At 45.2% G+C, this 87,761-nt stretch carries 74 protein-coding genes and 3 tRNA genes (1 of these 77 running past the window's edge); 25 read left to right on the top strand and 52 right to left on the bottom strand.

Annotated features, from left to right (window positions below; all coding sequences use genetic code 11):
- Positions 1-80 precede the first annotated feature (80 nt).
- A complete protein-coding gene (locus tag ABWW54_RS12920) occupies positions 81-1,421 on the bottom strand; it encodes an ABC1 kinase family protein (RefSeq protein ID WP_353412728.1) in 1,341 nt (446 codons plus the stop codon).
- Positions 1,422-1,608: 187 nt separating this feature from the next.
- Between ABWW54_RS12920 and ABWW54_RS12915 the strand changes: the two genes are divergently transcribed.
- On the top strand, positions 1,609-3,405 hold the full coding sequence (locus tag ABWW54_RS12915) for a hypothetical protein (protein WP_353412727.1): 1,797 nt from the start codon (positions 1,609-1,611) through the stop codon (positions 3,403-3,405).
- A gap of 152 nt (positions 3,406-3,557) precedes the next feature.
- Entirely contained in the window at positions 3,558-4,787 is a 1,230-nt protein-coding gene (locus ABWW54_RS12910; protein ID WP_353412726.1) for an acyl-CoA dehydrogenase family protein, read from the top strand.
- A gap of 87 nt (positions 4,788-4,874) precedes the next feature.
- On the opposite strand, the gene ABWW54_RS12905 is transcribed toward ABWW54_RS12910, so the two are convergent.
- The 4 genes from ABWW54_RS12905 to sucC form a co-directional block, all read right to left on the bottom strand.
- The gene (locus ABWW54_RS12905) at positions 4,875-5,465 is read right to left on the bottom strand and encodes a hypothetical protein (RefSeq protein WP_353412725.1); all 591 of its coding nucleotides are present in this window, start codon (positions 5,463-5,465) and stop codon (positions 4,875-4,877) included.
- Positions 5,440-5,814: a hypothetical protein gene (locus ABWW54_RS12900; RefSeq protein WP_353412724.1), complete on the bottom strand. Its 375-nt coding sequence runs from the start codon at positions 5,812-5,814 to the stop codon at positions 5,440-5,442. Before ABWW54_RS12900 ends, ABWW54_RS12905 begins: the two co-directional genes overlap by 26 nt.
- Positions 5,815-5,932: 118 nt before the next feature.
- The gene (gene sucD / locus ABWW54_RS12895; protein WP_353412723.1) at positions 5,933-6,817 is read right to left on the bottom strand and encodes a succinate--CoA ligase subunit alpha; all 885 of its coding nucleotides are present in this window, start codon (positions 6,815-6,817) and stop codon (positions 5,933-5,935) included.
- A gap of 21 nt (positions 6,818-6,838) precedes the next feature.
- On the bottom strand, positions 6,839-8,002 hold the full coding sequence (gene sucC, locus ABWW54_RS12890; protein ID WP_353412722.1) for an ADP-forming succinate--CoA ligase subunit beta: 1,164 nt from the start codon (positions 8,000-8,002) through the stop codon (positions 6,839-6,841).
- 241 nt (positions 8,003-8,243) lie between these two features.
- Between sucC and ABWW54_RS12885 the strand changes: the two genes are divergently transcribed.
- Positions 8,244-9,143, top strand: a complete 900-nt coding sequence (locus ABWW54_RS12885; RefSeq protein ID WP_353412721.1) for a DMT family transporter — start codon at positions 8,244-8,246, stop codon at positions 9,141-9,143.
- 11 nt (positions 9,144-9,154) lie between these two features.
- Here the strand turns inward: ABWW54_RS12885 and ABWW54_RS12880 are convergent, their stop codons facing one another.
- Positions 9,155-10,051 (bottom strand): glycosyltransferase, encoded by an 897-nt coding sequence (locus ABWW54_RS12880; RefSeq protein ID WP_353412720.1) that lies wholly within the window; start codon positions 10,049-10,051, stop codon positions 9,155-9,157.
- Positions 10,052-10,214: 163 nt separating this feature from the next.
- Positions 10,215-10,850 carry a hypothetical protein gene (locus tag ABWW54_RS12875; protein ID WP_353412719.1) on the bottom strand — a complete coding sequence of 212 codons (636 nt, stop codon included), beginning with the start codon at positions 10,848-10,850 and terminating at the stop codon, positions 10,215-10,217.
- Between the two features lie 428 nt (positions 10,851-11,278).
- Here ABWW54_RS12875 and ABWW54_RS12870 point away from each other — a divergent pair, with 428 nt between their 5' ends.
- The 5 genes from ABWW54_RS12870 to ABWW54_RS12850 all read left to right on the top strand — a co-directional run bounded on the left by ABWW54_RS12870 (position 11,279) and on the right by ABWW54_RS12850 (position 17,237).
- Positions 11,279-12,427 carry a polysaccharide biosynthesis/export family protein gene (locus ABWW54_RS12870; protein WP_353412717.1) on the top strand — a complete coding sequence of 383 codons (1,149 nt, stop codon included), beginning with the start codon at positions 11,279-11,281 and terminating at the stop codon, positions 12,425-12,427.
- Positions 12,424-13,863, top strand: a complete 1,440-nt coding sequence (locus tag ABWW54_RS12865) for a GumC family protein (RefSeq protein ID WP_353412716.1) — start codon at positions 12,424-12,426, stop codon at positions 13,861-13,863. The genes ABWW54_RS12870 and ABWW54_RS12865 overlap by 4 nt, the downstream gene beginning before the upstream one ends.
- Entirely contained in the window at positions 13,853-15,199 is a 1,347-nt protein-coding gene (locus ABWW54_RS12860; protein ID WP_353412714.1) for an O-antigen ligase domain-containing protein, read from the top strand. Before ABWW54_RS12865 ends, ABWW54_RS12860 begins: the two co-directional genes overlap by 11 nt.
- Positions 15,200-15,366: 167 nt before the next feature.
- On the top strand, positions 15,367-16,269 hold the full coding sequence (locus ABWW54_RS12855; RefSeq protein ID WP_353412713.1) for a sulfotransferase domain-containing protein: 903 nt from the start codon (positions 15,367-15,369) through the stop codon (positions 16,267-16,269).
- 47 nt (positions 16,270-16,316) lie between these two features.
- Entirely contained in the window at positions 16,317-17,237 is a 921-nt protein-coding gene (locus ABWW54_RS12850) for a glycosyltransferase family 2 protein (RefSeq protein ID WP_353412712.1), read from the top strand.
- A gap of 100 nt (positions 17,238-17,337) precedes the next feature.
- Here ABWW54_RS12850 and ABWW54_RS12845 read toward each other — a convergent pair whose 3' ends face one another.
- The 6 genes from ABWW54_RS12845 to fusA all read right to left on the bottom strand — a co-directional run bounded on the left by ABWW54_RS12845 (position 17,338) and on the right by fusA (position 24,959).
- Entirely contained in the window at positions 17,338-18,345 is a 1,008-nt protein-coding gene (locus tag ABWW54_RS12845) for a glycosyltransferase family 2 protein (protein ID WP_353412710.1), read from the bottom strand.
- Positions 18,335-19,645 carry a lipopolysaccharide biosynthesis protein gene (locus tag ABWW54_RS12840; RefSeq protein ID WP_353412734.1) on the bottom strand — a complete coding sequence of 437 codons (1,311 nt, stop codon included), beginning with the start codon at positions 19,643-19,645 and terminating at the stop codon, positions 18,335-18,337. Before ABWW54_RS12840 ends, ABWW54_RS12845 begins: the two co-directional genes overlap by 11 nt.
- A 16-nt stretch (positions 19,646-19,661) precedes the next feature.
- The gene (locus tag ABWW54_RS12835; RefSeq protein ID WP_353412709.1) at positions 19,662-21,386 is read right to left on the bottom strand and encodes an ATP-binding protein; all 1,725 of its coding nucleotides are present in this window, start codon (positions 21,384-21,386) and stop codon (positions 19,662-19,664) included.
- Between the two features lie 34 nt (positions 21,387-21,420).
- A complete protein-coding gene (locus ABWW54_RS12830) occupies positions 21,421-21,963 on the bottom strand; it encodes a heme NO-binding domain-containing protein (protein ID WP_353412708.1) in 543 nt (180 codons plus the stop codon).
- Between the two features lie 28 nt (positions 21,964-21,991).
- Entirely contained in the window at positions 21,992-22,570 is a 579-nt protein-coding gene (locus tag ABWW54_RS12825; RefSeq protein ID WP_353412706.1) for a response regulator, read from the bottom strand.
- 304 nt (positions 22,571-22,874) lie between these two features.
- Positions 22,875-24,959, bottom strand: a complete 2,085-nt coding sequence (fusA, locus tag ABWW54_RS12820; protein ID WP_353412705.1) for an elongation factor G — start codon at positions 24,957-24,959, stop codon at positions 22,875-22,877.
- Positions 24,960-25,418: 459 nt separating this feature from the next.
- On the opposite strand from fusA, the gene ABWW54_RS12815 reads away from it, so the two are divergent.
- The 3 genes from ABWW54_RS12815 to ABWW54_RS12805 all read left to right on the top strand — a co-directional run bounded on the left by ABWW54_RS12815 (position 25,419) and on the right by ABWW54_RS12805 (position 26,701).
- Entirely contained in the window at positions 25,419-25,634 is a 216-nt protein-coding gene (locus ABWW54_RS12815) for a hypothetical protein (RefSeq protein WP_353412704.1), read from the top strand.
- A 260-nt stretch (positions 25,635-25,894) separates the two neighbouring features.
- A complete protein-coding gene (locus ABWW54_RS12810) occupies positions 25,895-26,200 on the top strand; it encodes a hypothetical protein (protein ID WP_353412703.1) in 306 nt (101 codons plus the stop codon).
- 294 nt (positions 26,201-26,494) lie between these two features.
- Positions 26,495-26,701 (top strand): cold-shock protein, encoded by a 207-nt coding sequence (locus ABWW54_RS12805; RefSeq protein ID WP_353412701.1) that lies wholly within the window; start codon positions 26,495-26,497, stop codon positions 26,699-26,701.
- A 668-nt stretch (positions 26,702-27,369) separates the two neighbouring features.
- On the opposite strand, the gene ABWW54_RS12800 is transcribed toward ABWW54_RS12805, so the two are convergent.
- From ABWW54_RS12800 to ABWW54_RS12775, 6 genes are all read right to left on the bottom strand, one after another.
- Complete coding sequence (locus ABWW54_RS12800; RefSeq protein ID WP_353412732.1) at positions 27,370-28,278, bottom strand: sugar kinase; 909 nt, start codon at positions 28,276-28,278, stop codon at positions 27,370-27,372.
- A gap of 113 nt (positions 28,279-28,391) precedes the next feature.
- Entirely contained in the window at positions 28,392-29,141 is a 750-nt protein-coding gene (locus ABWW54_RS12795) for an SDR family NAD(P)-dependent oxidoreductase (protein ID WP_353412700.1), read from the bottom strand.
- A gap of 168 nt (positions 29,142-29,309) precedes the next feature.
- The gene (locus ABWW54_RS12790) at positions 29,310-30,608 is read right to left on the bottom strand and encodes an MFS transporter (RefSeq protein WP_353412699.1); all 1,299 of its coding nucleotides are present in this window, start codon (positions 30,606-30,608) and stop codon (positions 29,310-29,312) included.
- A 29-nt stretch (positions 30,609-30,637) separates the two neighbouring features.
- On the bottom strand, positions 30,638-30,997 hold the full coding sequence (locus ABWW54_RS12785) for a cupin domain-containing protein (protein WP_353412698.1): 360 nt from the start codon (positions 30,995-30,997) through the stop codon (positions 30,638-30,640).
- Positions 30,998-31,010: 13 nt separating this feature from the next.
- Positions 31,011-33,203 carry a heparinase II/III domain-containing protein gene (locus ABWW54_RS12780; protein ID WP_353412696.1) on the bottom strand — a complete coding sequence of 731 codons (2,193 nt, stop codon included), beginning with the start codon at positions 33,201-33,203 and terminating at the stop codon, positions 31,011-31,013.
- Positions 33,204-33,214: 11 nt separating this feature from the next.
- A complete protein-coding gene (locus ABWW54_RS12775) occupies positions 33,215-35,485 on the bottom strand; it encodes a polysaccharide lyase 6 family protein (protein WP_353412695.1) in 2,271 nt (756 codons plus the stop codon).
- Between the two features lie 957 nt (positions 35,486-36,442).
- Here ABWW54_RS12775 and ABWW54_RS12770 point away from each other — a divergent pair.
- The 3 genes from ABWW54_RS12770 to ABWW54_RS12760 all read left to right on the top strand — a co-directional run bounded on the left by ABWW54_RS12770 (position 36,443) and on the right by ABWW54_RS12760 (position 41,065).
- Positions 36,443-37,201: a FadR/GntR family transcriptional regulator gene (locus tag ABWW54_RS12770; protein WP_353412693.1), complete on the top strand. Its 759-nt coding sequence runs from the start codon at positions 36,443-36,445 to the stop codon at positions 37,199-37,201.
- Between the two features lie 323 nt (positions 37,202-37,524).
- Positions 37,525-38,460, top strand: coding sequence for an FHA domain-containing protein (locus ABWW54_RS12765; protein ID WP_353412691.1), 936 nt, complete (start codon positions 37,525-37,527; stop codon positions 38,458-38,460).
- A gap of 13 nt (positions 38,461-38,473) precedes the next feature.
- Positions 38,474-41,065: a protein kinase domain-containing protein gene (locus ABWW54_RS12760; RefSeq protein ID WP_353412690.1), complete on the top strand. Its 2,592-nt coding sequence runs from the start codon at positions 38,474-38,476 to the stop codon at positions 41,063-41,065.
- Here the strand turns inward: ABWW54_RS12760 and ABWW54_RS12755 are convergent, their stop codons facing one another.
- Complete coding sequence (locus ABWW54_RS12755; protein ID WP_353412689.1) at positions 41,066-41,509, bottom strand: hypothetical protein; 444 nt, start codon at positions 41,507-41,509, stop codon at positions 41,066-41,068.
- Positions 41,510-41,860: 351 nt separating this feature from the next.
- Here ABWW54_RS12755 and ABWW54_RS12750 point away from each other — a divergent pair, with 351 nt between their 5' ends.
- Positions 41,861-42,547, top strand: a complete 687-nt coding sequence (locus ABWW54_RS12750; RefSeq protein ID WP_353412688.1) for a hypothetical protein — start codon at positions 41,861-41,863, stop codon at positions 42,545-42,547.
- Between the two features lie 93 nt (positions 42,548-42,640).
- On the opposite strand, the gene ABWW54_RS12745 is transcribed toward ABWW54_RS12750, so the two are convergent.
- Positions 42,641-44,701 (bottom strand): glycoside hydrolase family 97 protein, encoded by a 2,061-nt coding sequence (locus ABWW54_RS12745; protein ID WP_353412687.1) that lies wholly within the window; start codon positions 44,699-44,701, stop codon positions 42,641-42,643.
- A gap of 113 nt (positions 44,702-44,814) precedes the next feature.
- On the opposite strand from ABWW54_RS12745, the gene mobA reads away from it, so the two are divergent.
- Together mobA and ABWW54_RS12735 are read left to right on the top strand one after the other, a co-directional pair.
- The gene (mobA, locus tag ABWW54_RS12740; protein WP_353412686.1) at positions 44,815-45,402 is read left to right on the top strand and encodes a molybdenum cofactor guanylyltransferase MobA; all 588 of its coding nucleotides are present in this window, start codon (positions 44,815-44,817) and stop codon (positions 45,400-45,402) included.
- An 81-nt stretch (positions 45,403-45,483) separates the two neighbouring features.
- Positions 45,484-46,266 (top strand): spondin domain-containing protein, encoded by a 783-nt coding sequence (locus ABWW54_RS12735; protein WP_353412685.1) that lies wholly within the window; start codon positions 45,484-45,486, stop codon positions 46,264-46,266.
- Between the two features lie 26 nt (positions 46,267-46,292).
- Here ABWW54_RS12735 and ABWW54_RS12730 read toward each other — a convergent pair whose 3' ends face one another.
- The 22 genes from ABWW54_RS12730 to ABWW54_RS12625 all read right to left on the bottom strand — a co-directional run bounded on the left by ABWW54_RS12730 (position 46,293) and on the right by ABWW54_RS12625 (position 68,337).
- The gene (locus ABWW54_RS12730; RefSeq protein ID WP_353412684.1) at positions 46,293-47,288 is read right to left on the bottom strand and encodes a D-cysteine desulfhydrase family protein; all 996 of its coding nucleotides are present in this window, start codon (positions 47,286-47,288) and stop codon (positions 46,293-46,295) included.
- 41 nt (positions 47,289-47,329) lie between these two features.
- Positions 47,330-47,776, bottom strand: a complete 447-nt coding sequence (gene gspG, locus ABWW54_RS12725; RefSeq protein WP_353412682.1) for a type II secretion system major pseudopilin GspG — start codon at positions 47,774-47,776, stop codon at positions 47,330-47,332.
- Positions 47,777-47,807: 31 nt separating this feature from the next.
- A complete protein-coding gene (gene gspF, locus ABWW54_RS12720) occupies positions 47,808-49,034 on the bottom strand; it encodes a type II secretion system inner membrane protein GspF (protein ID WP_353412681.1) in 1,227 nt (408 codons plus the stop codon).
- A 15-nt stretch (positions 49,035-49,049) separates the two neighbouring features.
- On the bottom strand, positions 49,050-50,618 hold the full coding sequence (gene gspE, locus ABWW54_RS12715; protein WP_353412680.1) for a type II secretion system ATPase GspE: 1,569 nt from the start codon (positions 50,616-50,618) through the stop codon (positions 49,050-49,052).
- Positions 50,619-50,623: 5 nt separating this feature from the next.
- Positions 50,624-53,026, bottom strand: a complete 2,403-nt coding sequence (locus ABWW54_RS12710; RefSeq protein WP_353412679.1) for a secretin GspD/PilQ domain-containing protein — start codon at positions 53,024-53,026, stop codon at positions 50,624-50,626.
- Positions 53,027-53,282: 256 nt separating this feature from the next.
- Positions 53,283-54,677: a threonine synthase gene (gene thrC / locus ABWW54_RS12705; RefSeq protein ID WP_353412678.1), complete on the bottom strand. Its 1,395-nt coding sequence runs from the start codon at positions 54,675-54,677 to the stop codon at positions 53,283-53,285.
- 41 nt (positions 54,678-54,718) lie between these two features.
- Entirely contained in the window at positions 54,719-56,029 is a 1,311-nt protein-coding gene (locus ABWW54_RS12700; RefSeq protein ID WP_353412677.1) for a homoserine dehydrogenase, read from the bottom strand.
- A gap of 57 nt (positions 56,030-56,086) precedes the next feature.
- On the bottom strand, positions 56,087-57,289 hold the full coding sequence (gene alaC, locus ABWW54_RS12695) for an alanine transaminase (RefSeq protein ID WP_353412675.1): 1,203 nt from the start codon (positions 57,287-57,289) through the stop codon (positions 56,087-56,089).
- Positions 57,290-57,454: 165 nt separating this feature from the next.
- Positions 57,455-58,441, bottom strand: coding sequence for a sigma-70 family RNA polymerase sigma factor (locus tag ABWW54_RS12690; protein WP_353412674.1), 987 nt, complete (start codon positions 58,439-58,441; stop codon positions 57,455-57,457).
- 97 nt (positions 58,442-58,538) lie between these two features.
- Positions 58,539-59,342, bottom strand: coding sequence for a peptidoglycan DD-metalloendopeptidase family protein (locus ABWW54_RS12685; RefSeq protein WP_353412673.1), 804 nt, complete (start codon positions 59,340-59,342; stop codon positions 58,539-58,541).
- Between the two features lie 49 nt (positions 59,343-59,391).
- Entirely contained in the window at positions 59,392-59,979 is a 588-nt protein-coding gene (locus ABWW54_RS12680; protein WP_353412672.1) for a YqaA family protein, read from the bottom strand.
- Between the two features lie 20 nt (positions 59,980-59,999).
- Entirely contained in the window at positions 60,000-60,665 is a 666-nt protein-coding gene (locus ABWW54_RS12675) for a protein-L-isoaspartate(D-aspartate) O-methyltransferase (RefSeq protein ID WP_353412671.1), read from the bottom strand.
- Between the two features lie 3 nt (positions 60,666-60,668).
- Positions 60,669-61,427 (bottom strand): 5'/3'-nucleotidase SurE, encoded by a 759-nt coding sequence (gene surE / locus ABWW54_RS12670; protein WP_353412670.1) that lies wholly within the window; start codon positions 61,425-61,427, stop codon positions 60,669-60,671.
- Positions 61,428-61,834: 407 nt separating this feature from the next.
- Positions 61,835-61,911, bottom strand: a tRNA-Pro gene (locus ABWW54_RS12665).
- A gap of 264 nt (positions 61,912-62,175) precedes the next feature.
- The gene (locus tag ABWW54_RS12660; protein ID WP_353412669.1) at positions 62,176-62,541 is read right to left on the bottom strand and encodes a MerR family transcriptional regulator; all 366 of its coding nucleotides are present in this window, start codon (positions 62,539-62,541) and stop codon (positions 62,176-62,178) included.
- Positions 62,542-62,773: 232 nt separating this feature from the next.
- Positions 62,774-63,088 (bottom strand): integration host factor subunit alpha, encoded by a 315-nt coding sequence (locus ABWW54_RS12655; protein WP_353412668.1) that lies wholly within the window; start codon positions 63,086-63,088, stop codon positions 62,774-62,776.
- An 81-nt stretch (positions 63,089-63,169) separates the two neighbouring features.
- Positions 63,170-65,557 (bottom strand): phenylalanine--tRNA ligase subunit beta, encoded by a 2,388-nt coding sequence (pheT, locus tag ABWW54_RS12650; protein ID WP_353412667.1) that lies wholly within the window; start codon positions 65,555-65,557, stop codon positions 63,170-63,172.
- Positions 65,554-66,618 carry a phenylalanine--tRNA ligase subunit alpha gene (gene pheS, locus ABWW54_RS12645; RefSeq protein ID WP_353412666.1) on the bottom strand — a complete coding sequence of 355 codons (1,065 nt, stop codon included), beginning with the start codon at positions 66,616-66,618 and terminating at the stop codon, positions 65,554-65,556. Before pheS ends, pheT begins: the two co-directional genes overlap by 4 nt.
- Before the next feature lie 173 nt (positions 66,619-66,791).
- Positions 66,792-67,151, bottom strand: coding sequence for a 50S ribosomal protein L20 (gene rplT / locus ABWW54_RS12640; RefSeq protein ID WP_353412665.1), 360 nt, complete (start codon positions 67,149-67,151; stop codon positions 66,792-66,794).
- A 58-nt stretch (positions 67,152-67,209) separates the two neighbouring features.
- On the bottom strand, positions 67,210-67,407 hold the full coding sequence (gene rpmI / locus ABWW54_RS12635) for a 50S ribosomal protein L35 (protein ID WP_353412664.1): 198 nt from the start codon (positions 67,405-67,407) through the stop codon (positions 67,210-67,212).
- Positions 67,408-67,550: 143 nt separating this feature from the next.
- Positions 67,551-68,069: a translation initiation factor IF-3 gene (gene infC / locus ABWW54_RS12630; protein WP_353412731.1), complete on the bottom strand. Its 519-nt coding sequence runs from the start codon at positions 68,067-68,069 to the stop codon at positions 67,551-67,553.
- A gap of 191 nt (positions 68,070-68,260) precedes the next feature.
- A tRNA-Val gene (locus tag ABWW54_RS12625) sits at positions 68,261-68,337 on the bottom strand.
- A gap of 178 nt (positions 68,338-68,515) precedes the next feature.
- On the opposite strand from ABWW54_RS12625, the gene ABWW54_RS12620 reads away from it, so the two are divergent.
- Together ABWW54_RS12620 and ABWW54_RS12615 are read left to right on the top strand one after the other, a co-directional pair.
- Positions 68,516-68,941: a YidB family protein gene (locus tag ABWW54_RS12620; protein WP_353412663.1), complete on the top strand. Its 426-nt coding sequence runs from the start codon at positions 68,516-68,518 to the stop codon at positions 68,939-68,941.
- 226 nt (positions 68,942-69,167) lie between these two features.
- The gene (locus ABWW54_RS12615) at positions 69,168-70,442 is read left to right on the top strand and encodes a dicarboxylate/amino acid:cation symporter (RefSeq protein ID WP_353412662.1); all 1,275 of its coding nucleotides are present in this window, start codon (positions 69,168-69,170) and stop codon (positions 70,440-70,442) included.
- A gap of 109 nt (positions 70,443-70,551) precedes the next feature.
- On the opposite strand, the gene ABWW54_RS12610 is transcribed toward ABWW54_RS12615, so the two are convergent.
- From ABWW54_RS12610 to ABWW54_RS12590, 5 genes are all read right to left on the bottom strand, one after another.
- Positions 70,552-71,958, bottom strand: a complete 1,407-nt coding sequence (locus tag ABWW54_RS12610) for a Glu/Leu/Phe/Val family dehydrogenase (RefSeq protein WP_353412661.1) — start codon at positions 71,956-71,958, stop codon at positions 70,552-70,554.
- A gap of 365 nt (positions 71,959-72,323) precedes the next feature.
- The gene (locus ABWW54_RS12605; RefSeq protein ID WP_353412660.1) at positions 72,324-75,086 is read right to left on the bottom strand and encodes a TonB-dependent receptor plug domain-containing protein; all 2,763 of its coding nucleotides are present in this window, start codon (positions 75,084-75,086) and stop codon (positions 72,324-72,326) included.
- Between the two features lie 192 nt (positions 75,087-75,278).
- Complete coding sequence (locus ABWW54_RS12600) at positions 75,279-76,340, bottom strand: FecR family protein (RefSeq protein ID WP_353412659.1); 1,062 nt, start codon at positions 76,338-76,340, stop codon at positions 75,279-75,281.
- Position 76,341: 1 nt separating this feature from the next.
- Positions 76,342-76,941 carry an RNA polymerase sigma factor gene (locus tag ABWW54_RS12595; protein WP_353412658.1) on the bottom strand — a complete coding sequence of 200 codons (600 nt, stop codon included), beginning with the start codon at positions 76,939-76,941 and terminating at the stop codon, positions 76,342-76,344.
- Positions 76,942-77,031: 90 nt separating this feature from the next.
- Entirely contained in the window at positions 77,032-77,811 is a 780-nt protein-coding gene (locus ABWW54_RS12590; RefSeq protein ID WP_353412657.1) for a TSUP family transporter, read from the bottom strand.
- A gap of 259 nt (positions 77,812-78,070) precedes the next feature.
- Here ABWW54_RS12590 and ABWW54_RS12585 point away from each other — a divergent pair, with 259 nt between their 5' ends.
- Genes ABWW54_RS12585 through ABWW54_RS12575 form a run of 3 tightly spaced genes read left to right on the top strand, consistent with a single transcriptional unit; the run spans position 78,071 to position 81,289 of the window.
- Positions 78,071-79,789 (top strand): sensor histidine kinase, encoded by a 1,719-nt coding sequence (locus ABWW54_RS12585; RefSeq protein ID WP_353412656.1) that lies wholly within the window; start codon positions 78,071-78,073, stop codon positions 79,787-79,789.
- Positions 79,790-79,809: 20 nt separating this feature from the next.
- Complete coding sequence (locus tag ABWW54_RS12580; RefSeq protein WP_353412655.1) at positions 79,810-80,802, top strand: response regulator; 993 nt, start codon at positions 79,810-79,812, stop codon at positions 80,800-80,802.
- Positions 80,803-80,833: 31 nt separating this feature from the next.
- Positions 80,834-81,289, top strand: coding sequence for a YHS domain-containing (seleno)protein (locus tag ABWW54_RS12575; protein WP_353412654.1), 456 nt, complete (start codon positions 80,834-80,836; stop codon positions 81,287-81,289).
- Between the two features lie 7 nt (positions 81,290-81,296).
- Here the strand turns inward: ABWW54_RS12575 and queF are convergent, their stop codons facing one another.
- Both queF and uvrB read right to left on the bottom strand, forming a co-directional pair.
- Positions 81,297-82,148: an NADPH-dependent 7-cyano-7-deazaguanine reductase QueF gene (gene queF, locus ABWW54_RS12570; protein ID WP_353412652.1), complete on the bottom strand. Its 852-nt coding sequence runs from the start codon at positions 82,146-82,148 to the stop codon at positions 81,297-81,299.
- Between the two features lie 3 nt (positions 82,149-82,151).
- On the bottom strand, positions 82,152-84,158 hold the full coding sequence (gene uvrB / locus ABWW54_RS12565; RefSeq protein ID WP_353412651.1) for an excinuclease ABC subunit UvrB: 2,007 nt from the start codon (positions 84,156-84,158) through the stop codon (positions 82,152-82,154).
- A 284-nt stretch (positions 84,159-84,442) separates the two neighbouring features.
- Between uvrB and ABWW54_RS12560 the strand changes: the two genes are divergently transcribed.
- Both ABWW54_RS12560 and ABWW54_RS12555 read left to right on the top strand, forming a co-directional pair.
- Positions 84,443-85,045: a GspH/FimT family pseudopilin gene (locus ABWW54_RS12560; protein WP_353412649.1), complete on the top strand. Its 603-nt coding sequence runs from the start codon at positions 84,443-84,445 to the stop codon at positions 85,043-85,045.
- A 105-nt stretch (positions 85,046-85,150) separates the two neighbouring features.
- A tRNA-Asn gene (locus ABWW54_RS12555) sits at positions 85,151-85,226 on the top strand.
- A 158-nt stretch (positions 85,227-85,384) separates the two neighbouring features.
- Here ABWW54_RS12555 and ABWW54_RS12550 read toward each other — a convergent pair.
- On the bottom strand, positions 85,385-86,095 hold the full coding sequence (locus ABWW54_RS12550) for a Crp/Fnr family transcriptional regulator (RefSeq protein ID WP_353412648.1): 711 nt from the start codon (positions 86,093-86,095) through the stop codon (positions 85,385-85,387).
- 953 nt (positions 86,096-87,048) lie between these two features.
- Positions 87,049-87,264, bottom strand: a complete 216-nt coding sequence (locus tag ABWW54_RS12545) for a hypothetical protein (RefSeq protein WP_353412646.1) — start codon at positions 87,262-87,264, stop codon at positions 87,049-87,051.
- A gap of 188 nt (positions 87,265-87,452) precedes the next feature.
- Here ABWW54_RS12545 and ABWW54_RS12540 point away from each other — a divergent pair, with 188 nt between their 5' ends.
- Positions 87,453-87,761, top strand: partial view of a nitroreductase family protein gene (locus ABWW54_RS12540; RefSeq protein WP_353412645.1) — the 5' portion only. It continues 258 nt past the right edge of the window; the window shows 309 of its 567 coding nt (coding positions 1-309); the start codon lies at positions 87,453-87,455; its stop codon lies off the right edge, out of view.

Raw genomic sequence — 87,761 nt, 5'->3', positions numbered from 1 at the left:
AGATCTCTCCAATTTATTAAGAAAAACGTCGCCCGCTGGTACTTGTTTTTCCTAAAACAGATCACTCCAGATGAGCAATACTATCGCCTGTATTTACTTAAGATATGGGCTGACTTAGTTTTCGCTCCCAGTGCCGACACAAAGGTAAACACTCCGGTCAGCTTTCTTACCATCAGCATAAATTCCGACGGTGGAACAGCAAACCCCTTGACCACCATCCCCTTAGACCCAATCTTGCCCGCTCTTTTGAGCAACTTTGAGGCGCGCCAGTCATACCGACCATCACTCAGTGCGTAGTCGCCCCCCCCCCGATATGATTCTCGAAAGGGTTCTAGAATGTAACAACAAAAATCAGCAAAAGACTCTTTAACTGTGTCTGAGTCTGATTCTCTTAAACAATTAAGCTCAATCAGCCCCTCGATCACCCTCTGCGTATCAACAACTTGAGCCGACAGAATTGTTCTATTCAATGGATCGGTGAACGTCGTGGGCAACGGATGTACAGCACCAAAATCTAACAACACCAATTTATCCACCTCAGCGCCGACTTGAATGCGATAGTTACCAAAATTGGGGTCAGTTTGCATTAAGCCCCATTCAAATATTTCCTTGAAAAAAAGCTCCAGCATGCATTCAGCCAGACTATCACGCCGTTGCTGACTTAAAGATTGAACACGGTCGGACAGTACATCCTCACCATCAACCAGCTCCATAACAAGAAGCTTATCACTGCAGTGCTGAGGAAAAAACTGCGGAACCACGTAGCGTTGATCGGCTTTAAGAAGCCCCCTTACCTTCTCCGCTGTGTTTAATTCGTGCCTATAGTCTACTTCTCTGAGCAAGTACGTTTTCAATTCTAAGGCCAGGACCTCAAGCTGCTTTCCAGACTTCACCCACCGCGCTAAGCTCAACATTTGCATGACATTTTTGAAATCATCTTCAATGGCATCAGCAATACCAGGGTATTGGATTTTAAAGCAATGACTTGCGTTCCCGTCACGCGATGCCTTATGCACCTGTGAAAGCGATGCGGCAGCCATGGCCTTTGGATCAATTACGAAATCAGAAAGATTATCAACCCCGAGCTCTGCCATTATTGCTGGCTCTATCACAGACCAGTCCAAAGGGTTGGTGGCAGACTCCAATGTATGCAAGGCGTCTGTCACTGGTGCTGGTAAAATATGCTCTCCATACAACGCCAACATTTGCCCGATCTTTACGTAGGCTCCCTTGAGTTCACCTAGATGTTGAACAAACCTTCGAGCCTCCTTTTCGAGTGCCAGGTCGTTGTGCAATTGCTGCTTATCTTTAGAAAGAAGAAGTCCGCTTGCCCTTGCTTGCAACAACCCCAATCCTCCTCTGGCCCCAGCGACGCCTAGGCTAAGTCGACGACTAAAGCCGCCTTGCTTAATCTTTTTCATGATATAACTTCATACACAGATGCAGATCGGCCTTGGCTGCGACTAAGGTCAGATGACCGTTTTTTTAAAAAGTAAAACATGGAACCATCACACAAACGTTAAAATCACTGTAGTTTTGAGAATAAGTATCGTGCCTCTGCTTCGAAATGCTGAGTATCGCACCTTCACATAAACCCTACCAATTCCTATGCTATCTAATAAAGACGACACGTTATTTATCAACTCTTACATACGCTATTCTGGTCACTATTTCTTTTTCGCCCTCGCCATTGCGTTATTTTCAACGCTAATGGCTCCGAGCTACTCTCAGCCTCTGAGTAACGGAATTGAACTATACGAAAATACAAATTCAAAAATCACACCAACACTGACACGATCTTCAGCATTTTCAAATAATAATGAGTGGTATGTGTTCATTAATCAACGAACGGGTGAATTGCAATCTGCTTCTATTTCAACAGGGAACGTCAACACGCTGTTCGATGCCTCAATGGTACATTCAACGTTTACGGATGACTCGTTAACTCTAAAGATAAGCAATGACAGCGAATGGGTGGTCTTTGCCGCTTCACCCAATAGTGCAACCCCATTTGAGAACCTCGAACTTTACGCCGCACCGGTGGATGGCTCTTCGGCATCAAGACGCCTTACCTTCATTGGCCTCACAAACAACAGTGTTTCAGACTTCGAAATTGGCCCAGATAGTAGATCTGTCGTATTTTTAGCGAATCACGACACCACTCATCAATCCGAACTATATAGCGTGCAACTTAACGCTCCTCACGCTGTCGTTCGATTAAATCAAGATTTAATCGCCAACGGAAACGTCGGGAGTGCTTGCGGCTATAGCTCTAAATTTAAAATAAGCTCCGACGGCAGTACAGTGATCTATCAAGCCAATGCCGCCGTTATCGATGAATTCAATCTCTACTCAGTTCCTATCGACCGAAACACCGAGCCTAAGAAGCTGAACCTTCCCATTGAAATTGGGACCGACTCACTCGTTAATTGCAGTACAGATGAAGGCACAACCCGGCCAAGTGAGGGCATACTTCAATACGATTTCATGGCTAATCAAGCACTGATTGCATACCAGATTCAACCCAAGGGCCAGCATTATCGCCAAGCGATTTATTCCGTACCCATAGACGGCGGCATAAGCAAGCTCATCTATCAGACAGCGCCCCCTCTCATCACCAATCACATGTCTTTTTTGACCTCCACTAACACTGACTACATAGTGGTAAGAACCTCAGAAGTAGAAACACCATTCATTAGTAATGATTTCGGTGACAAATTAATTAGCGTCACTGCCAACGGTGCCATTGAAAAAACCCTATTCAGCGGTGATGAAAACAATGGCTTCACTGCGCGCCCGATCGGCGTCACCGACAATGAACTGTTAATTTTCAGCACATTCAGAGCCACGACCACAGGAAATGAGGAGCGCATCAAAGCCTCCTCTCTTTCAGAAAATGGAGAGCTGGAACTAATCAAGACCAGCTCTATTCACTCTGCTCGCCTCAGCGCCGACGGACTGGGAGTGTTCTTTTTAAGTGATGCATTTACCAAGCCTAACAATTTCGCTCTTTACAAGGTGTCTCCCTCTGGTGGTCCACTTGTCTTTGTCGGTGGTCCTCTCATTTCTGACGGCGAAATTCGAAATTATCAATTGAGTGAAAACGGGGAGCACATCGCCTACCTGGCGGATAGACAGACAAACAACACCTTCGAGCTATTTTCTACTCCAAGCCACAAAACAGGAACCAACAAAGTTAATCAACAACTATCTACTGATGAAGATGTTCGAGACTACCTGATCAGCAACAACGGCAAACACATCGCTTATCAAAACCTTAGGCAACGGAGCAATGGTCGAGTGGATTTAACAACCTATTTACAAGCAATACAAAACCCCAGCAACGAGGCACTTTGTTTCCCAGTAAAGCTTAAAAATTCGTCTGTCAGTGTTATCTGCCTCTAACGCCCGAGAAGACTAGTTAAATTCCTCCGCCTTACTAGCGATGCAATGAACAATACTAAATCTCTACTGTGAAAAGTCTTCGATTCATCGCTCGCCGTTATGCCTTACACTTTAAAACAGCTAAACCAAACAAATTATAGACGGAGCACCCGATGACGATGAATTTAGGCGTAACTGAACGCTTGCAGCCAATCTTGAGCAAAGTTACCAAATTGATGCGCGAAGAAGTCCTCGATGCTGACGTGGAGTTTCATCAACAAATTGGCAAGGACGGTGCCGATCGTTGGGATATGAATCCTCGTCAAGTAGAGATTCTAGAATCCCTTCAAGCGAAAGCTAAAGATCAAGGGCTATGGAACTTTTGGCTAACTGATTCGGATAATGGCTATGGCCTAACGACCGTGGAATATGCCCACCTAGCCGAGCAAATGGGATGGTGTGTGCTTGGCCCTCAAGTCTTCAACTGCTCAGCCCCTGACACTGGAAATATGGAAGTGCTTGAGAGGTATGGAACAGAAGAGCATAAAGAAAAGTGGCTAAAGCCTCTGCTCGAAAGCAAAATCCGCTCTGCGTATTTAATGACTGAACCTGATGTCGCCTCATCAGACGCGACCAATCTAAATTTCAGCGCCGTGTTAGAGGGAGATGAATACGTATTAAACGGCGAAAAATATTGGTCGTCAGGCGCTGGAGATAAGCGCTGCGAAGTGTATATATTGATGGCAAAGACTGCTGGCGACGAAGCCCCTCGTCACGCCCGTCATTCCATGTTTGCAATGGCGGCCGACACACCCGGCATTGAGATATTACGCGCCATGACCGTGTTTGGGCATGATGACGCCCCTCACGGGCACATGCATATTAAGTTTGATAATGTCCGCATTCCGAAGTCGGCACTCTTGCTCGGCGAAGGTCGGGGCTTTGAAGTGAGCCAAGGTCGATTAGGGCCAGGCCGAATACACCATTGTATGCGAGCAATTGGGCAAGCTGAGCGAGCACTAGAATTAATGTGTAAACGATCAATGAGTCGAACGGCCTTTGGCAAACCGCTGGCAAAATTAGGCGGCAACTACGACATCATTGCTGACTGCCGGATTGGAATCGAACAAGCACGATTACTATGCCTGAAAGCCGCCTGGATGATGGATCAGGGCGACCCATCTGCTGCCGCTCCGTGGATTTCTCAAATTAAAGTGGTTGCTCCCAATATGGCTCTAAAAGTGATAGATGAAGCCATTCAAATGTTTGGTGGGACTGGCATCTCTCAGGACACGCCGTTAGCTGAAATGTACGCTCAGATGAGAACGTTGCGCTTTGCAGATGGCCCTGACGCAGTTCATCGCATGCAAGTAGCCAGAAAAGAATTGTCGCAATATCGCTAATTCGAAGCGACTATAAGAACTACACTTGCTTCACTGGCTTTCCTAACTGACTGCCCTGAATCGAGTGTAGTTTCGCCTCATGAATATTCACTCAGAACGCAAACTATCTGCCACTTTTAATAATAACGGTGGCTCACTGTAAGCACTATAGGTGTTTTTATCATCAATATCAGGGTTCGAAACCCGCACTTTATCCCACAAACGCGAAACGTCACTCCCTTTAGTATGAAAGCGGTACGCAAGTTTACGTGAAACCTGTTCATTCAAGGGTTTAGCCCACATAACCGTATTGCAAGCGAAAGTATAGGCTAAAGAGTATGGTTCGCTCCCTCCTTTCAACGTGACCTTTTGAGAGCGCTCAGCTACCAACTTCGAAATCTGAGACTGCTTCAGCCCCCTATTGGCTAAGCCTCTACAATATTGCACCTCAGCATGTTCAAGGCCGATCACTCTCAACCCAAACCCTTTATCACCATGCTGGTAACCAATGGCAATTACCGACGTATAGCCATCGATGAAAAGGCCTTTCGGACTCAAAACACCAATGTTGTCTAAATACCTGCTGACATGGCCATATTGAAAAAAGTTCGCGGCTACAAGCTGTAAATCGCGACTCTCCAGCTCAACGTCAAACGCAACAGGCTCCCCTCTTTCAGAAAATTCTTTGACCGGCGACAAGCCCCCCCCTGCCAATAAGAAGTTCAAAACGATGATTTGAGAATTTTCCTCTCCCTGGATATATTGGATTTTTCGTTAATTGCACTGGCGGCAATAAAACCCCTCCACTTGTAGCAATGGCCGCCAGTGCGGCCACTCCTTTCTCGACACCGGACACAACTCGATTTCTATTGCGCTCATCTGGGCCGATAATTACATTCGTTCTGGCGACATAGATCGTCTCATACCCCATTAACGGCGAGTCGAACTCGTGATAATTGTAGTTGTGCAGGGCCTGCCCGCAACCCGTCAACGCTGGGAAAATTGATGAAATACAGGCTTTCTCGAAAAATGACTTAGTATTAAACATTCACACCGCTCACATTACACCCCTGAATCTTGCCCTCAGATACTGATTGACCAAAAAAAAGCAATAAAAAAGCCGAGTCGAACAAATCGACTCGGCTTTTTTTTAAAACAAGAGAGAACTAGCTCAAAGCCGACTGCAATGTTGACCCCATTTCAGACGGGTTCACCGTTACATGAACGCCAGCATCCTTCAAAGCATCAATTTTAGATTGAGCTGTGCCCTGCCCACCTGAAATAATGGCGCCAGCATGACCCATACGCTTTCCAGGAGGCGCTGTGACCCCAGCAATAAAGCCAACAACTGGCTTAGTCATATTTTCCTTGATCCAAGCGGCACACTCTTCTTCATCAGTGCCCCCGATTTCGCCACACATTACAACGGCTTCAGTCTCAGGATCATCATTAAACATCTTCATTACATCGATGTGTTTCATTCCGTTAACCGGATCGCCACCAATACCAACACAAGAAGATTGCCCCATACCCATCTGAGTCAACTGGTGCACAGCCTCATACGTTAAAGTGCCTGATCGAGAAACAACACCGATGCCGCCTTTCTTATGAATGTATCCAGGCATGATACCAATCTTAACCTCTTCAGGCGTGATCACACCAGGGCAGTTAGGCCCAACCAATACAGTCTTACTGTTCATCTTACGCATACGATCTCTGGTTTTAATCATATCCGCAACAGGAATACCTTCAGTAATACAAATCACTAAATCGAGCTCGGCATCCACTGCTTCATCAATGGCTGCAGCAGCAAAGCGCGGCGGCACATATATTACAGAAGCGTTTACGCCATGTTGCTCTTTAGCATCCTTGACAGTGTTATACACTGGAACGCCCTGTACACTTTGACCTTCTTTGCCAGGCGTTACGCCTGCCACAAAACAGTCCCGGCCGTAAGCGTATTCCAAACATTGAGTTGTATGGAACTCACCAGTGTTTCCGGTGATACCTTGAGTAACAATGCGTGTATCTTTATTAATTAAAATAGACATAATTTATCTCCTGACCCGCCCTTAACCTTTAACAGCAGCCGCAATTTTTTCAGCTGCATCAGCCATTGTACTGGCCGTTTGTAGTTTCACATCTGACTCATCAAGAATCTTACGCCCTTGCTCAACGTTGGTACCTTCTAGGCGAACCACTAGAGGAACACTTAGGCCGACCTCTTGAGCTGCTGCCACAATACCACCCGCGATAACATCACACTGCATGATGCCGCCAAAGATATTAACCAAAATTCCCTCTACTTTCGGGTTGGCCAGCATGATCTTAAACGCTTCCGTAACTTGTTCTTTGGTAGCACCACCACCAACATCCAAGAAGTTAGCAGGCTCAGCACCGTAAAGCTGAATGATGTCCATTGTGGCCATCGCTAAACCAGCACCATTCACCAAACAGCCAATATTTCCGTCAAGAGAAATGTACGACAAGCCCCACTTAGATGCTTCAATTTCGTTACTGTCTTCTTCAGACAGATCACGATATTCGACGATCTCTGCCTGGCGGTACAACGCATTCGAATCAATATTGAACTTAGCGTCCAAAGCTATTACACGCTTGTCGCCAGTAACGATGAGCGGATTGATTTCCGCCAAAGAAGCATCTGACTTAACGAACGCCTCATAAAGCCCCGCCAAAAAGTCAGCTCCTTCGCTGATCGACTCTGAAGGCATACCCATTTTTCCGCAAACATCTTCCGCTTCAGCACGATCAAGGCCTTCCGTTGGATCAACAAAGATCTTTAGAATTTTTTCTGGTGTTTCTTCAGCAACAGTCTCAATGTCCATACCACCTTCAGATGAGCACATTAACACTACTTTTTGAGTTTCACGATCAACCAATGCACCAACGTACAATTCGTCGGCAATGTCAGCACCTTCTTCAATATAAAGGCGGTTCACTTGCTTTCCTTCAGGCCCAGTTTGATGCGTTACCAACTGCATTCCCAAGATTGCGTCAGCGTATTCACGCACTTCATCCATGCTGGTTGCAACTTTGACGCCGCCACCCTTACCTCGACCACCGGCGTGTATTTGAGCTTTCACTACCCAAACATTGCCACCGAGTTCTTTGGCCGCAGCCACTGCTTCATCTACAGAGAAAGCGGGAATACCACGCGGGGTAACCACTCCGTATTTCCTCAGGATTTCTTTACCCTGATACTCATGAACATTCATTTAACTTACCTTTGATTGATACACTAGAGCTTGATTTGGAGAGAATTCTCCAAGGAGCTGAAACACCCATTAGGGCGGCCCAGAAGTGACGGGATAATAGCCGTTTTTGCCTCATTTAGATAGCCCACCACCACACAAAGCAAGCACTTTTTACACCAACTTTGCAAGTGGTTCGTAAATCTACTTGGCATATGTTCCAATATCCCGCATTCTTCGCCCGTTAACCGGACTAACAAACACTATGAGCAAGAGCCCCACACTTTCCACCAATACAATTGGCCTCCTATTTGCCTTTGGATCAGCGGCTTTATTTGCCATCCGCCCGGTGTTTGTAAAACTGGTTTACGCACAGGGGACCGACCCACTCACCCTGATTGGGTTCAGAATGTTATTTTCTCTGCCAATCTACGCGTTGATACTCTATTTTCTTCTAAGAGACCCCACGTTACGGCGCCGACTGACAATCAAAAACATAGGCCAAGCATCCATAGTCGGTTGGTTCGGATATTACTTCGCTAGCTACCTTGATCTCGTTGGCTTGCAGTACGTCACGGCACAGCTCGGCCGAATGGTCCTCTATGTTTACCCTACGTTTGTCGTGATCTTTGGCGCCTTATTCTTTAAAACCAAAATCGACGCACGAATCGCCCTTTCCTTAGTAATTACGTACCTAGGCGTCCTGATTATCTTTGGGCACGATCTGCGCACCTTTGGGCCCGATGTCATAAAAGGCTCGTTAATTATCTTAGTTTGTGCAGCTTGCTTTTCGTTCTACCTACTGTTTGGCAAGCCATTAATTGAAGAGATGGGCAGTCGATTATTTACTTCCATCGCACTTATTAGTGCCAGCATCGGGATCTTAAGCCACTACGCTGTCGTAGCGCCGATCACATCACCAAACGTCAATAATACAGCCTTATTTTGGATCTTCATTATCGCAATCTTCTGCACTGTTATCCCCACTTTTCTGACAACCGCCGCGGTAGCTCGAATTGGTTCAGAGAAGACCGGCATCTTGGCAACAATTGGCCCAGGCTTTACGTCAATATTTGCGGTAACAATCTTGAACGAGAATTTTACCGTCTACCACCTAGTCGGGATCGTGGTTACTATTTTGGGCATCAGCTTTCTTAAAAAGTAGAAAGACGTTGATCACAACTGAAATACAGCTCCTTGATGAACAATCGAATCACTTAAAAACCTCTTCTCCGACACGACTGAATTGGGCATAACGACCGTATTATCCAATTGAACTTGATCTTCAATTTGTACTCCATGATTTAAAATCACGGATTTAAGCAAAACTTGACGCCCGACACGGCAGTGTTTTTCAATCATTACATCAGACCAGTCTCCCAAGACCGTAGGGGCATCTCGCGACGACCAGTGTTGACGGCGCCCACACTTTCGATTAAAAACCACGCTGGGCTCTAATCCACCAAACATTCCAGCAATAAGGTCAAAATTTGCCTGGTGAAATTCTCGTGCAGTCTCTAGTGCATTGACCATGATTGATTCTATTGTGATGGGCGTTGGCGCTAACACTATGTCGGCTTCTGAAGGCTTCAATAAGGTTATTCCAGCAAACCCGACGCCATCATGCACTTCCAAGAGTTGACACTCGCTGCTCTCGGCTTTTTCCAGGAACTCTTTCACACAAAAACTTCGCAATGAATCTGCCTCAACAACCAAGAGTCCATTTGGCTCACTCAGAGGTTTGAAGTCACGCAAAATTTGCTCGGTGGAACATGAAAAGGCCATCACATTTACGGGCATTCCCCATCGGCCATCATTGCCTACCATATTAAGTATTTCGGTCGCATTATTACCCGCCAGCACGATACATTGTTTGAAATGCAACTCTTGTAATTCTAATAACACATGCTCAATTACAGACCTGCCCGCTATCACCAGCGATGCTGCCTCCACTGGGCCAAAAATTTCCTCCAGCTCCTGACTCACTAACCCATCCGCTAAAATTATCGCGGTAGGCCGAAGATGTTCCGTCGGACTATCTATAATATCAATTGCGATAGTGTTCTCTTTCATCCCAAACCCTCCTAAATGAGCCCGCACAACTGGTGTCCTGCAAAGGGATCACTCTCTCGTAACAAAGAAAATGGCAGCGATCAAAATCGCCCATTGATACAACGCCGCCAGTTAACGCACATACCCAAGCAACCACACACTTGCCGAAGACACACGGTGCAATTTAACGCATCCATAATGGACACGTTACGATTTCTACACCGCGTGACTCTTCAGCAAATGGTGGTCGCTGCCTCACCAACGACATGCCCCCCCGGACTGCGGAAATTTTCTCAAATTCATTCGCTCTATAACGATCATTGTTATACGCCTCTACATCTATCTCAGCACTCGCCGCATCAACGCGAGTCGCTGTTGTAAAACAAGTTTTCTTTTCAATACTCGTCGCGAGCATCTTTCGTGCCTGCACACGCTTTCGATATCGAATCACCCAAACCATAGACTGCTTTGGAGCGTCCCTACAGACTGGCTTTAGTTTTCCAACAATTGGCGTTAGAGCCGAAACGTCCGATCGCCCACGCACCTGCCGAAGCCAAGTTAACCTTGGTAACGCCCCCCAACAGACTCGGTCAAATCCATTAGGTAGCACTGCTTCTTCGACAAATGGTGGACGCGGACCAACCAACGACATGTCCCCCCGGACTTCATTAAGCGATTGTGGTTGCTCGCCTACCAACCGCTCGAAAAATAATCTCAGCTCTGAATCAAGATTGATGGAAAGAGTCAAACTCAAAAGCCTCGCCCTACCAACCGCCTCGTTTAACTTGATGTATCCAATGTTTAAGTCTGCTTTCATCATTGTGTGCGGCATATTTAGAACAAGCTAGCAAACAAGCAGCGCATCTCAAATATCTAACGCCGACCTCATACTTAAATAGCATCTCGATATAGGCGGGTGATGTTAAAACGGCTGCTGATTTCATTTCGCTTCTCAATACTGAACTTATGCATTATCATTATTATCATTTATTTCATTATGTCAACAATAATTTTCACTTTTATCAATTAATAGCGTTAATGGAGATCAAAAATTATCATATTCACATCATAGCTAGACGAAAAGTCGATTGGAAATATTGTAAAAGTGATAACAAAGTTGAAATAACATCGAATTATCAACATTCAAACATTGACTTTAATGATAAAAATGATAAATTTGTGGACATCACCAATAACGTTCGGTCTTGCAATATGTGTTCACCCGTATACCTGAGAAAGATTTTATTCTTGAACATCGTATTTATGTTGGGCGCTTGCGCAGTCACACCCAAAAACCTAGATAGCCAGCAAGCCGGAGCTGAGAATCATTTCCTTCGCTTAGTTCATGCCACAAATTTAGATGCATCAGTGATTGGAAAAATCGAACTGATGGATGATGAAGCGCACAGTGTTAACATACTTCAGCAGCAGTTCTTCTCTCGCGGAGATTTACTCAAGCTTAAAATTCAGTCGATGCCTGAATTTGACGGACTCTATACGATAAACAGTCAAGGCGAACTTGAGCTTCCTTTCAGCCAAAGTGTTGTCGCTCTCCACAAAACACGAAGCCAGCTGATAAAGGAAATTCAAAAGCGTCTATATGATTCTGAATGGTTTGCAACTGATAACGTTTTTGTAGAACTCAGCCTTGTTCACATGTCCAGCATTGATGTGTCTGTTTATGGCGCTGTATTCAATCAGGGTCGAGTAACCATCAACAGCAAACCGGCGTTGAAAGCCTCTGAGGTCATTCAGCATGAAGCCGGAACGTATGCCTCAGGAAGGGATCTGGTTGCTGCAATTAGCGCAGCCGGAGGTATCAGGCCCGATGCGGATCTGTTTCGAGTCATTATAAAAAGACAGGGGCGGTATTTTTCAGCAAACCTTGAACAGCTCATCTCGGGAGCGGGCTATGGTGCCACACCCAATCTTGTGCACGGTGACCAGATTTTCGTAATGTCAAACGGTGCCGAAGATACAAGCCTTATTAGACCGTCTCAGATCACCCCTCCCGGGATGAGAGTTCAAATGTCGAACTTAACCGCCCCTGCGTTAAGCAATGCTCAATCAGCTATAGGCGCTGACGCAACCAGATTGCCGTATGGCTCAAGCCTATTGGATGCGGCCGTTTCCGCCAACTGTGTAGGAGGCACCCACCAAGCTAATGCGTCACGTAGCATCCTACTAATCACACGTCATTACGGGGCAAAAGAGCAAATCGTAATTCGTCGATCCATAAATCAACTACTAGCGGGAAGTTCGGACTATTCAGTTAATCCTTATTTAATGCCAAATGATGGAGTGGCATGTTATGACTCTAAGTTCACCAACATTCGTGATGTCGCTAGAGGTATCGGTGAGTTATTTGGACCCGTTATTCTTGGAGGGATACTGTGAACTGGTCACTTTTTCTTCGCGAATTTATTATTGCTGCTTGGCAGGCACGCTTCAAGATAGCCGTTCTATTTATCTTCACTGTCATTGCCTCTGTTTGTTATTTCAAATACGAAAAACCAAAATTCAAGACCTCATGGGTATTGCTTCTACCAGGGACAGAACGGGCATCTACAATAAATCTAGACAACTTAGGCGAAGCAAGGAGCAGCGGCAAAAATGCCTACGGCAGTGTTTCAATTAGTCCCAAAAACACATACAGAGAGATCGCGCTCAGCGATGCTGTGATCGAACAAGCGGCAAGCCGTTTTGGCGTTGCATCAGACGCATTTACGAAGCCCCGAATTAAGTTAATTGATCAAACTCCAGCAATGGAATTTACCCTTAAAGGCAGTTCAGAAGAGGAGCTAAGAAATCGAGCCTCTCTTTACAATAATACTTTCCAGGATATTTTAGATCGTTTGAGAAAAAATGAAATAGAACGGAATTACAAAGGGGTTGAAGGAAACCTTTCAGAAGCTAAAGGTCGTCTAAGAAAAGCTAGGGAAGCAATTTTAGAATATCAAAGTAACAGCAACATCGTATCCGACGAACAGTTCCAAACCTGGTTAAACGATTCAGAGGAACTGAGAACTAAGCAGAGTGATACAGAAGTCAGAATTGCCTCATTGGAGGCGAAACTTCAGTCCAAGTTAAACCAACTAGGTCTGACACCCCAACAAGCGGAGGCCTTCCTACTCATTCAGGCAAACCCTACTACGCAAAGCCTGATGAATATTTTATCCGAAAAGCTGTCAACACAAGCAAGCCAGCAGAAAATCTACGGCAAGCAGAATCCTATCCGCATACAACTTGACAAGGAGATTGCAGGAATCAGGAGCAGCCTTGCAAATAACCTAATATCGATCCCAAACCTCGGGTCCATAAAACGCCCTCAACTCTACGGGCTGCTATCCAAGGAGACCGGAGAAACGCTAAAGTTTACTAATCAAGACATTTCTGAACTCAACGGTCTAAGAGCAGAAGCTTCCAAACTAATCGAGCAACGTGGTGATTACGCAGCACGAATTCGGGAACACGCAACCGAAGCGGCCCGTTTGAGTGATCTAAATAGAAATCATCAAATTGCGGAAGCTATTTTTAGCTCCGCCCTGGCTAAGCTGGATACGAGTAGGCTCGATATTTATGCAACCTATCCTCTAACTCAACTTTTGACACAGCCAGGCGGCACAATAAAACGCGACCGTTTGCAGGCGAAACTAATGATCGTTGCGCTATTTATGGCATTTGGATTTCTCGCACTGGCTCTGATATTCAACACGTTGAGATCAAACCATAAAGTGGATGACATTACAGTTTCCCTATTTAATGCTCCAGATCAAACGCCTTCAATCAAGTCGACCACCGAAGTCACACAGAGAGGGTTGAATGATCAATGATTTGATTAATACGATTAAGAATCAACGGTGGCGAGAGTTTAAGGAACGTTCTCAAGATGAAGTTATCTTTGCTTCTTCGATAACGTTTACATTCCTCTTCTATATGCTAGGTGCCCTCTACTTAGTCGCTCCGGTAGTAGGGTGGAGTCTGTTTGCCATGTTAATCGCAAGACGATTGTCTGGCGAAAAGTTCAGCACAAAAAGCACCCGCTGGTTAATCATCTTATGGTGTTTAAGCGCCTTAATTCTTGAAGCTAGCTTAATAATAGCTCATATAGACTTTAATCTCGGGTTTGGAAAAATCGTAAAATCGACCATAGGCTGGGCCAAAGGTTGGGCTCTGCTTAGTATTTTTATAGTTTTAGGGTACTCTTTGAAAATCCGATATCAGGTGATCTGCAGAGCAGCATGCCTTGTTGGACTGATCGCCATCTTGGTCAGCCCAGCTCTAATCGCCGCTTACATCCTAAGCCTTCCAGAAACCCTCTATGTATCTCCATTAAAAATACTTGGTGGCTCTGGCCCTGAATTCTTTACTATAAGACTTTATGAGGTAGACCCGTTTAACGGCCGCCCTAGATGGCGCTTCTTTGCCCCGTGGGCACCAGCTGTCGGCTTTGTTGCTAATATTTACTTCCTTTGTGCGTGGTTTGAGAAGAACACATTTTGGCGATCGGTCGGCCTGATTGGTAATTCGCTAATGATTGTCCTTGCGGCATCAAGAATGGGACTAATTGTCCTAATTTTGGTACCGACTTCAGTCTGGTGTCTTTCGAGGCTTACTCGAACGTGGTTCTTAATTTTAGCAGCCGTCGGTGTACTAGCAATAGGAATATTCTTCGATCCAATTTTTGAGCTCATATCGAGCACTATCAACGATATAAAAGCCAGTAGAGCAGATTCCACTAGAGTTAGAGAAAGTTTGGCCAATATTGCAGTCCACCGTTGGCAATCAGAAGCCTATTGGTTTGGTCACGGTGTGGTTGAAACTGGAACTCACCTCGTCGAATTTATGCCGATAGGGTCACACCACAATTGGTACGGTCTTCTTTTTGTAAAAGGGATGTTAGGCTTTCTGGGCTTCCTGATCCCTTTTGTTATGACATTTTTCATCCTGATAATTAAAGCCCAATACCAAGTAAGCTCGCGCCTCGCACTTGGTATGTGTTTGATTTTGGGCTTCTTTTCTCTCAGCGAAAACATTGAAGCTTTAGCTTACATGACCTGGCCTGCTTGGCTCCTAATAGGTATTGGGATTAAAAATTCAATAAACGATACGGACACACATGAGGCCAATTTATTAGGGCATTTTAGGCTGAAATCAGAAAGTAAATAGTAGAAAAGGTTGTCAAAAATCTACATCGAACGATTCCAGATCAGCCACTGAAAATGAATTTTCATCACCAATTACAGGCAGTCGAAACTTCTGCACTAAACCAGTAAGAAGAGTAAGCGGTAAGTAGTTAAGACAATACAGTTAACAATACAATGAGCTAAATCAAGATGACCACGACTACAGAGATAAAACCAAACTTTATCATCGTCGGTGCGGCCAAATCCGGAACGACGAGTCTATATAGCTATTTGAAAGCTAATCCAGATATTTTCCTCCCGGACTTTAAGGAACCACATTATTTTGCCAAAAATCACGCATTCAACTTCGATGTACTATCTGATAGAGATGCTTACTACCGATTGTTTGAAGGGCAACAAGAACCGGCTCTCGGTGAAGCATCTACTGCCTACCTATACTTTCCTGACATACCCGACAACATTCACGCCGAACTACCGAACTGCAAAATCATAGCTTTAGTTCGTAATCCCACTGAGCGTGCCTTATCTCTCTGGGGCCATCAAATTAGAGAAGGATTAGAGGAAGACTCCCTAGAACAGGCTATCAAACAAGAACTCGCTGGTACTACGCGGAGTGTAAGCGGAGTTGAATACGGATTTAACTACTGCAGGCAAGGCCTGATAGCTGACAATATCGATTCGTATATCTCATCCTTTGGTAAAAATAATGTCTATATCGCGGATTACCAACAACTTAGGACCGATCCACAAGAGCTGATAAACCAAATTTGTGACTTTCTTGACGTACCCCCCCACAGAATAAGTGAAAAAAACAATCGGTTGAATGCCTCTGGAAACCCCAAGTTTGGTTGGTTTCATAAGATGTTAAATTCTAAACACCCAGTGCGACAAGCACTGGTCTTGCCACTGAAGCTGTTTATGCCAGCGCAGCTGCGCCATAAGCTTTGGAGCAAGCTACGAAACTGGAACATACTGCAAGGTCGGCGCCATCAAATCGACCTATCTACTAAAAATTTACTCGATCAATACTTTGCGTCAGACGTCGAACGCGTCGCGACTCGAATACAAGAATGCCGCCAACGCTCTCTTTGATTTAGCCTATACCATAAACTGAAATCGGCAGAGTTCGACAAAACCATATGAAAATCTCGATTGTAATTCCACTATTCAACAAACAAGACAGCATCAAACGCGCTATCAACTCGGTATTGCACCAAGTCGAGGTAAACCCCGACGACATTGAAATTATTATTGTTGACGATGGTTCGTCGGACAACTCTTCAGCTGAGGTTGAGCAGATCATCGAGACGCTGAAGGGACGATCAATCTCATTAATCAAACAAGAAAACGCAGGTGTTTCATCGGCACGTAATAGAGGCGTTAAGCACGCACAAAGCCTTTATGTCGCCTTTTTGGATGCAGACGATACCTATGAACCGACCTTTCTATCAGAGATTGATAAATTGATTTCGCGCTTTCCAACAAGCGCTCTATTTTGCACCAGCTATAACTTTGTGTATGAAGAAGATCACAACGTAAAGGCAGCGAAAGTGGCCAATCTGAGTTCCAAGAAAGAATGCCATATTCTGCCTGACTTCTTTCTGGTTGCTGCTACTGGAGACCTTCCGTTCTGCGCATCTAGCATTTGTGTTAGAAGATCCATTTTTTGGGAAGTCGGTGGGTTTCCGATTGGGGAAAACATGGGGGAAGATCAGTCACTCTATTGCCAAATTGCACTAAGACACGACATCGCTTACAGCCCCGCACCCCATGCAAACTACTACTGCTGTACCAGTGGCTCGCTAATGCAAACTCATGAAGTGGCTAGTGAAATGCCGTATTCCAAAAGGATACAAACTTTGCTCGACCAGGGACACATTCATTCACAGAAAGAACCCTCGGTCAAAAAATACATCGCTGGGCACCTCCTAGATTTAGTCCGACGAAATCTATATTCAGGTAATACACAGGCAGCGCAAAGACACTTAAACGACGCGAGATCTAAGGCTCGGCCGTTAAAGTGGTTATATTGGGCTTTCCGAGTAAAAGTACGTGGGTAAAGTACAATAGAAAATAAAGAATTTGTCTAAGAAGTCACAACGTATTGCGCGCGACACCACGGTGTTCAACGATTTGATCAGACAAAATATTCAAACGCTTCTACAACATAGAACTTAGCATTTTCTTTTGCCAAGCGACAGGCAAGAAAGCAAACAGAACACTTGCACTGAATGTAGTCAGAGTCCTCGCACTCTCTTCCATAAGAGCGATCGGATTGTGTCTCAAAGCAGCAAAACACCACTTTAATGCACTTCGTCCTTTAGCCTGAGAGAGGCAACGTCTAGCAAGGTATCGACACTGGAACGCTTTTGCAGCACTACCATGCTCTTTCACAAAGTCAGGATCTATGGCCTCGAGCTTTTCGACAAATGCTAACCAAGTTTGATACTGAGTGTCCACATCCGCTGATAGACCAGCTTCATTGACACGATAATATGTTAGTGGCACATCAATCAATGAAAACTCTGTGGCAGTTGAAACGGCGATGCGGGTCCAGCAATCAATATCTTCAGACTGCCTTAACTCTTCATCGAAATATTGCGCATAACTTTGCCGTTCGCCGTTCTTATTTCGTCCCTCTACTGCTATTCGCTCAAGTATTGATTTTTCAATCACAGGCGCTGAACCATTTCCGATCGGATTACGACAAAAAACATTCCTGGCTGTGTATCCATGCTTAATGTAGGGCGTCTGTATCCGGTGCAAGGGCTCGCTCTGCTCGTTAACGAACATAGAAGCGCTAAACGTCACTCCGGTATTCGGGGACTTGTTAAAGCAGATAAGGTGCTTTTTCAGTTTGTCTTTATGCCAAAAATCATCAGAGTCCAAAAAGGCGATATATTTTCCACGAGCTTCTCTGATACCGGTGTTTCGAGCCCCGGCTAGACCTCTGTTTTCTTGAGAAATAATACGGATTCTTGGGTCTGAGAACCTACTCCGAATGAGAGCGATCGATCCATCTGGGCTAGCGTCATCAATTATCAAAAGCTCGAATTCAAGGAAGGTTTGAGATAGCACTGAATCAACCGCTAATTCAACGTAGGCCTCGACGTTGTAGACCGGCATGACAACAGTCACAACAGGTTCCTTAATTTTTTCAGCATTCATGATCTGAGTTCTCCTTCTTATCGATTACGCCATTAACTGAAGAGTGTGATTTAAAAGTAACTCGCCATACGTAAACGAGGTACAGCGGATTCGTCACCGTGTAAACCAACAACACACTTAGTGCCACAGCCATTAAATTAAAATGAGCCGCGATTGCAACGGCAGAGATAAAAAGCATACTAAACCCCATATTCCACCGGAAGTCCTGCTTAATACCATTCGTTGCCAACATAAGTGCAGAGGCACTTTCCGCAAGAGCTCGAGGGATGGCTGATAAACAGAGTAAGGCCAATATTGGAATAGCATGGGACCAGTGCGTACCAAACACGATCGGAACATAGAAAAACGCCAGCCCGGCTTGTGCTGATAATAAGGGAACCACAATCAAACAGATCTTTTTGAGATTACTCTGGAACCGCGCTTTTAGCGCCACCATATCGGAATTCACCTCGCATAGATTTGGGTAGAGCGCCGAGTTTACCGCTTTGATTAAGGTTAAACTGAAACCCAGTCCAGCATTTCGAGCAAAGTAATATAGACCAAGCGCTTCCATGCCCAATAGGCGACCGACAATCATGTTATCCAAATTTAAACGAGCTGTTTTTAATACCTCTATGCTTAAATAGTAGCGCCCAAATTCCAGAACCTCTCGCCACAACTCAAAAGAAAGTAATTGCCCCGAGGGCTTCCATCTATATGCACGTCTGTAACCAAACAGCCAAATGGGTGTCGTCAAAAATTTAGGCAACACAATGGCCCAGGCGCCAAGTCCTAACAATGCAAGCATGGCCGTTAGAATATTGTCCACTGCTACCTGCCCACCGTCAATCATCGCAACGGCTTTAAGGCGCTGCTGCCTTTGAACCAGAGCTGCCTGTACCATCCCATACGGCATCAAAAGGTAGGTAAAAGATAAGACTTGTAACATGGGAACCAAGGCTGGGGTGTTATACCAGTCAGCTATGGGGTAAGCGATTAAAACTTGGATAAAAAACAACGACGAACAAAACACCATATTCAAGCGGTATGCCGTATTGCAAACTTGATCCAATTTTTCGTCTTCACATTGAACTATTTTTGCGCCTATACCATTTCGGCTAAAGACTCTAATTAACTCATTCACCGTCAGTACCAGAGCCGCGATACCGAATGCTAATGGATCGAGAACTCTCGCAAGCACGATTGCGGTGAGTAATCGTGTCACTCTCACGAGTACTTCACTCGCTCCGAGCCAACCCAGATTAGCCAGAAATCTATTCTCTGCTATTGCTTTTGTACGTTGCTTCCAATATTCACGCACACGACCCAACACGCCATCAACCCTGATGAATCCTATCTAACTCGATTTGAAGTTGAGACTCAACTTCTGACCATTCGGCCTCGATGCTCTCTATCCAATCGTGAGCGAGCGGTGAGTCAGAATTTGCCTCCAGCTCAGCAAGTTTTTCCGCCAGACTGGTCTGCCCCATACTGGCCGCGCCCCCCTTAATAGAGTGGCTAATTTTGTTGATATGATCGACCTTGTTGTCGGATATTGCCGCTTTAAGCTGCTTTAAGTGCTTTCTAGAATGCTCCAAAAAGGTCGGTGCAATTTCCGCAAAAACCATTTCCCAAGCGTCACCAAACTGGGCCTTAAAATAGGAAGGGTCAAACAAAGCAATGTCAATCGTTTGCATTTCCCCTGTGATCGAGCTGCTCTCTATCTTAACGCGAGACGCCGGAACTTTCTCCAACGCATCGGCTAATTCAGTCAAACCAAGTGGTTTGGAAAGAAATCCATCGAAGCCTAATCCCAACAATCGGTTCCTCTGATCTTGATAGCTGGACGCAGTCAACGCGACACAATAATGTCCTGCGATTCGATCATCAGATTGACGAATGGTTTTCAACGTTTCTTCGCCGTCCATTACTGGCATTAAAATATCCAGTAACACCAAGTCATAAGATTGGCTTTGAAGCTTTTCTATGGCTAACAACCCATTGTCAACTATCTCAGCTGTCAACCCCAGTTGAGCCAGCTGAGCGCTGAGTACCTTTTGATTTGTTGGATTATCTTCAGCCACCAAAATGCTTATTTTAGCCGATTCTGATTGAACCTCAGATCCATTGGAAGCCGGTTCAATGATAGCGTCGTTAACTTCTTCAGCTGGCAATGAAAATTCGAAGACACTGCCTTCCCCAACGATACTTTCGCAGCTTATGCTACCTTGCATTAAAGAACATAACTGGCTGCAAATTGCCAAACCCAAACCAACGCCTTTATCCGGCGAACCGAGTTGTTCGTAAGCGTTGAAAATTTTCTTCAATTGGTCCTCAGGAATACCAACGCCAGTATCGATCACTTGAACGGATAACATGCCTATGCCCTCTGAAACCGCGTTCCTACGGTACGAAACATACAGTTTAATTACCCCTTCGTGAGTATTTTTCAGGGCGTTTGATACTAAATTATTAACGATTTGTTTGTAACGCCCCTTATCCAGTCGAATGTAATTGGGCATATCGCTATCTAAGTTCATTTCGAGGCTCAGCCCCTTTGACTCAGCTTCGATTTTAAACATAGATATGATGTTTTGATGAATCCGTTTGGTCTCCACGGGTTCGAGGTGAATCTCCAACTTCCCAGCTTCTATCTTTGTGATATCCAGCATATCGTTTAACAGCACAATTAAAGCTCGAGCTGCACTGCTCATTGTATCCACATAGTCGAGCTGAGTTTCCTGCAAATCCGTTGTTAGCAATATCTCAGACAACCCCACGATGGCATTAAGAGGGGTCCGAACTTCGTGACTCATTTGACCTATGAACGTGGAGCGCTCGTCCAACGCCTTTTGAAGTCGCTGATTACTGACGCTCAGTTCATGGGTGGCAAGCTTAATATCGTCCTCTAAACCACGCTGTATAGATTCCAGTTCTGAGTTAGCGGCATACAATTCTCTTGATTTTTGTTCTAACAAACGCTCGGCTTCATCTCTCGCCGCCTTTAACCGCTTGGTTCTAGAATCAGCTAACTTTAATTGTGTTTCCAAGTCTAATGTCATACGACCTCACGCTCCCCAAGACATCATATGCCGCTTAATTTGAAGAAACCGCTATCACGAATTTAGCAGAACATTGGTCCTCTGATATTTCACTGGAAACTAATTTCTCTTTATCGCCGAAATATTGAATGCAGGCCATCACCAAAGCTTTCGCGACAGCGGCCAACGGCCTAGGAGAACTGTAATCTAATACAAGACTTTCTCCTGTGTTGGTGTATTCGAATTTCGGAAGTTCAGCATCTGGATAGAGCTTTTTAACCTCGACGTGGATGTGGTTGTCTATCTGACTTAGCATGTGAGCAGCCGAATCGACTCCCTCAAAGAACACACTGTAATCGCGCCTAAACACCATAAACAAATGCTGCGAAAATTTGTTCACTAACTCAGATGCCTCAATTTCCGATTCTGCGGCAGCATGCGTTAATAATTGAATCAACTCCTGATAGTCATAGTGCCCTACCCTAGAATACGCCCCACCAGACCCAACCCCACTTTTATCAATCACAATTTGAGCCTGATCTGGCCCCAAACTGGACTCTAAAAACTCCACAAACTCCGACAATATAATTCCTTTCATTATCAACTCCGCAATTAGGGTTACGTACTTAACTCATATCTAAACGATCGAATATCGCACTTTTTAACTCTTCGACGTTCACCGGCTTACTAAAAAAAGCAACGTCTGTGGGTATTCCTCCACGTTCCGCAATACTCTCACTAGAAAGCCCACTGATAATAATAATCTTATCGCTCGTTAATTGTTGCGACTTATACAGTGACCGGATCATTTGCAACCCATCCATTCCAGGCATGTAAATATCTGAAATCAAAAGATCTGGTGGTGATTGTCCAATATCTAATAATCCTTCGAACCCATCTTGCTTTGTGACAACCTCTATGGGCTGGCTCCAAGAGTCGATCGCGGCTTGGTAAAACTTAGCCACGGTTGGATTATCCTCTACTACAAGAACCCGTTTTTTATTATTGGGGGTGGCGTCAGTCGGCTCTCGACCTTCAATATGATCTTGAACTGACTTAGCTACTATTCTACGGTGTCCGCCGGCTGTTTTCCAAGCCTCAAGCGCCCCGTTTTCAACCCACAACTGAACCGTGCGTACGGAAACTCCCAACAGTTTCGACGTTTCTATCGTTGTGTAATATTCCTTTGTGTCTTGATTTTTCATTCAATGAAAAAATTGTATGTATGAATTATTTAAATATCATTTTTATCATTTATTTCAATTTATGCAAGCGAAAATTGAAAATATTTGATAAAAAAGATAATTTAACTTCTAGAACACACATTTTCTCGCCGTTAATTTCTATATTTGCCTTTTTTATCACTTTCATCGCAACCAATTTAGGCGAACTTCAATAATCCACCAATATCTATTGGACAAAAAAAAGCCCCGCCAGGATATAGCGGGGCTTCCTATTTAATGTTGGAATGCAATTGTTACATCACATTCTCAAGCTCTTGATAAAAGACTACTTAGCAGCGTCTTTTTCCTTTTGCTCAGCAATCACGTCCTCAGCCACGTTACGAGGACATGGCATGTAGTGTGAGAACTCCATCGAGAACTGCCCTCGACCCGAGGTCATAGTGCGAAGATCACCAATGTAACCAAACATCTCTGAAAGTGGCACATCAGCTTTAATGCGGACGCCGGTTGGCGTAAGGTCTTGCGACTTCATCATGCCACGACGACGATTCAAGTCACCAATCACATCACCTACGTTGTCCTCAGGTGAAAACACGTCCACGCCCATAATAGGCTCAATAATCTGCGCTCCAGCCTTAGGCAAAGACTGTCTATAAGCACCTTTTGCTGCAATTTCAAAAGCAACAGCAGAGGAGTCAACCGCGTGAAAACCACCATCAATCAATGTAACTTTAACGTCTTCGGTAGGGAATCCAGCTAATACGCCTTTTTCCATTGAACCAGCAAAGCCCTTCTCAACCGCAGGCCAGAATTCACGTGGTACGTTACCACCAGTCACTTTAGATTCGAATTCGAAACCAGCACCAGGCTCGTTTGGTTCGATGATGTAATCAATCTTACCGAACTGACCAGAACCACCAGACTGCTTCTTGTGGGTGTAACTGTCTTCAATACGCTGAGTGATTGACTCGCGGTAAGCTACTTGAGGAGCACCGACTTCACACTCAACACCGTGAGTACGTTTCAAGATATCAACTTTAATATCTAAGTGAAGCTCACCCATTCCTTTCAAAATTGTTTCCCCTGACTCTTGATCAGTTTCAACAATGAAAGAAGGATCTTCAGCAACCATTTTACCGAGAGCAATACCCATTTTCTCAGTAGCTGCTTTGTCTTTAGGGAACACAGCCATTGAGATTACAGGATCTGGGAAAACCATTGGCTCAAGAGTGACTACGTCTTTTTGGTCACACAAAGTATGACCAGTTTGAACGTTCTTCATACCCACAATCGCGATGATGTCACCCGCTTGTGCACGATCTAATTCAATACGATCATCAGCGTGCATTTCGACCATACGGCCTACGCGCTCAGTTTTACCTGTGAACGAGTTCAAAATAGTGTCACCTTTATTAAGCACACCAGAGTAAATACGCACAAAGGTCAATGCGCCAAAGCGGTCGTCCATAATTTTGAACGCCAGTGCTTTGAACGTTTCGTCTTCAGAAACCGTCGCTAGACGACCTGTTTCTTCGCCTTCTTCATTAACGATAGGTTGTGCAGGTACTTCAGTTGGGCTTGGTAGATAATCAACTACCGCGTTCAATACCAATTGAACGCCTTTGTTTTTGAATGCTGAGCCACAATAGGTTGGGAAGAACGTCAATTCGTTAGTACCTTTACGGATACACGCCTTGATTTGCTCCATAGTTGGCTCTTCACCTTCTAAGTACATTTCCATGATGTCATCGTCAGCCTCAACCGCTGTTTCGATCAACTTCTCACGATATTCTTCAACTTTATCAACCATGTCAGCTGGTACTTCACCAACTTCATACTTAGTTGGATCACCTGAATCATCCCAAACGTAAGACTTACGCTCTAGAAGATCGACAACACCAACGAAATCGTCTTCGATACCTATTGGCAGCACCATGACTAGCGGGTTAGCGGCTAATACGTTCTCAACTTGATCTACTACGCGGTAGAAATCAGCGCCCATACGATCAAGCTTATTAACGAAAATAACGCGAGCTACTTTAGACTCGTTCGCATAGCGCCAGTTAGTTTCTGATTGAGGCTCAACACCGCCAGAACCACAGAATACGCCAACACCACCATCGAGCACTTTCAGAGAACGGTATACTTCTACGGTGAAGTCAACGTGTCCGGGCGTGTCAATGATGTTCATGCGATGGCCAGCCCATTCACAGCTTGTCGCCGCAGACTGAATAGTGATACCACGCTCTTGTTCTTGCTCCATGAAGTCGGTAGTGGCTTCACCGTCGTGTACCTCACCGATTTTGTGAATCTTGCCTGTTAGGCTCAAGATACGCTCAGTGGTAGTCGTTTTCCCCGCGTCAACGTGCGCGAAGATACCAATATTTCTGTATTTCGATAGGTCAGCCATGTCGATCTCTCAATGGTGAGTTGTTACGTTCTGCGCCCTTCCTTTATTAAGTTTGGGCAAAATTTAGATGCATCTAAAAAACTAAAAAAGGTGCTGGATCACAGACCCACCACCGACTGGTGCGCGATTCTACCTTAAGTTGCATGATAGGTCTAAGCCTAAGATGGAAATTTTTTATGTATTTTCATTCATTTTTTCAAACAAAATCCATGTTCTAAAGAAAATCGCACCTCATAGATCACCAAGCAGATATAAAGCGAACATCAAACAACACAATAGTCTTTTATATCAATGAGTTGCGAATTTGAAGCCAAATTGCAACACGCAGTATGTGGTCACCCTATCGTAATATTCAAGGATTACCCTTAAGACACCGTGACAATAGTCAATACCGAACAGCCGAATGCTGCTCATTTTGGCCTAAATCCTTTTGACAACTGACAACGAAGTTGACTCCCTATGATGCACATAGACCGCCCAATGGTAACACTATTTTTCGATCTGAAGCGCCAAGTCCCATTCGAAATGCAAGACCAAATGAAATTGGCTTCACCGCAACTTGGTGTCAATCTTGTAGAGATATACCAGCAGTCCCGCTGCCCTGCCATTCGATCTCAAATTGAAGAATTCTTGGCACGCGCTGGCAACCACTGGCAAAGCAAGCTGTCTGCATAAGTAACTCAGAATTCGCAGCAAGCGTTTCTGAACAACGGGTTGCAAGCACCAACTGTGTTCTTTGATTTATTGATTGCGCAAATTTGGTGCATGAACCCCGGGGTTTATAGCCAACAGATCGATACCAAAATGTCGCTGTGCCCTTTCCTACATCAACCTACTAAGGCTCTCACTCGTTTTTCAGAACATTTGGCATACACTTTGCTTGGTAATTAATTCACTGAATGTATCCCCTACACACTATGAATATAGACAGATACATGGTTAATCTTTTTTTTGAAATCAAGAGAAACCTTCCTTTTGAACTGCGTTCGCCTTTGAAGATATCAAATGCAAATTTATGCGACGACTTGATCGAGGTGTATTTATCAATTGACAACGAAGCGAACCAACGACTTATCGAAGTTTTCTTGGAACGAGCTGGCGAGACATGGGGGAAAAAATTGTGTTCGGCGAGAATACCACCCTTAGATAAAAACACCGATCAACGGGGAATATCAAACATTAAACAGCCTTTGAAGTCGATCAAAAAAGCCCGTTACTATCGTGGCGTATTAGTCGAATAGCCTCCCCCCATACCCAATCTGAATGATTTATCACAGATAACGTTAACTTACATATTGTATGACTTATTAAGGCGTCGAGTTTTATTGCCGCCCATTTTTTCTTATAATAGCGATACTTGAAAGTGCGCTCGAATTTAGGCCCAACTGGTTCCATGCCAACCTGTTTTCAATCGGTGGCATTAGTAATTCGGTTTAACTTAAACTTCGCTAATTTCACGTATTACCGATGAGCGAATTTGCATATTGATCAAAAGCTCTAATATCCACTTAATGCATTAAACAGGAAACACCACGATGGCAACACTTACCGGAACCGTAAAATGGTTCAATGAAACGAAGGGCTTTGGCTTTATAGAACAAGAATCTGGTCCAGACGTCTTTGCTCACTACAGCGCGATAGCGAGCAGCGGCTTCAAAACATTAGTAGAAGGATCTAAGGTCGAATTCGAAATCAAAGAAGGCGACAAAGGCCCCCAGGCTGAGAATATCGTTCAGCTTTAACGACACAGAATAAGCCTTGGCCCCAGAACTTTCCTGGGGCTTATATAATTTCAAAACGTTTTTGCCATCCTACGGAAACGTCTAAATCAACTTGCCGTTGCCGCCCAGCCAAGCCCTAGCCAATTCTTGATTAATCGGTTTCATTTCCTCTACAGCTGTTCGGCGGCCATTCTTACAGACACAGCTCCCCCCAGCGATGTATTCCTCACATCGGCTACCCGATTAAAGGATTACGCTTCCAACTTGAAATAACTGCGAATAGAAAGCGCTATTCACACCCTCTCTATTTTGAGATTATCAACATCGCCAAAGAAATTGGTATGGGCGTACATACGCATAACGAAGACTTGTTAAAGCTATGAGATAGCCGGATTAACGAGGACCATACTCGACAGTTAGGATGAACATCAGGTCGTGAAAATGGCGAGGTTTACCAATTACAATAAACCTCGCCGAAAGCCACCGTTTTCTTGAAGGAGATATGGGTGGGTGGTCTAGCGAACAGGCACCATTATGGATAGCCAGTTCAGCTCATATGACTGGTATCATATTACTAAACACTTGTATTTCATAGTTTTTAGGTGAAATTACACGTTTCGACGACAATATTAGGGGGAAAACAAACCCAAGGCCGACGTATTCATCTGGCCTCCCACCCGAAGCACTATCTATCGCATACTTTCAAGTGGGATAATCGCGCCCTTGTGCTGAATAACTTTTGCCGCTAAACGGTGTCCTTCTTCACAACACGCCTGCAATTTAGCTCCTTCGACGTAGGATGCCAAGAACCCCGCATTGAACGAATCTCCGGCTGACGTTGTATCTACCACCCCTACTTTCTGAGCAGGCACTTCTTCAATTCGCCCATCCGAAGAGTAGTGACAACCATTTTCCCCCATCTTAACAACCGCGATGGAGACCCCGCTTGATTTAAGACGCGTTAGAACATCATTAGCGCTTTTATCCTCGTAAACGGCCATCTCATCGTCTAAGGTCGACAAGGCAATGTCGCAGTTTCCATAAGCCAGATCAAAGGCCGCAACCGCTGATTGACGGTTAGGCCATAAGTTAGCTCGGTAGTTGCCATCAAACACAACCTGTCCTCCAGATTCACGGTATTGCTTTAAGAAGTCAATGACATGAGCTTGGGTAGCGTGAGGAAGAATTGCCAAACTTATTCCCGACAGATAGATATAACCGTACTCATGCATACGCTTAAACACTCGCTGACGAACCGGCGCATCATTAAGCCATTGAGATGCGGGTGAATTTTTTCTCCAATACTTAAAACTTCGTTCTCCAGATGAATCCAACTCAATGAGGTACATTCCCGGCACTGACTCTTTTTGAAAAACAACGTTCTCACAATTAACGCCCTCATCAGCCCATTGCTGCACCATCCAACGACTTAAACTATCGTCCCCTAACGCACTGAAATAGCTTACTTGCGCACGAAGTCTCGCTAAGTAAACACTCGTATTGAGAGAGTCGCCTCCAAATGATAACTGACAGGGTATGTTTGACCCTCGAGACTGTTCTGAGGAAGCGCTCAACTCGAGCATACATTCGCCTAACACGGCTATAGAACTACGTTTCGTCACGATCTAACCTTCATATTCACTCATTGCTCGACAGACAGATTATCTGCCGAGCCGATAACGTTAACGCCGTTACCTCATTCAGGAGTTGCTTAGAAAAAAGCGAGCCCACCATTAATATCAATATTTTCGCCAGTAATGAACGAAGAGTCTCCGCTCGCAAGATAACTAACCGCATCAGCCACTTCTTCAGACTTACCTTCTCGTCTTAAAGGTGTTGCGTTAGCAATATTTTTACGAACTTCGTCTTTACTAAACGTGTCATGAAAAGTAGTGCTAATGACACCAGGACATAAAGAGTTCACACGGATGCCTTGTGGCCCAAGTTCTTTAGCCATTGATCGAGTAAACGTAATTACCGCGCCTTTTGAGGTAGCGTACGCAGAAGCACCGGGCCCACCGCCATCCCTTCCGGCCAATGACGCAAGGTTGACAATTGTGCTCCCAGACTTCATATGCGGCACACAATACTTGGTCAATAAGAAGGTGCTATTGACGTTTAAGCGCATCACATGATCAAAAAAGTCCTCGTCCATTTCAACGATCGTCTTTCTGGCCACCAACCCACCAGCAACATTAACCAGTACATCAACCCCACCAAAGGCTTCGACGGTTTTAGCTACCAAAGCCTCAACATCAGACTTCACCGACATGTCACCACGCACAATGATTGATTCACCACCCAAGGCCTGGACTTCATTCTGAGTGGCCTTAGCATTGTCTTCATTATTGCAATAATTGATAACGACTTTGGCTCCTTCGGAAGCCAGCTTCAAAACAACAGCCTTTCCAATATCGCGAGTACCGCCACTGACAACAGCAACTTTATTTTCAAATTTCATACTTTTTCCTAACCATTACGGAGCTTTAACTAATTTCAAACAGCCGATTGACCCACTACTGCTTCACACACAAATCGTGGACTGTTTCACCGACCAATACCTAAGAGCGCACAACAGAGCTCTTTCCATTCTTACTGCGTTGTACACCCATAATTTCAAACTACCGACCTAATGCGGTTTTAATGGCTCAATTTTTGGGCACAACAACCAAATACTCGCCATCGCTATAATTGCCAACGCTGCGCCGATGATGAACACAACCGTATAGTTGCCATCAGAGGTTAGCGATGGAACGGAATAGATCAACGCGCCAGCAGCTAACTTTGCAGCCATGCCAGCAAACCCAGCCAACGACCCGACACTTTTTCCACCCAACAAATCACTCGGTAAGGTTTGCACATTGCCGATGGCAGTCTGAAAACCAAAAAGGATCGTGGCCATGATCAACACAGCGGCCACGGGACTGCCAGGGTTTGACAACATAAGCAACGTGGGCAACATAATTAGGCACCCGAGTGAAATCACAAGTTTTCGAGTCTTATCGACAGACCAGCCACTCTTTAGCCGATTCTGAGCCAACAAGCCCCCAAACCAGGCGCCGAGCATTGCCCCAACGTAAGGCACCCAGCCATAGATCGCTAAGCCTTTAACGTCCATGTTGTAAACGTCAACTAGATATGTCGGTATCCAAACTATGAACAACCACCAAATCGGATCAATTGCCGCTGTGGCAATGATGACGCCCCAACTCTGTTTATGAGACAACATCTGACCGGTCGTCGGCGTGTAACCATCATCAAATTCGCCATCACGATCAAGGTCTTGGTTCTTTTGACCACTTAATATGTACTCTCTCTCTTCAGCCGTGATCCAAGGATGCTTTTGTGGTGGGGCCTTCACCAATATCAACCACGGGATCAGCCACAACAAACCCGTCAGACCGACAATGACAAAGATCGCCTTCCAGCTAAAAAATATGGCCAGATACGCGATCAACGGTATTGATACAATGCCGCCGATCGCAGCACCCGAATTAAAAATGCCTTGAGCCAATGCTCTCTCTTTTGTCGGAAACCATTCGGCGTTCGCTTTTGCTGCACCCGGCCAGTTACCAGCCTCAGAAATCCCTAAAATCGAACGAAACAAGCTAAAGGTCAGTATGCCTTGAGCGAAAGCATGTAATGCTGTCGCAATTGACCAAACGCCAATTGAAAGAACAAAGCCCAACCTCGTGCCTATCCAGTCGAATATTTTGCCAAAGATGGCCTGCCCGAAAGCATAGGAAAATAGGAAGACGATACTGATAATTCCGTACACTTCTTTTAATTCTGCCGCACTCTTATCTGGGTAAATTTCTTTTCCCATAAATGGCCATAGCACGCTCAAGGTTTGCCGGTCGATGTAGTTTATGATCGTTGCCAGGGCAACCAAACCAATGACCCACCAACGTAAATTCTTTAACTTCATGCTTATCTCCGTCTACCGTATATTCGTTATTATTTTTCTAAGAAGTCTTGCCTTGCGGGGCTAAACACATCCAACAACACACCTGTTTTTTTACACAAAGCGCCATGCATCTTGTTAGGCGCGATGTAGAAAGAGTCGCCGGCTTTTAGAAGCTTCACAACCCCGTCAACCGTAACCTCAAATTCACCGCTCTCTACGTAGCTAACCTGAGAATGGAAGTGTTTATGCGCATACCCAATCGCACCGGCCTCAAACCAAACTTTGGCAATCATTAGCTGGCCATCAAAGCCCAACATCTGCCTCTTAATGCCTTCATCAACTTGTTCGATCTCTTGCTCAGAACCAAGAATGAAGCTTTCACTGTGTGTCTTTAATTCAATGTTGCTCATTTTCATTTCCTCGTTAATAGTCGAAAACTCCTACCCAACCAGACCATGAGAATGACTGATTAGCGACAGTGATTTTGTGGTTTCCAGCACCAGACTTTCCAATGGCGATTGCTATGTTTTTGCCATTTTTAAGTTCGACGAGAACAACATCAGCGGACCTTTTCTCAATCAGTACCAACGAGGCAACGTTACTCGCACTTTCATTCGTATATTCCAGTATTGGGTTATATTCACCGTGCGTTTCAAGTATCGACAAGAAGGTGTGATCTCTGGCGCTCACACGTTGAATCACCGCTTGTTCAGACCGCAAATTGAAATCAGGATCATTGGCCCCGATCCGCGTGAACAACATCTCTCCGTTTTCACTTGAACTGAAATTAGAATGCGCGAAGGAAGCTGTGTAGAAACGACCAGAATTTATCCAAGTAACTTGAGGCAACTTTTTGTTTGGGGTCGCCTTAGCCTCTTTCCACAAAAACTGATAACCATTTGCCTTACCAAGCGGCGAACGACTCTCAACACTGGCCTCAAGATCCGCGACCACATTGGTAATATGACCTTGAAAATGAATTGGCAAATCATATTGATGGTCACTGTCACTGCTTACTTTTAGTAGATCCAGTACCAGAGACTTACTTAAGCTAGGGTGCGACACCAAAGCCATGGTTCGCTGCATAACAACACCATCATAGGCGCTATCGACAATCGCAGACGTCGCCTCATGACTTGCTTTTTGCTCAACAAACACTATCTCTGGTGCGTATTTCTGCCCTAAGCGCCACTTTCCAAGATACTGGCTCTGTTGATCAACAACCAAGGTGTTATGAGCGATGGTTTGCTTAGCGTACAGATTGTTTTCAGGCAGGTAGTGCCCACCATATTTCGACTCAATATTGAGAAATCGAGCGGCTCCATAATCGCTGACTATTTCCTCTCCGTTGTCGAAGTACAGCCAATTTAGGCGATCAAAGTGCCCATGCCCTAAACCTTGCGATGTATTCTTTAGCACCAGCGCCTGATGGTCGTGTTCAAGGCCCGATCGAAAAATGGTTAACGCGCCCTGATCACCATTTTCTCCATCCTTGAAGTGCATAGATCTGTATGGAAACGGCTGTATTAGGCCATCATCGATGCCTTTGGCCAATCGATAGCCATCACCTGAGATACTAACCCTGCCTTGCAGTGTCGCAATGTCCAGCAACGCCGGGTCGTTTGTTAAACCGTAAGCGATTGAAATACCATTAACTAACTCGGTAGTCTCAATACTTTTATCTTTAATCGCATCATTGATGGGAAAGAACAGTTTGTTATAGCTTAGTTGAACCGTCGCATAGATCGCTTTCAACAATAATCCATTTCGATGTTCAAAGATCTTTCGCTCAGGCTCATTATTTTCAATCGCGCGGGCAAAAAGAACAAAAGGCATTAATGCGTAACGCTGATAATATGGGCCTTCAGTGTAATAGCCATCAGGCGAGAACAATTTATCAATCTGCTTTAGAAACCCAAAGTCACCAGACTTATCCAACCCCATCAAGGATTGCTCAACCATCTCAAGGTCATTAAGGACATAGCCAGTCATTCCAACTGCCGCGACCGCCCACGTACCATGATTATGAATTTTATTGAATGTTTGGGGCGACTCTTTAGATAGAAAGTTCGTCATCGGCCTGAGCAGGCCCTCTTCTATTCGCTCGCGGTCTTGATCACTTAAACTGCTTAGGATTGCATCGTACCCTTGAATCGAATACACCAACCACACGGCTTCATTAAGACTCTGCCAAAACAGCCTTCCGGGCGACTGCTCCTTTTTGTTAGGATGCTCCCCCAACGTCGGATACAGATCGGCATAGGCAAGCAATAAAGCTCTCGCGTGATCAAAATACTTGCGATCCGAAGTCAGTTGATACAACAATCCAGCTTCATAAATCGTATTGTTATTACGCTTATGTTGTTCATGCGTGTACCCTCCCCCGGCGTGCAACGGAATAGGAACATCAATGGGCGCCGCCATCGTGGCATCCACCTTGCGTTTCAAATGACTAAATGAGGCCATGAACGTTGGCGATTCATTCAAGCCACTGCGAATTATCGCCGCGTCATCGATGGTTAGAATTAACCTCGGGTTTTCTTCATTTTTTGCAAAACAGGTAAGCGAAAAAAACGACAACAGAAACAACGTGATTGCTAGGCGTGTAATATTCATAATTGAGACAACTATTTAACGGTATTGGCAAATACTTTTGCCGTAGGCGCATTGCCGCTATTTAGTTCGACCAAGTGTGGCTCTTTGGTGCTAATAAAGCGGTTATCGGAAATCGTGGTTATTGGCTCTGCAACCGTGTGTGCCACTGAAATGGGAGCTGATGACTCGAACGAGTTATTCGAGATATCAGAAAACTGAACGCCGTGCACCCGAATTGAGCTTTTGATCTTATTACGCTTGTCCATCCCAACGTTACTGAGCTTTGACGTTCGCAACGTAAGATGAGGGCCAAAGGTACTTTCATCAGTGCCACCTCGATAGAGGTCAACAACGGCTCCGCCAATGGACTCAAAGGTGGAACCTTCGACTACGACATATTCTGCGTTGTAGATTCCAAAGTCGTCGTTTTCCTGATCTAACTTCAATATTGCACCAGTGACGTTTGAAAATTCAGACCCTTTAATTTCAATTCGATCAGCGAAGGTACCTTTCGAGACTGTTAGAAAGTTAAATGAATGATTGACGTCCAATTTTTCAACCTTCACCTCGTCAACAATCAAGTCATAATTTCCCAGCATTGACCTCCTAGGAGTCCGAACAACGGTATTGCCCGAGCTGTCAGGAGCGTCTTCACCACTGATCGTAAGCCCTGATAATTTAAGGCTTCCTCCTTGTTGGATTTCAAACAGTGCACCGCGTTCGAACGTAATAGTGACACGCTCTTTACCCCCACCTTTAATAACGAGGCCGCTATTGAGGGAAATCACTTTTGATACAGAGTAATCGCCGTCGGATAGAAGTAACACGTCACCGTTTTTAGCGCTTGCGACGGCAGACGTTAAGGTATCCGACCCTGGCTGCACCGTCCGTGACTGACCGAACGCAAACTTTGAACGACGTTCGCTTTTAGGGTACCACTTGACACCAGTATCTCCTTTGAGAATCGGCTTGAGATTACCGTTTGCACCCACATCTGAGAATTTATCATCGATCAGCACCATCAGACCATGCTCGTTTCGAGACAAACGAATGGGCTCACTAGTAAACCCTCGAGTTAGCTCCGGCTTTTCAACGTCATTGAGCACATTCCCGCTAAATTCAATTCCACTGACATCGTCATAAACTGTAAACGTGTCACGCTTATCGACATTATAGATGAGGTTATTCTTAAAACTGCTCGTGATCGGTTTGGCTGAGCGCTCAGTATCGCTGCCCGCCGCTAACTGAATATGATCTACGTTAACAAGCGTATTGTTTTCGATAATCGAGTCTTCAACTTGATGGTATCGGTTGATAGGAGAGTTAGGTACGCCGTTCATCACCACCAACGCACCGCCAAAGCGATAGCCTGACAAGCCTTCAAGATAGTTATTTCGAATGACCTGGCGCTTATTGATTAAACGAAGGCCGCCAGTATGGTCTACACCATTACCTAAGAACACATTTCTTTCCATCAAATTGTCGTTTCCATGCCGCAACGTCATGGTACCGCGAGACTCAAAAAATACGTTTCCGACAAACTTATTGAAGCCAGACTTATTTGAAATAATTTCCAGCTCGCCATCGCAACGATCAAAATAGTTGTTCTCGACCAAGGTATGGGAGTTTGTCAAAGAGTAATGACTAGTCCCAATCCTCAATGTTTCGCCTCCGTTGGAACCCAGGATAGGTCTCGGCCCAAAGTAGTTGTGATCGATACGGTGATAATTTTCTTGGCTATCGATGGTGTTCAAACGAACAGCCATGGTTACACCCTTATTGCTCTTACCTTCTAAATGGTTGTGATCAAAGCGATTATGTTTTCCATACATTGCCACCCAATAATCATTCTCAAAGCGCTCAGGGTTATTAAAATAGGAGATCACCGTTTCCGTTACTCTAGAATGATTGGCCAACGTTGATTTATCCGTTCGAAACTCAATAACTGAGCTCGTGGGGGTGTACCCATCCTTAAAGACAAGCCCAGAAACAACAAGGTGCTCGCCGGCAAGCTTTAGATTTGACTCTCCCGAGATGATTACTTTGCCCTTCGTCTCAGCCTTCAACGTAATCGGAGCCTCTTTAGTACCTACCCCAGTAAAAACAATTTCGAAATCCTTCCAAACACCATTGCTCAAAACTATTTGATCACCAGCCTTCAATGATTTCGATGCATGGGCATACTCTTCTTGCGTATCCACCCTATATTCCTTCGACCAAGAGACAGAAGATGCTAGCGCGGCTGCGACGAGAATCAGTCCAGCGCGCAGATGTTTTACATATTTCAAAGTATGGTTATTCATAAAATTTAAATGCCTATTTTTAACGTAGATCGTTCTTACCTTTAGTACCAATTAATAGCGCCAGTCATTCGACTTAACCAAAAATACGCAGAGTCAAGGCATCTAAAAACACCACCTCGACTCGGCCAACAACTAATAACCAGAGGTGATTAAAGCTTCGCCTGAATACCGAAAAAGTAGCGTGCCCAACAAGAAAACACTTGCGCTACATTGCTGACTACACCACGAAAGTCTCGTCTAACCTCATCGAGTAAATTAGCCCCTCGAATGAAAGCCTTACTTTATCGTTCACCCTATAACTGAACCGCGACTCTAGGACCTTATTGTCATCGGTGTACCGAATGCGACTCGAGGTGTCGCGAGTAAAATTCTGAGAGCTCATCGAGCTAGGCTCTCTTACATTGCCTGAAAGCTAGGCATCAAAGTGCACTCAAACAAGCCCGCCGTAGCCAAAGAATCTACTCTTGCTGATAACTCCTCCTCAATCATTGCAAGACACCAACTGGCTACTTACACGTTTTCATTATTATTAGTCAGTCGAACAAAACATCACGTTCAATGAACGCAAATTACAACAAAGCAAAGAATTATTGTCAACCTTTTTGTAATACCAATATTAAAAAATGTTGTAATACCAATAAAAATAATTATTATTACCAACACGACATCCATTTAAATGCGTGTAAAAACCGAATAAAACCAAGACGGTAGGTCAACAGACGTCGCTTAAAGAGCACGAAAACCTAGGAAAAATGACACTCTTGATGAAATTGACAACCGAATAAGTAATGCACAGAAACATTTGAGATTGGTCTGACAATTTAGTAAAGTTATGCCCGCACCGTAATTTATTTGATGGTCGAAGAGTTCTCGCGTTACCAACTTCGTGGTGAGTGCACCTAGCTTCGAAAGACCAACTGATTTTAACGCCTTACAATATTGATCTGAGAAAGAGCCATGTCATCACAACCTCGTCTGTATCGACAAATATACGATCAAATCTCCAGTCAAATTCTCAGCGGAGAGTTTGCACCAGGTAGTCGCCTACCCACCGAACGTGAACTATCTGAGCATTTCGGAGTAAGTCGCCCAACGATCCGTGAGGCCATCATTGCATTGGAAGCGACCAACAAGGTGACAGTGAAAGCCGGAGCTGGCGTCTACGTGAAAAAGAGCACCGACCTCAACGCTGGTATTAACAATGAAGTAAGCCCGTTTGAGGTAATCGAAGCGAGAGTACTGTTAGAGGGAGAATCCGCTGCGCTTGCTGCTAAGATGATAACCCCAAGTGAAAAAGTGGAATTGCAAGCGGCATTTGAAAACCTAAAAAAGGCTGGCATTGACAATACACCCGCCTCCGCAGACGCTGATCGTAAATTCCATGAAGTTATTGCACGCGCGACACACAATCGAGTGCTCGCAAATCAAATACACGCACTTTGGGAACTGCAGGAAAACCTAGAGCACATCAAGGAAGCGCACACTTCGGTGTGTGATAAGCAAGGCGCCAAACGGATAGATGAACACCTTGTTATATTAAATACCATCGTTGAAGGGGATGCTGATGGCGCCAGAACAGCGATGCAGAGACACTTTTCTAATATTCTGGAAGTAATGCACGCTGCACTTGAACAACAAGCCCTAGAAGCAGCAAAATTGAAGGGGTCTCAAATGCGAGAAAGGTTCACTATTGGCCTTTTTTCTGATTCGAAATGACAATTAGGGCTTAATATTTCTTACTCTTGCACCAAGCATGGTAATTTTTTCGGTTCAAACTCGATTGGTGCTGGTCAATTAGGCAATTTCTATTTATCCTAAACAGGCTAACTAACCACTGGTAAGTTGGGTACTGGTTGTGAAGTCGAAATACTAGAATGACAACAGAAATAGGCTACTGTTCAGTGTAGTTTAAGATAATAGCGATTGTCCTTAGTATCTCCGCAGGCTCTTTATACCTGACTCATAGAGTTTGTACCCTACGCTTGCCCGAAAGCACATAATTAGAAAAATGCGTGCTTAGATAACCCGAAGAAGAAACCGTGGCATTATTTGAGTTTACAACTCCAAGTTCTACGCGATTGGACTATTTGCGTGATTATCATACGTTTGGACGACGTTCTGACGTTGTGGATACCATTCTTCACTATGGGTATATATCCAAGTTACACGCCGTCATCGAATGGCGAGCACCTAACTGGCTTCTCAAAGACGTATCCCGTAATGGGCTCAAACTAAACAACAAAATCATTCCAGCGCAAAAGCCTGTTGTTTTAAGCGAGGGCGACGTCATTGATTTTGGCTGTGTAGGCGAAGCACTATTAAAGTTAGTGGATTTGAAACCGCCTAAATCGATGCTGATCAGTGAAAAAGCAGCGACTGACGTAATTGACATCAATGACAGCACCTTACTACCAAATGAAGAGTCCCCAGAATTAGCACTTTACCTTTGTCCAGACCGACAGCAATGGTTTTCAGAGGAAGTTCACGAAGGGGTCGAAAAAGGCCCGTTTGATCACGGTGATATTCTTAACATTGGTGGCAGCCATTGGCGTTTCTTTCTTGTGTCAGAAGACATGGCCACCACTGAATTTGCGGTAAATCAAGCCTCTATTAACGAGGCGATGTTTAGATTCGACTTAAGCCAAGATGAAGAGAGCACTTCGCTGACGTTGATCACAGCGAATGATGAACTGGACCTAGGCGAACGCTCGCATCATTACCTGTTAGTGCATTTACTACGCCACCGCTTGTCGCAACCAGACGGTGCCGGCTGGCTAGACAGCCAGCTCTTAATGAAAGAGTTAGGACTGGAAGAAGCGCATATCAACATACAGATATTTCGAGCTAGAAAGCAGTTAGCCGAAGCGCTTCCAGGCACGTCAGGACACTCTAAATTCATAGAAAGACGTCGCGGGGCATTGAGAGTCGGCTTAGAACGTTTTGAAATTTTTAAAGAAGGCGTAAGAGAGACCTAGTCACCCCCGATATATGGTCAAGCAACTGAGTGAGATTGAATCTTTAGGTCGGTATAAGCTGCTGCACGAACTCGGGCGGGGCGGCATGAGCGTGGTTTATTTAGCCAACGATACTCAACTCACCAGAGACGTTGCCATCAAGTGCGTAAGCACACTTGAATCGTCAGGCACTAGGCTTGTTGACCACCTTAGAAGCGAAGCAAAGCTATTGGCGCAGCTTAATCACTCAAATATCGTTCAACTCTACGACGTCGTTGAACAAGACGACACGCTGGGCTTGGTAATTGAATACGTGGGCGGCCAAACTCTTACTCAAAGACTAAAACAAAGCCCAGACAAAGCCACTAAATTGAAATGGTTGGCCGAGATCGCGGAAGGCCTTTCAATGGCCCACACTAAGGGCATCGCGCACTGTGATTTAAAGGCCGAAAACATACTTGTCAGTTCCGACAACACAGCTAAAATTGCAGATTTTGGTATCGCTAAGGTAAAACTCGACGACTACCTTGATGATGACAAATTCACAAAAGTGGGCAATATAAGTGGAAGTTATTTTTCCCTGTCCCCCGAGCAAGCCACGGGCGGAGCGGTAGACAGCCGCACCGATTTATTCTCATTCGCAATCCTCATTTATCAAAGCCTGATTGGCGAGCACCCCTTTGGAGACACACACAACAAGATTGCCTTATTGCAACGAATAATCAATGACCCCATATCGATGACGGACAGTGCTCAAGCTGAGCTTGGGCCACGCTTGGTCGAATTGATTTCGAATCTCGTCAGTAAAAACCCTGAAGAACGCTTGTACAACGCTGAAGAAGCCGCAGAGTTAATTCGAAGTGAGCTGAACTCTGTGAAGCGGTACGCCACTGACAACTCGACGGTTGAGATACCTACCCAAAAAGTCTCCGGCGATACAAAGCCTGAAATGAGTCAGGAACGTAAAAAAGGGAGTCTGCGAAAGAATCTATTTTTGATCGGATTAGGTTTTGCCGTCGGATTGGGTCTGCTTAAATTCTACGACCACTATCTAACACCTGAGGTAGGGGTTCACTACGTGGCTTTGGATAAGATAGAAATTGAAACCAGTGATGACTTTAATTCTGAGATTTTGCCGCTGATGGAAAGCGTATTTATCGAATCGGCTGAGCAAGCGCTATTGTCTTTGACCGGAACGAGTCTTATCCCAAGCAAAGAGTTTCAAAGCATTGAGGGTAACTATCTAAAGCGAGCTAAAGCCACAGGTCTCGACTCCATAGTCAAAATCAAGGCAATGTGTAGCATAAGCAAATGCGACATCAGGCTTCGCAAGTTTAGCGGCCTAAAAATGGCCGTCACCGAGCAAAAAAGTTGGCCTATGGCGGTTCAATTTATGACGGGTATCAGAAGCAGCGTAGCTGACGAAATATCAAACCTGTACCCAAGCCTTAAATCTCAACGTTCCAACAAAGCCGTTTCAGAAGAAAATTACCGGCAGTATTTAGATGTGTTTCTGTCGAGTGACAATGGTAAAAGCAGCACCCTAGCGCACTTAAGTACGCTGGAGGGCCTAGTAACGAAACAGCCTTTTTTTACCCCGGCCTACAGTCTTGCGAGCCGAGTAACAGAGGTTCTTCACTCAAGAACCCAATCCGACGCACCCTTAGAAATACTCGAAAGAATTTTAGCTCAAGTACCGAGGAACCTGAACCATGACCCCCAGATACTTAATGCCAAAATTTCTCTAAAATTGCTGCAAGAAAAACCCGACGAAGCGAAACAATTATTTGAACTGGCTCAACAAGTGATTTCAGATGACGCCACGCTGATAAACTTAGAGACTGACCTCGCCTTTTATGGAAACCAGCCAGATCGATTACTTGAACTGGACAAAAAGAACGTCACACTGAGACCCTCTGCGAGAGCTTTTTATAATTTAGCGCATTCGGAGTACTCCTTTGGCAATTACGAGGCGGCTGAGCAGGCGCTCAACAATGCCCTTTCTTTGTACCCAGAACACTCCTTTGCTCAGGATCTAAAGGGTTCCATTTCCATGAAAAGGGGCGATCTGGACAGTGCCATTCAGCGCTATAGCTCAGTAATCAAGTTAAACCCAAATAGCAGGACTTACTCAAATTTAGGGTTAGCGCACATGCTTAATGGAGAATACGACAAAGCTATTGGCTTTATTACGAGGTCAAGAACTCTGTCACCTTCTAAAACAGGCTATATACTCAACTTGGCCGATGCCTATCATCTAAGTGGGCAAACAGCGCTAGCACAAAGCTTATACCAAAAAGTTATTGATTTAACCAGTCAGCCGGTCAAAGCCTCCGACTTCAAGCACAGGCCTCAGGCACTTGCTCATACCGGTGATTTTATGGGAGCCATTAAAACTCTAAATGCGGCAAATAAAAAATACCCTAATCTGGCGAACCTTAAATACTCCGCTGCGCTTGTTTATACCTTGGCGAACGATGACATTGCGGCCATCGTTGCCGTTGAAGAAGCGCTAGATTTAGGGACGGGTAAAATATGGTTCAGCCTGCCGTGGTTTAAACCACTTTGCAGCAGCGCCCTGTTTGTCGAAATGACTTCGCCTGAAACCGCTTCTCTCTGTGAGTAATTAGTTTGGTTCTCTTTCGGTTTCTTCATCAGGGTCAATTATTCCCCATGAAGTGTGAAAGAACATTTTCGTGTATCCGGTTGTTTGACCAGGCTTTGGCGGCAGAAAAGTAAGTGTCAAACTATTTCCTTCATAGCTTTGTCTTACACACGTAAACCCATTGGGGTCTTCCGGGTTTCCATCAACGGTTGGCGTCGCGTAGCCTGTATAAACATTGTCACTGTTTGACAGTACAATATCCACAACAATGGTACTTCCTGGCTCTGCATCGCACGCAAAGTCCGCATCCAACGTGTCAATGTCGACACCCGCATAAGTCATTTCCCCTTGATAATAAATAGGGTCATTAGATTGCTGATGTCCTCTGGCGAGCAATACTTGGGGAGTCTGCCCACTACCATCGTCAGTCAACAGCAACACCGATTTAATAACCGCATTCGTCATATATTTCTCCGTTTTTTAAATTCAAGTACAAGTTAGAAAAACTACCCCTTTATCTGTGTCTCCCCCGACACCCTAGTAAGCTATCACCTTTAGGCGAGGATGCAAGAGTTACGTGTAATAGGTCGTAATATATTTTTACGATGCAATCTAGCACTATAACTTCATCGAATCACGCCGGTTCTCGCCGATGCAAGTGCTTTAGCACCACTTGGATTCAAATGGATTCTTGTCTGATTGTTTTGAGTCAAGCAGTCGGATCGGTTAGGAACACATCGAGAATGGGTGGATGGAGATGGATGCCATGGATGGCACTTTAAACAAACTAATTTACTGACGAGTTGGAGGGCAAAAATGAAAACTAAGATCAAGACTATTGGAGCAAATTCTGCATGCTTCGCTCTCGGACTACTGATGGCCGTGGTAATCACAAAATTTGACATGATACGGCTTGATTCACTATCGATTGCAAGAACCGTTAACACGTTTGGCCAAATTTTCTTGCCAACAGGCAACGCCACAGGCAAAACCATAAGCTCAATGTCAATGAGCATTGATCAAGAGTCTCGGTCTCAGGCAAAAAAATTCCAGCGAGCGCAGCTACAGTCACCCATGACCTCACCAAAAGATATCTCGGACGGCGCATGGAACGCACTCTCAGGCCTTCTAAGCGCCAGTAAGAACTTGGTCGAAGGCGGTATGGATAAGTCGCCTGCGGTGGCCTCAGCGCTGAAAGCTCCGGTCAGACAATACGCCTTATTTGGCAGCCTATTCAGTATTGATATCGAGCGGAATATAGAGCAGGTCAAAGCAAGTCAACTGCTGTCGTTCCTTCTGTTAATCGGAGCAAGCTTTATAACCCTAGTCGGTGCACATCACGTCGTGTGTTGGTTACAAAAGGTCGCCAGACAACGCCAACCTTTGACGCAGCCTAACAGCATGACTGAAAATTCACTCTGGGATTGGGGAAGCAAAAGTGGGAATCAGTTTTCTGAACTGACACACCCTAAACAAAGTCTGTTTTGGCCAATCATCAATTAAATTCCAAAGCAGCAAAATGAGCAAACCGCAATTATGGTTAGACGCATAACCACGGTTTGCTTGGCATTCAAACACTAGATCAAAAAGTGTGACCTATTTTTTTACAAAGCGAACCGCCACTCCCCCGCTTCGACCTAACTCGAAACTAAGGGTTTGCGACCTGTTTACCACCCTTTTCTCAATAATCATGTCATACGGGTTTGTATCATAGTCTGCTTTTGCTCCGTCTCGGTAGATTTGAGCCTCCCAATCGCCCTCCCCTAGAAACGCCAAGTCTGCCTTTATTGTTCTGGGTGTTTCATTGGTGTGTCCCCCTAAAAACCAATCCGAAGAGTTACGATCCTGACGAACAATAGTCATATATTCACCGACCTCGCCATCAAGCGCTATCGACTGTTCCCAGTCTGCCGGTACGTCTCGAATAAACTGAAACGCAGCCAAATTGGCCTCATAGTTTTCTGGTAAATCCATGGCCATTTGTATAGGCGAATAGATCGTCACATAAAGAGACAGTTCTTTGGCTAACGTATGCTCGATGCGAGACCTAAGATCATGCCGCCCCATTTCCTTGGTCACAGGCGGACGCTCGCTGGGCCTCAGGTCAAACGCACCCGCTGTGTAATCCATGGGGCCGGACAACATACGCGTAAATACCAAATTTGACACATGGTTAGGACCGTTTGGCGGTACCGCCCAAGCATTAAACTCCTGTCCACGAGCGCCTTCTCGACTTACCCAGTTTGGGTAGGTACGGCGCAGGCCAGTGTCCTTAACGGGTTCATGCGCATTGATCGAAATTTTTCGCGTTGCGGCTTTCTCTAGAACGCGAATATGATGATCAACATTGTATTGCCCGTCGTGGTACTCATAACGCGTGATTCCATTTTCATCGATGCGTTTTAACTTTCCACCGTCGGCCACATAACCGGTCTTTACAATGGCAACATCGTGTTGTTCGTACAAATCAAACCCAGCGTCAATTTGATTTTCATAATTCGTTAAATTACCCGACGTTTCATGATGACCGATTAGTCGTACACCAACCTTACGTCCATATTCCGATACTTTTGCGATGTCAAAATCATCGTAAGTTTCGGTAAAGCTAAAGACATCACCATTGTTATACCAATCTCCGTCCCACCCAATGTTCCAACCCTCAACGAGCACCCCGTCGAAGTTATACTTTGCAGCAAAATCCATCATATCAATCGTGGCTTGAGTTGTGGCCGCGTGAATACCATCATTGCCCCATGTCCGATCTTTGATGTGTTGTTGCCACCATATACCAATGTATTTACCAGGCTTAAACCAAGATACGTCTCCGAGTTTATTTGGTTCGTTTAGGTTTAGGATCAAATCAGAATTAACCAATCCAACGGCTTTTTCAGAAACCTGAATCGTTCTCCAGGGAGTCTTAAACGGCGTGCTTAATCTAACCAAACTACCATCTGGTCGTGGCGCTAGATTGGCAACCAAGTTATTACCCCGTCGGTGTTCTATCGACATGCCAGAATAGTTTACTAATGCCGCTTCGTGCAAACTTACGTGCACTCCATTACTCAACTTCATCGTCACAGGCGTGTGAACCATTTCCATTTCATTTACGGTGGTTTTTTGATACAAATACTCATACCGATTCCATTTACGAGCCGGAATCCACCACGCCGTGGCGTTTTCGTCCATATTGAACTCAGTGATTTCCTCGGTAATCGCTATCTCAGCCAATCCGTCTTGCTTGGGAACTTCGTAGCGAAACCCCAAGCCATCATTAAACACTCTAAAAACCAAGTCCAAGGTTTGCTTAGGACTGTTGCGTTCAACCGTTAACCGCAACTCACTATGATTATCGACGACAACTCGCCTCTCGCCCCAAGGTTGCTCCCATTGATTGTTACGGCTTGATTCCTCGGTCGAGACAACTTTCATATCCGCGTCAAAACCGTGTACGTCAGCAAAACGCAGTCCCAGCACGCTCGAATCAATCACTTGCTCGGATCCGAGACTCACACTGTAACGCAACAACCCCTCATCATCCTTAATCTGGACTTTCAACTGCCCATTAGGCGATGATACAGAGTACGTCGCAGCGTAAAGAGGGTTGCCAAAGGCAACGCAAACCAGACAAAGCAGGCTTGAAATAAAATACGTTTTCATTATTGTTCTTACTCCCGTCAATTGGTGATACAACCGCAAAATATAGAGTAATCTTGGGTGACAAACCTTATGAATACGAATGCGTAAATTAAGAATAAAGAGACATCGATTTAATGAAGCACAAAATAGCAGGAATTGTACTTGCCGGCGGACAGGGGGCTAGAATGAACAACGCCGACAAAGGCTTGCAACTATTCAAAGGCAAAGAGCTCGTCACACACACTCTCGAGCGGCTCAGTCCACAAGTAGATTCAATTACTATATCGGCCAACCGTAATATCGAAACCTATCGAGCACTGGGGCACAACGTGATTCCTGATGCCTCTAGTGATTACAATGGCCCGTTAGCGGGCGTGGCAGCGTGCCTTACTCATCTACATAAACAAGACGCCCATGAGTACGCGATGATATGCAGTTGTGACACTCCGCATTTATACCCTCATCTGGTTGCGGAACTGTATGAAGCACTGAGGCTGTCACAAAGTTCAGTCTCAGTGGCGGTGGTTGGCAAGCAACGGCACAACCTTCATTGCCTACTTCATAACTCGGTTTGGTGCTCCCTCATCGACGCCTACGCTGACGGAGTTCGCGCGATGTACCGTTGGCAGAAATCTGAAGGATGTGTGGAAGCTGATTTTTCTCAGCATGCAACGTCATTTACCAATATCAACACTCTGTCAGAATTGAACAACTTACATTAAAGGCTATCGACGATATTTTTTGAAATGCTTTGCCGACAAGGTGGGTCTAGAGAATTAGTCTTAGAATAACTCATCCATCACATGATCCCTAAACTACGCAATTTAGTCCTACCGTCTGTGCTTTTTCTGTGTTCGCAAGTTACCTTCGGCCAATCAGCTGTTTATGAAGTTACCTTTACCGGAACCTGGAGTGAAAACGACGCAACAAGCTTTCCTAGCTCAGCTCATTTTACGGAGTTAGTCGGTGCCACCCATGCCGCAGGAGCTCAATTTTGGGAGGTGGGTGGCTTAGCGTCACAAGGCATTGAAGAAGTGGCTGAAACAGGCGCATTATTTTCTTTTTCAAGCGAAGTAAACAGCGCACAGAGAAATGGAGTAAGCGGAAGCATGGTTACCTTCGAGAGTCTGTTCTCCTTGCCTGGTGAGTCAACGACACAACGTATCGAGGCTAATGAGAATCATCCCTATATCACGTTAATCTCTATGATTGCACCAAGTCCTGACTGGTTCGTTGGCGTTTCCAACGTTCCCTTGCAATCGAATGGTCAATGGCGCTCAGTAATCAGCATTGATCTATTGCCCTATGACGCGGGCACAGAAGATGGAGACGAATTCAGTTTAGCAAACCCTGAAACCACACCTAAACAAGCGATAACTCCATTAGAGCAATCGCCGTTCTTTGGTCGCCCGTCGCTAGGAAGGCTGGAGTTCACTTTGTTAAGCCCCGCCCCTCCTTCTAGCACTAATCCTAACACCCCGCAGCCCAGCGCAAACGCGTCAACGTTGAATGCGCTCGCTCCGGTGATCAGTTTGGTGCTTAATGAAGAAGAATCACCCAATAAACAAACAGACCGCACTCAATAAAAGCGGCCGATAGCCTGAATTGCAAATCAACCCAACGTAAGAGTCTTTGCATACGCAAACAGTGCCGGTGCGCCGCCTGTATGCCAAAATAACACGCTACCTCCTTGTTTGATTTTGCCACTGTTAATTAATCCCAACATACCGGCAAAGGCACGAGCCGAATAGACGGGGTCCAGCAAAATACCTTCATTGCGTGCAAGAAGTTCGATGGCGTCTATCTCAGGCCGCCCGACCACGCCGTAACCTTCCCCTAAGTAGCCATCATCAAGCAAACAGTCTGATTGATTAAAGGATTCAGAAACATCAATGTTAAGCGCTGTGGCGTTCGCTAAGTCAGCAATGTGCTGAGCGAGCCCTCCGCCAAACTCTTGCTTATCAATGTTAACCCCAATCAGATTTTCCCATTGTTTAGAAATGCGATTTCCTAACATCAAGCCTGCATACGTCCCGCCAGAGCTGGACGCAAAGATCGAGTAATCGAATACGACATCATCACGATTCTGGGATGCCAGTTCAGCAACGGCGGACACATAGCCTATTACGCCTAACTCATTCGAGCCTCCATAAGGTACTAAGTAGGGTTTCGATCCCGAATCACAGAGCTGATCATGTAGCCGTTGAAGCCCTTCTCCTTTACGCTCTTCTTCTGACCAGTGTATCTTTGCGCCAAACAAATCGTTCAACAGCAAATTACCTTGATAATGTTCTGGCTTGTGCCCACCGAGCATTAAATGGCATTTCAGCCCAAATTGGGCGGCCGCGGCCGCGGTTTGTCGGCAATGATTCGATTGAGCAGCGCCTGCGGTGATCAGTGTGTCGCATCCCTTCTGAAGTGCGTCACCCAAGATATACTCAAGTTTACGTGTCTTATTTCCGCCGAGAGCCAACCCGGAAAGGTCATCTCGCTTTATAAAGAGCTGTACGCCCAATTGGTCGCTCAAGCGTCTGAGCTCGATCAGTGGTGTAGGCCAATGACCAAGTTCAGCGCGCGGGAATTGTTTTAGGGACGAAAACGGTGGCATCCAATGAAGACCTTGATAACCTCCGTTTATTTAGTTAGCCATTACTTGGCTTCATCCCAGTTACCTAGATCTCTGTTACTACCCTCTCCACCGGCTTGTCCATCAGCGCCAAAACTCCATACATCAAACCCATTTACATTATGAGTGCCAGGAAACTGATATTGATATTCATTCTTCCAAGGGTCTAACGGCATTTTAGGAAGATAAGGCCCTCTCCATGTCTTTTTACCTGTATTGGAAACTAAGGCCTTAATACCTTCACCGGTGTTTGGATAACTGTAGTTATCCAAACGATACATAGCCATTTGGCTAGATATAGACTTAATGTCATTCTGCACCGCTATCTCTTTAGCTTGATCCAACTTATTAAAAAATTGTGGAGCTACTAGCGCCGACAAAATACTGATAATAATTACAACCACCATAATCTCAATAAGCGTAAAACCACGCTGATTAGAATGCTTGTGGATAACGTTTTTATGATTCATTTTACTCTCCGAGCCTGTCTGTCGCAGACTTCTAAAAATTCACTAAATTTTGCAGGTTAAACATCGGCATTAATATTGCTAACACAATCGTCAACACCATCGACCCCATAAATAAAATCATGACCGGCCCAAGTAGACTCACCATCATGTTTATGCGCGTCGCCATTTCATTCTCAGTAGCCGAAGCCGCTTTCTCCAACATATGACCAAGGCGCCCACTGTTCTCGCCACTGGTAACCATGTGCACCAATAGGGGCGGAAAATTACCATTGCGGTCAAGCGCTCTACCGATGGAAACACCTTGAGCAACTTCTTCGGTCGCAAACTCTAGGTCTTTACGCAACACTTGATTGTTCATCACGCCTTCACTAGCACGCATCGAAGCCAAGATCGGAACCCCTGACCCCACCATGATCGACAAGGTGCGAGACATTCTGGCTGAGTCAATGTTTTGTACCATTTTTCCCAGTCCACCAATCTTTAAATAAAGACTATGTAACCAAAATTTCGGCTTAGGTTGCGAAAAAATGTATTTTACGGTGGCAATGAAGGCGGCTAAGCCGACGGCCATAAACACGCCGTACTCCACCAACAAATTCGAAATATTAATCACCATGGTGGTCAAAAATGGCAATTCTTGGCCAAGGTCTTTGTAGACGTCGACCACCTTGGGCACAACCACCACCACCAAGCCGACCAAAATGGCTGCACACACAAAAAACAGAAAGATAGGATAGACCACCGCTTGCGATACCTTTTGCTGCATAGCATGGCTGTCCTCTAAAAAGTCAGCGAGCCTGTCCAGTACGTTGTCCAACGTGCCTGATTGCTCACCCGCCGAAATTGACGCCCGGTAAATCTCCGGAAAGCTGTTAGGGTAGGTCGCAATCGCATCTGACAAGGAATACCCTTCGGTTACCAATGAGCGAATATCACTGATAATACTCTTAAGCTTGTGCCCTTCACTTTGTTTAATCAGCGCACTTAATGTTTCCTCTACGGTCATTCCAGAATCGAGCAGGGTGGCCATTTGTCTGGTCAGAATCGACAATTCATTAACCTTGATTTTTGCCCGACTGGTCCGTCGTCCTTTGCCTTGCGATTTATCAATCTTCTTTTCAGAAACCGATTTAACCTCTAGCGGGACTAACCCCTGCGCACGCAGCTCGGAACGAACCTGTTTCGCGGTGTCGCCTGCCTGAATGCCTTTAATGGTCTTACCTTTCGCATTGAGGGCTTGAAATTCGAACGCTGCCATCGTCTATCCTGGTGCCTACGCCTGTGTGACTCGAAACACTTCGTCTAGTGAGGTTTCGCCCGCCAACACGCGATCAAATCCGTTACGCATTAGGCTTTGAGATGATTTGCGAGCGTGTAAGGTCATGTCGTGCTCAGAGGCTTCATCATGAATCAATTTTCGTAAATTTTCATCCATGGTAATCAACTCGTAAATGCCCAATCGGCCTCGGTAACCGACTCGGTCGCATGAGGTACACCCCTTAGCACGGCAAATTTGAACGTCAGTGTCGTCTGAAAGCCCCAGCAGCTCTCTTTCAGACGCATCGGGAGAATACAACTCCTTACAATCTGGGCACAACTTTCTGACAAGACGTTGCGCCAGTACTCCTACCAAACTGGAGGCAATCAAAAACGGCTCTACCCCCATGTCTACAAGACGGGTTACAGCACCTACGGCCGTGTTGGTGTGCAGCGTTGATAGTACTAGGTGACCAGTCAAACTTGCTTGCACTGAAATTTCAGCGGTTTCCAGATCGCGAATCTCGCCCACCAAAACCACGTCGGGGTCTTGACGTAAAATAGAACGGAGCCCACTGGCAAACGTAAGACCAATTTTTGAATTCATTTGGGTCTGCCCAACCCCGTCCAAATCATATTCAACCGGGTCTTCGACGGTAAGAATGTTCAATCGTTTGCGGTCCAGACGATGTAGCCCCGAATAGAGCGTCGTCGTTTTACCTGAACCCGTTGGGCCGGTGACCAGCAAAATACCGTTAGGTTTCTTAATAAGTTCTTCAAATTCATCAAGAATGTCCGCCGGCATGCCTAAGACTTCAAGATTCAAACGCGCGCTCTGCTTATCAAGTAAACGAAGAACCACTCGTTCCCCATGTTGAGTCGGCAACGTCGATACCCTGACATCAACCGGGTGATCCGCCACGCGAAGCGACATTCTGCCATCTTGAGGTAGACGCTTTTCGGCAATATCTAGCTTTGACATCACCTTGATCCTTGACACTAGTGCACCGTGCATTTCTCGCCGAGGACTCAGCACATCTCTGAGTACACCGTCCACTCTCAGTCGAACCACCGAGGATTCTTCAAATGCTTCTAAATGGATATCGGACGCATTCTCGCGAATCGCCTGTGTCAGTAACGCGTTAATTAAACGAATGATCGGTGCGTCGTCATCAGCCTCAAGTAGATCAGTGGCCTGAGGCATTTCGTCAGCAAGGCGTTCTAAGTCGAGGTCTTCACCCATGTCATCCATGAGTTGATTGGCCTGGCTGCCGCCTTTGTCGTAAACCGATCGAAGCATTGCTTCGAAGTCCGAGGACGGTAAATTATTGAGGCTAATCTTAGAATTCAATCGTCGTTTTAACTCAGAAAGCACAACGAGTTTAGGCGTTTCAATGCACGACACAACCGCCACGCCATCTTCATCTATCTCAACAAGGACATTGTGCTTTTTAGCGTAAGAATATGGAATTAAGTGTTCATCCTCCTTCTCAATCGACTCATCAACCGTTTCCACTTGTTCGCTGTTTAAATCAGCGGAAACCGCGGGTGAAAGATCAATAGGTTCTATGACAGAGTCACTCATGATCGCTATTGTCCCGCTCGGTCTTTCTGGCTAGACACGTCTAAGACTGGCCCAGAGGCCTTACGTTCCTTTTGCTCAATTTGCTCTAAAATATTCTCAACCCGTTTTTCTTCAAGAGAATCCAATTCTCCGTCGGTGGTAAAGCCGACCGGCACTTCGCCCTCAGGATGAGTGTCTTCTGAAACATCGTTGGTTGGCAGCGATCGCTTTCGCCCAAAAATAATGTCTTTCACTTTTCGTTGGGTGCTTTTCTTGGGATCGCCCTTTAAAGACCCACGCTTTCTCGACTCGGTGCCAATCAGTCCCTCGTTCAAGCTTTCTTCATACGTTACCAGAACAGGGGCCTCGACAGACGGAAGCACTAGAGCATCGTCTGTCTTATTGGCATACAGAATGCCGTCTCTACGGACTTCGTTATACTTACTCTTACTGTACTTAGCGAGGTCACTTGGAGTTCTCACAATTCTAGGCTTGAGGAAAACCATCAAGTTACGCTTAACGGCGTTTTTACTTTTGCTCCTAAACAAGTACCCGATCACCGGGATTTTGCCTAAGAACGGCACCCACTCTTCAGTATCGGTAACGTCATCTGTAATTAACCCACCTAAGGCCACCACTTGGCCATCGTCTACCTGCACCACCGCTTCAATAGAGCGACGATTAGTAATTAAGTCGGCTTGCCCTTGAACCACGGTGTTTGCGACGCTTGAAGTCTCTTGAAACACTTCAAGTTGGATGGTATCTCCTTCATTAATTTGCGGCTTAATCTTAAGCTTGATACCAACGTCCTTTCGCTCAATCGTTTGAAAGCCTGAGCCCACAGCCGACCCCGTACCTGTGCCTCCGTCAGTGCCATTGTTATTCAGCCCATTATTAAAAACACCGGTAACGAACGGCACTTCCTGTCCAACAATAATCTCAGCTTCCTCATTATCCAACGTTAAAATCGTTGGCGTCGACAGCACGTTACTGTTGGTATCCGAGCGCAATGCGTTTAACACCACATCCAGTTGATAGCGACCAAAATCAAACAAGCGGTAATTAAAGCCAGCCGTGGTGGCTAAATTTGAAAACAGAGTCTCACTGAGCCCTGTCCCTGATCGGCTTCCTACACGATTTAGTCTGTTATCTGACACCGCGTCATCACCTGTGCCGATTACCGGCGCCGGTACCCCAGCATCCCAGGTGACGCCCAATCGCCCATCTTGATTCAAAGAGACCTCCGCAATTATGGTCTCAACAAACACTTGCGCGCGTCTTTTATCCAGCTTTTCGACAACGCTTTGAACGGTTTTTAATTGTCCTCCAGACGCTTTTACTATTAACGAATTTGAGGCTTCGTCGGCTTGCACGTTAAAATCCGTGGCCGCTCCCTGTGTGTTACTCGCAGTAACATCATTCAGTATGGACACTAGGTCTTCAGCTTTGGCGTATTTAAGCGTGATGACGTTAACATCGCCCGCTAAATCTCGCTCAACATCCAGTTCATCTATTAAGGCTTTTACTCGTGCGAATTGCTCGTCGGTAGCGCTGATCACTAGAGCATTAATTGCATCAAACGGCTGAATACTGAGCTTCGCACCTGTCGCAGCGTCTTTAGGGTCGGCGGAGCTGGTGATCAACTGAGTCAGCGAGTTGGACATGTCACTGGCTTTGGTCTTTTCAAGGTAGACCACGTGCGTATTTGACCGTTTATCAGGAATGTCGATTCGACGAATTATTTTTAAGACCCGCTGAATGTTCGCGGCGGTATCCGTCAAAATCACACTATTGGAAGGCGTATGTGGAGCGAAATGACTGGTCGGTGGTATCAGCGGCCTTATAATTGCAACCAAGTCCTGCACTGACGCATGCTGCAATTGAATGATTTGCGTTATTTGCTCATCGTTCTCCTGCTCAGTGGGGGTAAACAAGGTCGTCGTTGGTTTTTGCTTAATAACATTGGAAGGCAATACTTTGATCACATTTCCGCTGCCCACGGTGGCAAAATTGTGTACCTCTAAAATAGCCAAAAAGTAATCGTACAGTTCATCTGGGCTGACCGACTTGCCAGAAATAACCGACACCTTACCTTTCACTCTAGGGTCAACGATGAAATTCTTACCGCTGACTTCTGCGACGGTGTTGATGAGGACTCGAATGTCCACGTCTTGGAGGTTCAGCTTAACCTCATTTTGGTTTTCGGCGGTCGCATTGCCACGCTCAGTTTGAGCATTAACTGAGTTGATACCAAACAGTGAGGTCATGGATGCCATGAGCAGCACCATTGCACCGTTTCTTCTTGCTTTTCTTTGCACTAAGGCAAAAAGGCTGCGCGACGGCTTGGGAGCAGATGTAGGGAGCTGCTCATTATTTGTATGATCACTGAACTGCTTGGGTGATGGAGTATTTATTTGTTGTTTTTTCATCTCACTCTCTTTACGTAGCCATCGCCCGATAATTCGCCGGGAAGGCTAAAAAGCGCCAATAAACAGACTGAAAATAGACAATCTGTATTTAACACCACTTTCAATCGCACGATAATACTTAAAATACGGTCGTGATACTACGAGTTCAGCACTCGACGCGCCATTGGTAATGGGTTTTTAATGATATATCCATGACCCGCCAACAATTTTCACCAAACAAAGCGTCAGAGAGCAGTCAGGCTACCCAAAGTTAGCACTATGAAAGACGCTGATTAATAAACTGGTGAACCGCCGTTAGGTCATTCGACAACGTAACACAACGCTCTTCTCGACTAAAAAGATCCTGCATATGCACAGGCAGATCAGGCTCAAGCAACCCCTCGGCTTTCATTACCGCTTCTGGAAATTTAGCAGGATGAGCCGTCGCCAAACACACAAGAGGCGTAGAATCATTCTTCCGATTTTCTCGAGCCGCCGCAACACCAATAGCGGTGTGTGGGTCTAATACATACCCAGTACTTTCAAAGACCTGTTGGATAGTCGAGAGCATGCCCTGGTCATCCAGACGGTAACTGGAAAAAACTTTTCGAGCATCAGTCAACGCTTGATCACTTAGAACCATCGCACCCGATTCAAACTCATTCATCAGCCGCTTAATTTCGGTCCCATCGCGGCCATAAAGATCAAACAAAAGTCGCTCAAAGTTACTTGACACCATGATGTCCATGCTTGGCGCTAACGACTGAGAGAGGGATTTTCTACTGTGGTCATTGTCACTAATACAACGATGTAAAATATCGTTCTGGTTCGTAGCGATTATCAGCTGTTCAATAGGCAACCCCATTTGCATCGCTAAGTAACCCGCGTAAATATCTCCAAAATTGCCGGTGGGTACTGAAAAAGACACCTTTTTATGCGGCCCTCCCAGTGACAGTGCGGAATAGAAATAGTACACAATTTGAGCCATGATCCTAGCCCAGTTTATTGAGTTTACCGCAACCAGTTGTCGCCCTTCAGGTAAAAACGACTGATCACGAAAACTGGCTTTAACCATATTTTGACAATCATCGAAATTACCCTCTAAGGCAACATTAACCACATTGTCAGCTAAGACCGTGGTCATTTGTCTTCTTTGCACCTCTGAAACACGGTTATGCGGGTGTAAAATAAATATGTCGATATTCTCACATCGCCTACAGCCCTCAATTGCGGCTGACCCTGTATCGCCCGAGGTCGCGCCCAAGACGGCGACCTTTTGCTGGCGTTTATCAAGAATGTAGTCTAGAAGGTGGCCTAAGAACTGTAACGCAAAATCTTTAAACGCCAGAGTTGGTCCTTGAAAAAGTTCCAACACCCACTCATTTCGGCCCGTTTGCACCAGCGGGGCAATGGCGCCATGACGAAAGGTCTGATACGCCTTCGCAATAATTGTCTTTAAATCCGCGTCCGCTATTTCCCCATCAACAAACGGACTGATGATATTAAACGCTAACTCTTGATAGCTTAATCCAGACCAAGAAGCTATTTCATCTTTGGAAAATTTGGGCAACGTTTCGGGCACATATAGACCACCGTCAGCGGCCAATCCAGCAAGAACAACCTCTTCAAAATTCAGACTCGGCGCATCGCCTCGTGTGCTAATAAATTTCATCGTATTTTATGACTGACGTGGTAGTGAATTATTTAAATAACTTAATCGAGATGTTCCACTCGTAACTTGACGGCAGACCCGTGCACAAGATCTAAGCTTTCAACCTTGCTAACCGCTCTATCAAGAGCACCTTCAACGGTCTTCTGTGTAATGAAGATCACCGACACCGTGTTCTGCCCTTTTTCAGGCTCTTTCTGCGTAATGCCTTCAATACTGATGTCTTGCTCAGCGAACTCAGCACTCAACTTCGACATAACCCCAGCAACGTCGCTGACAATAAATCGCAAATAGTAGGCACACTCAAATTCCGAAGGCGCTTTGGTTGCAATCGACTTTATAGATTCTGGTTGAAACCCGAGTGCTGGCACTTTGAACTCTGAACTTGCATTACAAGTTCGCGCCACATCTATGATATCGGCCACAACCGCAGACGCCGTAGGCTCAGCGCCAGCACCGGCTCCATAGTGAAGAGTATTACCAACGGCATCGCCCTTGACCAAAATTGCATTCATGACGCCATTCACGTTTGCTAATAGTCGTTTTTTGGGGATGAGCGTCGGATGAACTCTAAGCTCAAGGCCGGAGTCCGTTTTCTTAGCTATGCCCAGATGCTTAATTCGATACCCAAGCTCCTGTGCATAATCGACATCCACTAAGTCGAGTTTTGAAATACCTTCGGTATAAACATCATCGAACTGTAACGGCGTTCCGAAAGAAATAGCCGCCAAAATCGCCAATTTATGCGCCGCATCAATTCCTTCCACATCAAACGTTGGGTCAGCTTCCGCGTAGCCTAACTCCTGAGCCTCGGCCAATACATCTTCAAACGTTCGACCCTTATCACGCATTTCAGTCAGAATAAAATTCCCAGTACCATTGATGATCCCAGCAATCGATTGGATTTGATTTCCTGCAAAGCCTTCTCGAAGATTCTTAATGATACTGATGCCACCTGCGACGGCCGCTTCATAGGAGACACTCACTCCCTTAGCATCTGCCGCAGCGAATATCTCATTTCCGTGAACCGCAATTAACGCTTTGTTCGCTGTGACCACATGCTTACCATTAGCTATTGCCATAAGCACCAATTCTTTGGCTAGCGTTTCACCGCCTATCAGCTCTACGACAATATCAATCTCATCGGAGTTCACAATTGAATACGGATCTTCAGTCAACGTGACACCGTCACAATCACAAGACCTTGATTTGCTCGCATCGCGGACCGAAGCCATGGTAACTTGAACTTGTCGCGCACACCGCCGAGTGATTACGTCAGCGTTACGTCTTAAAACCTCGGCTGTGCCACCACCCACGGTGCCCAGCCCTAAAATGCCTACATTTATTGATTGCATGATAATTACTTGTTATTGGCCACACATACTAGTTGATAAACACAACATTTTTGGGGGCTATAGTTTTATTCGTTCCGGGTGGAGTAACAGAGATTTGATATTCCGGATAGCTTGTCGAGTTCTCTGTTCGTTTTCAATAAGGCCGAAGCGAACGTAGTCGTCTCCGTATTCTCCAAACCCGACTCCAGGTGAAACAGCCACCTTTGCTTCTTTGAGCAGCAACTTGCTGAACTCCATCGATCCCAACTCTGTAAAGGGTTCGGGAATCTTAGCCCAGACAAACATGGTTGCTTTTGGCTTCTCAACTGGCCAGCCAGCCGCAGTCAAACCATCACATAATACGTCACGTCGGCTTTGATAACGATCGCGGATTTCTGCAATCCATGTTTTTGCTTCTGGAGCCTCCAAGGCATAGATAGAAGCGATTTGAATCGGCGCGAACATCCCATAATCTAAATACGATTTCATTCTTCCAAGAGCCGCAATCAGCTTAGGGTTTCCGACCATAAATCCGACTCGCCAGCCAGGCATATTATAACTCTTAGATAGGCTAAAAGACTCTACCGCTATTTCTTTAGCACCAGGAACCTGCATGATACTAGGGGCTTTATAGCCATCAAAAACTATATCGGCGTAGGCCAAATCTTGAACCACCCAAAACTGATGCTCAATGGCCATTTCAATGATACGCTCAAAGAATTCAAGCTCAACGCATTGAGCGGTTGGGTTGCTCGGAAAGTTAAGCACCAACATTTTGGGCTTAGGGAACATGTTTTTGAGTGCTGTTTCCAGTTCGTGAAAAAAGTCGATTCCAGGCCCAATTGGGACGTGCCGGATATCTGCGCCAGCAATGATAAAACCATAAGGATGGATCGGGTAAGCAGGGTTCGGGACCAATACCGAATCGCCTTTGTCCATGGTCGCCATCGCTAGATGAGCCAAACCCTCTTTCGAACCGATGGTTACGATTGCCTCTTTTTCTGGACAAATATCAACATCGTAACGTTCGCCATACCAATTGCAAATCGCCTTTCGCAATCGTGGGATGCCCCGCGACACCGAATAACGATGTGTGTTACCTCGCTGAGAGGCCTCACACAGCTTATCCACAATCGGTTGCGGAGTAGGCTGATCGGGATTACCCATTCCAAAATCAATAATATCTTCTCCACGTGCTCGTGCAGCTGCCTTAAGGTCGCCAACAATATTAAACACGTAATGAGGGAGCCGCTTAATGCGCGGAAAATCATCCAAAGCCATGAGCAGTGCCGGCCGAAAGACTCTCAGGCCAGGGAAGAAAATTAAAGGTTGGTGTATTGTAACTAGCCAATATAGCAAAGTCCCTAAAAACTTTATGAATTAACCGTAAATTCGACTTTAGTAAGCTATTTGTTCTGCTCTAATTCAATAATCAGAAGAAATTCATTAAAGGTCAGATACATCGTCCCACGATAGACCGCTTTTTTCGAGAATACTTTTCAATCTGACCAGCGATCGCAATTGTATTTGGCGAACTCTTTCTCGAGTTAGACCGACCTCTTTTGCTACCTCATCCAATGTCTGTGGCTCAACCAAGCCTCCTTTTTCGGATAGACCGTATCGCCGCTCGATAATTTCCTTTTGTTGAGGATCTAGGAACTTCAACCATTCAAGTAAATTGCCCTCAACCTCATGAGCCTGAACTTGGGCTTCCGGGTTTTCAGCCATCTTGTCCGCGATGGCATCCAATAGCGTCAGGCGTGAACCCGTACCGACAATCGTGGTATGCACCGACTTTGTCTTACGGGTTAGTTTCTTATAATTGGAAATTTGTTCTATAGACAAGCCAATATTATCTGACTCCTCTTCCAACGTTGGTGAGTGTTGGAGTGTTTTGATCAATTCAGTGCTCATCTTTTTATACTTGCTCACCTCACGCAGAACATGAATGGGTACGCGCACAGTGCTCTCTTTATTCATTAGCGCGCGCTCTATTTCATGCCGTATCCACCAGCTCGCGTAGGTCGAAAAACGATACCCTCTTTCAGGGTCAAATTTGCCAACTGCATTCATAAGCCCAATATTACCTTCTTCAACTAAGTCCAATAATGACATGCTAGAAGAATGATATTTTTTCGCGATTTTAACCACGAGACGTAAATTCGAGACGATCATCCGCTCACGGGCCTTGGGGTCGCCCATTTTGACCACTCTCGCCAGCTCTCGTTCTTCTGACGCACTGAGTAGAGGCGCAGATCGAATTTCTCTCAGGTAAAGGGTTTCTGAATCCAGGCTAGGACTAAACCTAACAAAGGCTGCGTCCCTCGAACGATCGCTCTTGATCAATGATGATTCTTTTGGCGCAAAAGCTCCCTCTACACCCTCATTCAATGACTCGGGGTGATCGTTACCCTTATTATCGCGACCGACCATGTCCCTAGGGATGACCAGCGCAACAGTGCGCTCCCAATGTGACCATGGACTCAGTTTACTGACAGAAGCCTAACTATTCAAATGCACTGATGAAAAATCACTTCAAATATTGCATTGGATCCACTGGAGTGCCGTTCTTTCTGATCTGAAACTGCGCCACAGCTTTGCCTGAATTGTTGCGGCCTAAATTTGCGATTAGCTGTCCTTGCTTAACCTGTTGCCCTTCAGCGATCAGAATCTTCTCATTATTGGCATAAGCACTCCAATAAACGTCTGAATGCTTAAGAATCACTAAATGCCCATATCCCTTTAAGCTATTTCCCGCGTAAACAACTTCTCCATCTGCTGACGCTTTGATTCCTTGACCTCGTTGGCCTTGAATATTAATACCCTTGACTCCGCCACTCGGCTTAAAGCGATTGACTATGGTTCCGCGCAATGGCCACAACCACACAACTGAGCTTGAACCAGATCCGGACGTACGGACCGCTCGGGGAATAGAATTACTGCGGTTAGGCTTGTTTGCACCCGATGCGGTGCTGCCCCTTGGTTGTTGAGTGCTCTTTTCCTTGGAGGTGATACGTTTTGAAGGTGCTGATTGACGCTTCTTAGTCTTCGAACTCATCACAGGCGCGGTCTTTCTTTTATACGTAAATCCGATTGGTTGAGTCAATCGTATGCGTTGCCCCGAGATCAACTTGCTCGTATCGGCGATTCCGTTCCATGCGGCGATGCGATTAACATCCAGCCCAGTTAGAAATGCAATTGAGTAGAGCGTATCTCCTGGCTGCACAATTCTAATAAATTGCCCACCGATACCCTCGTCCTGCTGACGCTCCGTCAGCACATTTCGCTCTTCAATGACCGCGGCTTGTCTGGGTGCGCACGCGGCTAAAAGCATCACTATTATGAAAAAAAAGACGGGCTTCGTTCTGAACACCACTAAACCGCTATTTGAGTTGCAAATAAACAAAAACACCAATGAAAACCAATACTAACGTGGCCCAACCGATGATTTCGATCTTTTTATGAATGGTCTCTTCAAGTTGATCACCGCCTAAGCGTATCAGCCCAGCAACGAGGAAAAACCGTGCGCCTCGTGCGACCACTGATAACAAAACAAACGGTAAAAAAGCAATACCCATTACTCCGGAGGCAATGGTAAAAACCTTATAGGGTAACGGGGTAAAACCCGCCACTAAGATAATCAGTGTTCCGTGCTCCAAAAACAAACGCTTAATCTCGGCAAATTTTTCATGCCCATGAAGAAGGTCCAATAATTGAGTTCCGTAGGAATCGAAAAAATACGCGCCAATCACGTACCCGAAGATACCGCCTAACACGGACATTATCGTTGTTATTGTGGCCAACCTCCAAGCTCGCTCTTTATCAGAAAGAACCATGGGAGCGAGCATTACGTCCACCGGTATGGGGAAAAATGACGACTCAGCGAAACTCACACCGGCGAGATACCGCTCCGCTTTCGGATGCCTTGCCCATGTCAGGATCGCTGTATAAATTGGTTCAAAGAGTTTCACTAATCAGACCCCATCATCGTCTAACCTAAACCGGCAATTCTAGGCACAAAGCGTACGGCTTCAACTTCATGTTGTGTAAAACCCGTACTGGTTTTATCCACAACGATTAACACTTGGTGCGCAGCGCGCCCAACAGGCATCACAATTCTTCCATTTTCAGCTAACTGGTCAAGCAGATCCTCAGGGACATTCTCCGAAACGGCCGCGGCCAATATGCCATCGAAAGGTGCATGCTCTCGCATACCAATGAATCCGTCTCCATGGCGAAACCTGATATTACGAATTCTCAAATCATACAACAGATCTCTGGCACGCCGATGCAGCTTTAAGATTCGCTCCACGCTGATAACTTCTTCACACAGAGGCGCAAGTACGGCGGTCTGATACCCACATCCTGTACCGATCTCCAGCACCTTAGCGCGCGGTTTATTAAATAAAGTCTGAGTCATCAATCCAACAGTGTACGGCTGAGATATTGTTTGCCCAAACCCGATCGGCAACGAAATATTATCGTAGGCGCGGTTGGCCAACGCTTCATCGATAAAAACGTGCCTTGGTAACTCTAACATTATGTCGAGTACACGTTGATCCGTCACGCCCATTTCGCGCACCTGCTCGATAAGGCGGCGGCGAGTACGCTCCGAGGTCATGCCAATGCCTGCCGATTGCAATGTTACCTGATTCATTATTTAAAGATTATCCAACCACTTTTGAACGTCATCAACGTATGCGCTGTCTTCAAATCGAGTGCTGAATGGAGTAATCGAAGCGTAGCCTTGGTCCACCGCCTCAAAATCCTGCATTTTATTTCGCTTGCGACGCACAAAATCCCCAGCGGGCCCTGCAATGTAGGTTCCTTTTTTCAAATCCCCACTTTTTCTAATCGGCGCCAGAGGCTCATGCCGATCCCCCATTAACGTAGCTTTATATCCACGCAAATCCATCATTGGCACATCAGGGAGATTCACGTTCAATACGGCAATTAACGATTTGAATGCCAGCTGTGAAATTGAATTACTAAGATCCACAGCAAGTCTAGCCGCCGTCTCATAATGCTTTACATTTCGCTCGGTAATAGACATCGCGATGGCCGGTATCGGCAAATATCGCGCTTCCATAGCCGCCGCAAAAGTCCCTGAATACAAAATGTCGTTGGCCAAATTAGGCCCATTATTAATACCACTGATTACCAAATCAACCGGCTCATCTATCAGGTTGTTTAGGCCAATGTAAATACAGTCGGCGGGAGTTCCGTCTACTACAAAGTTCCGAGGGGATGTTTGCTCAACGTCTACAGAGCGACGTAAAGAAAGCCCCATTCCACAACCGCTTTTATTTTCGCGTGGAGCAACTGTCGTTATTTTATGATGTTGAGCTTGCAGCGCCTCAGCCAAAATAGCGAGACCGGGTGCGTCATAGCCGTCATCATTAGCCAATAAAATATGCACAACAAAAACGCCCTATCGCTGGATTATTCTAATTTGCAGTGATTGTATCGAAAAACCACATCAATGGAGAGAAGAATTGATGCCTAAATTGGACTTTAGAATGCCAACCCGACGGTCAATGCATGAGAATTGGCATTCGCCTCACCGGCAACCCCAAAAGAAGAACTCCAATCGACACTCCAATAGTCGTTAATTTTATAGGTTGCGTAGAAATCGAGCAGCCCAAAAGTATCAAGAAAAGCACATGAGATTAATTAGAAAAGCGTGCACTAAAAACTGCCTAAATAAGATACGACAGTTGTACACACAGAGCAACTGTGAGTCTTTGCTTCGAATTAATGAGGTCTAAGCAATACCTAGCTTAGCCATTAAGAGAGGGACTATTTTTCTATATAAAAATAGTTGAGTGGTCGGGGTGATAGGATTCGAACCTACGACCACCGCGCCCCCAGCACGGTGCGCTACCAGACTGCGCTACACCCCGAAAACTCAGGGTGGGAATATATACGATTTCGGCTCTCGTAAAAAGGATTTATTAACACTAATTTTCTCACAATGAATCAGCGAGCGACTCATCGTAGAGCATCTGAAACAGCTTATCGCCTAACCAGCACGACAAGAAATTGATTAGGGGTAAACAACATGAGCTATACAGGCACTGAGTGCCTTATCATGCTCTACTTGATGTGTTGTGAGAAAACGTATTGGATTCAACTAGCCCCACTGAGGCTCGCCGATTCTTGGGAAACTACTCTGACAAAATAGCAACAACTTCGTCGATTTCTGCAATCAGCTCTGTCACCACCTTTCTCTTAACTTGAGTAGTCGGTACAGACTGATTCCCTGACTCCATTTCAATTTGATTCTTAGCGCCACTGATTGTAAAGCCCTCAATGTACAACAAGCTTCTTATTCGGCGAATCAACTGCACCTCGTGCCTTTGATAATATCGTCGATTTCCGCGACGTTTAACCGGATTCAGTTGGGAAAATTCCTGTTCCCAGTAGCGCAGAACATGAGGTTTTACTAGACACAGATCGCTGACTTCTCCAATCGTGAAATACCGTTTGCTCGGTATTGGCGGTAGAGTTGCGTTATCTCCTTGGTCAAGCATGTCTCAGGCAATGGTTAGAAGTTATAATTAGAATGCACCAGAGTTTAACGTTTGTCGGCCTGTAGGTACAGTGAAAAATGCATCGTTATTCCAATATGACACAATAATTACCGAGAAAATACCATTCAAAAATATAAACTTGGTAACTTTACTTAAAGTTTAGGGTCAGCAAACACAAAGCAAACCAATAACTTAGCTTACCTCTCTGACCCCCAAAATCCACTCAATCCTACTAGCTGAATACCTGCTTTAATGCACCGGAGTTGGCATCTATCGCCTCTTTTAGCTTCTGACTTGCCTTAAACGTGACAACTCGACGAGCTGAAATAGGTATCTCCTCACCCGTTTTTGGATTTCTTCCTGGCCTAGCAGGCTTGTCTCTTAGCCCAAAATTACCAAACCCAGACAACTTAACCGAACTGCCCTCTTCCAAAGCTTGTTTTACGGTTTCAAAGAACTGTTCAACAAATTCCTTGGATTCCCTTTTATTAAGACCCAACTCATCATGTAGTGACACAGCCAATTCTGCTTTAGTTACTGCCATCAAATCATTCCTCATTTTGAGCGTGCGCTCATTATTGGAAATTAGTAACTTGCCGCAAAATCGATTTCGCGGCTCAGTTGAATACTAACTTCTTAACTTTGCGTCAAACTCTGTTTCCAATTGATTCAGAGCGACCCCCATCAAACCTTCAGACTCTTCATCAGTCATCGTGGCTTCACGATTTTGAAGAAGCAGGCTCAGCGATACACTTTTTTGACTTTCCGGCACCCCTTTACCTTGATAGACATCAAACAACTCTACCTTAACAAGATGCTTACCAACTCCTTTTTGAATACAGGCCAAAAGTTCGGAAACCCGAGTATTCTCATCAACCAAGACAGAAAGGTCTCGCTTAACGCTCGGAAACCGAGATACAGGCGTAAAAGACGGCAACTCAGCGCTTAACGACAAATCAAGATCAAGTTCGAAAGTGAATACTTGCCCGACCCCAAAATGCTTCTCAAGATTTGGGTGTAATCTACCTATGTGCCCAAGCACTTGAGCCTGACCACCCTCTACCCGTTTAGAAATAGAAGCCACTTGCCCAGGATGCATCGCAATGTGCTCCAACTCACTAAATGTAATGAGATTTTCTTGACCGGTCAAGGCCAGAACGGCGCTTACATCGGCCTTTAAGTCGTAAAAATCAACCTTGTCGGAGCCGTCCATTCCCCATTGAGAAGGCACTCGCGCGCCTGTCACCACCCCAGCAATCTTTTGTTGCTCCACGAACCCATTATCTGACTTATGATACGTCGCACCCAGCTCAAACAAACGAATTCTGGAATGTTGACGATTGAAATTAAACTGCAAAGCACTTACTAGACCAGGCAGCAGGCTGGTTCGCATGACAGACATATTGTCGGCAAGCGGGTTGGCTAATTCAACTGGCGCTTCCTCACTGAATAGGGATTGAAGTTCACGATCAATAAAACTATAGGTGATCGCTTCTCGAAAATCTCGAGCCACAAAAGCACCACGAACTTGCCTAGGGCCGATGGCTGCCTCGGAGGCCGATACCGAACGAGGGGCAATTCGCGGCATCGCTGTTGGAATATTATCGTAACCTTTGACTCGCGCAACCTCTTCCACCAAATCCGCTTCACGCTCTATATCAAAACGATAGCTCGGTGGAGTGACAATCCAACTCTCGCCCTCAGGCTGCACAGACTCGGCAATACGCTCTAAAATACTTCCTACTTCAGAGGCTTCTAGCTCCATTCCAAGCAAACTAATCAATCGGTCGAGCCTGATGGTCACAGCGGGCTTAGTTTGCAACCCCTTTTCATTACTTTTCTCATGAACTGGACCGGCGCTACCTCCGCATATTTCTAGTAATAACTCGGTGGCTCGCTCGATTGCAATAGTCGGTAATTGAGGATCCACTCCACGCTCAAAACGATGCGAGCTTTCAGTGTGAAGGCCATATCGGCGTGCTTTTCCGCTTGCTGATGATCGAGTGAAGTGCGCAGCCTCAAGGACAATACTTCGAGTTTCGTCGCCAATAGCGCTGTCAGCACCGCCCATCACGCCTGCAATAGCAATAGGGCCACGCTGATCAGCAATGACAAGCGTTTCTCCATCCAATGTGGCTTCTGAATCATCGAGCAGCTTGATTTTCTCGCCCTCGCTCGAAAGCCGAACGACTATGCCTTCACTCAACTTTTCTAAGTCAAAAGCGTGCATGGGCTGACCGAGTTCTAGCATCACATAATTAGTGACATCAACGACAGGACTGATGGGCCTAACCGAACTCCGACGAAGCCTTTCCTGCATCCATAGTGGAGTCTTTGCCGACGGATCGATATCTTTTAAAACACGAGATAAATAACGAGGACAATGCTCTGGTGCTTGTAAATCAACGCTAACAGTATCGGCAAGCAAAGGCTCAACGGCTGAAACATCAAGAGGCTGGTAGTCACCACTAGCAAGAACCTTTAGTTCTCTGGCTATACCTTGAACACTCAAACAATCACCTCTATTCGGGGTCAGGTCGATATCGATGAGACAATCATTAAGCTGGAGATAATCATCAACACGCTGGCCAATTTCAGCATCTTGATCGAGTTCTATCAACCCCGCAGATTCCTCTTCTAACCCTAGCTCAGACGCAGAACACAACATACCCACTGATGGCACACCGCGCACTTTAGCCTTCTTGATTTTAAGGCCATTCGGCAACTTCGCTCCCACAGTGGCAACAGCCGCCATCAAGCCCACTCGTACGTTTGACGCACCACAAACTATATCCAATACGTCAGACCCAATGTCCACCTTGGTCACGTTTAGACGGTCTGCGTCTGGATGCTTTTCCACCTCCAAGACCTTGCCAACAACCAAGTTTTCGATTGGTTTTCCTACGGCTTCAACGCCGTCGACTTCGAGCCCTGCGTTTGTTAGGCAATCGGAAATGCCTTGAGAATCTAAATCCACTCGCACCCAGTCACGAAGCCATTGCTCGCTAATAATCATTTGAACTGCTCCAAAAATGTTAAGTCATTATCGAAAAATAGTCTTAAGTCATCAACGCCGTAACGCAACATGGTCAAACGCTCAACGCCCAGACCGAACGCAAAGCCAGTGTACTTTTCTGAATCTATGCCCACCTTTCTAAACACTTCTGGATGCACCATTCCACTACCAAGGACCTCGATCCAACCCGTGTGTTTACAAATACGACAGCCCTGCGCATGACCTTGATCGTCAGCACAAAAAACGCATGAAATATCAACTTCAGCCGAAGGCTCCGTAAAAGGAAAGTAAGAAGGTCTCAATCTGATTTGCAGATCAGTTTCAAAGAACTGTCGTAGAAAGTGCGTTAGAACGCCTTTCAAATCCGCAAAAGAGATCCCTTCATCCACCATCAGACCCTCTACTTGGTGAAACATCGGAGTGTGTGTAACGTCCGAATCACAGCGATAGACCCTGCCTGGAGCAATGATATTTATCGGCGGGTTCTCATTAAGCATGTATCGTGCCTGCACCGGAGACGTATGTGTTCTCAGTAAATGGCTCTCTTCGATACCATCCTCAGTTTTCACGTAAAACGTATCATGCATTGCTCTTGCAGGGTGTTCTGGTGGTATGTTCAACGCCTCGAAGTTATGAAAGTCGTCTTCAATCTCTGGCCCAGTTGCTACGCCAAAGCCCATCGCAATGAAGATATCTTCAATACGTTGCATCGTGCGAGTAACAGGGTGGATCCCGCCTGAACCAATGCCGCGCCCAGGAAGCGTGACATCAATTTTTTCAGCCGCAATGGCAGACGCCAGTTCAGCTGCGTCTAACGTGGCCTTTTTAAGGTTAATTAATTCTGCAACCTGCTGTTTTACTTGATTCACCTTGTCGCCGAACTTCGGACGCTCTTCGTGAGGCAGGCTGCCAATTTGTTTTAGCTGAGCAGTTAGCTCACCCTTTTTTCCAAGGTATTGCACACGCATACCTTCTAGGTCTGAGGGCTTTTGGGCTGCGTCGATCGCGCCTTTGGCTTGCTCCAGAATAATCTGAAGATTTCCTTCAAGTGATTCGGTCATTGTGAAAATCAGTAGGTTGGTTTTTTAGTCGGAATCCCAGTATTGCTAATTACTCACTAGCAACATTCAGTCTTCCCTATTAACAAAAAAGGAAGGCCGCAGCCTTCCTTTTTTGTTGCAGTCGGCATCGCACAAAGCAACCCCGACGAAGCAGCGTACTTAAAAAGTAAGCCTTAAGCCGCTAAGGCCGCTTTAGCTTGTTCCGCAAGCTGCGAGAACGCAGCAGCATCATGAACAGCAATATCAGCAAGAACTTTACGATCCAATTCGATACCAGCCTTGCTCAGGCCGTTAATGAAAGTACTGTAGTTCATCGCATTCAACTTCGCTGCTGCAGAGATACGAGTGATCCATAAACGACGGAACTGACGCTTTCGTTGACGACGATCGCGATATTCGTATTGACCTGCACGTGTGACAGCTTGCTTGGCTACACGGAAGACGTTTTTATTACGTCCTCGATAGCCCTTAGCTTGGGCGATTACTTTTTTATGTTTTGCTCGGGCGGTAACACCACGTTTTACTCTAGGCATTTTTTTCTCCTGGAAAGAAGCATTCCACTGCTTTCCTAATCTCTATTTGTGATGTGTCTTACGAGTAAGGCAGCATGCGTTGAATCAACTTTGCATCGCAATCTTTGGCCGTGGTCGTACCACGAAGATGACGCTTACGCTTAGTGGATTTCTTGGTCAAAATATGACGCAAATGAGATTGAGAGCGTTTGAATTTACCGCTACCCGTTTTTTTGAAGCGCTTAGCGGCGCCACTGTTACTTTTAATTTTCGGCATAATAACTCCAGATGCATCAGCACCATTGCCAATTAATATTAAGCTTAGCGAGTTTAAAAGTTGACTTCGCTAGCCATGAGTGAGCTCACACTAAAGACTTTTCGATAAACAAACAGGCATTGACTTGTTTGTTCACGAAACTACTACTTCTTTAGCGGCCCTAGAACCATCACCATTTGACGGCCTTCTAACTTAGGGTACTGTTCTACAGAACCGTACTCTACTAAATCTGCTTCAACTCGCTTTAGCAATTTCATGCCAAGGTCTTTGTGAGCCATTTCACGGCCACGGAAGCGAATTGTCACCTTAGTCTTGTCTCCACCCTCCAAAAATTTCTGAAGTTTTCCAAGCTTGATGTTGTAGTCACCAATGTCTGTGCCTGGGCGGAACTTAATTTCTTTAACCTGAGTTTGTTTTTGGTTTTTTCGAGCAGCTGCTTTACGCTTACTGTCTTCATACAAAAACTTACCATAATCCATCACACGACACACAGGCGGGTCTGCATTCGGGGAAATCTCCACCAAATCCAGTCCTGCATCTTGCGCTTTCTTTAACGCTTCATCACGGCTCACAATACCTGCTTGATCACCATTTTGGTCAATTAATCGTATGGTAGGCGCAGTTATCTTTTGATTCATGCGCTGTTGCTTTTTAGTGGCTATGGTAATACCTCAATAATTCAATTTAATTTTAGTGCTCAATTCCGCCCAACGCGGACTTTATACACTCTGGGCGCGAATTTTAATGTGGAATGAACATCCCCTCAATAGCTTGCACCACTAAATCCGCTTAAAAAGTCAAAAAAATCAAAAAAAACGCCAGATACTGATGTACCTAGCGTTTTTTTAAAAACTGGTAGGCGCGATTGGATTCGAACCAACGACCCCCACCATGTCAAGGTGGTGCTCTAACCAACTGAGCTACGCGCCTGCACTTTATTGCAGGAGCGCGATTCTAGCCTATGATTAAATGTGATTTCAATGCATTTTTAACAATTCTTTTCCTAGGTTGAAGTTTGCACGATTGCAATTTGCGTTGTTACCAGCATACTTGTCGTGCAATTGCGGTTTCAAAACCGCTTCAACCATCATTAATCGAGGTAAAAAGCATGGATTTAATGCAAATGGCGACTCAAATTCTGGGTCAAAAACTAGGGGGCTCTGCCGGCGCTAATAATGATTTACTAGGCTCTGTCGTAGGAAGCCTACTGGGTGGCGGCTCAGACAAGCAAGGCGTAGACCTAGGTGCATTAGTAGGGAACCTTCAAAATAGCGGTTTAGGTGACATCGCTAAATCGTGGTTGGGCGACGGAGACAATGACCATATCTCTCGTTCTCAAATTACTGATTTATTGGGCTCAGATAAGGTAGAGCAAGCCGCCAGCCAACTCGGAGCGGATAAAAACGACCTGCTTCGCGGCCTACAAGAAATGATCCCGCAAATGGTCGACAAATCATCAAGCGGTGGTAACTTGCTTGATTCAGTCGGCGGAATCGGTGGCTTAGCTAGCTTGGCTAGCAAATTTCTTAAATAGACACTCCTCCAAAACGCACTAATAAACGGCCGCATGATGCGGCCGTTTTGATTTATAGAGCTTGGCAAAGGCGAAACTAGACGTTCACTTCCAAGACTTCGCAAAAGGATATCCGATAGAGGATTAATTCAAATTTGGCCTCTACTTAGTATAGACTTACGATCTTATCGGCCGACTCAAAAATAAGCCTTTCGGCCAGGCAGCAATAACAAACAGGAGCGAACCTATGAATTTGACCAACAAGGTCTTACTTGGACTCGTGCTCGGCATCGTGGCCGGCGGAGTACTAAACGGACTCGATAACGCTTGGCTTAACACAAACATTGTGGATGGCGTTTTTTATGCTGGCGGGAAATTGTTTGTCAATGCACTAAAAATGCTCGTGGTTCCATTGGTTATCTTTTCTCTAATTCCGGGTGTTTTTGCAATTGGAGACATCAAGCTGTTAGGTAAAGTCGGCACTAAAAGCATCGCCCTATACATAGCCACCACAGCAATCGCCATTGCCACAGCAATAAGCTTAGCAGCGATAATGGGGATAGGCGAAGGTGGCACACCTCCTCAAGACATCGATTTTGCTGGTCGCTCTGCTGGCGCAAGCACGTTGGACATTTTGATTGGAATCGTTCCAACGAATATTTTCAAAGCGTTCGCCTCTGGCGACATGCTCGCCATTATCTTTTTCTCAATCTTTTTTGGAATTGCGGCCTTAAGCATCAAAGAAGAGACAAAAGAGACGATCAACTTCATAGAGCAAATGAACAAAATCGTCATGAAGATGGTGGAAATGGTGATGTGGTTCGCTCCTTATGCGGTTTTTTGCCTCTTAGGTAAGGCCATTGCTGATGTGGGCATCGACCTTATTGCTGACTTAATTGGGTATTTTTCGGTTGTAGTGATCGCTCTATTGTTTCATGCTTTTGTCACGCAGATGATCATCTTAAAGGCATTCACGGGGTTAAACCTACGATTGTTCTTAAGCAAGATAAGAAGCGCTCAAATTTTTGCATTTAGCACGGCAAGCTCAGGCGCCACCATCCCGGTCACCCTTCGCACCGTTCAGAACAGATTAGGCGTAGACAGAGCCATATCTTCATTTAGCGTACCATTTGGTGCGACAATAAATATGGACGGCACTGCGATCATGCAGGGCGTAGCTACCGTATTTATCGCCAATCTTTATGGAATCGAACTCGGCATGCAGGGTTATGCCATTGTCGTTTTAACGGCCGTACTCGCCTCAATTGGCACCGCGGCCGTACCGTCAGTTGGGTTGGTAATGTTAACGCTTGTGTTTGAACAAGTGAACCTTCCCGTTGCCGCCATCGGCCTGATTATGGGCGTTGACAGGCTTTTAGATATGACTCGAACTGCGGTTAATGTAACAGGAGACACCGTGGTTACGTCGATCGTCGCGAAGAGCGAAGGAAAAATGGACCTAGACACATTCAATGATCCGGACGCAGGGCATCTGGAAGAAATTCACATCAACAATGGATAGGGCTGTCTAGAGCAAACTCTATGTAATAAAAAGAAAGGCCCAGTAAGATAATATCTTACTGGGCCTTTTTGATTCAGCGTTGTTCCTCGCCTAAGTAAGCACTGAGAAATCAGATGCCGAGTGATGAATAAGAGTCCCTTATTCGCTCAATCGCTATCATCATAGCGGCAGTCCTTAAGTCAGGAATTCGAGAATCATTATTCCATTTTTCACTAATGACTTGATAGCCTTCGCGCATAACATCATCAAGTCCAGATCGGACCAAGTCCAACTCAGTTGGGCCTTCTATGATCTTCTCGAGTTTGTCTTGAGGGAATTTCACACCCACCATTTCCTCAATTGCATCCACCATACCTAACGTTTGCCTTTCATGCTGACGACGCTGCATGCGCCCAAACCTAATATGGCCAAGATTCTTCACCCACTCAAAATACGAAACCGTCACCCCGCCAGCGTTAGCGTAAAGATCAGGAATAATCAGACAGTTGCGTTCGCGTAACTTTTCGTTGGCCGTGAAGGTTACCGGCCCGTTCGCCGCTTCGATGATGATATTAGCTTTAATATCATTAGCGTTATCGGCCGTAATAACCCCCTCCATTGCAGCGGGGATAAAAATATCGCATTCCGACGTTAGCACTTCGTTTGAATTAGGGGTGTACCCGTTAAACCCCTTAACCCCACCATTGTCGTGAATGTATTTATGCAAACCATCTATGTCGATGCCGCCCTGGTCAAGCACGGCGCCATCTCGCTCCATGACCCCCACAATAATGGCTCCATCTTCTTGAGATAGAAATTGTGCAGCATGATAGCCCACATTACCAAGCCCCTGGACGATGATCTTCTTGCCTTGGAGTGAGCCGCTTAAACCTGCCCACTCAATATCTTTTGGATGCCTAAAGGCTTCCTGTAACGCATACTGAATACCTCGGCCTGTAGCTTCCACACGCCCTCTGATACCACCTTTACTCACTGGCTTACCTGTAACACACCCCCAGCTATTGAGATCGTTTGGATAGAGGCGTTTATATTCATCAGCCATCCACGACATCTCGCGTTCACCCGTTCCCATGTCTGGTGCAGGCACGTTCTGTGCCGGGCTTATCAATGTGCGCTTAGCTAACTCTTGAGTAAAACGCCGTGTGATACGCTCTAACTCGTGCGGCTCCCATTCGCTAGGGTCTATAACAAGAGCCCCTTTAGATCCACCAAATGGCGCTTCGACCAGCGCACATTTGAACGTCATGAGTGAAGCCAGCGCTTCCACTTCATCTTGATCAGCGTGAGGAGAATATCGTATCCCCCCTTTTACCGGTTCACGGTGCTCTGAATGCACTGACCGATACCCTGTAAAAGTATAGAGCTTATTGCGTAACCTCACACCAAATCGCACCGTGTAAGTCGAATTACATACCTTGATTTTGTGTTGCAAATAATCAGGTATGCCAACAAGTTCAGCCGCTTGGTCAAACATGCGCTCGACCGACGACAGGAAACTCTCATCGTGATTTGACATTGCTCCTCCTCAGATAATGTCTTTTCATTTTCGTGGATAGTATTAATCGATTACGCTAGGCAATCATTGTTAATTTCATTTAGTTGTACAAACTCGATTACCAACCGGAACGTCGAGCTTGATCAAATTGTTATAAATTCGAGTTTTAACGCCAACAACAGAACGATACAAGTCGAACAAGCGTCCAGAATAAAATTCAGCTCCAATATCCAGTTATTGGCCCGATAACCGCAGACTATGCGCTTTTAGCTGGTTTCCCAAGTCTTTTTTAAACCGAACATTTTGCGTCTTCGCATCATAAAAAAAGCCCGCGAACTGTTACCGGTTCGCGGGCGTCAAAAGTCTACAACGATAGGAGAAAATTCTTAAAAGTTGTAGATGCCTTTAAAGTACCAAGAACCGCCCTCATAATTTGCTGCTGTTCTTCTGGGGTATTGCAAACCTACGCTTTGTCGATTGGCAAATACTCCATCATTTTCGATTTCATCCACAAACGAATCAAAGATATTCGCGCCACCGACGACCAGCTTTAAGTTGTCATTTACTTGCCAACCTAACTCTAGATCAAAATAGACTATGGCGTCTATTTCAGCGCTACGATTACCTAAACTGCCGTTAATCGTGCCTCGTTCGTCAAAGTGAGAACCGTAATAGGTCGCACGCGCCAACAAATTAACATTTTCAGAAAAATAGGTGTTAGCGGAGAGCGTGAAACGATCTTCAGGGTAGTTATTTTCGATATCTTCTATCGTAGAATCACTGACAGGATTGATCCCTTGAACCGGGGTCTGTCCAGTCACATCAATTTCATTATGAGCGTATGCAAACGTCACCGATGTATCCACATCACCCCAGTTGATACTGCCGTTTAAAACGACATCAAAACCAGTGTGTTCTAGTTCAAGCGCATTGGTGTAAAAAGACAAAGTCTGTCCGTCAGTTCCAGGGATCGGAATATCACCAGTTCGATAAATTCGATCGTCAACCTCAACACTATAGAAATCCACGGTCAAGTCCCACGCGCTTCCCAATGAAGTGGTGAATCCCAAACTTAAGTTCGTTGATTCTTCTTCCTTCAAGTTGGTACCACCTGCACGCTGAGCCGCTTCAGAATTTGCTGGCACCAAGCCCTCTTCAACTTGAAGACCAGTTCGTCCGTCAAACGTGGTAATGATCGAAGAAATATTAGACTGCCCTGGAGTTGGAGCATGAAAACCAGTCGAAGCAGCGCCCCTTACAGTGAATGTTTCACTCACATTGTAACGAGTGGCTAATTTCCAGTTGGTAGTGCTTCCGAAATCAGAAAAGTCTTCGAATCGGACGGCGTATTGAACTAACCAACGATCAGAAATATCGTGCTCTAAGTCTGCGTAAACCGCAAAGTTATCTCGATCAAACGAGCCTGCACTAATTGGACTGGTTGGTCTAAAGCCACTTGGTCCTGCACCAACAATCGCGTTGCTATCACCCGTAAATATAGTGAATGTTTCCTCTCGGTACTCGGCGCCGTAAGACAATGACAAATTATCAGTCAGTGCCGTTGAAAAGTCTGCGTTTACGTTAATTTCTTCCTGCTCATATCCGCCTACGTCAAAATCTCTAACGGCCGAACCGTTCGCCAATAAAGGTAAGTCAGGGTTGAGTGAATTATTCAGAAAGTAGTCGAGTTCATTTTTGCCATACCCAATACTAAAGTCATAGGTTGTGCCGCCACCAAACTCTCCACGATACCCTGTGACAAAACTTACGTCCGTCTGTTCACCGTCCAAGAACGGGGTATAGCCCGCTGGAAACTGATCTTGCAGACCTAACGCCGCAATCGATGAGTGAGATGGGTTACGATAGAAAAACCGATAGCGGCCATCAGTGTTCGCATAATTTCCGAATGCGTAAATCTCAGCCCCATTCGCCAGCTCCCACCCGGAGTTGATGAATAATCGACCACCTGAAGTTTCTGGTCGTCCCCAGGTTTGCGTAAATGGCGCGTCGCCAAACGGAGAGTCCGCTCCCACTCCTGGCACCCCAGCATCTAGTAGGGCTTGAGCGTCTGGGCGGATTACACCTCTTGATAACGCCTCATTATCAACGTATTCAAAGCTCGCGTTAACAAAGCCATTCTCTCCGGCACTAAAGCCCAAGTTACCTGCGACTTTGGTGCTGCTCTCGCCGTCGTAAAACTCACCATAAGAAGCCTGAATTTCTCCGCCTTCATTGGCGTCTTTCAATTCAAAATTCATGACACCCGATATCGCATCAGAACCGTACTGAGCGGCGGCACCGTCTCTCAACACTTGAATGTTTTTCAAAGCAATACTAGGGATCATTCCAACATCTACACCATGAGATCCATTACCAGCTGCTGGTGCAAAAAATTGAACAAGAGCGGAACGATGACGTCTTTTGCCATTCACCAATATCAGCGTCTGGTCAGGGGACATTCCACGCAATGATGTTGGTCGTACAAAAGCACTCCCATCGCCAGTTGCTGGTGTAGCCGTATAAGAAGGTACTAGTGTCTTTAAGCTGTCTGTAAGATCAGCCCCGTTTCCTAATGAAGAGAGCTCATCACCACTGATAACATCAACCGGCACGGGAGAATCCGTGGCAGATCTAGACTTAGCACTTCTGCTGCCCAGAACCACAAGTTCCTCGACGTTATTTATGTTCTCCTCTTGAGCAAACGCCGTTGGGCCACTAACCGCCGTGGCAACCGCCAAGCTGATTATGCTCGGCGCTAAAATACTTTTAACATCTTTCATTTTTGACTCCTCTGATCTTATTGTTGCAGAGCCATCGACCATTTTTTCAATCATCTCGGGCTCATCTTCAGGGCCAATTCCGGCACTAATATGAATATCAGTGCCGGAGAGCATAATACTTAAGCCGGTTCTAATGCTGTAGCGACCAAACAACTGTCGCGTTTTGTACTTTTTCACATCTGCAAAAGGAAACAACAATGTTATTCCCGCTTGTTTAGCGAACCGGGTCAATGCTTTATCGGCTGAGAGGCGCGGAATATGAAAATAGAACTGCTCTTGCTCTTGTTCTTCTGCTGAAGATACTGTCGAAATCAGCAGCAATAGACACAAGGAAATAAGCGGCAGAGACATTCTAATAATGGTGGTCATTCTGCCATTCTACGCATTTTCATGCGCCTCATCTACAGAGAGTGATTGGATCAACATATCCTCTATTTATTCTTATTTTTTTTGTTGATTATTAACTGAGAGTTGCAGTGCGATGTTGACAATAACTTTACGTTAAAAAAAAAAGCACGGCCTGCGCCGTGCTTTTCCCGCTTATCTACTACAACCTAAATACTATTTAGAACTGTGTAGTAATATTTCGTCGCCAATTCGAGTCGAACTGACGCCAAAGTTTTGTTTTAAAATCAGCAATAACTGCTCCGTATCACCCGCCTTAAAAAAACCTCCAACGGAAACATTTGCCACCTCTTCATCCATAATCGTAAACGACAAAGGAGTGTACCTATCGATTTCTTTAATAGCCTCAGCCAAACTCTCACCTTGAAATACAAGCACACCTTGACGCCAAGAAAGCAAAGCTTCTGGATCTAGATCATCTTTAATTTCAGGTGTGTTTCCAATAATTTTCACACTCTGTCCAGGCGTTAAAAATAATTCTTGATAGGCAGAAACCTCCCCATCTGAATTATGGTTAACTTTAACTTTACCCTCTGTAACAAGAACTTCTGTATCGCCGCCAACCAACGCATCAATATTAAATGCTGTACCAACAGCGGTAACCTGATCATCACCCACGTTGACCACAAACGGCTTACTCGGATCTTTGGCAACATCAAAAAACACTTCGCCACTAATAAGCTCAAGCTGTCTTGTTGACGCACTGAAATCAACCCTAACTTCAGAATCGGTATTGAGTTGCAGCTTACTACCATCGTCCAGCGTCACTTGTGACATTTCACCAACAGCAGTTCGGTAAACCACACCACTGACAATAGAAGTTTGGTCGCTAGGCTCAACGGCAACTGGGGTCGCTGTATCAGGAACTGGACTATTAAAGTTATCACCACCGAAAAACCAAGTAGCGATCATAAGGGTTGCTGCAATACCCCAGGGAATAAACCCAGCTTTTTGGCCAAACTTTGATTCTCGAACCACGGATCGCTCTTGCAGCTCTAAAGATTCAATAGGCATCAGCTTCGCAATCGGAGAAAGAACATCCAGCAAATCCCACATAGACGCACATTTAACTAACGCCTCTCCGTTGACGGGTGATTCTTCTAACCATGACGACAGATCATCTTCTTCACTAACAGAAAGGCCTCGGTCAATCCTAGCAACCCAAGCAGCGGCCATTTCATCGACTTGTTCCATATTCGGAAAATTTATAGAGTTCATATTATTTCCCCACCTGATTCACTCGCTTATACTCACTCAAACTGGCTACTTTAGTGGTTCCGCCACGCCCTATGCTGGCAGTTTTGTTATCGTAATATTGCATCGTTCGCAATAGCCCTTTCGCTACATGCTTCTCAACCGTGCTTTCGGATATGCTCAGTTTCTTGGCTATTTCCTTCTGAGACAAGCCGTATATCTTCTTTAGAACAAATACCTTACGGCATTGTTCTGGCAACTCTTCGACCGCTGCACACAACAGCCCAAAGTCCTCTCGATTTAGCACTTCTTTTTCTGTTTGACTAGAAAATGTCGCCACATCGTAGGCGAACAATTTTTCATCGGATTGCTCGCTAACATCCACATCTGAATCCACTCTGCGCGCCAATTGAATACTTCTGTTAGCCAAGCGAATCGCCGTCTTCACCATAAATGCCTTGGGAAACAATATTTCTTGCTTGAGGGAAGACTGATAGGTATTGATGTACGTATCTTGTAAAATGTCTTCGATATCTTGCCGTGTCGCCGCCGGACGAATTTTGCTTAAAAGCGACGCGATGACGCGCTTATACTTCAAAAATTCTTCAGCTATTTTCTCAGACATAAAATGACCTCAGCCTACCTATTGTTAATAAATCATGATCCAATCAAATTGATTTAATCATTTCGATCAAGCACTAAAAACAACACAACACTATTGTTTAAACAACCAAACTGCCAACATTACCAAACACACACCAACGACTAAGCCTCGTAACGCATTCGGATTAATAGTCATTAACGCTCTCGCGCCCAAAGTAGCGCCTACAAACTGTCCAACCATCATTAATAGCCCTAAAAGGTACGCCACCTGATCAAACCATACAAAGATCAGTAAAGATGCCACATTGGTGGCAAAATTTAACGTCTTCGCAATCACGGTCGCTTTAATAATGCTGAGCCCTCTCAAACTGACGCCAGCCAGAACGAAAAATGACCCCGTTGCTGGTCCAAACATACCGTCATATAGACCAATAACAGGAACAGCCGTATTTCTGTACGCGTTTTGCGACATCTTCGGCTCGGACACTTCACCGTCAGGCTTAGGTGCGAATAAAAAGTACGCAACAATCAAACCAATAACCAATGGAATGATCAATTCCAATGTTTGGGCATCAAATGATTGCACCAAAAAAGCACCTATCAAGCCACCGACAAACGCAGTCAACATCGACCATTTGACCAGCGAAAAACTGACCTGCTTTTTGGACCATAACATCAGCGAAGCCGTTCCAGAACCAGCGCAAGCTTGTAACTTATTCGTGCCAAGTGCCGCCACCGGCGAAACTCCAGCAGCCAGTAATGCAGGAATGGTAATTAACCCCCCTCCACCGACCAACGTATCGATGTAACCGGCGGCAATCGCAGCCACGATTAGTAACAATATTGTGAACAGACTAAACTGCCCGATCATTATATTTTGGAGATCAAACATTACGGCTTTTAAGTGGAACTAAAATTTAGCCTACAGAGTTTAGAGTAGTCAGCAAAAATTTTCCGCTATCGCATCGGATATATTTTTACGTACCTGACATATATTCTTAAGTTGTTCGGTCTCAAAGAAAGACATTAATGGATATCACCTATAAATCAGCCATTGACCCAACCACTTAATTGATCGCACTCTGTTTCGACTTGAGCCTTTAAGTGATAAAAGTAAACATGGTTAAGCCATCTTCGCAAAGTAAAACAAAATGAAAAAGTACGCGATTACACTACTCGTTCTAACACTGATAGGGATAGCGTTGAGCATCTTACTGCTCACGCAAGATGAAAAACTGGATCAGACGGTTTTCAGACAAACAACCGAGTCTATTCAGAACCTACAATCTCTGGATAAAAACCTATTGGTTCTGCTCAATCAGTCCCGATTTAACAGTGAATTTGACCACGAGGTGCTGCTTGATACGAGCTACCAGTTAAGTGAAGAATTTTCCAACTTAAGATTTGAAGCACTCTTCGAGGAGATCGAAGGGAGCCCTGCACTGAGTGCCGCCGTTGAAAAGTTTGATGACAGTTATGCGTCACGCGAGGAGGAACTCGAGTCGTACTCAGAATCAAATGGCGCAATGTCGGCGGCAATCGCAAAAATAAGGTCCTACACAGAACGCATTCAGTCTCAGGACCTTGGTGATTCTAAAAACGTGGTGAATGGATTGTTGGGTGAGACTAATGCGCAAATATTTAATTTAACACTCGGCGGATCGCTGAAAGATAGAAATACAATCGTCAGTCAACTGAACGATTTACAAGTGGAAGCACCGACTGAGTCACTGGATTTATTCTCAGAGTATAAAAATGCGGTTATAGACATTTTAGACAATCACTCTCAATCGCAATCGAGCTATCAAATGCTCATCTCTCTTAACACAGGCCCACTACTGGATTCCATTGAACGCGAATATGTGAATTATCACAATCAGGCTATTAAGGGATCTACCTTCTTCCGAAACGCCCTCATTGTTTACGGGATCTGTCTATTAATTTCATTGATCGCGTTCGCCGGCCAAATTCGACGAAACTTCTTATTCCTGGAACAGGAAGTCGCGGACAGAACGGAAGAAATAAAATCCGCTTATGAGGAATTACAGGAGTCTCAAGAGCAGCTAATTCAGTCAGAAAAAATGGCTTCCCTAGGCCAAATGGTGGCGGGTGTGGCACATGAGATAAATACGCCGCTAGGATACGTATCAAGCAATGTGGAGACTTTAAAGTATAACATTGAAGATCTGTCCGGCATGGTCTCTGAACTCAATGCCTTGTACAAACAAGTATCAAAGACAGATCGAAACAATAAGGATATAACTCAACAGCTTATGGTTGTCCTTAAAAAATACAAGGACGTGGAGGCAAACGATCTCGTTGAAGAAAGCACGCAATTACTCGATGACGGAACCTATGGTTTAGTCGAAATTTCAAAACTTGTAAGTAGCCTTAAGGATTTTGCGCGCCTAGATAGACAAGCAACAGAGCATGTTAACTTACATGACTGTATCGAGAGCTCACTCACCATTGCCAGTAACCACATACGAGAAAACAACATTCAGGTTATTAGAGAATTTCAAGATCTCCCCAACGTGTGCTGCACACCATCGAAACTGAACCAGTTGTTTCTCAACGTTATTACTAACGCTTGCCAAGCTATGGGGCCATCTGGTGGCAACTTGACCGTATTAACAAGACAAAAGGACGATAAAGTGCTCTTGAGTTTTCAAGACGAGGGCATTGGAATGGATGAAGAAACCAAATCCAAAATGTTCGACCCATTTTTTACTTCGAAAGAAATTGGGGTTGGAACAGGTCTTGGTATGTCTATAGCCTTCAAGATTATTGAAGCCCACAATGGTATGATCGATGTGGTTTCCGAGCCCGGCAAAGGCACCACAATAACTATAATTTTACCCGCTGGATAACAGTCAGGAAAATGAACACCATGAGTGAACGAGATAGAAAATACACAGTGCTCTTTGTCGACGACGAACCTCGTGTGACCAGCGCGCTAAAAGCAATTTTTCGTCGAGAATACGAAGTTTCCATCGCCAATAGCGGCATAGAAGCATTATCTATCATGGAAAGCTCTCGCTTTGATGTGGTGGTTAGTGATCAGCGCATGCCCGGAATGCTCGGCAATCAGTTCTTAGCACAGGTCACCAAACTTTACCCACAAACCATGCGCATCCTGTTAACTGGGTTCATGGATAAACAAGCCATCGTTGACTCCATTAACGAAGGAGAAATTTACCGATTTATCAACAAACCTTGGCGCAATGACGAAATGCGTGAGGTGGTTGCGGAAGCTGCGCTGGCGTCTGAAATTCCAGCACTGCCCACCGTAAGCGACACACAAGAAGCTTCTGCACAATTTAAGAAAACCCTCAGTTCGCATAGCACTAAAACTTCCGCTGACAGTGATTCCAAAACTAAGGATCACGCCTTGCTGATGATGGAACAAGCTAAGGATATTCGGCACCAAATACGACGATTTTGTAGCGATCACTCGATTATGATTTATGGAACTCAGAACATTGAGCAGGCTGTGGCAGCCGCAACGTCTAGAAAGAATATTGGCGTGGCCGTTATTGAACTTTCGGAGGATACTCGAACAGCGCTTCAAACAATTAATTTATTGAAAAGAGCTCGACCTGAAATAATCACGATCGCACTAACAGAAGAGTTTGATGCCCATACGGCCGTAGATCTAATCAACCAAGGTCAGGTGTTTAAGTATTTGGCCAAGCCGATTGATTTAGCGGGATTTCAGACCACCATAGAAAACGCATTTGTACGCCACCGATTTTTAAAAAAGCATAAAGCCGCGCATAAACGTTTTAAAGTTGAAAAAACAAAGGGCTCAGTTGTCTCAGGACTACAAGAAATGTTTGGCCGTCTAGTAGGCAATACAGATAAAAATAGCGCCACCACTTAAAACTTCAATAAATTAATTCATACCCAACACCATGAAAACTTCGAGAGTCACATCGGTATTCACTCTGCTAACTTTGCTCGCAATTTCCGTCACCTCCAACGCGGCAAAACCCATCTACTCAGGCGGTAAGGAGCGGGCTGCAATCAGAGGCTACGACACAGTCGCGTACTTCACAGAGAACAAACCAGTCAAAGGCCTGAAGGAGTTTGCATTTGAGTATAAAGGTGCTAAATGGCTGTTCTCTACCCAAGAGAACCTATCGTTATTTATAGCCTCACCTGAAAAGTACGCCCCTCAGTTTGGAGGTTATTGTGCTTATGCTGTTTCCAAGAACACAACGGCATCAATTAAGCCTGAGTACTTTACGATCCACGATCAAAAGCTGTATTTAAATTACAGTAAATCGGTTTACAAGCGATGGCTCAAAGATAAAGACGATTTAATTGAAGACGCGGAATCTCATTGGCCCGAACTCCTGAACAACTGAGTAAACACTACTGCCTATTTATACGCAGCAAAGGAGCCTGTGCAGACTCATCAGTACTACGAAACGGATTGATATCCAACCCACCTCTCCTAGTATACAACGCCTGAACGGATAACCTAGACAGCTTATGAGTGCGAAGCAAGTCCATGAAGATTCGTTCGACACATTGTTCATGGAACTCATTGTGTTGGCGAAACGAAATCAGATATCGCAAAAGCGCTTCTCGATCAATTGCTTGTCCAGAGTAGTCAATAATTACGGTAGCCCAGTCTGGTTGATTGGTAATAAGACAGTTAGATTTAAGTAAGTGGCTGTGCAAGATTTCTGAGGTTGTCCTGTGTTTATCACCCTCCGCGCATTGTAAAAGAGACGGGGTTAACTGGTACTCGTTGACAATGATATCTTGGTCATCCAAACACTCTCCTGGCATGTTTGTGACACGAAACTCGCTTAGATCATTGGCACTAAACACATTAACTGTCACCGGAATATCCAAAAGAGCCTCTAGATCCCGAGTTAGGACATTCAACACGGAGCGCATACTGGCAAAACGGGTTTGATTTAAGCTATTTAAATACAGCTTCAACGATTTTGATTCAACCAAACATTCACTGTTAAACGGGATGCTTATCCGGGCTAGCGCCACCACCGGCTTTCCTTTTTCGTTCAACCATGAGAGCTCATACGCATTCCATACATCCTCTCCAAAAAACGGTTGTGTGTGCTCGACCCCCAATTCAATCCGATTGAGCACTCTCGGCACCGCCTGAAGCAAACCAGGGTCGTAATCTCCTCCGTACTCAGTCGCTTTACCTAGGGATAATGAGTCTAGCAACTCCGATTTACTTGAATTGTTCACGGCTTATGCACTCTTTAAGTACTGAGATCTTATTTCTTCAATTTGATCACGCGCGCGCGCCGCTTTTTCAAACTCCAAATTCTCGGCATGTTGAAACATTTCTTTTTCCAACACTTGTAGCGCTTTTGCAAGCTCTTTAGGGTTGCTCAGGTCTGGCATGTCGCCAAATTCCACTTTCTTTCTGGCAATCTCCTGAGCGGCGGCATCACTGGTTGCTCCATCTATAATGTCTCTAACTGCCTTATGCACCGACTGAGGAGTAATGCCGTGCTTGGTATTATGCTCTTGCTGCTTAAGCCTTCTGCGGTCTGTTTCATCAATCGCGTACTTCATCGACTTCGTTATGCGATCTCCGTACAAAATGGCCTTTCCGTTCAAGTTTCGTGCTGCGCGACCAATGGTTTGTATCAAGGATCGCTTTGAACGTAAAAACCCTTCTTTGTCGGCGTCTAAAATGGCCACCAGAGAAACTTCAGGCATATCTAGCCCCTCTCTTAACAGGTTGATGCCCACCAAAACATCAAACTCCCCCGCCCGCAAATCACGAATTATCTCAACACGTTCAACCGTATCTATATCAGAATGAAGATATCGAACTTTCACGCCCGCGTCAGTCAAGTAATCAGTCAAATCCTCAGACATGCGCTTGGTCAGCGTCGTAATCAATACCCGCTCATCTTTTGCAACCCGCTTTGTAATCTCAGATAAAACATCGTCAACTTGTGTACCCACTGGTCTAACTTCTATCTCGGGATCAATCAACCCCGTCGGCCTGACCACTTGATCTACCGTTGCTGGATTTTGTTCCAACTCATAGTCTCCAGGTGTCGCCGACACAAAGACTGTTTGTGGCATCAAATTACGGAACTCTTCAAACTGCAGAGGCCGGTTATCCATCGCCGAAGGCAAGCGAAAACCATACTCGACCAACGTTTGTTTTCGGGATCTGTCTCCTTTATACATTGCCCCCAGCTGCGGCACCATTACGTGGCTTTCGTCCAAGATCATCATGGCATTCGGAGGCAAATAATTAATCAATGTCGGTGGCGCTTCACCAGCCTTAGCGCCCGACAAATATCTCGAGTAGTTTTCGATACCATTACAGTAACCGAGTTCTTGCATCATCTCTAAGTCGAATAGAGTACGCTGTTCTAGACGTTGTGCTTCGACTAATTTTTCATGCTCGCGAAGGTAACTCAATCGCTCTCGAAGCTCTTCGCGAATTTGCTCACAAGCTTCCAACACTTTTACTCTGGGAGTGACGTAATGAGATTTGGGGAATATCGTGACACGTTTAAGGTCTTCTTCAACAGCCCCAGTCAACGGATCGAAACGAGAGATTTTATCCACATCGTCACCAAACAACTCCACTCGGATGGCGTATCTTTCCGATTCAGCTGGAAAGATGTCAATCACGTCTCCTCGAACTCGAAACGTTGCTCTTTTTAACTCAGTATCGTTTCGGGTGTATTGCAGCTCAGCTAACCGCTTTAAAATGGCACGCTGATCCATAATGTCGCCTATACTCACATGAAGGATCATCTCATGGTAAGACTGTGGATCCCCTAACCCATAGATCGCCGACACGGTTGCAACCACTATCACATCTTCTCTTTCTAACACTGCCTTTGTGGCCGATAGTCGCATCTGGTCAATGTGTTCATTGATGGCAGCATCCTTTTCAATAAACGTATCGGAACTTGGCACGTATGCTTCAGGTTGATAGTAATCGTAGTAGGAGACAAAATACTCAACCGAATTATTGGGGAAAAAATCTCGCATCTCTGAATACAGTTGCGCCGCCAATGTTTTATTCGGTGCCATCAGAATGGTAGGTCGTTGAATTGTCTGAATAACGTTCGCCATGGTAAACGTCTTACCCGAGCCCGTGACGCCCAACAGGGTTTGAAACGCCTCTCCATTTTGCAGCCCATCCACCAAGGCCTCAATAGCCTGAGGTTGATCACCTGAGGGAGTGTAGTCACTAACCAGTTGGAATTCTCTTTTCATATTTTGCCTTGAAATTAATACACTACAAGCTGCATTAGCCAGCAGCTAAGTATAGAACAGACTGATACCGTGGGTGTGTTTTTTACGCCACTGGTTAATTTGCGCACCAGGGCAAACTACGTTAGGATTTACGCCTGTCAAGGATATGACATTTGCCGTCTAGCGTTCAGACGCTGGCTACGAAGAAAACCATTCAATCACAAGAATGACGCTACCGCACTCGCCTGCACTTTACCGTCATTAATGGGTCCGAATGAAAAACATTGCCTACCAAGGAGGAATTTATGGCTAATACAAAATTAATTCATACCAAATCAAACACTCAGCTCTTCGCAGTCGAATCAGGCTTTTCGCTTCTCGAAGCGATTATCGCGATAACGATGTTCGCCACTTTAACGCTCATTGCCGTACCCAGCTTTGCTTCCATCGTAGGCAAAACAAAAGTAAATGTTGCGACTAAAGCCATGCTCGACTCCTTGGCTACGGCCCGATCAGCCTCCTTAAGTCACGGCGCGGTAGTCCTAATTTGTCAACTCTCATACACCCAACCGGGTAAATGCGTTGAAACCCCAAAGCGAAACGCAAACTGGGCGGCAACTGGGTGGAAAGTTTACTTAGATTTAAACCAAAACAACGTATACGATGAGCTTGATCAAACCTTAAGTAGCAAGGAAGCCCTCAACGATATTTCGCTTGTATTCAACCAGTCCGGACGATTAAGGTTCTTTGCCAATGGGTCAGCACGCAGCGCAGGGTTCTTGGTTTGCGGTAAGAACTCACGATTAGCCACACACCTCAAAATTCTTCACTCAGGCAGAACCCGAGTTACTAAACTGACATCGAAAAAGAACCTAGAGAAATGTATGACAGGCATCAAAAGTCACTAAAATTGCTTACTGTGATGGAAACTTCGTCCTAATGAAAATAAAAATTAAAAAATGCTTGACCGAGAAGTTCCAAATCAATATTATGCGCGTCACTTGAGAGGTTGTTCCCCGATAGCTCAGTTGGTAGAGCAAATGACTGTTAATCATTGGGTCGCTGGTTCGAGTCCAGCTCGGGGAGCCAATCAAGTATCCCAACAGGTTGTTTTAAAAGGATATAGTCAACCTAAACTCTGAATTGATACTATCTCTACAAAATATTAAAACACTCAATATTGATGCGTGGAGCTTGGCTTAATATCGGCCCATAAGGAAAAATGTCGCACACTCCGCACCTCAACTCTAATTACTAATTCTGATTTCAGACTCTTCTCTTAACGCGCCCACATCCGTGATAACGTACCGATTATTACGCTTAACAATGATCCCCTCTTCACCCCATCGTCTAAAAATCTGATTAACCCTCTGTCTTGACCCACCACTCATCCTTGCAAAATCCGATTGACTGAATTTTACGGGCAAAACAACACCCTCGTCACCATCCTGACCAAACAATTCAACCAAGTGTAAGACCCGTGTAGCAACTCTGGCGTTCAGCGGCTTAAACATAAGCGTCTCCACCAGCTGATACAGAAGCTTAGCTCTGGCAATAATATCCAACATGATATTTTTATAGAAAGGAGCGGTATTGCTCAGAGTTTGCTCAATCACACTGATCGGCACAACCAAAATGCTAGCGTCGGTGATCGCCTGAGCTTCCAGGGGCATCCCCATGTGCTCTTCAAAAGAAGCCTCTCCAAACCAACGCCCTTTCTCCCAAATGGTCAACACCAACTCCTCGCCAGAAGGGTCGATGATAGAAAGCTTGACCTGACCTTCCAAGATGCAAAAAACACTCTCAGGCTGACTGCCAATCATGTACACAAACTCGCCTTGCTGGAGAGCCTTTAAACTAGAAAGCTGAACCAACTGACTCGCCTCATCGTGGGGGACTCCTTGAAACCACCCTTTTTGCGCAAGCTCAACTATGTTTTCGATCTGACTGCGATCCACGTAAAATTACCCGATTACCCTAAACCAAAATATGATTTATAAAGTATGGTTTAAAGAAAGAGCTTGATCAACAACAGAATAAATATATTTATAAACAATACATTATGTCCAGAACTGACTGAAAGTGTCACCTAGGTAACCATGATGAATTCAGGAAAATTAACACCCAATTTCAGCTGAATCTTTAGCCCTATTCTGAAAAAAGAGCGCATCAAATAGCGAGAACAAATCCAACAAAACGGCGGCCGTCGCGTTCGAAACACCTAAAAAAACACCCGAAGTCTGAATTTAGACACCTCGAGACCCTCGTAAGCTCTTGATTTACAATGCGGCGTCTTAAATCAAACACTTGTTTAAAGACACAGCAATCTTCACACTGAGTTACTGGCTTTTGATTCTAATCGTTCAATCTCTTGCATTATGAAAATGCCTAAAGTTGAACATTTACGTACTCCAGTCAGATGCCTTGAAGGCATTTAAAGCAAATTAGTGGCAACCCCTTGCTCTTGAAAGAGACTGAGACAGTATTTGGCAAGGCGTGATTGAGCGCGGAAGAAGTTTAAGAATATCGAATTCGATAAGAACAAGTTAATTACGTGTAGTGAAAAAATAGAAAAGGCCCTTGAGCGGGTAACTCAAGAGCCTTATGGAAAGTAAAAGTCACGCCTAGCAACTTCCTTCCCAGCTTCGTCACCAATTCCTTTTTGATGACTCGCTCGGTATTCAGTGATGGGTCAAATCACATTAGTCAACTAAGTAACCGCTTAAATTGAAAGCTTACTTAAGCAGCCATAATACATAGTTTTCCGAGCCGATATGCGCGGGTCAGACGCACTTCATTAAGATAACACAAAATTTTGCGATTGTTAAAACATGTCTCAAACTTATTTAGCTTGACGCATGTTTCGCTAGACAATTTCGGCTCTAATATTTTTCTGGCTAAGCATTAAAAATTAGACCACCTCGAACTCGGCGGTGAATAGGAACAACACCAAACCTACGATTAAGTTACGCCTTTTCAATAACTTAATAGCATAGAGAGAAACATTCTCAGGGAAATAGGGCAGCCTATTCATACTCACCCAACCATGAACCCACCATCTGAAAAAACTCATCCAATGGTCAAACCCACCTGGACAAGCACGAAAATCAGCAATAAGTTCACGCATGAATACGTATTCATAAGAAAATAGACACTATGCAAGATTATATTTAGAGGATAGAAATCCAATATTTTCTTTTTTTGTGGGAAGTGCATAGAAAATAGAATCAAAATTAATTTTCAAACCATGCCCTTTTTTTATTGGACAGCGAGATATAATGCTTTCAAATTGATCCTAATTTAAAAATTTTAGCCATGGACGCAATTAGCGCACTGCATAACCGTATATCGGTAAACTTACTCGATTCGCCGGCTCCGACCAAAGACCAACTTGACAACATATTCAAAGCAGGGTTGAGAGCCTGTGACCACAAAAACCTCAGACCTTGGAAATTTTTGCTCATTCAAGGTGATGCTCGGCATGCATTTGGCAAGCTTATGGCGTCGGTAAAGGAAAAAAGCAGTCCGGCAGGTGAATGCAGTGAAGAACTAAAAACCAAATTGCTTTCAAAGCCATTGAGAGCCCCGACCATCATTACCGTGGTTGCCGACATCAAAGTGCAC

The organism is Arenicella sp. 4NH20-0111 (assembly GCF_040366405.1).
Taxonomy (GTDB): Bacteria; Pseudomonadota; Gammaproteobacteria; order Arenicellales; family Arenicellaceae; genus Arenicella.
The sequence above is the reverse complement of the archived record's forward strand: the minus strand, read 5'-3'. Positions and strand labels throughout refer to the sequence as shown.

Coding starts and splice junctions, on each gene's coding strand:
- ABWW54_RS12700 (WP_353412677.1), bottom strand. CDS start 56,029: ATGCAATCAATAAATGTAGGCATTTTAGGGCTGGGCACCGTGGGTGGT.
- ABWW54_RS12660 (WP_353412669.1), bottom strand. CDS start 62,541: ATGCTTGACCAAGGAGATAACGCAACTCTACCGCCAATACCGAGCAAA.
- ABWW54_RS12880 (WP_353412720.1), bottom strand. CDS start 10,051: ATGAAAGAGAACACTATCGCAATTGATATTATAGATAGTCCGACGGAA.
- ABWW54_RS12780 (WP_353412696.1), bottom strand. CDS start 33,203: ATGAATATTACACGCCTAGCAATCACGTTGTTTCTGTTGTCGTTTTTT.
- alaC (WP_353412675.1), bottom strand. CDS start 57,289: ATGGCTTTGGATGATTTTCCGCGCATTAAGCGGCTCCCTCATTACGTG.
- ABWW54_RS12755 (WP_353412689.1), bottom strand. CDS start 41,509: ATGACGAATGCGGTTATTAAATCGGTGTTGCTGTTGACTGACGATGGT.
- ABWW54_RS12910 (WP_353412726.1), top strand. CDS start 3,558: ATGACGATGAATTTAGGCGTAACTGAACGCTTGCAGCCAATCTTGAGC.
- ABWW54_RS12605 (WP_353412660.1), bottom strand. CDS start 75,086: ATGACCACCATTATTAGAATGTCTCTGCCGCTTATTTCCTTGTGTCTA.
- mobA (WP_353412686.1), top strand. CDS start 44,815: ATGAAGCACAAAATAGCAGGAATTGTACTTGCCGGCGGACAGGGGGCT.
- ABWW54_RS12920 (WP_353412728.1), bottom strand. CDS start 1,421: ATGAAAAAGATTAAGCAAGGCGGCTTTAGTCGTCGACTTAGCCTAGGC.
- ABWW54_RS12620 (WP_353412663.1), top strand. CDS start 68,516: ATGGATTTAATGCAAATGGCGACTCAAATTCTGGGTCAAAAACTAGGG.
- ABWW54_RS12595 (WP_353412658.1), bottom strand. CDS start 76,941: ATGTCTGAGAAAATAGCTGAAGAATTTTTGAAGTATAAGCGCGTCATC.
- ABWW54_RS12785 (WP_353412698.1), bottom strand. CDS start 30,997: ATGAGCAACATTGAATTAAAGACACACAGTGAAAGCTTCATTCTTGGT.
- ABWW54_RS12900 (WP_353412724.1), bottom strand. CDS start 5,814: ATGTTTAATACTAAGTCATTTTTCGAGAAAGCCTGTATTTCATCAATT.
- gspF (WP_353412681.1), bottom strand. CDS start 49,034: ATGGCAGCGTTCGAATTTCAAGCCCTCAATGCGAAAGGTAAGACCATT.
- ABWW54_RS12830 (WP_353412708.1), bottom strand. CDS start 21,963: ATGAAAGGAATTATATTGTCGGAGTTTGTGGAGTTTTTAGAGTCCAGT.
- ABWW54_RS12845 (WP_353412710.1), bottom strand. CDS start 18,345: ATGAATGCTGAAAAAATTAAGGAACCTGTTGTGACTGTTGTCATGCCG.
- ABWW54_RS12745 (WP_353412687.1), bottom strand. CDS start 44,701: ATGAAAACGTATTTTATTTCAAGCCTGCTTTGTCTGGTTTGCGTTGCC.
- ABWW54_RS12855 (WP_353412713.1), top strand. CDS start 15,367: ATGACCACGACTACAGAGATAAAACCAAACTTTATCATCGTCGGTGCG.
- ABWW54_RS12825 (WP_353412706.1), bottom strand. CDS start 22,570: ATGAAAAATCAAGACACAAAGGAATATTACACAACGATAGAAACGTCG.
- sucC (WP_353412722.1), bottom strand. CDS start 8,002: ATGAATGTTCATGAGTATCAGGGTAAAGAAATCCTGAGGAAATACGGA.
- ABWW54_RS12795 (WP_353412700.1), bottom strand. CDS start 29,141: ATGAAATTTGAAAATAAAGTTGCTGTTGTCAGTGGCGGTACTCGCGAT.
- pheS (WP_353412666.1), bottom strand. CDS start 66,618: ATGACCGAATCACTTGAAGGAAATCTTCAGATTATTCTGGAGCAAGCC.
- thrC (WP_353412678.1), bottom strand. CDS start 54,677: ATGAAATTTATTAGCACACGAGGCGATGCGCCGAGTCTGAATTTTGAA.
- ABWW54_RS12730 (WP_353412684.1), bottom strand. CDS start 47,288: ATGCCACCGTTTTCGTCCCTAAAACAATTCCCGCGCGCTGAACTTGGT.
- ABWW54_RS12675 (WP_353412671.1), bottom strand. CDS start 60,665: ATGAATCAGGTAACATTGCAATCGGCAGGCATTGGCATGACCTCGGAG.
- ABWW54_RS12580 (WP_353412655.1), top strand. CDS start 79,810: ATGAGTGAACGAGATAGAAAATACACAGTGCTCTTTGTCGACGACGAA.
- ABWW54_RS12710 (WP_353412679.1), bottom strand. CDS start 53,026: ATGAAAAAACAACAAATAAATACTCCATCACCCAAGCAGTTCAGTGAT.
- ABWW54_RS12690 (WP_353412674.1), bottom strand. CDS start 58,441: ATGGTCGGTCGCGATAATAAGGGTAACGATCACCCCGAGTCATTGAAT.
- rplT (WP_353412665.1), bottom strand. CDS start 67,151: ATGCCTAGAGTAAAACGTGGTGTTACCGCCCGAGCAAAACATAAAAAA.
- fusA (WP_353412705.1), bottom strand. CDS start 24,959: ATGGCTGACCTATCGAAATACAGAAATATTGGTATCTTCGCGCACGTT.
- ABWW54_RS12860 (WP_353412714.1), top strand. CDS start 13,853: ATGATCAATGATTTGATTAATACGATTAAGAATCAACGGTGGCGAGAG.
- ABWW54_RS12770 (WP_353412693.1), top strand. CDS start 36,443: ATGTCATCACAACCTCGTCTGTATCGACAAATATACGATCAAATCTCC.
- ABWW54_RS12885 (WP_353412721.1), top strand. CDS start 8,244: ATGAGCAAGAGCCCCACACTTTCCACCAATACAATTGGCCTCCTATTT.
- ABWW54_RS12815 (WP_353412704.1), top strand. CDS start 25,419: ATGATGCACATAGACCGCCCAATGGTAACACTATTTTTCGATCTGAAG.
- rpmI (WP_353412664.1), bottom strand. CDS start 67,407: ATGCCGAAAATTAAAAGTAACAGTGGCGCCGCTAAGCGCTTCAAAAAA.
- ABWW54_RS12545 (WP_353412646.1), bottom strand. CDS start 87,264: ATGCGTGAACTTATTGCTGATTTTCGTGCTTGTCCAGGTGGGTTTGAC.
- ABWW54_RS12685 (WP_353412673.1), bottom strand. CDS start 59,342: ATGCTTTTAGCCGCGTGCGCACCCAGACAAGCCGCGGTCATTGAAGAG.
- ABWW54_RS12805 (WP_353412701.1), top strand. CDS start 26,495: ATGGCAACACTTACCGGAACCGTAAAATGGTTCAATGAAACGAAGGGC.
- ABWW54_RS12615 (WP_353412662.1), top strand. CDS start 69,168: ATGAATTTGACCAACAAGGTCTTACTTGGACTCGTGCTCGGCATCGTG.
- ABWW54_RS12775 (WP_353412695.1), bottom strand. CDS start 35,485: ATGAATAACCATACTTTGAAATATGTAAAACATCTGCGCGCTGGACTG.
- ABWW54_RS12875 (WP_353412719.1), bottom strand. CDS start 10,850: ATGATGAAAGCAGACTTAAACATTGGATACATCAAGTTAAACGAGGCG.
- ABWW54_RS12760 (WP_353412690.1), top strand. CDS start 38,474: ATGGTCAAGCAACTGAGTGAGATTGAATCTTTAGGTCGGTATAAGCTG.
- sucD (WP_353412723.1), bottom strand. CDS start 6,817: ATGTCTATTTTAATTAATAAAGATACACGCATTGTTACTCAAGGTATC.
- ABWW54_RS12600 (WP_353412659.1), bottom strand. CDS start 76,340: ATGAACTCTATAAATTTTCCGAATATGGAACAAGTCGATGAAATGGCC.
- ABWW54_RS12850 (WP_353412712.1), top strand. CDS start 16,317: ATGAAAATCTCGATTGTAATTCCACTATTCAACAAACAAGACAGCATC.
- ABWW54_RS12585 (WP_353412656.1), top strand. CDS start 78,071: ATGAAAAAGTACGCGATTACACTACTCGTTCTAACACTGATAGGGATA.
- pheT (WP_353412667.1), bottom strand. CDS start 65,557: ATGATTATTAGCGAGCAATGGCTTCGTGACTGGGTGCGAGTGGATTTA.
- gspE (WP_353412680.1), bottom strand. CDS start 50,618: ATGAGTGACTCTGTCATAGAACCTATTGATCTTTCACCCGCGGTTTCC.
- gspG (WP_353412682.1), bottom strand. CDS start 47,776: ATGAATCATAAAAACGTTATCCACAAGCATTCTAATCAGCGTGGTTTT.
- ABWW54_RS12835 (WP_353412709.1), bottom strand. CDS start 21,386: ATGACATTAGACTTGGAAACACAATTAAAGTTAGCTGATTCTAGAACC.
- uvrB (WP_353412651.1), bottom strand. CDS start 84,158: ATGAAAAGAGAATTCCAACTGGTTAGTGACTACACTCCCTCAGGTGAT.
- ABWW54_RS12575 (WP_353412654.1), top strand. CDS start 80,834: ATGAAAACTTCGAGAGTCACATCGGTATTCACTCTGCTAACTTTGCTC.
- ABWW54_RS12590 (WP_353412657.1), bottom strand. CDS start 77,811: ATGTTTGATCTCCAAAATATAATGATCGGGCAGTTTAGTCTGTTCACA.
- ABWW54_RS12790 (WP_353412699.1), bottom strand. CDS start 30,608: ATGAAGTTAAAGAATTTACGTTGGTGGGTCATTGGTTTGGTTGCCCTG.
- ABWW54_RS12810 (WP_353412703.1), top strand. CDS start 25,895: ATGGTTAATCTTTTTTTTGAAATCAAGAGAAACCTTCCTTTTGAACTG.
- ABWW54_RS12610 (WP_353412661.1), bottom strand. CDS start 71,958: ATGTCAAATCACGATGAGAGTTTCCTGTCGTCGGTCGAGCGCATGTTT.
- ABWW54_RS12915 (WP_353412727.1), top strand. CDS start 1,609: ATGCTATCTAATAAAGACGACACGTTATTTATCAACTCTTACATACGC.
- ABWW54_RS12750 (WP_353412688.1), top strand. CDS start 41,861: ATGAAAACTAAGATCAAGACTATTGGAGCAAATTCTGCATGCTTCGCT.
- ABWW54_RS12560 (WP_353412649.1), top strand. CDS start 84,443: ATGGCTAATACAAAATTAATTCATACCAAATCAAACACTCAGCTCTTC.
- ABWW54_RS12735 (WP_353412685.1), top strand. CDS start 45,484: ATGATCCCTAAACTACGCAATTTAGTCCTACCGTCTGTGCTTTTTCTG.